Annotated in this window: 112 protein-coding genes and 1 other RNA gene (1 of these 113 cut by a window edge); 44 read left to right on the top strand and 69 right to left on the bottom strand. The window is 71.4% G+C overall.

Translation table 11 applies throughout. From position 1 onward, the window contains the following. From QQ657_RS39835 to QQ657_RS39800, 8 genes are all read right to left on the bottom strand, one after another. Window positions 1–1008, bottom strand: partial view of an ATP-binding protein gene (locus QQ657_RS39835; RefSeq protein ID WP_284747524.1) — the beginning only. It extends 1971 nt beyond the left edge of the window; only the first 1008 of its 2979 coding nucleotides appear in the window; it begins with the start codon at window positions 1006–1008; the stop codon falls past the left edge of the window. Between the two features lie 3 nt (window positions 1009–1011). Beyond that, window positions 1012–1545, bottom strand: a complete 534-nt coding sequence (locus tag QQ657_RS39830; protein ID WP_284747523.1) for a hypothetical protein — start codon at window positions 1543–1545, stop codon at window positions 1012–1014. Between the two features lie 13 nt (window positions 1546–1558). Beyond that, window positions 1559–1825, bottom strand: coding sequence for a hypothetical protein (locus QQ657_RS39825; RefSeq protein ID WP_004562703.1), 267 nt, complete (start codon window positions 1823–1825; stop codon window positions 1559–1561). A 453-nt stretch (window positions 1826–2278) separates the two neighbouring features. Continuing rightward, on the bottom strand, window positions 2279–3136 hold the full coding sequence (locus QQ657_RS39820; RefSeq protein ID WP_284747522.1) for an SCO6745 family protein: 858 nt from the start codon (window positions 3134–3136) through the stop codon (window positions 2279–2281). A 195-nt stretch (window positions 3137–3331) separates the two neighbouring features. After that, window positions 3332–3736, bottom strand: an RNA gene (rnpB, locus tag QQ657_RS39815) — RNase P RNA component class A. A gap of 135 nt (window positions 3737–3871) precedes the next feature. Next, on the bottom strand, window positions 3872–5122 hold the full coding sequence (locus tag QQ657_RS39810; protein WP_284747521.1) for an NAD(P)/FAD-dependent oxidoreductase: 1251 nt from the start codon (window positions 5120–5122) through the stop codon (window positions 3872–3874). Next, on the bottom strand, window positions 5119–5925 hold the full coding sequence (locus QQ657_RS39805; RefSeq protein WP_284747520.1) for a ferredoxin: 807 nt from the start codon (window positions 5923–5925) through the stop codon (window positions 5119–5121). The genes QQ657_RS39810 and QQ657_RS39805 overlap by 4 nt, the downstream gene beginning before the upstream one ends. 8 nt (window positions 5926–5933) lie before the next feature. Beyond that, window positions 5934–6611 (bottom strand): DUF4142 domain-containing protein, encoded by a 678-nt coding sequence (locus tag QQ657_RS39800; RefSeq protein ID WP_284747519.1) that lies wholly within the window; start codon window positions 6609–6611, stop codon window positions 5934–5936. Window positions 6612–6848: 237 nt separating this feature from the next. On the opposite strand from QQ657_RS39800, the gene QQ657_RS39795 reads away from it, so the two are divergent. The 5 genes from QQ657_RS39795 to QQ657_RS39775 all read left to right on the top strand — a co-directional run bounded on the left by QQ657_RS39795 (window position 6849) and on the right by QQ657_RS39775 (window position 13333). Continuing rightward, complete coding sequence (locus QQ657_RS39795) at window positions 6849–7427, top strand: sigma-70 family RNA polymerase sigma factor (protein ID WP_284747518.1); 579 nt, start codon at window positions 6849–6851, stop codon at window positions 7425–7427. Beyond that, window positions 7424–8020 carry a zf-HC2 domain-containing protein gene (locus QQ657_RS39790; protein WP_284747517.1) on the top strand — a complete coding sequence of 199 codons (597 nt, stop codon included), beginning with the start codon at window positions 7424–7426 and terminating at the stop codon, window positions 8018–8020. Before QQ657_RS39795 ends, QQ657_RS39790 begins: the two co-directional genes overlap by 4 nt. Before the next feature lie 31 nt (window positions 8021–8051). Continuing rightward, window positions 8052–10832, top strand: a complete 2781-nt coding sequence (locus QQ657_RS39785) for an AAA family ATPase (RefSeq protein WP_284747516.1) — start codon at window positions 8052–8054, stop codon at window positions 10830–10832. A 57-nt stretch (window positions 10833–10889) separates the two neighbouring features. Next, entirely contained in the window at window positions 10890–12002 is a 1113-nt protein-coding gene (gene sfnG, locus QQ657_RS39780) for a dimethylsulfone monooxygenase SfnG (protein WP_284747515.1), read from the top strand. 89 nt (window positions 12003–12091) lie between these two features. Continuing rightward, complete coding sequence (locus tag QQ657_RS39775; protein ID WP_284747514.1) at window positions 12092–13333, top strand: SLC13 family permease; 1242 nt, start codon at window positions 12092–12094, stop codon at window positions 13331–13333. A gap of 107 nt (window positions 13334–13440) precedes the next feature. Here the strand turns inward: QQ657_RS39775 and QQ657_RS39770 are convergent, their stop codons facing one another. The 4 genes from QQ657_RS39770 to QQ657_RS39755 all read right to left on the bottom strand — a co-directional run bounded on the left by QQ657_RS39770 (window position 13441) and on the right by QQ657_RS39755 (window position 18071). After that, window positions 13441–15183: a hypothetical protein gene (locus QQ657_RS39770; protein ID WP_284747513.1), complete on the bottom strand. Its 1743-nt coding sequence runs from the start codon at window positions 15181–15183 to the stop codon at window positions 13441–13443. A gap of 183 nt (window positions 15184–15366) precedes the next feature. Further along, window positions 15367–16506 (bottom strand): bifunctional RNase H/acid phosphatase, encoded by a 1140-nt coding sequence (locus tag QQ657_RS39765; protein ID WP_284747512.1) that lies wholly within the window; start codon window positions 16504–16506, stop codon window positions 15367–15369. Beyond that, window positions 16503–17240: a zinc ribbon domain-containing protein gene (locus tag QQ657_RS39760; protein WP_284747511.1), complete on the bottom strand. Its 738-nt coding sequence runs from the start codon at window positions 17238–17240 to the stop codon at window positions 16503–16505. Before QQ657_RS39760 ends, QQ657_RS39765 begins: the two co-directional genes overlap by 4 nt. Before the next feature lie 9 nt (window positions 17241–17249). Then, window positions 17250–18071, bottom strand: a complete 822-nt coding sequence (locus tag QQ657_RS39755; RefSeq protein ID WP_284747510.1) for a Nif3-like dinuclear metal center hexameric protein — start codon at window positions 18069–18071, stop codon at window positions 17250–17252. A gap of 31 nt (window positions 18072–18102) precedes the next feature. Between QQ657_RS39755 and QQ657_RS39750 the strand changes: the two genes are divergently transcribed. The 4 genes from QQ657_RS39750 to QQ657_RS39735 all read left to right on the top strand — a co-directional run bounded on the left by QQ657_RS39750 (window position 18103) and on the right by QQ657_RS39735 (window position 20924). Continuing rightward, entirely contained in the window at window positions 18103–18660 is a 558-nt protein-coding gene (locus QQ657_RS39750) for a chorismate mutase (RefSeq protein WP_284747509.1), read from the top strand. Between the two features lie 231 nt (window positions 18661–18891). Continuing rightward, complete coding sequence (locus QQ657_RS39745; protein WP_284747508.1) at window positions 18892–19353, top strand: low molecular weight protein-tyrosine-phosphatase; 462 nt, start codon at window positions 18892–18894, stop codon at window positions 19351–19353. A 60-nt stretch (window positions 19354–19413) separates the two neighbouring features. Further along, window positions 19414–20256, top strand: coding sequence for an SURF1 family cytochrome oxidase biogenesis protein (locus tag QQ657_RS39740; RefSeq protein WP_284747507.1), 843 nt, complete (start codon window positions 19414–19416; stop codon window positions 20254–20256). 50 nt (window positions 20257–20306) lie between these two features. Further along, complete coding sequence (locus QQ657_RS39735) at window positions 20307–20924, top strand: FMN-binding negative transcriptional regulator (protein ID WP_284747506.1); 618 nt, start codon at window positions 20307–20309, stop codon at window positions 20922–20924. Window position 20925: 1 nt separating this feature from the next. On the opposite strand, the gene QQ657_RS39730 is transcribed toward QQ657_RS39735, so the two are convergent. Beyond that, window positions 20926–21816: a cobalamin biosynthesis protein CobD/CbiB gene (locus tag QQ657_RS39730; RefSeq protein ID WP_284747505.1), complete on the bottom strand. Its 891-nt coding sequence runs from the start codon at window positions 21814–21816 to the stop codon at window positions 20926–20928. Window positions 21817–21879: 63 nt separating this feature from the next. Next, window positions 21880–22563 (bottom strand): FadR/GntR family transcriptional regulator, encoded by a 684-nt coding sequence (locus QQ657_RS39725; protein WP_284747504.1) that lies wholly within the window; start codon window positions 22561–22563, stop codon window positions 21880–21882. A gap of 102 nt (window positions 22564–22665) precedes the next feature. Between QQ657_RS39725 and QQ657_RS39720 the strand changes: the two genes are divergently transcribed. From QQ657_RS39720 to QQ657_RS39705, 4 genes are all read left to right on the top strand, one after another. Beyond that, window positions 22666–23160, top strand: coding sequence for a gluconokinase (locus QQ657_RS39720; protein WP_284747503.1), 495 nt, complete (start codon window positions 22666–22668; stop codon window positions 23158–23160). Then, on the top strand, window positions 23157–24524 hold the full coding sequence (locus QQ657_RS39715; RefSeq protein ID WP_284747502.1) for a GntT/GntP/DsdX family permease: 1368 nt from the start codon (window positions 23157–23159) through the stop codon (window positions 24522–24524). The genes QQ657_RS39720 and QQ657_RS39715 overlap by 4 nt, the downstream gene beginning before the upstream one ends. 106 nt (window positions 24525–24630) lie before the next feature. Continuing rightward, window positions 24631–24954, top strand: coding sequence for an ArsR/SmtB family transcription factor (locus QQ657_RS39710; protein WP_284747501.1), 324 nt, complete (start codon window positions 24631–24633; stop codon window positions 24952–24954). Beyond that, window positions 24951–25463, top strand: coding sequence for an SRPBCC domain-containing protein (locus QQ657_RS39705; RefSeq protein ID WP_284747500.1), 513 nt, complete (start codon window positions 24951–24953; stop codon window positions 25461–25463). Before QQ657_RS39710 ends, QQ657_RS39705 begins: the two co-directional genes overlap by 4 nt. 49 nt (window positions 25464–25512) lie before the next feature. Here the strand turns inward: QQ657_RS39705 and QQ657_RS39700 are convergent, their stop codons facing one another. From QQ657_RS39700 to QQ657_RS39675, 6 genes are read right to left on the bottom strand one after another with little or no spacing between them, the layout of a single operon-like run. Further along, window positions 25513–26481 (bottom strand): N-acetylglucosamine kinase, encoded by a 969-nt coding sequence (locus tag QQ657_RS39700; protein ID WP_284747499.1) that lies wholly within the window; start codon window positions 26479–26481, stop codon window positions 25513–25515. After that, on the bottom strand, window positions 26478–27743 hold the full coding sequence (locus QQ657_RS39695) for a 6-phospho-beta-glucosidase (RefSeq protein ID WP_284747498.1): 1266 nt from the start codon (window positions 27741–27743) through the stop codon (window positions 26478–26480). The genes QQ657_RS39700 and QQ657_RS39695 overlap by 4 nt, the downstream gene beginning before the upstream one ends. After that, on the bottom strand, window positions 27740–28630 hold the full coding sequence (locus QQ657_RS39690; RefSeq protein ID WP_284747497.1) for a carbohydrate ABC transporter permease: 891 nt from the start codon (window positions 28628–28630) through the stop codon (window positions 27740–27742). Before QQ657_RS39690 ends, QQ657_RS39695 begins: the two co-directional genes overlap by 4 nt. Next, a complete protein-coding gene (locus tag QQ657_RS39685; RefSeq protein WP_284747496.1) occupies window positions 28627–29613 on the bottom strand; it encodes a carbohydrate ABC transporter permease in 987 nt (328 codons plus the stop codon). Before QQ657_RS39685 ends, QQ657_RS39690 begins: the two co-directional genes overlap by 4 nt. Next, window positions 29610–30968 carry an extracellular solute-binding protein gene (locus QQ657_RS39680; RefSeq protein ID WP_284747495.1) on the bottom strand — a complete coding sequence of 453 codons (1359 nt, stop codon included), beginning with the start codon at window positions 30966–30968 and terminating at the stop codon, window positions 29610–29612. Before QQ657_RS39680 ends, QQ657_RS39685 begins: the two co-directional genes overlap by 4 nt. Before the next feature lie 24 nt (window positions 30969–30992). Beyond that, entirely contained in the window at window positions 30993–32234 is a 1242-nt protein-coding gene (locus QQ657_RS39675) for an ROK family transcriptional regulator (RefSeq protein ID WP_284747539.1), read from the bottom strand. A 221-nt stretch (window positions 32235–32455) separates the two neighbouring features. On the opposite strand from QQ657_RS39675, the gene QQ657_RS39670 reads away from it, so the two are divergent. Further along, the gene (locus QQ657_RS39670) at window positions 32456–32914 is read left to right on the top strand and encodes a hypothetical protein (protein WP_284747494.1); all 459 of its coding nucleotides are present in this window, start codon (window positions 32456–32458) and stop codon (window positions 32912–32914) included. Then, a complete protein-coding gene (locus tag QQ657_RS39665; RefSeq protein WP_284747493.1) occupies window positions 32911–33366 on the top strand; it encodes a hypothetical protein in 456 nt (151 codons plus the stop codon). The genes QQ657_RS39670 and QQ657_RS39665 overlap by 4 nt, the downstream gene beginning before the upstream one ends. A gap of 4 nt (window positions 33367–33370) precedes the next feature. On the opposite strand, the gene QQ657_RS39660 is transcribed toward QQ657_RS39665, so the two are convergent. From QQ657_RS39660 to QQ657_RS39630, 7 genes are all read right to left on the bottom strand, one after another. Next, complete coding sequence (locus QQ657_RS39660) at window positions 33371–34099, bottom strand: dienelactone hydrolase family protein (RefSeq protein ID WP_284747492.1); 729 nt, start codon at window positions 34097–34099, stop codon at window positions 33371–33373. 170 nt (window positions 34100–34269) lie between these two features. Continuing rightward, a complete protein-coding gene (nudC, locus tag QQ657_RS39655) occupies window positions 34270–35289 on the bottom strand; it encodes an NAD(+) diphosphatase (protein ID WP_284747491.1) in 1020 nt (339 codons plus the stop codon). Next, on the bottom strand, window positions 35289–36668 hold the full coding sequence (locus QQ657_RS39650; RefSeq protein WP_284747490.1) for a M16 family metallopeptidase: 1380 nt from the start codon (window positions 36666–36668) through the stop codon (window positions 35289–35291). Before QQ657_RS39650 ends, nudC begins: the two co-directional genes overlap by 1 nt. Further along, window positions 36665–37957 carry a M16 family metallopeptidase gene (locus QQ657_RS39645; RefSeq protein WP_284747489.1) on the bottom strand — a complete coding sequence of 431 codons (1293 nt, stop codon included), beginning with the start codon at window positions 37955–37957 and terminating at the stop codon, window positions 36665–36667. The genes QQ657_RS39650 and QQ657_RS39645 overlap by 4 nt, the downstream gene beginning before the upstream one ends. A 9-nt stretch (window positions 37958–37966) precedes the next feature. Then, window positions 37967–39547 carry a DUF2207 family protein gene (locus tag QQ657_RS39640; protein ID WP_284747488.1) on the bottom strand — a complete coding sequence of 527 codons (1581 nt, stop codon included), beginning with the start codon at window positions 39545–39547 and terminating at the stop codon, window positions 37967–37969. Between the two features lie 14 nt (window positions 39548–39561). Further along, entirely contained in the window at window positions 39562–41241 is a 1680-nt protein-coding gene (locus QQ657_RS39635; protein WP_434056825.1) for a DUF2207 domain-containing protein, read from the bottom strand. Between the two features lie 1091 nt (window positions 41242–42332). After that, complete coding sequence (locus QQ657_RS39630; protein ID WP_284747486.1) at window positions 42333–42464, bottom strand: hypothetical protein; 132 nt, start codon at window positions 42462–42464, stop codon at window positions 42333–42335. A gap of 130 nt (window positions 42465–42594) precedes the next feature. Between QQ657_RS39630 and QQ657_RS39625 the strand changes: the two genes are divergently transcribed. Continuing rightward, window positions 42595–43179, top strand: coding sequence for a neutral zinc metallopeptidase (locus QQ657_RS39625; RefSeq protein ID WP_284747485.1), 585 nt, complete (start codon window positions 42595–42597; stop codon window positions 43177–43179). Here QQ657_RS39625 and QQ657_RS39620 read toward each other — a convergent pair. Next, on the bottom strand, window positions 43176–44174 hold the full coding sequence (locus QQ657_RS39620) for an RDD family protein (protein WP_284747484.1): 999 nt from the start codon (window positions 44172–44174) through the stop codon (window positions 43176–43178). The two genes, QQ657_RS39625 and QQ657_RS39620, sit on opposite strands and share 4 nt — an antisense overlap. Before the next feature lie 34 nt (window positions 44175–44208). Between QQ657_RS39620 and QQ657_RS39615 the strand changes: the two genes are divergently transcribed. Then, window positions 44209–45216: a stage II sporulation protein M gene (locus tag QQ657_RS39615; RefSeq protein WP_284747483.1), complete on the top strand. Its 1008-nt coding sequence runs from the start codon at window positions 44209–44211 to the stop codon at window positions 45214–45216. On the opposite strand, the gene QQ657_RS39610 is transcribed toward QQ657_RS39615, so the two are convergent. From QQ657_RS39610 to QQ657_RS39585, 6 genes are all read right to left on the bottom strand, one after another. Next, window positions 45208–45963, bottom strand: coding sequence for a ricin-type beta-trefoil lectin domain protein (locus tag QQ657_RS39610; protein ID WP_284747482.1), 756 nt, complete (start codon window positions 45961–45963; stop codon window positions 45208–45210). The genes QQ657_RS39615 and QQ657_RS39610 overlap by 9 nt on opposite strands. A gap of 96 nt (window positions 45964–46059) precedes the next feature. After that, the gene (locus QQ657_RS39605; RefSeq protein WP_284747481.1) at window positions 46060–47352 is read right to left on the bottom strand and encodes a DUF58 domain-containing protein; all 1293 of its coding nucleotides are present in this window, start codon (window positions 47350–47352) and stop codon (window positions 46060–46062) included. Window position 47353: 1 nt separating this feature from the next. Next, entirely contained in the window at window positions 47354–48319 is a 966-nt protein-coding gene (locus QQ657_RS39600) for an AAA family ATPase (RefSeq protein WP_284747480.1), read from the bottom strand. Next, window positions 48316–49455 carry a DUF4350 domain-containing protein gene (locus tag QQ657_RS39595; protein WP_284747479.1) on the bottom strand — a complete coding sequence of 380 codons (1140 nt, stop codon included), beginning with the start codon at window positions 49453–49455 and terminating at the stop codon, window positions 48316–48318. Before QQ657_RS39595 ends, QQ657_RS39600 begins: the two co-directional genes overlap by 4 nt. Continuing rightward, window positions 49452–50093 (bottom strand): DUF4129 domain-containing protein, encoded by a 642-nt coding sequence (locus QQ657_RS39590; protein ID WP_284747478.1) that lies wholly within the window; start codon window positions 50091–50093, stop codon window positions 49452–49454. The genes QQ657_RS39595 and QQ657_RS39590 overlap by 4 nt, the downstream gene beginning before the upstream one ends. Further along, the gene (locus tag QQ657_RS39585; protein WP_284747477.1) at window positions 50087–51283 is read right to left on the bottom strand and encodes a hypothetical protein; all 1197 of its coding nucleotides are present in this window, start codon (window positions 51281–51283) and stop codon (window positions 50087–50089) included. The genes QQ657_RS39590 and QQ657_RS39585 overlap by 7 nt, the downstream gene beginning before the upstream one ends. Window positions 51284–51533: 250 nt before the next feature. On the opposite strand from QQ657_RS39585, the gene QQ657_RS39580 reads away from it, so the two are divergent. After that, a complete protein-coding gene (locus tag QQ657_RS39580) occupies window positions 51534–52553 on the top strand; it encodes a neutral zinc metallopeptidase (protein ID WP_284747476.1) in 1020 nt (339 codons plus the stop codon). Here the strand turns inward: QQ657_RS39580 and QQ657_RS39575 are convergent. Continuing rightward, complete coding sequence (locus QQ657_RS39575) at window positions 52546–52974, bottom strand: P-loop NTPase family protein (RefSeq protein ID WP_284747538.1); 429 nt, start codon at window positions 52972–52974, stop codon at window positions 52546–52548. The genes QQ657_RS39580 and QQ657_RS39575 overlap by 8 nt on opposite strands. Before the next feature lie 104 nt (window positions 52975–53078). Continuing rightward, window positions 53079–54158 (bottom strand): potassium channel family protein, encoded by a 1080-nt coding sequence (locus QQ657_RS39570; RefSeq protein ID WP_284747475.1) that lies wholly within the window; start codon window positions 54156–54158, stop codon window positions 53079–53081. 91 nt (window positions 54159–54249) lie between these two features. Between QQ657_RS39570 and QQ657_RS39565 the strand changes: the two genes are divergently transcribed. Further along, window positions 54250–54618: a DoxX family protein gene (locus QQ657_RS39565; protein ID WP_284747474.1), complete on the top strand. Its 369-nt coding sequence runs from the start codon at window positions 54250–54252 to the stop codon at window positions 54616–54618. 5 nt (window positions 54619–54623) lie between these two features. Next, entirely contained in the window at window positions 54624–54998 is a 375-nt protein-coding gene (locus tag QQ657_RS39560; protein WP_284747473.1) for a hypothetical protein, read from the top strand. Window positions 54999–55114: 116 nt separating this feature from the next. Here the strand turns inward: QQ657_RS39560 and QQ657_RS39555 are convergent, their stop codons facing one another. Together QQ657_RS39555 and QQ657_RS39550 are read right to left on the bottom strand one after the other, a co-directional pair. Next, window positions 55115–58354, bottom strand: a complete 3240-nt coding sequence (locus QQ657_RS39555) for an ATP-dependent helicase (protein WP_284747472.1) — start codon at window positions 58352–58354, stop codon at window positions 55115–55117. Between the two features lie 124 nt (window positions 58355–58478). Further along, window positions 58479–61691, bottom strand: coding sequence for an ATP-dependent helicase (locus QQ657_RS39550; protein ID WP_284747471.1), 3213 nt, complete (start codon window positions 61689–61691; stop codon window positions 58479–58481). 133 nt (window positions 61692–61824) lie between these two features. Here QQ657_RS39550 and QQ657_RS39545 point away from each other — a divergent pair, with 133 nt between their 5' ends. From QQ657_RS39545 to QQ657_RS39520, 6 genes are all read left to right on the top strand, one after another. Next, entirely contained in the window at window positions 61825–62148 is a 324-nt protein-coding gene (locus QQ657_RS39545; RefSeq protein WP_257923117.1) for an MGMT family protein, read from the top strand. 28 nt (window positions 62149–62176) lie between these two features. Next, a complete protein-coding gene (locus QQ657_RS39540; RefSeq protein WP_284747470.1) occupies window positions 62177–63034 on the top strand; it encodes a siderophore-interacting protein in 858 nt (285 codons plus the stop codon). A 71-nt stretch (window positions 63035–63105) separates the two neighbouring features. Next, window positions 63106–63531: an SRPBCC domain-containing protein gene (locus QQ657_RS39535; RefSeq protein ID WP_284747469.1), complete on the top strand. Its 426-nt coding sequence runs from the start codon at window positions 63106–63108 to the stop codon at window positions 63529–63531. After that, complete coding sequence (locus QQ657_RS39530) at window positions 63531–63851, top strand: ArsR/SmtB family transcription factor (RefSeq protein ID WP_284747468.1); 321 nt, start codon at window positions 63531–63533, stop codon at window positions 63849–63851. The genes QQ657_RS39535 and QQ657_RS39530 overlap by 1 nt, the downstream gene beginning before the upstream one ends. A 20-nt stretch (window positions 63852–63871) precedes the next feature. Continuing rightward, window positions 63872–65203 carry an MFS transporter gene (locus QQ657_RS39525; RefSeq protein ID WP_284747467.1) on the top strand — a complete coding sequence of 444 codons (1332 nt, stop codon included), beginning with the start codon at window positions 63872–63874 and terminating at the stop codon, window positions 65201–65203. Beyond that, the gene (locus QQ657_RS39520) at window positions 65203–66009 is read left to right on the top strand and encodes a DUF899 family protein (protein ID WP_284747466.1); all 807 of its coding nucleotides are present in this window, start codon (window positions 65203–65205) and stop codon (window positions 66007–66009) included. Before QQ657_RS39525 ends, QQ657_RS39520 begins: the two co-directional genes overlap by 1 nt. Here QQ657_RS39520 and QQ657_RS39515 read toward each other — a convergent pair. Then, window positions 65972–66805 carry a uroporphyrinogen-III synthase gene (locus QQ657_RS39515; RefSeq protein WP_284747465.1) on the bottom strand — a complete coding sequence of 278 codons (834 nt, stop codon included), beginning with the start codon at window positions 66803–66805 and terminating at the stop codon, window positions 65972–65974. The genes QQ657_RS39520 and QQ657_RS39515 overlap by 38 nt on opposite strands. Continuing rightward, complete coding sequence (locus tag QQ657_RS39510; protein WP_284747464.1) at window positions 66798–67766, bottom strand: helix-turn-helix transcriptional regulator; 969 nt, start codon at window positions 67764–67766, stop codon at window positions 66798–66800. The genes QQ657_RS39515 and QQ657_RS39510 overlap by 8 nt, the downstream gene beginning before the upstream one ends. Before the next feature lie 63 nt (window positions 67767–67829). On the opposite strand from QQ657_RS39510, the gene QQ657_RS39505 reads away from it, so the two are divergent. Further along, a complete protein-coding gene (locus QQ657_RS39505) occupies window positions 67830–68225 on the top strand; it encodes a DUF3224 domain-containing protein (RefSeq protein ID WP_284747463.1) in 396 nt (131 codons plus the stop codon). 9 nt (window positions 68226–68234) lie between these two features. Next, the gene (locus tag QQ657_RS39500; protein WP_284747462.1) at window positions 68235–69335 is read left to right on the top strand and encodes a DNA glycosylase AlkZ-like family protein; all 1101 of its coding nucleotides are present in this window, start codon (window positions 68235–68237) and stop codon (window positions 69333–69335) included. 19 nt (window positions 69336–69354) lie between these two features. On the opposite strand, the gene QQ657_RS39495 is transcribed toward QQ657_RS39500, so the two are convergent. The 10 genes from QQ657_RS39495 to QQ657_RS39450 all read right to left on the bottom strand — a co-directional run bounded on the left by QQ657_RS39495 (window position 69355) and on the right by QQ657_RS39450 (window position 82898). After that, on the bottom strand, window positions 69355–70452 hold the full coding sequence (locus tag QQ657_RS39495; RefSeq protein ID WP_284747461.1) for a uroporphyrinogen-III synthase: 1098 nt from the start codon (window positions 70450–70452) through the stop codon (window positions 69355–69357). Continuing rightward, window positions 70449–70793 carry a nitrite reductase small subunit NirD gene (gene nirD / locus QQ657_RS39490; protein WP_284747460.1) on the bottom strand — a complete coding sequence of 115 codons (345 nt, stop codon included), beginning with the start codon at window positions 70791–70793 and terminating at the stop codon, window positions 70449–70451. Before nirD ends, QQ657_RS39495 begins: the two co-directional genes overlap by 4 nt. Next, window positions 70790–73297, bottom strand: coding sequence for a nitrite reductase large subunit NirB (gene nirB / locus QQ657_RS39485; protein WP_284747459.1), 2508 nt, complete (start codon window positions 73295–73297; stop codon window positions 70790–70792). The genes nirD and nirB overlap by 4 nt, the downstream gene beginning before the upstream one ends. 1 nt (window position 73298) lies before the next feature. Beyond that, on the bottom strand, window positions 73299–74657 hold the full coding sequence (locus QQ657_RS39480; RefSeq protein WP_284747458.1) for a nitrate/nitrite transporter: 1359 nt from the start codon (window positions 74655–74657) through the stop codon (window positions 73299–73301). A gap of 28 nt (window positions 74658–74685) precedes the next feature. After that, entirely contained in the window at window positions 74686–76113 is a 1428-nt protein-coding gene (locus QQ657_RS39475; protein ID WP_284747457.1) for an FAD-dependent oxidoreductase, read from the bottom strand. Continuing rightward, window positions 76110–78158, bottom strand: coding sequence for a molybdopterin oxidoreductase family protein (locus tag QQ657_RS39470; protein ID WP_284747456.1), 2049 nt, complete (start codon window positions 78156–78158; stop codon window positions 76110–76112). Before QQ657_RS39470 ends, QQ657_RS39475 begins: the two co-directional genes overlap by 4 nt. Before the next feature lie 287 nt (window positions 78159–78445). Further along, window positions 78446–79243 carry a TIGR02569 family protein gene (locus tag QQ657_RS39465; protein WP_284747455.1) on the bottom strand — a complete coding sequence of 266 codons (798 nt, stop codon included), beginning with the start codon at window positions 79241–79243 and terminating at the stop codon, window positions 78446–78448. 144 nt (window positions 79244–79387) lie between these two features. Next, window positions 79388–80563, bottom strand: a complete 1176-nt coding sequence (gene moeZ, locus QQ657_RS39460) for an adenylyltransferase/sulfurtransferase MoeZ (RefSeq protein ID WP_284747454.1) — start codon at window positions 80561–80563, stop codon at window positions 79388–79390. A 92-nt stretch (window positions 80564–80655) separates the two neighbouring features. Continuing rightward, on the bottom strand, window positions 80656–81804 hold the full coding sequence (locus QQ657_RS39455; protein WP_284747453.1) for a DUF3152 domain-containing protein: 1149 nt from the start codon (window positions 81802–81804) through the stop codon (window positions 80656–80658). 80 nt (window positions 81805–81884) lie between these two features. Further along, entirely contained in the window at window positions 81885–82898 is a 1014-nt protein-coding gene (locus tag QQ657_RS39450; protein ID WP_284747452.1) for an alpha/beta fold hydrolase, read from the bottom strand. A 77-nt stretch (window positions 82899–82975) separates the two neighbouring features. Here QQ657_RS39450 and QQ657_RS39445 point away from each other — a divergent pair, with 77 nt between their 5' ends. Beyond that, window positions 82976–83602 carry a TetR/AcrR family transcriptional regulator gene (locus QQ657_RS39445; protein ID WP_284747451.1) on the top strand — a complete coding sequence of 209 codons (627 nt, stop codon included), beginning with the start codon at window positions 82976–82978 and terminating at the stop codon, window positions 83600–83602. A gap of 60 nt (window positions 83603–83662) precedes the next feature. Here the strand turns inward: QQ657_RS39445 and QQ657_RS39440 are convergent, their stop codons facing one another. Together QQ657_RS39440 and QQ657_RS39435 are read right to left on the bottom strand one after the other, a co-directional pair. After that, window positions 83663–84574: an alpha/beta fold hydrolase gene (locus tag QQ657_RS39440; protein WP_284747450.1), complete on the bottom strand. Its 912-nt coding sequence runs from the start codon at window positions 84572–84574 to the stop codon at window positions 83663–83665. Next, window positions 84571–85479, bottom strand: a complete 909-nt coding sequence (locus QQ657_RS39435; RefSeq protein WP_284747449.1) for an AurF N-oxygenase family protein — start codon at window positions 85477–85479, stop codon at window positions 84571–84573. Before QQ657_RS39435 ends, QQ657_RS39440 begins: the two co-directional genes overlap by 4 nt. Before the next feature lie 55 nt (window positions 85480–85534). Here QQ657_RS39435 and QQ657_RS39430 point away from each other — a divergent pair, with 55 nt between their 5' ends. Both QQ657_RS39430 and QQ657_RS39425 read left to right on the top strand, forming a co-directional pair. Beyond that, window positions 85535–86308: a TetR/AcrR family transcriptional regulator gene (locus QQ657_RS39430; protein ID WP_284747537.1), complete on the top strand. Its 774-nt coding sequence runs from the start codon at window positions 85535–85537 to the stop codon at window positions 86306–86308. Continuing rightward, a complete protein-coding gene (locus tag QQ657_RS39425) occupies window positions 86305–86622 on the top strand; it encodes a DUF4873 domain-containing protein (protein WP_284747448.1) in 318 nt (105 codons plus the stop codon). The genes QQ657_RS39430 and QQ657_RS39425 overlap by 4 nt, the downstream gene beginning before the upstream one ends. Window positions 86623–86907: 285 nt before the next feature. On the opposite strand, the gene QQ657_RS39420 is transcribed toward QQ657_RS39425, so the two are convergent. From QQ657_RS39420 to QQ657_RS39410, 3 genes are all read right to left on the bottom strand, one after another. Continuing rightward, a complete protein-coding gene (locus QQ657_RS39420; protein ID WP_284747447.1) occupies window positions 86908–87363 on the bottom strand; it encodes a pyridoxamine 5'-phosphate oxidase family protein in 456 nt (151 codons plus the stop codon). A gap of 182 nt (window positions 87364–87545) precedes the next feature. Next, the gene (locus QQ657_RS39415) at window positions 87546–87776 is read right to left on the bottom strand and encodes a DUF3107 domain-containing protein (RefSeq protein WP_284747446.1); all 231 of its coding nucleotides are present in this window, start codon (window positions 87774–87776) and stop codon (window positions 87546–87548) included. 119 nt (window positions 87777–87895) lie between these two features. Then, a complete protein-coding gene (locus QQ657_RS39410) occupies window positions 87896–88549 on the bottom strand; it encodes a ferritin-like fold-containing protein (protein ID WP_284747445.1) in 654 nt (217 codons plus the stop codon). A gap of 554 nt (window positions 88550–89103) precedes the next feature. On the opposite strand from QQ657_RS39410, the gene QQ657_RS39405 reads away from it, so the two are divergent. Both QQ657_RS39405 and QQ657_RS39400 read left to right on the top strand, forming a co-directional pair. Next, on the top strand, window positions 89104–90573 hold the full coding sequence (locus QQ657_RS39405) for a DEAD/DEAH box helicase (protein WP_284747444.1): 1470 nt from the start codon (window positions 89104–89106) through the stop codon (window positions 90571–90573). Window positions 90574–90597: 24 nt separating this feature from the next. Beyond that, a complete protein-coding gene (locus QQ657_RS39400) occupies window positions 90598–91908 on the top strand; it encodes an Rv3212 family protein (protein ID WP_284747443.1) in 1311 nt (436 codons plus the stop codon). A 156-nt stretch (window positions 91909–92064) separates the two neighbouring features. On the opposite strand, the gene QQ657_RS39395 is transcribed toward QQ657_RS39400, so the two are convergent. The 7 genes from QQ657_RS39395 to QQ657_RS39365 form a co-directional block, all read right to left on the bottom strand. Continuing rightward, window positions 92065–92427 carry a hypothetical protein gene (locus tag QQ657_RS39395; RefSeq protein WP_284747442.1) on the bottom strand — a complete coding sequence of 121 codons (363 nt, stop codon included), beginning with the start codon at window positions 92425–92427 and terminating at the stop codon, window positions 92065–92067. A gap of 177 nt (window positions 92428–92604) precedes the next feature. Then, window positions 92605–93456 (bottom strand): RecB family exonuclease, encoded by an 852-nt coding sequence (locus QQ657_RS39390; RefSeq protein ID WP_284747536.1) that lies wholly within the window; start codon window positions 93454–93456, stop codon window positions 92605–92607. A 121-nt stretch (window positions 93457–93577) separates the two neighbouring features. After that, window positions 93578–96046 carry an alpha-L-rhamnosidase-related protein gene (locus QQ657_RS39385; RefSeq protein WP_284747441.1) on the bottom strand — a complete coding sequence of 823 codons (2469 nt, stop codon included), beginning with the start codon at window positions 96044–96046 and terminating at the stop codon, window positions 93578–93580. Between the two features lie 125 nt (window positions 96047–96171). Then, window positions 96172–96801 (bottom strand): MarC family protein, encoded by a 630-nt coding sequence (locus tag QQ657_RS39380; RefSeq protein WP_284747440.1) that lies wholly within the window; start codon window positions 96799–96801, stop codon window positions 96172–96174. Between the two features lies 1 nt (window position 96802). Further along, window positions 96803–97675 carry a PHP domain-containing protein gene (locus QQ657_RS39375; RefSeq protein WP_284747439.1) on the bottom strand — a complete coding sequence of 291 codons (873 nt, stop codon included), beginning with the start codon at window positions 97673–97675 and terminating at the stop codon, window positions 96803–96805. A gap of 39 nt (window positions 97676–97714) precedes the next feature. Then, window positions 97715–98275, bottom strand: coding sequence for a PH domain-containing protein (locus QQ657_RS39370; protein WP_284747438.1), 561 nt, complete (start codon window positions 98273–98275; stop codon window positions 97715–97717). Between the two features lie 21 nt (window positions 98276–98296). Beyond that, window positions 98297–98461 (bottom strand): hypothetical protein, encoded by a 165-nt coding sequence (locus tag QQ657_RS39365; RefSeq protein WP_196425937.1) that lies wholly within the window; start codon window positions 98459–98461, stop codon window positions 98297–98299. Between the two features lie 194 nt (window positions 98462–98655). On the opposite strand from QQ657_RS39365, the gene QQ657_RS39360 reads away from it, so the two are divergent. Continuing rightward, window positions 98656–99069: an NUDIX hydrolase gene (locus tag QQ657_RS39360; RefSeq protein WP_284747437.1), complete on the top strand. Its 414-nt coding sequence runs from the start codon at window positions 98656–98658 to the stop codon at window positions 99067–99069. A gap of 302 nt (window positions 99070–99371) precedes the next feature. Here QQ657_RS39360 and QQ657_RS39355 read toward each other — a convergent pair whose 3' ends face one another. Next, window positions 99372–100463, bottom strand: a complete 1092-nt coding sequence (locus tag QQ657_RS39355; protein ID WP_284747436.1) for a DUF2332 domain-containing protein — start codon at window positions 100461–100463, stop codon at window positions 99372–99374. A 25-nt stretch (window positions 100464–100488) separates the two neighbouring features. Continuing rightward, window positions 100489–100992, bottom strand: coding sequence for a MaoC family dehydratase (locus QQ657_RS39350; protein ID WP_013223004.1), 504 nt, complete (start codon window positions 100990–100992; stop codon window positions 100489–100491). 314 nt (window positions 100993–101306) lie between these two features. Between QQ657_RS39350 and corA the strand changes: the two genes are divergently transcribed. From corA to QQ657_RS39335, 3 genes are all read left to right on the top strand, one after another. Further along, window positions 101307–102389, top strand: a complete 1083-nt coding sequence (gene corA / locus QQ657_RS39345; RefSeq protein WP_284747435.1) for a magnesium/cobalt transporter CorA — start codon at window positions 101307–101309, stop codon at window positions 102387–102389. Window positions 102390–102570: 181 nt separating this feature from the next. Next, complete coding sequence (locus QQ657_RS39340; protein ID WP_284747434.1) at window positions 102571–103221, top strand: metallophosphoesterase family protein; 651 nt, start codon at window positions 102571–102573, stop codon at window positions 103219–103221. Beyond that, a complete protein-coding gene (locus QQ657_RS39335; RefSeq protein WP_284747433.1) occupies window positions 103218–104057 on the top strand; it encodes a chromosome partitioning protein ParB in 840 nt (279 codons plus the stop codon). The genes QQ657_RS39340 and QQ657_RS39335 overlap by 4 nt, the downstream gene beginning before the upstream one ends. Here the strand turns inward: QQ657_RS39335 and QQ657_RS39330 are convergent. The 3 genes from QQ657_RS39330 to QQ657_RS39320 all read right to left on the bottom strand — a co-directional run bounded on the left by QQ657_RS39330 (window position 104054) and on the right by QQ657_RS39320 (window position 106863). Next, a complete protein-coding gene (locus QQ657_RS39330) occupies window positions 104054–104803 on the bottom strand; it encodes a hypothetical protein (RefSeq protein ID WP_284747432.1) in 750 nt (249 codons plus the stop codon). The genes QQ657_RS39335 and QQ657_RS39330 overlap by 4 nt on opposite strands. Continuing rightward, window positions 104803–105297, bottom strand: coding sequence for a SigE family RNA polymerase sigma factor (locus tag QQ657_RS39325; RefSeq protein ID WP_284747431.1), 495 nt, complete (start codon window positions 105295–105297; stop codon window positions 104803–104805). Before QQ657_RS39325 ends, QQ657_RS39330 begins: the two co-directional genes overlap by 1 nt. 66 nt (window positions 105298–105363) lie before the next feature. Continuing rightward, the gene (locus QQ657_RS39320; protein ID WP_284747430.1) at window positions 105364–106863 is read right to left on the bottom strand and encodes an MFS transporter; all 1500 of its coding nucleotides are present in this window, start codon (window positions 106861–106863) and stop codon (window positions 105364–105366) included. 119 nt (window positions 106864–106982) lie between these two features. On the opposite strand from QQ657_RS39320, the gene QQ657_RS39315 reads away from it, so the two are divergent. Both QQ657_RS39315 and QQ657_RS56815 read left to right on the top strand, forming a co-directional pair. Then, complete coding sequence (locus QQ657_RS39315; protein WP_284747429.1) at window positions 106983–107648, top strand: TetR/AcrR family transcriptional regulator; 666 nt, start codon at window positions 106983–106985, stop codon at window positions 107646–107648. A gap of 4 nt (window positions 107649–107652) precedes the next feature. Further along, window positions 107653–107808, top strand: coding sequence for a DUF397 domain-containing protein (locus QQ657_RS56815; protein WP_350310741.1), 156 nt, complete (start codon window positions 107653–107655; stop codon window positions 107806–107808). Here the strand turns inward: QQ657_RS56815 and QQ657_RS39310 are convergent. Further along, window positions 107792–107989, bottom strand: a complete 198-nt coding sequence (locus QQ657_RS39310) for a PspC domain-containing protein (RefSeq protein WP_284747428.1) — start codon at window positions 107987–107989, stop codon at window positions 107792–107794. The two genes, QQ657_RS56815 and QQ657_RS39310, sit on opposite strands and share 17 nt — an antisense overlap. 261 nt (window positions 107990–108250) lie before the next feature. On the opposite strand from QQ657_RS39310, the gene QQ657_RS39305 reads away from it, so the two are divergent. The 5 genes from QQ657_RS39305 to QQ657_RS39285 all read left to right on the top strand — a co-directional run bounded on the left by QQ657_RS39305 (window position 108251) and on the right by QQ657_RS39285 (window position 111884). Continuing rightward, window positions 108251–109147 carry a hypothetical protein gene (locus QQ657_RS39305; protein WP_434056824.1) on the top strand — a complete coding sequence of 299 codons (897 nt, stop codon included), beginning with the start codon at window positions 108251–108253 and terminating at the stop codon, window positions 109145–109147. A 112-nt stretch (window positions 109148–109259) separates the two neighbouring features. Next, on the top strand, window positions 109260–109619 hold the full coding sequence (locus QQ657_RS39300) for a YciI family protein (RefSeq protein WP_284747427.1): 360 nt from the start codon (window positions 109260–109262) through the stop codon (window positions 109617–109619). Then, the gene (locus QQ657_RS39295) at window positions 109619–110827 is read left to right on the top strand and encodes an RNA polymerase sigma factor (protein ID WP_284747426.1); all 1209 of its coding nucleotides are present in this window, start codon (window positions 109619–109621) and stop codon (window positions 110825–110827) included. Before QQ657_RS39300 ends, QQ657_RS39295 begins: the two co-directional genes overlap by 1 nt. After that, window positions 110824–111315 (top strand): SRPBCC family protein, encoded by a 492-nt coding sequence (locus QQ657_RS39290; RefSeq protein ID WP_284747425.1) that lies wholly within the window; start codon window positions 110824–110826, stop codon window positions 111313–111315. The genes QQ657_RS39295 and QQ657_RS39290 overlap by 4 nt, the downstream gene beginning before the upstream one ends. Continuing rightward, the gene (locus tag QQ657_RS39285) at window positions 111312–111884 is read left to right on the top strand and encodes a dihydrofolate reductase family protein (RefSeq protein WP_284747424.1); all 573 of its coding nucleotides are present in this window, start codon (window positions 111312–111314) and stop codon (window positions 111882–111884) included. Before QQ657_RS39290 ends, QQ657_RS39285 begins: the two co-directional genes overlap by 4 nt. A gap of 41 nt (window positions 111885–111925) precedes the next feature. Here the strand turns inward: QQ657_RS39285 and QQ657_RS39280 are convergent. After that, window positions 111926–112126 (bottom strand): transposase (locus tag QQ657_RS39280; RefSeq protein WP_284747423.1); only part of this gene is annotated, 201 nt, incomplete at its 5' end.

The following is a 112126-nucleotide window of genomic DNA, read 5'->3' as shown; positions in this document are numbered from 1 at the left end:
CTCGGGGCGCCGGACGTAGATCCGCGCGGACACCTCGACGGCGGCGGGCAACCGGTCGGCGTGCTGGATCCACGGGTCGTCGACCTCGGGGATCTGCAGGCCGTGCATCTGCCCCACCGTCAGGATCGCCAGGTGGCGCGAGACGCCGGCGTTGGAGCCGGTGCGGCCGCGGACGGTCACGGTCGGCGCGTACGGGTCGGCGTAGTAGTCGGCGGCGTCGGTGAAGCTGGCCAGGTCCTCGGGCTCCCAGGCCGCGCCCGGCACGGCGGGCATGTTCCGCGGCGCGGGCAGACCCAGCGAGCACGAGCGGTGCATCAGCCAGGACATCTCCTCGGCGTGCACCGGGCGGCCTTCCAAGCCCGCGCTGCCGATGACCTGGTCGAGGTGCTCGACCTCGGAGTCCAGCGCGGTCAGCTCGGCGTCGACAGCCTCGGGCAGGATCTTGCGCAGCACCGGCGCGGCGCGTTCGACCGCGCGGTCGACCATCCGCCGGGTCTGCACCTGGACGCCCAGGTAGACCTCTTTTTCGGCCATCGAGCGGCCCATGAGCTGCTGCTGCTCGCCGATCAGGTAGTCGTCGAACGACAGCGCGCCCGGGACGTCGCCGGGACGGCCGTGGGCGTTGTAGACGTGCGCCTCGGCCCACATCCGGATCGGGTACGGCCGGTTCGTCACGCGCAGGTGCAGCCAGCGGCCCTGCAGCTCGCTGTACTGGCCGGCGATGGCCGCGACGAGGTCGCGCCGCTGCGAGTCCGAGCGGAACGACCAGCGCTGCGGCGCCAGCCGGTACCAGGCGTAGACCTCGACGCCGGTGCGGACCAGGTGCCCGTCGATGCTTCTGACCGCGATCGACGGGGTGTACGCGGGGATCGCCTGCTCGCCGGTCAGGCGACGGCCGTTGCCACCGCCCGAGCCGTTCCGCGCCGCGCGGACCTGCTCGGGCGGTTGCCACGCGCCCGAGTGTGCGTCCCGACCCTGCTTTCCTCGGCTACCGCCGCGACCGAACAACGACTACCTCCCGGCCCGAGCCGCGTTGCCGCGGCTCCGGCGCGCTCGTGGGGTTCCTCTGACAGACACCGCGGCGCGTAGCGCTTCCGTTGAGGCGGTGGTGGGGGCATGGGTGGCCACAGCACCCGGCGGCCCGCCGTGGTGCTGGTACTGCCGCTTCCGGCGATGCTTCGGCAGCGGGCGCTCGGCCCGTACCCGGACGCGGCTGGCGCTGACGGCGCCGCCGGTGCCCGTGGTCACCTCGCGGGGGGTGTTGAGCTCGCGCCCGGCCATCGAGACCACGGTGCCCAGCGGGCGCTCGTGGCTGATCTTGGCCGTGAGCAGCCGGGTGATCACGATGGTGGCGATGAACGCCCACGCCGTCGAGAAGAACCCGAAACTCCACCCCGCCCAGCGTTCGACGCCCAGGACGACGAAGAACGCCGGGATGCCGATGAGCCACGCGACGTAGCGGGCTCTCCAGGGAAAAGTCGCTTTCGGCGGGCCGAGCCACACGGCGTCGACCCGGTAAACCTCGTCATCGGTCCTGATGCGCACGCGGGCCCGCCTCTCAGCCGGTGAACAGGCCGGCGATCCACTGGCCCACGTTCACGCCCGCGCCGCTGACCGCGAGACCGATGATGGCGAGCGCGATGACCACGCCGGCGAGCCGCCGCATGACGCCGGCGTTGTCGCCCTTGCCGCCGCCCAGCCACAGAAGCAGGAGGGCAACGGCCAGCAGCACCAGGGGGATGACGTTGTCGAGCAGCCACTGGCGCACGTTTCCCGTGCCCAGCTCGCCGGCGGCCAGCGTGTCGAGGGTGGTCAAGGTCATCATCGTGATACTCCCGGTGCGCGGTGGGGGCCGCGCGGTTCTGGCTCAGGCGGTGCTTCGAACAACATCATGACGGCTACGAGGGGTAGTGGTCAAAGCGCGCTGCGTAGATGACGGCTGGCTTGTCAACCGGTGTGGCGCGCACCGCACACGAAAACTCCACGCCCACCATCATCGCGGCAAGGGCCCTCCGGTTAAAGCCCGGGCACCCATACTTCTCAGTGTGCTGACGAACTCACCCCATTGCCCGGGATTTGCTCACTGTGGGTACTTGCACCGTGGCCGTTGTGCGGCCTGGGACAGTGTGACATGACCCGAACGGCCCCGTCTCGCGAGTCCGCTCTGTAACGGTGCTCCGGCCGGTCGGCACACATGTCGATCTTGACGGCTCGCGCGGTCCGTCACACGGCGCTCAGAACCTCACACGATTTTCACTACATAGCGTGATCTTGGTCCTCAAGCGCGGCTCTGGGCGAAAACGCCCTTCGGGAACGCACCGGCGGCAACCACCCGGCGGGTGAGGTCCCGGCCGAGCTCTTCCAGCCGGGTCAGCTTCGCCGGCCCGAGGTGGCTCCACGGCGCCTGCGCGGCGGCTTCGGTCGCCGTCTCGACGCGGTCACGCACTGCGACGCCTTCGCCGGTGAGCGCGCCTTCGCCGTCGAGGATCCCGCGGTCGCGCAGGCCCTGTTCGGCGGCAGTCCACTGCTCTTCACTCCAGCCGCGGGTCAGCTTGGCCGCGTCGACGGTGAACCCGTGGCCGGTGGCCACGTGAGTGACGAGAGCCTCGACGCCGCTCAGGCCGTTGAGGACGAGGGCGGCGATGTGGCCGTCGCCGCGGTGCTCGCGCAGCAGCGTGATGGCGTGCCAGAGCGCGAGGTGCGGCGGTTCGGGCCAGTCCAGCCCGGCGTGCGCGGCGTAGAGGGGACGGCCTTCGGCGGTGCACCCGGTGGTCGCTTCGCGGGCGAGCTCGGCGGCCTCGACGACCTGGTCGCTCTTGAGCTCGCCTTCGCCGAGGAGCCGGGTCAGGGCCTTGTCGACGCCTGCGAGCCGGGCTTCGAGGACCTGCTCCGGCGTCGCGAGGGTCCAGGCGCGCGGGATCACGCGGGCGACGACCTCGGGGTTGAAGTTGTAGAAGGTGGCGGCGACGACCTCGGGCCCGACCGCGCCCATCGCGGCCGAGCGGCCGGCGAAGTAGGGCATCCGCCCCGGTCGCAGCCCGATGCCGGTGAGCGCTTCGTCCACTTCGGGCGCGAAGTACGCCAGAGCGTGAAGGGAATCGAAGGCCGACTTGAACCGCTTCTCGTCACCCGCCATAGCGGCACCCTACTACCGAGTAACCACCGGCGGAACCGCCCGCGGCGCGTGATCAGGCCCGTGACTCGCGTGATCGGAGCCGTGATCCGCGTGATCGGAGCCGGAACTCGCGAGTCACGGCTTCAATCACGCGAGTTCCGGCTCCGATCACGCGAGTCCCGTGGCCGATCACGCGGCCGGTTCGGGTACGTGAGGCGGACGAGCCGGCATGTAAGCCGGATCCTGTTCCCGGGTCGCCTTGCGGCTCGCCGGGCGGCGGCCATCCATCTCGGCCTGCCGTCACCGGCAGGCTCCAGCGGCCTACCCGCAGGCTCGGACGGGCCGTCCTCGAACGCCTGCGCAGGAGCTCGCGCTCCCTCTTGGCCTTGCTCCGGGTGGGGTTTACCCAGCCGTCCCGGTCACCCGGGACGCTGGTGGTCTCTTACACCACCGTTTCACCCTTACCCCGGCCCTCATGAAGCACGCGGGCCGCGGCGGTCTGTTTTCTGTGGCACTTTCCCGCGGGTCACCCCGGGTTGCCGTTAGCAACCACCCTGCCCTGTGGAGTCCGGACTTTCCTCGGACCGGGTCGCCCCGGCCCGCGACCGCCCTGCCAGCTCGTCCGCGGAGCAGATCGTAGCCCAGCACCCGGCGGCCGCCCGGCGGCGGGCTCGGACGTCTTGAATGAGTCATTCAGGTCTTCGGAGGTCCTGAATGACTCATTCAAGACACCGCGGAGGGCGCTCGGCGGCGGCTTCAGTACCCGGCCACCGCCCGGCTGTGGTGGCGGGGGCGCTCGGGTTCCGGCGGCCGCTGCGGCGGCACGATCGACGGCGCCGGGCGCTGGCGGGCCAGCTCGGCCGTCCAGTGCAGCACCGCGGCCGGGCTGTCGAGGCCGATCAGCCCGACGAGCCTGCCGTCGCGCACGGACCCCGTGATCGGCCGGGTCCCGGCCACCGGCGACTCCAGCAGGACCGTGTCCGTCCCGAGCATGGGCCGGCCGGCCACCTGGATCCGGACGCCGTGCTGCTCGGACCAGTACCGCGGCACCGGCGTGTACGCCGGGGAGCCGGCCGGGCCGGCCAGCAGGTTCTCCGCCGCCGCCCGGCTCATCTCGACCGCGTTGAGCCAGTGTTCGTCGCGCCGCGGGGTGCCGTCGTAGCGGAGGTTGGGCCAGCGGGCGACGTCGCCGGCCGCGACGATCGTGTCCGAGCCCAGGACGTGGCAGGTCGGCCCGCAGACGACGCCGTCGTCGAGGGGCAGCTTCGCGCCGCGCAGCCACGACACCGCGGGCACGCTGCCGACGGCGACCACGACGCAGGCGACGTCGATGGCCCGGCCGTCGGCGAACTCCAGCCCGACCGACGTGGTCCCCGGGTGCCACCGGCGGATGGTGGTCCCCAGCTCCAGCCGGACGCCGCGGGCGGCGTGCAGTGCCGTGAGCCAGTCGCCGATTTCGGGGCCGAGGACGTCGGCCAGCAGCGCCCGCGACCGTCCGATGAGGATGACGTCGCGGTCCATCTCGCGCAGGCTCGAAGCGACTTCGCAGCCGATGAAGCCGTCACCGATGACGGCGACCGGGCCGGAGTTGGTGGCGAGCGCGCGCTGCAGCGCCGTGGTGTCGGACAGGGTCCGGACGACGACGACCCGCGGGTGGCCGTGCGGCGCGCCGGGCATCCGGCGGGGTTCGACGCCGGTCGCGATGATCAGGCCGTCGTAGCGGAGCTCCTCGCCGTCGAGGTGGACGACCTGCCGGTTCGGCGACAGCGCGGTGACCGGGGTGTCGAAGTACCACTCGGCGTCGACCTCGAGGGGATCCGCGAGCAGGGTCTGGGCCCGGCTGACCGCGCCGGTCAGCAGGCTCTTCGACAGCGCCGGGCGGTGGTAGGCGATGTCGGGCTCGGCGCCGAAGACGACGACTTCGCCGTCGAAGCCGAGCTCGCGCAGCCGTTCGGCGGCCCGCAGGCCGGCGAGACCGGCTCCGGCGATGACGATGCGTTCGCTCACGAAGTGGCTCCCAACAGGTGGATGGCTCGCATGGGACAGGCGCGCGCGGCCGCGCGGACGTTCGGCGTTTCCCCGGCTCCGGGCCGTGCCTCGTAGGCCAGCTGCCCGTCGTGGCCGAGCTGGAAGACCCCGGGCGCCTCGGACTGGCAGACGCCGTAGGAGTGGCAGCGGTGGCTGTCGACGTCGACGCGCAGCGAGGTGACCTCGGGTTCGTCGGACGGGGGTTCGATCAGCCCGGCGCGGACGAGGGCCGAGGTGGGCAGCACCCGCAGCGCGGCGAGGATCACCGGCGGCACGAGCAGCGTGATCCCGGCGAGCCAGACGACCGACAGGTGCCCGCTCGAGACGGCGCCGAGCCAGGCGTGCACGGCGAGCAGCCCGATGGCGAGGTAGCCGAGCTGGTGGAAGCGCAGCCACCGGCCTTCACGCGCGCCCCGGCGCAGGCCCGCCGTGACCGACACGGCGACGACGAGCTCGAGGCCCGCGATGCCGAGCGCGTGGCGCGGGGTGCCGTCGTAGAACGGGAGCAGCAGGTCGGGGACGCCGAACGGGTCGTCCTCCAGGAAGAGGAACGTCAGGCCGTGCACGGTGCCGGTGGCGAGGGTGAACGCGGCGAGCAGGACGTGGCCGGTGCGCAGCGCGTCCTGGCCGCTGAACCGGCGGACCCAGCCGGTGGCGGCCAGCACGCCCCAGCACAGCGTCAGGCACATGCAGAGGTAGGTGAGGCGGCCGGAGAGCGCGGCGACCTCGGCGATCCCGGTGTCGTGCGGTGACACCGGGAGCAGCGCGGCGGACGGGGACATGGGCGGGCTTACCTCCGGGTGCGCGGCTGGTTCCTGCCGGGGGTTCCGAGCAGGCGGAGCAGGCCGAACGTGGCGACGGCGGCGAACGCCACGAAAACGGCCCCGAGGGCGAGGTCCCCGCCGCCGAGGGTGTCGTCCTCGGTGGCGGAGACGAGCAGCGACGTGGTCTCGGCGAGCCCGGTGCTCTCGAGGAGCGTCAGGTGGCCGAGCGAGGTGTCGACGGCGGTCTGGGCGAACGCGCGGACGTCGTCGTCGCGGGTGCCGGCGCGGACGTCGGAGGCGAGGGCGAAGAGGGAGCCGTACTCGGCGCGCAGGCGGTTGACGTAGGTGCGGTCGAACTCGTCCCCGGAGGCTTTGGACAACCCGGAGATCTCCGCCGCCCACCCGCGCTCCTGCTCGGTGGGCGCGGTGGGGAGGGTGACGGCGAGCCGGTCGGCGACCGCGCGCAGGGCGACGTCGAGGCGGGCCTGGTCGTCGGCGATGCGGACGGCGACCGCGCCCACGCGCCGGTTGGTGGCGCGGTCGGCGGCGAGCCGGCTCGCCGGGGTGGCCCACAGCGTGTGCTGCTTCAGGCGCGCCAGCAAGGTGCGGTCGGTCTGCTGCAGTTCGCCGGCGGAAGCGGGCAGAGCGCAGCCGAGCACGAGCGCGGTCGTGGCGGCGAACAAGGCCACGAATCGGAACGGCATCCCCGTTGTCCCTTCGCGAAGTACGTCTCATCGGGAGTTACGGAAGAACGGCGTTCACCGGTTCTCTCCGTCACCTTTTAGTGACTGTGACGTACATCACAAGACACAATTTGAACCGGCCAGTTCGTACGCCACGGCTAATGGGGCACGAAAACTAATGCATATGGCCTATTAAGTGTTTTTGCGCTACGCTCCGATGGCCCCACGGTCCGCCAGTCAGGTGAGGTTGCGAGCTTTATGGAAGCACTGGGCACGGAATGTCACGGCCAAGTCGGCTACAGCTCGTCCGCCACGGCGGTGCAAGCGCGCCCCGACGCGGCGGACGACCTCGTCCCACTGCTGTACAAGAACTTCCGCGCCACCCTGTTTTCGCAGGTCCTGGCCCTGACGAACCATGATCGACAGTGGACCGAAGACGTCGTGCAGGAGACCATGATCCGCGCGTGGCAGCACTCCGGAACGCTCGAACGCGAGCCCGGAATGCTGCGCGGCTGGCTCCTCACAGTGGCGCGCCGGATCGTCATCGACGGCTGGCGAAATCGCCGGGTCCGCCCGCAGGAGGTCGCTCTGGAGATCCCGGAAAACGCCGAGTCCACCGATCGCGCGGACAGTTCGTTAGCCGCACTAACGATTAGCCGGGCATTGTCGGAACTGGACGAGAAATATCGGTCCGTCATCACCGAGACATACCTCGCCGGAAACACCGTCCGGCAGGCGGCGACAATTCTGGGAATTCCCGAGGGAACCGTCAAATCGCGGTTGTACACGGCGATGCGGCAATTGCGGAAGGCACTCGGCGAAATGGCGGTGCGATGAGGTCGGAGCACCGCGATGCCGCGGCCTACGAGCTCGGCGTCCTCGACGATGCGGAAGAGTTCGAATCACATCTGGCCGGCTGTCCCCGGTGCCGGGATCTGCTCACCGGGTTCCACCCGGTGTCCGCGGCCCTGGCGGAGGCGGCCCGGCTCGGTTACCTCCCGGTCGGCGGTTCTCCCGGCGGTGGCCCACCGCCCTCCGGCGGGCCTCCGGGCTCCGGCGGCTCGGCCGGTGCCGGCTCTCCTGACTCGCCGGCCTCCGGCGGCCCTGCTGCCTTCGGAGCTTCCTCCGCCGGCAGCCCGGCACCCGGTGGCTCCGCCCGGCAGCGGTCCGGCGCGGCCGGCCCGGACTACCCGCCGCCCAGCGTCGGCGCGGCCCGGCGCCGGAAGCCGTGCGTGCTCACCGGCCGGTGGGGGCCGGCCGTGGTCCTGCTGCTCGCGCTGGGCGTGGCCGTGACGGTCGGCTGCGCGGCCCGGCCGGCCACCGCGAGGACCTGGTTCGCATCCGCTGCGTCCATCGTCTCCCCTGCTCAGGTTGTGGCCGGTACCGGCCATGACCTGCGGGATCTCCCGTGGTCAGCCGGTTTCCAGTAGTCTGCCCCAACCCAACATGAAAGTCCTTACGGTGGATACCGAAGTAAATTCCGAGCATCCCGTCAGCGGGGCTTCGGTACCGAAGCGCCCCGCCCCGCGGCTCCCCGGCCGCGAACCCGAGCTCAGCCGTCTGACCAGCCTGTTCCCCGTCGCACTGGACGGCACGGCCGCGAGCGCGGTGCTGGTCGGCGAGTTCGGCATGGGCAAGAGCGCCACGCTCCACACCGCCGCCGCGCTCGCCGCGGACGCCGGCTTCACCGTCGCGGTCGCCACCGGGTCGCGGCTGGAGAGCCACCTGCCCGGCGGGCTCGCCCGCCAGCTGGCCGACGCGCTCGACGAGCCGGGCGCTCCCCGCCCGAGCTTCGCCGAGCAGTGCGGCCCGGCCGGCGAGAGCGAAGCGCTCGAGCACTTCTTCCGCCTCGTCCGCGACGCGACCCAGCGGGGCCCGCTGTTCCTCGGCGTCGACAACGTGCACCTCGCCGACGCCTGGTCGATGCGGTGCCTCGCCTACCTCCGCAACCGCGTGCTCGACCTGCCGGTGTTGATCATACTGACCTCCCTGACCGGGCACCCGCCGCACCGCGAGGTGGCGTTGCTGGAGATGGCGGGCTGCACGCCCGCGACGATCACCCTCAACGGCCTCGGCGACGCGGCCGCGGCGGAGATCCTGGGCCTCGCCCCTGGCGAGCTCGCCACCGCCTGCCGCGAGTCGACCGGCGGCAACCCGTACCTGCTGAACGCGCTGCGGCCGCGGCTGCTGCCCGGCGCGGACCCGCACGAGCTCGGCTCGTCGCTGATCGGCCAGGTGCTCCACACGCGGATGCAGGAGTTCCCGGACGCGCCGGCGATCCTGCACGCGGCCGCGATCCTCGGCGAGGACGCGGGCTTCGACCTGCTGGCCCAGCTCGCCGGGGTGGACGAGCTCGACGCGCTGCAGGCGATCGACACGATGGTCCGGCTGCACCTGCTGCACAACAGCAGCCGCCCGACCCTGACCCTGCCCTTCGTCCGCAACTCCGTGCTCAAGGACATGCCGCAGACCACGCGGGCGGTCAACCACGCGCGCGCGGCGAAGCTGCTGTCCGAGACCGGCGCGGCGGCCGAGCGCGTCGCCGCGCACCTGCTCGAAGCGACGTCGATCCGGATCCCGTGGGGCGTGGACGTCCTGCGGCTGAGCGCGCGCAACGCCGTGTTCTCCAGCCGTCCCGAACTGGGTGCGCGGTACCTGCGGCGGGCTTTGGAGGAGCGGCTGACGTCGGGGCGCCGGGTGGCCGTGCTGCTGCAGCTGGCCCACGCGGAGTTCCAGCTCGACCCGCCCGCCGCGGCGCAGCGGGTGCGCGAGGCCGTCGACACCATCGGCAACCGCGACACGGCCGCGTTCATCGCGTCGGCGATGCTGCTGTCGCTCTGCGGCGGCCAGGACGCGCGGCTCGCGATCAGCGCGGCCGGCCAGATCGCGGCGCGGCTCGACGCCGGCGGCCCGGACGCCGTGTGGCCGCTGCTGTGCATGACCTACCTGGCCGAGGCCGGCAGCCGGCTCGGCCCGCCGCCGGAGTTCCGCGACTTCGAGGAGCAGTGGGCGCCGCTGACCGACCCGGCGGCTCAGCGCAGCCGGTCGGCACTGCTGGCGCTCGACGCGGTCCGCAGCGGTGAATCCTCGCAGGACGCGGTCGCGCACTTCGCGGACGCGATGACCGGCGACGACGGCGAGCTGTTCGAGCAGCACTACTTCTTCACCTTGGCCACCGCGGTGCTCGCGGACGAGCCGGCGCACGTCGACCGGCTGTGCCGCGTCCTCGACGTCGAGCGCGAGCCGTGGGACGTGCACGTGCCGCACGGCGCGCTGCCGACGCTGGCCCGCGGCATCGCACTGCAGGCCAGTGGCGACCTGCAGCGGGCGAGCGTCCACTTCGAGTCGCTGCTGCGCCGCTTCGACGAGCGCGGCGGGACGACGACGTGCCCGGTCGGCGTCCTGTGTGCGGCGAAGCTCGTCGAGTGCTGGGTGGACCTGGGCCGGTTCGAGGCGGCGACGTCGCTGCTGGACCGGATGGACTTCGTCGCCAGCCAGGGCCTGTTCACCCACACCTACCTCCTGTACGCGCGCGGGCGCCTGCGCGTCGCGACCGGGTACACGCGCTTCGGGTTCGAGGACCTGCTCAGCTGCGGGCGCCGGCTCGCGCACCACGGCATGCGGTTCCCGGGGTTCGTGCCGTGGCGCGCGCACGCGGCACGGGCGGCGCTGGCGCTGGGCCAGGCCGACGACGCGGCCCGATTGGCCGAAGAGGACATGACCGCCTCGACGCGCTGGGGCGCGGCGCGGCCGCTGGGCACGGCGCTGACGACGCTCGGGCTCGTCCGCGAGGACGACGAAGCCGAGCGGGCGCTGAACAAGGCGATCACGACGCTCCGCTCGTCCCCCGCCCGCCTGCAGCTGGCGACGGCGCTGACCGAGCTCGGCACGCTGCAGGCGCGGCACGGTCAGTCCGAAAAGGCCATCGAGACGCTGCGGCAGGCGGTGGAGCTGAGCGAGCACTGCGGTGCGCGTCCGCTCGCCCGGCGCGCGGCGGAGGAGCTGCGTTCGGCGCGGCGGGCGCTGACGCCGGCCAAGGACAACGAACACGGCTTGACGCGGCAGGAAAACCGGATCGCCGTCATGGCCGCGCAGGGCCTGACGAACCGCGAGATCGCGACCTCGCTGCACCTCACGCGGCGGACCGTCGAGCTGCACCTGTCCGGCGCGTACCGCAAGCTCGGCATCCCCGGCCGCGCGGAACTCGGTGGCGCACTGGCCAAATCCCAGCGCGGCGGGTGAGTTCCCACCGCGTGGACGCGCGTTGACCGGCTCCGGCGTCGTTGCTCTACTCGGGCCATGTCGCTCGAAGAGCCGTTGAAATTCGCCTACTGGGTCCCGAACGTGAGCGGTGGTCTCGTCACGTCCGACATCGAACAGCGGACGGACTGGGGCTACGAATACAACCGAGATCTCGCTGTCCTCGCCGAAAACAGCGGGTTCGAGTACGCACTCTCGCAGGTTCGCTACACGGCCAGCTACGGCGCCTCGTACCAGCACGAGTCCACCGGGTTCAGCCTGGCGCTGCTGCTCGCGACGCAGCGGCTCAAGGTGATCGCGGCCGTCCACCCCGGACTGTGGCACCCCGGCGTGCTGGCTAAGTTCATCGCCAGCGCCGACGTGATTTCCGGCGGCCGCGCGGCGGTCAACGTGGTGAGCGGGTGGTTCAAGGGCGAGTTCACCGGCCTCGGCGAGCCGTGGCTGGAGCACGACGAGCGTTATCGCCGGTCCGAGGAGTTCATCCGCGTGCTGCGCGAGCTGTGGACGAACGACCACGCCGAGTTCCGCGGCGACTTCTATCGCATCCACGACTTCGACATCAAGCCGAAGCCGGTGGCGGCTCCGCACCCGGAGATCTTCCAGGGCGGCAACTCGACGGCGGCGCGCAAGCTCGCGGGCAGCGTGTCGGACTGGTACTTCAGCAACGGCAAGGACTTCGACGGCTTCAGCGAGCAGGTTTCGGAGGTTCGTGGTTACGCGGCTTCGAATGCGCGGACCGTCCGATTCGGACTGAACGGGTTCCTCATCGCTCGCGAGTCGGAGAGTGAGGCCCGCGCGGTCTTGCAGGAGATCGTCGCGAAGGCGAACGTCGAGGCGGTGGAGGGGTTCCGGTCGGCCGTGGCGCAGGCCGGTAAGTCCACATCGGACTCGAAGGGCATGTGGGCCGACTCGGAGTTCGAGGACCTGGTGCAGTACAACGACGGCTTCCGCACGAAGCTGATCGGGACGCCGGAGCAGATCGCCGACCGGGCGATCGAGTACAAGAAGCGCGGGGCTTCGCTGTTGCTGCTCGGGTTCCTGCACTACCTGGAGGACGTCGAGCACTTCGGCAAGCACGTTCTGCCGGTGATCCGGGCGAAGGAGCAGGACCTGGCGCGGGGTGCCGCCACCCCGGAGCCGCTCGGAGTCTGACCCCCGGCCCGCGGGGGCGCCCCCGTTTTCCACGCTACCCGAGGGCACCGACAAAACCGGCGGGCCCGGCGTCGATTAGCGTTGGGCCGGTGAACTTCTGGGCCGGGGCGGGAAGCCTCGCACTGCTGGCCGCCGTGCTGGTCTTCGCGATCGTGCGGCCGCGGGGCTGGCCCGAAGCGGTCGCCGCGGTGCCGGCGGCCGGCCTCGCGCTCCTGCTGGGGCTCGTGCGGCCGGAAGCGGCCGGGGCCCGGGCCGTCGAGATCCTGCCGACTTTGGGCTTTCTGGCCGCGATCCTCCTGGTGTCCTTTTTGGCCAGTGTGGACGGCGTCTTCACCTGGCTCGGCAACCGCCTGGCGGAGGCCTGTCACGGCAAGCCGCGGCGGCTGCTGGTGCTCACCTTCGCCGCGGCGGCCGGGGTGACCGCGGTCCTCAGCCTGGACGCGACGGTCGTCCTGCTCACCCCGGTGGTCCTGGCGACGGCGACGAGCCTGCGCCTGCCGGCCCGGCCGCACGTCTACGCGTGCGCGCACCTGGCGAACTCGGCGTCGACGCTGCTGCCGGTGTCGAACCTGACGAACCTGCTGGCGTTCGGCGCGTCGGGGCTGACGTTCGCCGGGTTCACGGCGGCGATGGCGTTGCCGTGGCTGGTCACGGTGGCGATCGAGCTGGTGGTGTTCCTGCGGTTCTTCGCCGCCGACCTGCGCCCGCGCTCGACGGCGGAGCCGGCCCAGCACCTGGAGACGCCGACGTTCGCGCTGGTCGTCCTGGGGCTGACGCTGGCCGGCTTCGCGCTGGGGCCCCTCGGCCACGTCGAGCCGGTGTGGATCGCGGCGCTGGCCGCGCTGATCCTCGGCACCCGGGCGCTGGCTTCGGGCAAGATCCGGCCGTGGCAGCTGGTGACGGAGGCGGCGCCGCAGCTGTGCCTGTTCGTGCTGGGCCTGGCGGTGGTGGTCGAGGCGGTCTCGGAGCACCTGCTCGGCGGCGTGCTCCGCTCGGTGCTGCCGTCCTCGACGGGCCTGGTGGACCTGCTGCTGGCGGCGGGGGTGGCGGCCCTGCTGGCCAACCTGGTGAACAACCTCCCGGCGACGCTGATCCTGCTGTCGGTCCTGGGCCCGCACCCGGCACCGGGGGTGTTGCTGGCGGTGCTGCTGGGGGTCAACATCGGCCCGAACGCGAGCTATCTGGGTTCACTGGCGACGCTGTTGTGGCGCCGGACGTTGCCGGAGCACCCGTCGGCGAAGACGTTCCACGTGCTCGGGGCGATCACAACGCCCCTGTGCCTGGCCGCGGCGACGGTGGCCCTGTGGTTCAGCCTGGGCCTGGTGACGTAACCCGTAACCGACGTGATCGGAGCCGGATCTCACGTGATTGAAGCCGGAACTGGCGAGTTCCGGCTTCAATCACGCGAGCTACGGGTCAAATCACGCGAGATCCGGACTCAGCCGGGCATCGTGAGGGTCTGGCCCGGCTTCATCGTCGCCCCGCAGTCGTCCAGTGGGCCGCCGAAGCGGTCCGCCGCCACCGCCGGGATCGTCTTCGCCGCGTAGTCCTGGGCCGCCTTCAGCTTGGCCGGGTCCGTCACCGCGTCCTTGCGGACCCAGTCGCCGTTGCGCAGCCCCTCGATCGGCGAGCTGTAGATCAGCACGTAGTCGCGGTCCAGGCGCGGGTCCAGCGCGATCCCGTTGCCCGCCGCCCACGGGCCCCACGAGTGGATGAACGTCGGCTTCACCGTGTCGAACACGTAGTTGCGCAGGCCCGCCAGGTCGTTGTCGTGGACCAGGTCGGCGATCGGCTTGTTGACCAGGCCCGCCATGTCCACCAGCTCGAGCCGGCTGGTCATCGACGAACCGCCGAGGTCCGGCAGCAGCAGGGACGCCTTCTGGATGCCCAGGATGTCCGCGTACGTGTTGAACCCGCGGCCGAAGCGGTCGGCCACCAGGCACGCCGTGATGTTCGGGTTCTTCGCGAACTTGTCCGCGGCCTGCGCGAACCCGATCGCCGACGGGACGAACGCCCCCACCAGCACCGCGACGATGCCGATCCGCAGCAGCGCGCGCCGGTGCTTGAGCAGCTCGCCCGCCGACAGCGTGCCCGCGATGACCGCCAGCGGCCAGATCGGGCTGGCGAACCGGTGCTGGTACATCCAGTCGGCGACCATCACGCCGTACGCGATGATCCCCAGCCCCAGCGGCACCAGCAGCGCGATCAGCGGCCGCCGCCACGGCGCCTTGACCAGCGCGAACGCGATCACGAGCGCCAGCAGAACCACGCCCGCCCAGCCCGCGTAGCCGGCCAGCTCGAACGGGCGCTTCACCGCGTCGAACCCCGGGAGACCCTGCTGCTTGGCCACCGACGGGTTGGCCAGCAGCCGCCCGAACTCCGAGTGCCGCCAGACGACGTACGCGCCGAACGGCACCGCGAACGCCGCCACCGACAGCAGCGCCAGGCGGAAGCTCTTCCAGAACAGGCCGTCGCGCAGCAGGAACAGCGCCGCCAGCGGGTACGCGCCCGCGTAGATGAGGCCTTCCGGGCGGGTCAGCGCGGCGAACGCGACCATGACGCCCGCCCAGAGCGCGACCTTCGGCGTCAGCAGCTTGTCGCGCTTGACCGAGACGAACAGCGTGACCGCCAGCGTGACGACCACGAACGCGAACAGCGAGTTCTCCAGGCCGGACACGACCCAGATGACGAACGACGGGATCGTCGCCAGTGTCAGGCCGGCGATCAGCGTGACCAGCCAGGCGAAGCGCGTGAAGATCTGCTTCGCGGCGATGTAGCACGCCGTCAGGATGCCGCCGGTGAACAGCAGGCCCAGCAGCTTCGGGAACAGCACGTAGTCGGGCAGGCCGAAGAGCTGGCCGTGGTCGAAGAGGCCGACGAGCTTGCCGACGCCGAGCAGCACCATCCACGTCGGGTCGGAGAAGCCCTCGACCGGCGGGGCGCCCGGCTGCAGCACCGGGCCGAGGCCGTCGGCGAAGCTGCGGGCGTAGGAGAACGTGATGGCGGCGTCGTCGACGATCCAGTGGCCGTAGCGCAGGGCGTGGACGGCGACCGCCGCGACGCCGGCGAGCACGGCCAGCACCGGCGCCAGCCGAGCACCCCAGCCCCGCGTGGTCGTCGCGGGCGTGGGCTCCTCGGGCAGGTCGCTGGGCGATGTCTCGGTGAGTGCGCTAGCCGTCATGTCCTCGTCACTGTTCCGCCCGCAGGCCTCTGCCGGTGGGATACGCACGAGCTGGCGCCCCATGAAGCGCGCCCGAGGCCGGGCCCGCCACCGCGGCGTCGCGGTCGGGACACTGTAGCCAATACCCCATCAGGGGTCCGCCACGCGTCGGCATTGAGCGTGATCCACCCCACACTTCGACGGTCAGGCCAGGTGCGACGTGTCGTTGACCAGCCGGACCGACGCGTTCCCGTCCGGGTAGAACTCGACGATCGACAGCGACGCCAGGTCCAGGTGCAGCCGGAACAGCAGCTGCGGGCCGGCGTCGAGGCCCATCCGGAGCAGCGTCTTGATCGGCGTCACGTGGCTGACCAGCAGCAACGTCTTCCCGCCGTGTTCGGCGATCAGCTCGTCGCGGGCCTTGCGGACGCGCCGGTGCACGACGTCGAAGCTCTCCCCTCCGGGCGGCGGCACCGAACTGTCGCCCAGCCACGAGCTGTGCAGTTCGGGGTCGCGCTCGGCCGCTTCGGCGAACGTCAGGCCCTCCCAGTCACCGAAGTCGGTCTCGATGAGGCCGGGGTGGGTCTCGACGCGGCCGCCGAGCGCGTCGGCGACGGCCTGCGCGGTCTGCTTCGTGCGCGTGAGCGGCGAGGAGATGATCGGGACGGCCTCGCCGTCGACGACCAGGCCTTCCATCGCGGCCAGCCGCTTCGCCGCCGCTGCGGCCTGCGCCCGGCCCAGTTCGGTCAGCGGGACGTCGCCGCGGCCGGAGTAGCGGCGCAGCGCCGACATCTCCGTCTGGCCGTGGCGCAGCAGGAGCAGCCGGGTCGGTGTGCCGCGTGCGCCGGTCCAGGCCACTGTCGCGCGGTCGGGCCGCCGGGTCGGCAGCTTCGGCACGGCCGGGGAGGTCCCCGGCCTCCCGGCGGCCGGCTTCCCCGTGGCCGCGTCCATGGCTTCGTTGGCGAGCCGGTCGGCGTGCGAGTTCTCCGCGCGCGGGATCCAGTCGTACTTGACGCGGGAGAAGCCGGCGGCAAGCTCCTTGGCCCGCTCGGCCAGCGGCTGCATGTCCGGGTGCTTGATCTTCCAGCGCCCGGACATCTGCTCCACCACGAGCTTCGAGTCCATCCGGACGTCCACAGTGGACGCTCCGAGCTCGGCCGCGGCGGTCAGCCCGGCGATCAGGCCGTTGTACTCGGCGACGTTGTTGGTGACGACGCCCAGGCTTTCCTTGCGTTCGGCCAGGACCTCGTCGGTCGCGGCGTCCTTCACGACGGCGCCGTAGCCGGCGGGCCCGGGGTTGCCCCGGGAGCCACCGTCCGCCTCGACGATCACGTGCGACGTCACAGACCCGACTCCATGGTCCGGACCAGCACCGCGCCGCAGTTCTCGCACTGGATGACGTCGTCCTCCGGCGCGGCCTTGATCTCGGCGATCGTGTTGCGGTCCATCTCCAGCTGGCACGCACCGCAGCGGCGGGCACGCAGCAGCGCGGCACCGATGCCCTTGTGCTCCCGGACGCGCTCGTACAGCTTGAGCAGCGGCTCCGGGAAGCGCGGCAGCAGCTTCGCGCGGTCTTCGTCGCGGCGGGCGCGGGTGGTGTCGAGGTCCTTGAACGCCTCGTCGCGGCGGGTGATCGCGGCGGCGACCTCGGCCTCGGCCTTGTCGACCTCGGCGCCGGTGCGCTGCGCGTCCAGGCCGAGGGCCTCGCGCTGCTCCATCAGCTCCAGCAGGTCGTCCTCCAGCGCGCTCTGCCGGCGCTGCAGGGTCTGCAGCTCGTGCTCGATGTCGGTCATCTGCTTCGAGTTGACCGACCCGGACGCCAGGAGCTTGCGGTCGCGGTCCTCGCGGGCGCGCACCGACTCGATCTCCTTCTCCTGCCGGGCGACCTCGCGGTCGAGGTCGGAGGCGGCGGTCTCCACGGACACCAGGGCGTCGCGGCGCTCGCGGGCGGTCTTCTCCCCCGCGTCGATCTCGGCCAGTTCGGGCAGGGTGCGACGGCGGTGCGCGGTGCGCGAGAGCTCGGCGTCCACCTTGGCGAGCTCGAGCAACTGGCGCTGCACGGCGGGTTCGGCCTTCACGGTGCTCCTCTAAATAGATGTGCGCTCGGCGCGGACGTTCCACGGGTCGGTGCACCGCGTGGAGACGTAGCTGTCGACGTTACCCGCAAACGCTCGCGCCACGACCGCCGAGGCTTGCCCGCACCACGGCCATTCGCTGGCCCAGTGGGTCAAGCCGACCAGCGCGGGCACGGCGCCGGGGTTCGCGAGGTGCTCGCCCGCGGGGTGATGCCGCAGGTCGGCGGTGACGAAGGCGTCGACCCCGGCCGTGGTGGCCTGCTTCAGGTAGGAGTCGCCGGCCCCGCCGGACACCGCGACGGTGCGGATCGGGCGGTCGGCGTCGCCCGCGCCGAGCACACCGGGCACGGTCGCCGGGAGGGCTTCGGCGACGCGCTGGACGAACGTCGCGAACGGCTCCGCTTCGGGCAGTTCGCCGATGCGGCCGATGCCGGTGACGCCGTCTTCGTTGGGCGACAGCGGTCCGGTGACGCGCAACCCGATCGCCTGCGCGAGGGCGTCCGAGACGCCGGGGTCGGCGGAGTCGGCGTTGGTGTGCGCGCAGTAGAGGGCGGTGCCGGTGCGGATCATCCGGTGCACCAGCGAGCCCTTGGCGGTGTCGGCGGGCACGCCGTGCACGCCGCGCAGCAGCAGCGGGTGGTGCGCGACGATCAGCTGCGCGCCGAGATCGGCGGCCTCGTCGATGGTCTCCTCGACCGGGTCGACGCAGAACAGCACGCGCGTGACGGACTCGGCCGGGTCGCCGCAGACGAGGCCGACGGCGTCCCACGACTCGGCGAGCGCGGGCGGGTAGGCCTGCTCCAGGACGGTGATGATTTCGGAAAGCGCGGGCACCGGGGGATCTTCGCATGTACGGTCGCGGGCCATGCGAGTACTGGCTGTGCTCTTCGCGGTGGTGTCCGGGCTGGTCTTGGCTTCGCTCCCGGCGTCGGCTTCGAGCTCGTCGTTGTGGCAGCTGACGGATCTGGCGGCGCAGCGCGTCGCGATCGCCGACAAGGTGGCAGCGGCGAAGTACGGCACGCCATCCCCGATCGACGATCCGGTGCGCGAGCAGCAGATCTACGACTCGGTGGCGGCGCGGGCGCCGGAGCTGGGTCTCGACCCGGCGGACGCGGTGCGGTTCTTCCACGCCCAGATCGAGGCGAACAAGGTCGTCCAGCGGGGGCTGTACGCGCGCTGGGACGCGCATCCCTCGGAGGCGCCGACGACGAAGCCGGACCTGGGCGAGATCCGCCCGGTGATCGACCGGCTGAACACGGGCCTGCTGACCGAACTGAGCACTTCGCTCGGTGTGCGGAAGGCCCGTTCGTGCCCGAAGCGCCAGCTGGTGGCGGCGGGTGTGGCGGACGTGGTGCACCGCTTCGACCTGCTGCACGCGCGAGCGCTGGGTGAGGCGACGTCGGCGACGTGCATCACTCGTTAGGGGCGCTCCGGCGGCGGGTCGACCACCGCCGCCGCGAGCGCCGGGTGGAGCGTCAGTTGCAGTTGCCGCAGCAGCCGCAGCCCTGACCGGTGCACTTCGAGCAGCATCCGTGCATGATCGCTCTCCTTCCGGTACGCGTCCTCGCGAGATCGACGCTAAGTGGCCGCGCGGGGGACCGGGTACCGCCGAGCGAGCGGGTGACCGGGTGAACCAGCCGGTTACGCTCGCGAGGTGACGCACCTCGTCTTCGTCTGCTCCGGCAACATCTGCCGCTCCCCGATGGCCGAACTCGTCTTCCGCGCGCGGCTCGAGGACGCGGGCCTCGGCGACGCCGTCCGCGTGTCCAGCGCCGGCACCGGGCCCTGGCACGCCGGGGAACGCGCCGACAAACGGGCCCGCGCGACGCTCAAGGAGCACGGCTACCCGACCGAACACGTCGCCTCCGAGGTCTCGGACGAAGACCTCGGTGCCGACCTGCTGCTCGCCGCCGACGAAGGGCACGCGGAGTTCCTGCGCTCGCGCGTCGGCGATCCCGCGAAGGTGCGGCTGCTGCGGTCGTTCGACCCGTCGGCCCCCGAAGGCGCCGAAGTCCCGGACCCCTACTACGGCGGTGACGACGGCTTCGAAGACGTCCTCGGCATGATCGAACGCTCCGTGCCCGGTTTGCTGGATTGGGTGCGTTCGCGCGGGTAGAAGTCACAGCGGGTGGAGGTCGGCGGGCGGCCCGGGCGGGGCACGGCCTACCGTGGTGGGGTGCGGTTGCGGTTCCTGCTCAAGCCCGGGTGGCTGGCGCTGACGGTGGTGGTGTTCACCTTCGCCATCTGCTGCTTCACGCTGCTTTCACCGTGGCAGTTCAGCCGCAACGCCGAACGCGAGCAGCAGAACTCCTCGCTGGAGGCGTCGTTCACCGCGCCGCCCCTGCCGCTGGCGCAGCTGCTGCCGCCGGGGAGCGAGCCCGGCCAGCGCACCGAGTGGCACCTCGTCTCGATCACCGGCCAGTACCTCGCGGACAAGGAAGTCGTCGCGCGGCTGCGCACGGTCCAGGGCGAAGGCGCCTTCGAGGTACTGACGCCGATGCGGACCACCGACGGCACGGTCGTCCTGGTCGACCGCGGGTACGTCCGGCTCGACAGCAAGTCCGGCGTGCTGCCGTACGCGCCGCCGCCGCCCGGGATCGTGCAGGTCACCGCGCGGGCGCGCGCCGACGAGACCGACCCGAAGAACCGGGACGCCTTCGCCGACGCGTCGACCGCCGGGCAGCTGCAGAGCTACGTCGTCGACTCGCGGGTGGTCGCGCGGGCCGGGAAGCTCGACATCCGGCCCGGGTACTTCCAGCTCGACACCGACCAGCCCGGCGTGCTGGGCGCGCTGCCGCTGCCGCAGACCGATTCGGGCCCGTTCCTGTCGTACGCGCTGCAGTGGATCGCGTTCGGCGCGATGGCGCTGCTGGGCTGGCTGTACTTCACCGTGCGTGAGCTGAAGCCGGGCGGCGCGCTGGTCACGTCGTCGGAGGCGCCGGCTTCCGGGACGCGCCGGAAGTCCGTCGCGGAGATCCTGGCCGAGGACGAGCTGGCCGAAAGTGGCCATCAGAAATAGCTCGTTATTGGCCCTTTTTCCGGGCCACTTGCGGCCGTGAGACTGGGGTCATGCTGATCCACCCGTGGGACGCCGCCGACGACGCCGAATGGCGCGAGTGGCTCTCCGACCACGACTTCGGCCAGCTGATCGCCGGCGGCGCGGGCCGCGACCTGCCGGTGGTGACCCCGGCCCACTTCGCGTTCGACGGCGACCGCAGGGTGGTCACCCACCTGGCGCGCCCGAACCCGATCTGGCCGCTGCTGGAGGAACACCCGCGAGCGCTGCTGACGGTGGTCGACGACTACACGTACATCCGCGCGGACTGGAACACGGCCGTGGACCCGGCGTACGGGGTCCCGACGTCGTACTACGCGACGGTCCAGCTCGAGGGAGACGTGCGGCTGGTCGACGATCCGGCGGCGAAGGCTTTGTTGCTGGAGAAGCAGTTGCGCCATTTCGAGACGGACGGTGCCCGGGCGGTCGTCAGTGCGGCTTCGGAGTCGCCGGACCGCCGGTTGCTGCCGGGGATCCGCGGGATCGAGTTCACGATCACGGGCGTGCGGGCGAAGTTCAAGTTCGGCGGGAACAAGACGGACGAGGACCGGGAGCGGATCGGTACTCACCTGGCCGAGCGGAGTGGGCGGCTCGACGCGGAGGCCTTGGCGCAGCTGCGCCGCCGCGGCTGAGTCAGCGCGAGCGGCGCCGGAAACCCGCCACCACGGCCAAAACCACCGACGTCACGGCGGCCAGCCACCCCACGACCCGGGACAGCTCCACCGCCCGCGTCACGTGCCCCGCGTCCGGGTTCCGGCCGACGCCCAGCACCGGCAGCTCCGCCACCCCGTGCGGGTACACCGTCCGCCCGCCGACGCGGACCTCCAGTGCTCCCGCGAAGGCCGCCTCGACCCGGCCCGCGTTCGGGCTCGGGTGGGCGATCGTGTCGCGGCGCCAGGCCCGCCAGGCCCCTCCCGCCGAACCGCCGACCACCGGGGCCGCCAAGACCGTCAGGCCCGCCGCCATGCGGGTCGGGACCAGGTGGACCAGCTCGTCGAGCCGGTCGATCGCCCAGTGCCCCGACCGCCCCACGCGCGCGCGGCGCAGCAGGCTCACCGCCCGCGCGCCGAGCAGGCCAGGGACGCCCGCCACCGCGCCCCAGACCAGGGGCGCCACCACCGCGTCCGACGTGTTCTCCGCCAGCGTCTCCACCGAGGCGCGGGACAGCCCGACCAGCTCCAGGCCGTCGGCCACGCGCGGGTCCAGTTCGGACAGTGTCGCGCGCGCCGGGTCGAAGCGGGACTCCTCGAGGTCGCGGGCCAGCTCCGTGCCCTGCACGGCCAGGCCGGCCGCGCCGAGCACCGCCCACGTCGTCACCGCCGTCGCCGAGGCCTGCACCAGCGGGCGGCCGCGGCCGGCGCGCTCGAGCAGCAGACCGGCGGCCACCGCGGCGCCGGCGACCGCGGCGCCCTTGCCCGGCGCGAGCCGCCGGAACGCCGTCACCGGAGGACGACGGCGCGGGTCGCCGAGGGCGCCGTCGGCCGCCACGCCCAACACCAGTCCGATCGCGCGCGCCGCGCTCACCCGTGCCCCCCGGCAGAAGAAAGTCCAGTTCCCGAGGAGGCTACTCGCCCCCGCCGCACCGTCTTACTCGACCAGCGCCGCGATCTCCTCACGCGCTTGGACGACGATGTCGCGCATCGCCCGCTCCGCCCGGTCCGCGTCCCCGGCCGCGACCGCCGCGGCGACCTCCAGGTGCAGCGCCACGGCTTCGGGCTGCGGCTCCGGCGGCATCAGCCCGTGCCCGGTCCGCCCGGTGAGCACCTCCGCGACGACCTCGGACAGCTGCGCGAACATCGGGTTCCCGGACGCGCCGAGCAGCAGGTCGTGGAACGCGATGTCGAACTCGAGGAACGTCGAGAGGTCGCGGGCCCGGGCCGTCCGCGCCAGCCGCTCCCCCAGCGCGCCGAGCCGTCCGCGCTCCTCCGGCGTCGCGCGCAGGGCCGCGTACCGCGCCGCGCACGGCTCGATCGCCGACCGCAGCTCGTTCAGCGTCGCGAGCGCCGCCGGGCGCGCGGGGCCGTCGAGCTGCCAGCGGATCAGCCGCGGGTCGTAGTGGTTCCAGTCCGCCGGCTCCCGGACGATCACCCCGACCCGGCGCTTGCTGCTGGTCAGCCGCATCGTCTCCAGCACTCGGACGACTTCGCGCGCCACCGTCCGCGAAGCGCCGAAGCGCTCTTGCAGCTCTTCGGAGCGCAAGACGGTGCCGGGCGTCAGCGCTCCGTTCGCGATCGACGCGCCGAGGGCGTCCAGTACCTGCTCGTGCCTCACCCGGCCAACCTAGCCGTCTGATTCGATTAAGTAGTACTTCATCTTGAATAAGTAGTACTTTTGAGTTTCACTCACCTGAGCACAACGACGTGGGAGGTGCGGATGACCGTCATCGTGGTGATGGGGGTGTCAGGCTCCGGCAAGACGACGATCGGCACGGCGCTCGCGAACGCGCTGGACGTCGAGTACGCCGAAGCGGACACGTTCCATCCGCAGGCCAACATCGACAAGATGACGGCGGGACACCCCCTGACCGACGAGGACCGCGCCCCCTGGCTCGAGGCCATCGCCGGCTGGATCCGCGAGCACCAGGCCACCGGCGGCGTCGTGACGTCGTCCGCGCTCAAGCGCCGGTACCGCGACGTGCTGCGGACCGGCGGGAACGTCTGGTTCGCCCACCTGCACGGCGACCGCGAGATCCTCGCCGAGCGCATGCAGTCCCGCTCGGGCCACTTCATGCCGGTGTCGCTGCTGAACTCCCAGCTCGCCGACCTGGAACCCCTCGAGCCGGACGAGCCCGGCGCGATCTTCGACATCCGCGAAGCACCCGCGGAGCTCACCGACGCCGCCCTCACCGCCTTCCGGGAGCGCTCATGACCACCGTTCTCGCGGCCGCCTGGACCGGCCACGACACCCGTCTCATCGTCGCGACCGTCGTCGCGATCGCCGTCATCGTCGTGCTGATCACGAAGGTGAAGCTGCACCCGTTCCTGTCGCTGGTGCTCGGTTCGCTCGTGCTCGGGCTGACCGCCGGGATGCCGGTCGACAAGCTGTTGAAGAGCTTCAGCGGCGGCGTCGGCAGCACGGTCGCGTCCGTCGGCATCCTGATCGCCCTCGGCGCGATGCTCGGCAAGCTGCTGGCCGATTCCGGTGGTGCCGACCAGATCGTCGACACCGTGCTCGGCAAGGCCCGCGGTGCCGCGCTGCCGTGGGCGATGGCGTTGGTCGCGGCGCTGATCGGGCTGCCGATGTTCTTCGAGATCGGGCTCGTCATGCTGATCCCGGTCGTGCTGCTCGCGGCCAAGCGCACCGGGAAGCCGTTGATGCTGCTGGGAATTCCCGCGGTCGCCGGGCTTTCGGTGCTGCACGGCCTGGTCCCGCCGCACCCGGGCCCGCTCGCCGCGGCGGGCGCGTTGAACGCGAACGTCGGGATCACGCTGGCGTTCGGCCTGCTCGTCGGCATCCCGACGCTGGTCATCGCGGGCCCGCTGTTCGGCAAGGTGGCCGCCCGGCTGGTGCCGGACGCGCAGCCGCCCGAGCGCCTGATCCCGGAGCGCGCGGACCCGGACAAGCCGCGGCCGAGCTTCGCCGCGACGCTCACGACGGTCCTGCTGCCGGTCGTGCTCATGCTGGCGAAAGCGCTGTCGGACATCTTGCTGGCCAAGGAAAGCCAGGCGCGTCGCGTACTGGACTTCGTCGGCGACCCGCTCATCGCGTTGCTCGTGGCCGTACTGGTGGGCATGGTCCTGCTCGGCCGCCCGGCGGGTCTCGACCGCTCGCGGCTGTCCACTGTGGTCGGTGACTCGCTGGGCCCGATCGCGGGGATCATCCTGATCGTCGGCGCGGGCGGCGGGTTCAAGCAGACGCTGGTCGACGCGGGCGTCGGCGACGTGATCACGGGCTTGGCCAAGGACGCGAACCTGTCGCCCCTGCTGCTCGGCTGGCTGGTGGCGGTGGCGATCCGCCTGGCGACGGGCTCGGCCACGGTGGCAACGGTCTCGGCGGCGGGCATCGTGGCCCCGCTGGCGGCGGGGATGGACCCGTCGCAGAGCGCGCTGCTGGTGCTCGCGATCGGCGCGGGGTCGCTGTTCTTCTCGCACGTCAACGACGCCGGGTTCTGGCTGGTCAAGGAGTACTTCGGGCTGTCGGTCGGGCAGACGTTGAAGAGCTGGTCGGTGATGGAGACGCTGATCTCGGTGGTGGCGATCGCGCTGATCCTGCCGCTGTCCCTGGTCGTCTAGTTCAATGCCATGAAGGGCACCCTCATGGACTTAAGAGCCATGAGGGTGCCCTTCATGGCGTTTTCGGGCGTTGACATGTGACCTTTTGGTCACCTATGTTGGGCGAGTGCCCGACGACGACCTGGTGTTCAAGGCGCTGGCGGATCCGACCCGCCGGTTCCTGCTCGACCTGCTCTTCGAGCGCGACGGCCGCACGCTCACCGAGCTGGAGACCCCGGTCGACATGACCCGCTTCGGCGTCATGAAGCACCTGAAGCTCCTGGAAGAGGCCGGGCTCGTCGTCGCGCGGAAGGAAGGCCGGGAAAAGCGGCACTTCCTGAACCCCGTGCCCATCCGGCAGATCCACGACCGGTGGATCGACAAGTACACCGAACGCCACGTCACCGCCCTGCTCGACCTCAAGAACGAACTGGAAGGCGAAGAACCATGACGACCACCGTGCAGGTCCACCGCGTCTACATCAAGGCCACCCCGGAGCGCATCTGGGAAGCCATCACCAAGCCCGAATGGACGGCAAAGTACGGCTACACCGGCCTCGCCGACTTCGACCTCAAGGTCGGCGGCAAGCACCGCACGCGCCCGACGCAGGGGTTCATCGACGCCGGGTTCACCGGTGACCTCGTCGACGGCGAAGTCCTCGAGGTCGACCCGCCGCGCAAGCTCGTCATCACCTGGAAGCTGCTCATGGGTCCCGAAGAGATGTCCGCCGAGCCGTACACGACGCTCACCTACGACATCGAGGCGACGAAGACCGCCGGCACCAGACTGACCGTCACCCACGACGTCACCGGCGCGCCGCTCACCGGCGACATGGTCAGCGGGATCCACGAGGACGTCAACGCCGGCCCCGGCGAGAACGCGGGCGGCGGCTGGGACTGGATCCTCTCGGACCTCAAGTCCCTGCTGGAGACCGGGGAGATCCTGGTCCCCGCGCCGTGAAATGGGTCTGGTGGCCTGCCTCGCGCCGCTTCGAGGCAGGCCACCAGGTCTATGCGCGCTGGGTCGCCGCCTTCAGTGACGCCTTCGCGGCGTCCGACGCGCCCAGCGTGTCCAATCCGAACAAAGCCGCGCCCACCACGGGGTTCACGTCGACGACGCGGACCACCGCGCGCGGCGCCACCTTCAGGCACCGCCGCTCGATCTCCGCGATCACCGGCGCGCCGATCCCGGTCAGCACCCCGCCGCCGAGGACGATCTCCGGCGCTTCCTCGGTCAGCTCCAGGTTGCGCAGGATCACCGCCGCGAACACGCTGACCTCCTCGACGAACCGGGTGACGATGTCCGACGCGACCTCGTCGCCGGCCGCCGCGACCTCGAACAGCAGCGGGCACAGGCCGTGGATCGACGCCGGGTCGATCTCCTCGAAGTGCAGGCCCTGCACGACGTCCAGCAGCGTCGGCTTGCCGAAGTAGGCCGCCACCGCCGGCATCAACGCGGTCCGCGGGCCGCGGCCGTCCTCGGCGCGCACCGCCCACCACAGGGCTTCTTCGCCGAGCCGGTAGCCGCCGCCCCAGTCGCCGGAAATCTTGCCCAGCGCGGGAAAGCGGTGCACGCGGCCGTCCGGGCCGACGCCCGCGCCGTTGATCCCGGCGCCGCAGACCACCGCGACCCCCACCCCCGCGCTGCCCGCCCGGAGCAGAGCGAGGGTGTCGTTGCCGACGGTCAGGGTGTCGCTCCACCCGCGTGCGGACAGCGCCGCGTGCAGCGCCTCCTCCTCGCGCGGGAAGTCCAGCCCGGCGAGGTAGGCCGACGTGTGCACCGCGAACGGCTTCTCCCCGAAGTCCGGGAACGCCGCCAGGACCAGGCCTTCCAGCGCCGTGACACAGGCCGCGACGCCGATGTTCTGCGGCGACGCGCCGGGCCCGCGCGACTTGCCCAGCACGACGCCGTCTTCCGAGATCACCAGGACCTCGGTCTTGCTGTTGCCGCCGTCGATCGCGATGACAGCGGGCCTCATCCGCGGGCCCAGGGCAAGTACTCACGGTTGATCTGGACCAGCGAGTCGGCCAGCATGTCGGCCTTCGCGTACTGCCCGACCAGCGGGTGCGCCAGCAGCGCGTCGGCCACGCGGTCGCGGCCGCCCTTGACCGCCGCCTCCAGCGCGAGGAACTCGTACGCCGTCGTCGCCGCGATGAGACCGGAGAACTGCGGCTCCACCGGCGACTGCGGGATCGGCGTGGCTCCGGAAGAGTCCACAGTGGACCGCGTCTCGATGACGGCGTCGTCCGGCAGGAACGGGAATGTGCCGTCGTTGCGGACGTTCACCACGTGCTCTTCGGCCGGGCCACCCGCGGTCAGAGCGTGCACTAGCTGCACCGCGGCCTCGGAGTAGTACGCCCCGCCGCGCTTCTCCAGCGACTCCGGCTTGGTGTTCTGCTCCGGGTCGAGGTAGATCTTCAGCAGCTCTTCCTCGACGTCCGACACGACGTCGGCACGCGGACGTTCGGTGCGCTGCTTGGTGACCTGCTCGTCGTGCGCGTAGAAGTACTTCAGGTAGTACGACGGCACGACGTTCATGCGCCGCAACCATTTCTCCGGCACACTGACCTCGTTGGACAGGTAGTCCAGGTGCTGGTCCAGCAGCTCGGGCAGCCGGTCGACGCCGTCGACGAGGGCGCCGCGCTCCCAGCTCAGGTGGTTCAGTCCGGTGTGCACGAGCTTGACGTCGTCCGCGCCGACACCCAGCAGCTTCCCGAACTGGCGCTGCAGGTTGATCGCGACGTTGCACAGGCCGACCGCGCGGTGCCCCTCGTTGAGCAGCGCCCGCGTCACGATGCCGACCGGGTTGGTGAAGTTGACGATCCACGTGTCGTCGCCGGCGATCTTGCGGACGCGGTCGGCGATGTCGAGCACCACCGGCACCGTGCGCAGCGCCTTCGCCAGCCCGCCCGCGCCGGTCGTCTCCTGCCCGACGCAGCCGCAGGCGTGCGGGAACGTCTCGTCGGAACGCCGCGCCCGCTGCCCGCCGACGCGCAGCTGGATCAGCACCGCCGACGCACCGTCGACGCCCTCCTCCAGCGACTGCGTGGTCCGCACCCGCGCCGGGTGACCGGCGTGGTCGAGGATCCGCTGGCTGAACCCGCCGACGGCCTCGACGCGGTAGGCGTCCGGGTCGACCAGCACGATCTCGTCGACGTCCAAAGTGGACCGGCGACCGGCGATCCCGTCGATCAGCTCCGGCGTGTAGGTGGACCCGCCACCGACGACTGCCAGCTTCATCCCTTGACTCCCGTGAATGTGATGCCCTTGACGAACGACTTCTGCGCGAACACGAACAGCACGATCACCGGCGCCATGATCAGCGCGGTGGCGGCCATCGTCATGTTCCACTCGACGTGGTGCATGCCGCGGAAGGACGCGATCGCCAGCGACAGCGGCCAGTGGTCCTGGTTCTCGCCGGTGTAGAGCAGCGGCCCGAAGTAGTCGTTCCAGGTGAACAGGAAGCAGAACATCGCGGTGGCCGCGATCCCCGGCTTGGCCATCGGGATCAGCACCCGGACCATCGCCTGGAACTCGTTGCAGCCGTCGATCTTCGCCGCCTCGATGTAGTCCTTCGGAATCGTCAGGAAGAACTGGCGGAGCAGGAAGATCGAGAACGCATCGAAGAAGAAGTACGGCACGATCAGCGGAACCAGCGTGCCGGTGAGCCCCATCCGGACCCACAGGTCGTACAGCGGCACGATGGTGACCTGCGGCGGCAGCAGCATCGCCGCCACGGTCAGCATGAAGAACAGGTTCTGCCCGCGCCACCGCAGCTTCGCGAGGCCGTACGCCGCCGGGATCGCCGAAAGCAGCGCGCCCGCCGTCGCCAGGGCCGAGTACAGCAGGCTGTTGCCGAAGTACTCCAGCAGCGGCGCCTTCTTGAACACCGTCACGAAGTTCTCGAAGTGCCATTCGGACGGCCACAGGCTCGCCGTCATCGCCTGGTCGCTCTTCATCACCGCGGTGAGGAACACGAACAACAGCGGCAGCACGAAGATCACGCCGAGGGCGATCCCGGTCGCGTGCAGCGCGATCCAGGACAGCCGTTTGTCCCAGTTCCGCTTGAACCGCACCTTCGGCGGCACACCCGCCGGTTTCTGCGGCGCTTCGGCCAGTGCGGTCATGCCCCCTCCTCCTGGTGCTGGGACTTCCGGAGCTGCCGCACCAGAATCCAGGTGAAGCCGGCGCTGACGATGAACAGCAGCACGGCCATCGCGGCCGCGTAGCCCATGTTGAAGTAGCGGAAGCCCTGGACGTACAACCAGATCGGGTACGTCAGCGTCGAGTTCTGTGGCGCACCGATGAGTTTCGAGTTGCCGGCGACGTCGGCGGTGCCCGCGGACGCGGAGGCCGCCACGATCGCCTGCGTGAAGAACTGCAGCGCGTAGATGATCGAGTTGACCACGCCGAACAGCAGCACCGGCGAGATCGACGGCAGCGTGACGTGCCAGAACCGCCGGACCGGGCCGGCACCGTCGAGCTCGGCGGCCTCATATTGCTCGGTCGGGACGTCGAGCAGCGCGGCCAGGATGATGATCATCAGCTCGCCGGAGCCCCACAGCGCCAGCAGCGTCAGCGCGGGCTTCGACATCGCCGGGCTGTTGAACCAGAGCCCGCCGTCGATGCCGATGAGCCGCAGGAACCGGTTGACCGGGCCGAACTCGGGGTTGAACACGAAGACGAACGCCAGTGTCGCCGCCGCGGGCGGGGCGAGCGTCGGCAGGTAGCACAGGGTCCGGACGAGGCCGACACCCGACTTGAGGCGGGAGATCACCGACGCGATGCCGAGCGAGAACAGCACCCGGCACGTCGTCAGGATGACCACCAGCCACAGCGTGTTGTACGCGGCCGTGCCGACGAGCGGCTCGGTGGTGAACATCCGGACGTAGTTGTCGAAGCCGATGAACTGCGGCGGGTTGATCAGGTCGTACCGCGTGAAGGAGTAGTAGACCGTAGCGATCAGCGGGTAGCCGAAGAAGATCAGGAACCCGAGGAACGCCGGGGCCATGAAGAGGAAGACGGTCCGGCGGCGCTTGGCCCGGCGGGCCCCCGCCCGCGCCTTCTCAGGCGCGGACGGGGAGACCTTTTCCGCGAGCGTGGACGTCATCCGCCCGCGCCCTTCTGCTTCAGTTCGTCGTTGATCTGCGCATCCACCTTCTTCAGGCCTTCGGTCAGATCGGGGATCGAGCCGGCCTGCCACTTCTCGGCGAAGTCGTTGACCGCCTTGAGGTGCGCGTCACCGATCGGCGTGGTCTGGTTCGACACGAGCTTGCCACTGTCGTACATGTCGAGGAACGTCTTGAACTGCGGCTGCAGGTCGAGGCGCGGCGACGTCAGCGAGGCCTTCGTGCTGGGCACGTTCTTCAGGCCGTTGGCCATGTCCACCAGGGTGTCCGTGTCCAAGGAGACCTGCTTGATCAGCTCCCACGCGGCGCCGGGGTTCTTGGCACCCTTGGGGATCGCGATGATCGTGCCGGTGGTGAAGGCACTGCCGTACTTGTCCGCCATGGTGGTGAGCACCGGGGCGGGCGCGGTGGCGTAGTTCAGGGTCGGCGCCTGGTCCTTGATGAACGCGGTGCGGAACTCACCGTCGTAGATCATCGCCAGCTTGCCCTTCTGGAAGCCGTTGTCGGCGGAGTACTCGTCACCGAGACCGGCCTTGAACTTCTCGACCTTGTCGTGGCCACCGAGTGCGTCGATCAGCTTCTTCTGGAACTCGAACATCGCCTTCCAGCCGGGGTTGGTGGCGAGGTCCGACTTGCCGTCCGGGCCGATGAACGGCGCGCCGAAGTTCGGCGCCCAGTACTGGGCCTGGTTGGCGTAGAACGGCATCGACGGCAGGAAGCCGGCGACCTTGATCGAGCCGTCCGCGTTGTACTCGGTCAGCTTCTTGGCGTCCTCGAGCAGCTCATCCGTGGTCTTCGGCGGCGAGGTGACGCCCTTCGCCGCGAACATGTCCTTGTTGTAGTAGAAGCCGTAAACGTCGGCGAGCATCGGCATGGCGCACCGCTTGCCCTGGTACTCGGTGTAGTTGCGGACCGCTTCCGGGATTTGGTTCAGGTCGATCTTGTCGCGGTCGATGTAGGGCTTCAGGTCCTGGAAGCTGCCGGTGGAGCACCAGGCGCCCAGGTTGTCGGTGTAGAAGGAGATCGCGACGTCGGGCGGGTTGCCGCCGCGGATCGACTGCGTGAGCTTGTCGTCGTCCTGGTTGCCCTCGTGCTTGATCTCGATGTTCGGGAACTTCGCCTTGAGCTTGTTCAGGCCCGCGGTGACCACGCCGTACTCGCGGTCGGTGAACTTGGAGTACACGGTGATCGTGATCTTGTCGTCCTTGCCGGGCGCGGCGGCCGCGTCACCGCCGCTCGGGGCGGCGGCGCCGGAGCAGGCGCTCGTCAGCAGGACGGACGCCGCGGCGGCGGCCGCTAACAGGGCGCCTCGGCGGGTCCGGGTGGTAGGGGGCATGGCCCTCCTCCTCATCGGTTGGGGCTACTCGGTTGGGGACGGGGCGGAACGGGTGTTCGGGAGGGCCTCCGGGGTCTTGCCGAGTGGCTCTCCGACCGCGGGCCTGCGCGACCCGAGGAGCGTGGGGGTGACGACGCCGAAGACGTCCTCACGGGCGGTGGCCAGCGCGGACTGCAGCGCGCCGGCGCGGACGGCGTTGCCCTGCACCGAAGCGCAGCCGACGGGCGTGCGCGGCAGGACCAGCGCGTGCAGCTTTTCCTGCACCAGCGCGGCGAAGCTCTCACCGCCGGCGCGGCTGGTGTCCCCGCAGAGGAGCACGAGCTGCGGATCGGCGACCGCGACGAGGTTGGCGACACCGCCGGCGACGCGCCTCGCGAGGTCATGGAGGAAGGGGTGCTGCTTGCCGGCTTTTTCGACGGCGTCCCAGGCGGTTTCCGCCTGGATGCCGTGCGCGGCGGCCAAGCGGACGATCGCGGGCGAGTCGACCAGGTTGCCGAACCGGGCGCCGGCCTCGGGCCAGACGTCGCCGGTGTCCACGGTGGCGGGGTCGGGCACGCGCATCCAGTCGATCTCGCCCCCGCCGCCGGTGGCGCCGCGCAGCAGCCGCCGTCCGATGACGACCGCGCCGCCGACGCCTTCGGACAACCACACCATGACGAAGTCGTCGACGTCCTGGGCCTGCCCGACGCTCATCTCCTCGACGGCGACGAGGTTGACGTCGTTCTCGATGAGGACGTCGACGCCGAGGTCGTCGCTGAGCTTCTGCGGGACGTCGAAGCCGAGCCAGCCGGGGATGTGCGGGGCGGAGGAGAGCAGGCCGGTCCGCGGGTCGAACGCGCCCTGCGCGCCGATCACGACGTGGGCCAGCTGGTCACGGGTGATTCCGGCTTCTCCGGCGACTTTCTGCAGGGCGTCGCCGAAGGTCCCGACGACGTCGGCGCCTTCGTGGACGGGCAGCGGAGTCCGGTACTCGGCGAGCACGATCCCGGCGACGTCGGCGACGACGAAGTCGGCGATGTGCGGGGTCAGGTCCACGGCGGCGACGAAGGCGAGGGCGCCGTTGGCCGCCCAGAGCTGGGCGCGGGGGCCGCGTCCGCCGCCACGGACACCGGCCTTGATGACGAGGTTGTCCTGCTCGAGCCGGGTGATGAGCTGCGCGGTGGCGGGCTTGGAGAGCCCGATGGCGAGCTCGAGCTCGGCGCGCGTCAGCGGGCCCTCCCGCAGGAGGACCTCGATGGCGGCGCGATCGTTGATCTCGCGCAGCATCCGCGGGCTACCGGCTCGCACTCGTCCCTCCGGACTTAATTAGGATACTTTACAGACGGTTTCCGGGGACTGTAGTGAGCCGGGGCACAGCCGTCAACGGGCTTCGGAAACGGCCAGGTAACGCTTGGGCCCGCGCTGGGCCACGTGGCGGAAACACTTCCGCCGGCGGTTGTCGGCCTGGTCAGGGGATTTCCGCTTGCGGTGCCGGGGATGCTGGAGGCATGGACGTCGTCGCGCAGAGGGTCCGGACCACCTGGACCAAGCGGTCCCGCGGTGGCCCGGCGGCTTCGGTGCGCAACCGCGTGCCGGTGGCGTTTCCCCTGCCGGACGGTGCCCTGCTCCACGAGGTGAACGTCGACGAGTCGACCGGCTTCGAGCCGCGGTTCACGGTGCCGGACGCATTGGACGGCGTCACGCTCCGGGAGGCCGGCGGTTCGCTGGCGGTGCGGGTCGAACTGGCGCCGATGAGCTGGCCGCAACGGGACTGGCGCCCGTCGCCGGTCCATCTGCGGCCGGGCGAGTGGCTGCGCTGGCAGATCAACTACCGCTTCGGCTCGATGTGCGAGTGCGGCGCCCAGTGGCGGTACCGGCTGGAGACGCTGAACTTGGCCTACGGCACCGTCGCCGACTTCGCCGGCGAGCCGACCCACACGGTGATCGAACGAGGTGACCTGCGATGAACCCGTTTCCTCCGGCCGATGTGCTGGGCTGCCCGGTGCCGGTCGCGCGGTTCGTCGCGCGGACGGACCTCGCCGTCGTCGCGCTTCAGCACCTCGTCGCCTACCCGGCCGGGTGTGCCTTCACCGTGCACCTGAGCGTCCGGCGGGGGTCGCTGGACCAGACCACCTGGGACAGCATCGACGCCAGCCACGCCGGCGGGTTCCCCGGTCCCACGGACGCCGGCCTGCAGTTCCGGGTCAGCCGGGGTTCCTTGACCGAGATCGGCGGCGGCGCGAGCTCCGGCGACCGGCACTACCGGGGCGACCGGCAGCTCTGGCTGTCGCCGCTGCCGGCCGGCCCCTTCGAGTTCTCCGTCGAGTGGCGGCGGGTCGGCCTCGACCGCACCGCCACCCTCCTCGACGGACAGGCCATCACGGACGCGGCGAAGAACGCGCAGCCGTACTGGCCCTGACCCGCTACTTCAGGTGCCGGGCGAAGAACCGGCTCCCGTCGTCGCCCTCGAACGCCGGGATGCCGGTGTGGCCGCCCATGTTGGCGTGCAACGTCTTCTCCTGGGAACCGAAGGCGTCGAACACGTCCAGGGCGAGCTGCCGGTCGTTGCCTTCGTCGTCCCACTGCAGCAGGACCAGCAGCGGGATGGTGACCTGCCGGGCCTCGTCGAACATGCTGCGGGGCACGAAACTCCCGGCGAACAGCACCGCCGCCGCGATGCGCGGCTCGACCACCGCGAGCCGGGTGGCGATGGCGAGCACTCCGCCCGAGAACCCGGCCGGGCCGCCGATGCCGGGCTGCGCGAGGAGGGCGTCCAGAGTCGTCCGCCATTCCGGGACCGCCTGGTCGACCAGCGGGAGGACGAGCCGCTCGACGATCTCGTCGCCGACCGGCTCGCCGGCCTGGATCGCCCTGCGCAGGTCGGCGCGGGCCTCGTCGACGGCGGGGAGACGGGGCCGGTCACCGCCCCCGGGGAGCTCGATGGTGGCCGCGGCGTAACCCTCCGCCGCGGCCGCCTGGGCCCGGGCCGCCAGCCGGGGATACATCTTGGCCAGCCCGCCGGGGTGGCCCATCAGGATCAGCGGAGCCGGCGCGGACGTGGCGGGCGTCCACAGGATGCCGGGGATCTCGCCGAGGGTGAACTCGCGCTCGAGGACGCCGTCGTCGAGGCGCTGTTCGGTGGTGAATCGCATGGTCGTGCCTTTCGGGAGTGCGCTTGAGCGGCGCTCCCGGACGACCTATCGCCCGGCCGTGACCCCGGAGGGGAGCACCCACGTCGAAACGTTCACGGGTACCACCTCCTCGTTCTCTCGCACGGCCGTCGGGAGGGTAGCAGCGGCGGCCGGGCGAGAGCCAACGAGTTTCACTCCTCCGCGTCCGCCCAGGCCTTGAGCATCACGCGGGCGATGGACGAGTTCCCCGGCAGGATGATCTCCGCCGCGCCGCCCGCGATCGGAGTCGGCTTGGCGCCCTCGTTGCGCAGCTGGCTGTTCTCGAACGCCTCGCGCACCTCCTCGCGTGACACCCACAGCGCCTCTTCGATCTCGCCGTCCGCCGGGACCAGCGGCAACGAGCGATCCGCGCGGGCCGTGAAGCCCAGCATGATCGATCGCGGGAACGGCCACGGCTGGCTCCCGAGGTAGCGGACGTCCGACACGGCCGCCCCCACCTCCTCGCGGATCTCGCGCAGGACGCACGCCTCCAGCGACTCCCCCGCCTCCACGAACCCGGCCAGCACCGAATACCGCCCGGCCGGCCAGATCGGCTGGCGGGCCAGCAGCACGTGCGAGCCGTTCGTGCCCTCCTGCGAATGCACCAGGCAGATCACCGCCGGGTCGGTGCGCGGGTACTCCTCGCGTCCGTCATGAGTGCACTTGCTCGCCCAGCCGAACTGGATCAGTTCCGTCGGGTGGCCGCAGCGCGTGCAGAACTTGGCCTGACGACGCCAGTTCCGCAGCGCCTGCGCCGTCGTGAACAGCCCGGCCGACGTGTCGTCCAGCAGGTCTCCGTACCCGCGCAGCTCGACCCAGATCTCGCCGTCGGCGCTCGGGACCTCCTCGACGAAGCCCCAGCTGCCCGCCATCTTCACCGTGCCGGCGTCCCCCGACGGGCCGCCCGGCAGCGACCAGTAGTCGACGTCCTGCCACTCGCCGAGGAACACCGCGTCGGCCGGTGGCTCGGCGCCGAAGTCGATCGCCTTGCGGAACGCCAAAACGGACGAGCCCTCGACGACCGGCGTGCGCCCGGTGTCGTCCAAGAGGACGACCCGGGCGTCGGCCCAGCGCGACACCAGCCGCGAAGGGTTGGTGCGCAAGCCTTCCTGACGGTCCACAGTGGATCGCGACAGGGTGGGCAGGTCACCGAGGGAGAACGGGACGGACATCAGGCCGGCTCGCCCACGACGACGTCTCCGAGGGACACGAGCTTGCGTTCCAGCACCGCCGCGTCCCCGACGACCACGCCGGTGAACCGCTTGGGAGCGAAGAACTTCAGCGCCGCCTCGGCCACCTCGTCGGCGGTCACCGCCGCCACCCGCGCCGGGTGCTCGGTGAGCCACTCCAGGCTCAGCCCGGTCGAGGCCAGCGCCAGCACCTGGCCGGCCAGGCCGGACTGCGACGACGTCGACGTCAGCAGCGAGCCGATCGCGTACTGCCGCACCGACTCCAGCTCGTCGCCGGCCGGCGGGACCTGGCCGAGGCGGCCCAGCTCGTAGCGGGTCTCCAGCAGCGCCGGCGCGGTCGCCTCGGTGGCCGTGTCCGCGTCGACGTTGACCACCGCGGTGCCGTCGGTGAACTCGAACCCGGAGTGCGCGGAGTAGGTGTACCCCTTGTTCTCGCGGATGTTCTCGACCAGCCGCGACGAGAAGTACCCGCCGTAGGCCAGGTTCGCCAGCTGCAGCGCCGCGTAACCCGGGTCGGTGCGCGGCACGGTCTGCGCCGAAAGCCGGATCTGCGACTGCACGGCCCCGGCGCGCGGCACCAGCAGCACGTTCGGCCCGGTCAGCTCCGGCAGCGGCGGCAGCCGGACGGCGGAGCGGTCCGACGCCCAGCCGCCGAGCACCTTCTCCAGGTCGCCGATGACGGCCTGCGGGTCGATGTCGCCGACCAGCACCAGGACCGCACCGCGCGGCAGCACCGACGCCTGGTGCAACGCCCGGACCTGCTCGGGTGTCACGACGGCGACGTCTTCGGCCTTCGGGACCTCGCGCGTGGCGGGGTGGTCGCCGTAGCGGTGCTTCTGCAGCGCCTCCCGCGCGATCGTGCGCGGCTGCGTGCGCGACACGGCGATCCGCTCGACCAGCCGTTCCTTCTCGCGCGCGATCTCGTCGTCGGCGTAGGTCGCGCCGGTGAGGACGTCGCCGAGCACGTCGAGGAACGTCGGCAGCTTGTCGGCGAGCGCGGATCCGGTCATCACCAGGCGTTCCGGGTCGACGCCGGCGCCGATGTCGCCGCCGATCAGCGCCAGCTCGGCGTCGATCTCGATGCGGTTGCGGCGCGCGGTGCCGGTCAGGATCGTCTCGGCGAGCACCTCGGACGTCGCCGGGTGCAGCGCGTCGTCACCCGCGAACGGGATCCACAGCCGCGCCTCGACCATCGGCACGGTCGCCTTGCGCACGGCCAGCACGCGCAGGCCGTTCGAGAGTTCGGTGTCCACATGGGACAGATCGCCGGCGGCGCGCTGCTCGCCGAGCGGCGGCAGCGGGCGCGGCCCCCGCGCGGTGCGGCCGATCTCGTCCGCGCTGCGGTGCGTTGCTGAAGTCACTGCTCGTTGGTCCCTTCCGAAGCGGGCTTGACCACCAGGACGGCGCGCGCGTCGGGGCGCAGCGCCTTCGCCGCCGCCGAAACGGCTTCCGAGGTGACGGCGGACATCCGGTCCGCGAGCTTGTACACCAGCGACGCGTCGCCGTAGAGCAGTTCGAACGAGCCGAGCGCGAGCGTCCGGGAGACCAGCCTGTCGTGCTCGGAGTGCAGGCTCGCCGCCCAGCGGGCGGTGACCTTCCGCAGTTCCTGGGAGTCCGGCGGGTTCTCGGCGATCTTCTCCAGCTCGTCGTCCAGCGCGGCGAGCACGCGCTCGCGCGGCACCTCGTGCGGGTGGATCAGCGTGATGGTGAACGTGTCCGGGTCGCGGGCCTCGAACGGGCCGAACAGCCCGGCGCCGGCCCCGATGTCGACTACCAGGGGCTCCTTGTGCACCAGCCGCTGCTGCAGGCGGGAGCCGTCGCCGTCGGTCAGGACCCCGGCGAGCACCAGGTAGGCCAGGTAGCCGTCGACGTCGTTGATCGGGTCCGGCATCCGGTAGCCGATGCCGAGGGCGGGCAGCGGGGCGTGCGGGTCTTCGACCTCGCCGCGCAGTTCGGTGGTCGGCAGCGGCTCGGCGAAGGACGGCCGCTGCGGCGCGGGCCGGTGCGGGACGTCGCCGAAGTGCTGCTCGATCAGCTTCTTGGCGTTGTCGACCTCGAAGTCGCCGGCCACCGTGAGCACGGCGTTCGCCGGCGAGTAGTAGGTGTCGAAGAACGCCGCACAGTCTTCCACCGTGGCGCTCTCGAGGTCCTCGAAGCCGCCGTAACCGTTGTGCGCGTTGGGGAACGTCGAGTACAGGACCGGCGGCAGGGTGATCCACGGGAACCCGCCGTAGGGCCGGTTCAGCACGTTGAGCCGGATCTCTTCCTTGACGACGTCGATCTGGTTCGCCAGGTTCTCCGCGGTCAGCTTCGGCGCGCGCATCCGGTCGGCTTCGAGGAAGAGCGCGCGCTCCAGGGCGGCGCTCGGCAGCACCTCGAAGTAGTCGGTGTAGTCGGGGTGGGTCGACCCGTTGAAGGTGCCACCGCTGGACTGCACGTGCCGGAAGTGGGCGAGTTTCTCCAAGCTCTCGGAGCCCTGGAACATCAGGTGCTCGAAGAGGTGCGCGAACCCGGTGCGCCCCTCCGGCTCGGAGCGGAAACCCACGTCGTAGTGCACGCTGACGCCGACCACCGGCGCGGTCGCGTCGGGTGCGAGGACCACGCGCAGACCGTTGTCTAGGGAGTATCGGACGAGCTCGGGATCGGCCATGGCCCCACCCTACGACGGCTCGGCGCCTCCTGGCTTCCCGGCTGGCGGGTGAGAACCGGTGTCCGCGGCCGCGGTGGCGAGCAGCCGCCCGCGGTGGGCGCCCGCGAACGTGCCCGCGAGCGCCGTCGCGAAGGATCCGGCCTGGTCAGGGCCGATCTCGCCGTCGTGCCAGTACACCGGCGGCGGGTGCTCGAGGCCGTCGAACGCGGCCACCCAGGGGCCTAGTTCGCCCAGAGCTGACGCGTACGGCAGGCCGCGGGAGAACACCAGCTCGCGCTGCGGCTTGTCGAAGTCCTTCGCCCGCGTCGTGGCGAGCTGCTCGGCGACGCCGCGAAGCCGGCGCGCGACCTCCGCGCCCGCGTGCCGGCGAGCGGGCAGCGCGGCCGAGACGGCGACGGCGGCGGCCCCGGCCAGCGTGAGGATGACGCCGAGCTGGGCGTACCCGGCGGTCAGCGCGAGCAGGATCGTCAGGAACACGCCGTAGAAGACGACCCGGGTCCCGGCCCGCCCGAGCCGCCGCGTCGCGAACCAGCCACGCCGGACGACGTCGGCAGTCAGCTCGGCCCGGGGGATCTCGACGTGCCGCTGCCGCAGTTCGGCGAGCGTGACCGAGTCCTCCCCGTCCGCCGGCAGGACGGCTTCGAAGACGGCACGCTCGAAGGGCGTCAGGTGCTCGTCGGGCGGGTTGCGGCGGGTCAGCCGGGAGCCGTCGCTCACCCAGAGGTAGTTGCGGACGGCGAGGTCGAGCACGGTCGCGGCCAGGTCGGCGGGCCCGGCGCGGCCGTGCAGCAGCAGGCCGACGTGCCCGGGCAGCACCCCCGCCGGCGACGCGAACTCACCGGACTTGGAGACCAGTTCGGCCTTCGACGACGCCCCGGCGGCGGTGTTCCTGCGGCGTGCCAGAGCCACGAAAGCGGCCGCGGCCAGCAGGAGCGCGCCGAAGCCCGCCCACGCCCAGCCGACCGGGGCGGTGAGCACGAACGCGCCGGCGATCGTCTTGGCGGGGACGAGTTCCGCGTTCTCCGGGACGGTGCCCGCGGGCAGCTCGACGGTCGTCGTCATCCGCTCGCCCGCCGCGAGGTTCTGCTGGCTGAACCTCGTCAGCCCGGCGTGGTCGATCTGCGCGGCGGCGCACGAAAAGTCGGAGTCCGACGGCCCGGCGAGGCAGTCGACGGCAGTGGGAATCTCCGGCGCCGCGAAGGAGGCGCGGATGAACTTCAGGTCGGTGCTCCAGCCACCGGCCAGCTCCCAGGTGACCCGGTTGCCGGCGACCGCACCGTCCACTGTGTACCGGACGATCGACGTGCCCGCGGTGAGGTGGACGGTGAACGCGTCCGCGTCCACTTGGGCGTTCCCGCTGCCTTCGAGGACGACGTCGCGGACGCCGTAGACGCGGTCGCGGTGGTGCGGCGCGGCAACCCGCAGCGGGACACGGCGGTCCATCGTGACGCCGTCGGGCACGGAGATCGCTTCGGCGACCGAGAGCGAGCCGTCGCGCTCGACCTTGAGCTGGATCTCGGCGCTCTGCGGCACGGTGGGCAGCGGCGGCTCGTCCCCCGGCGCGGCCGCCAGGAAGAGCGCGAGGACCACTCCGGCGAGCACGGTCAGCGGGACGCGCGGGTGGACGCGGTGAGCAGCCCGTCGAGCGCCGTCAGGAACGACGGGAAGTGCGTGCCGAAGCGGCGCAGGTCCTGGTCGGACTCCATACCGCCGTACCAGTAGAGCCCGGCCGAGCCGTCCGACGCGGGGTTGAGCGCGGCGAAGGTGCCGAGCCAGCGTTCGGTGTCGCCCAGGACGACCGCGTACGGCAGCGAGCGCGAGAAGACCATCTCGCGGTCGGCCGGCGGGATGTCCTCGGCCTTGGCGGTGTGGAGGTAGTCGAGCAGGCCGCGGACCTGGCCGACGAGCACCCGGCCGCGCGCGGTGCGCGAAGGCAGCAGGGCGGCCGCCGCGGCGACGGCGAGCCCGGCCAGCGCGACCGCGACGCCGAGCAGCGCGTCGCCGATCGTGAAGGTGAGGACCGCGGTGGCGGCCGCGCCGAGGGCGAAAATGCCGGCGCCGAGCCAGGTCAGGCGGCCGCGGGCGGTGTCGGGGCGGCGGGAGAACCAGCGCTTGGTGACGACGTCGGCGTACATGGCGTCGCTGATCTTGCGCAGGTCGAGCCGGCCGCGGGTGCGCAGCTGCGACACCAGGACGGCGTCGGTGCCGGCCGGCAGGAGCGTCTCGTAGACGGCGCGTTCGAAGTCGTGGAGGTGCTCGTCCGGCGGGTTGCGGCGGGCGATTTGCCAGTCTTGTTCCGGTACTTCGGCGAGCCAGAGGTAGTTGCGGACGGCGAGGTCGACGACGGTGGCGCTGATGTCGACGACGTCGACGGTCTCGTCGACGACGGTGCCGACCTGGCCGGGCAGGACGCCGTCGGGGCTGGCGAAGAAGACGCGGTCACCGTCGCGGAGCAGGACCTCGACCGGGCCGGTGGCGGTGGTGAGCGCGCCCGCGTCTTCCTTGCGGCGGCGCTGGACGTGGATGCCGCCGGCGATCAGGAAGACGAGCAGGAGGGCGAAGGCGATGCCGGTCAGCGGGGTGAAGGCGAAGGCGGTGGCGAAGAGGCCGACGTCGGCGAACTTCGCGTTGGCCGGGACGGTGCCGGCGGGGAGGCCGACGAGCAGGTCGACGCGATCACCGGGCCGGACGTCGTTCTGTTCGAGGCGGACGACGCCGGTGTGGTCGAGCTCGGCGAGGGTGCAGCGCTGGCTGGAGCCGATCGGGCCGGCGAAGCAGTCCACTGGGGACAGTCGCGGGGACGGCGCGAGGAAGGAGGCAGTGAGCTTCGCGAGCGGGGTGTCGAATCCGCTGGCGACCTGCCAGCGGGCTTGCTGGCGGCCGTTTTGGTCGGCGATGGCGCCGTCGACGGTGTAAGTGACGGTGGACGTGCCGCCGGTGAAGGTGAGGACGAGCTGGTCACCGGTGAGCTGGCTGGTGGCGGCGCCTTCGGTTTTGATGTCTTTCGCTTCGAAGACGCGGTCCTGGTCGTCGCCGGCCGAGACTTTCAGGGGGACGCGCGAGGTGAGCTGCTTCCCGCCGGGGACGGTGACCTTCTCGGTGACCTGGAGGGAGCCGTCACGGAGGACCTTGAGGGCGACGTCGGCGGTGGCGCCTTCGGGCGGCTGGACGTTTTCGCCGTTGAGCTGCTGAGGCTTCTTGGCCTGTTCGGAGGGCTCGTTCGGCAGGACGGGCCCGGCGGAGGGGCCCTGCGCGGCGGCGGGCCCGGCGGTCAGCACGACCATCGCGGCGACCGCGGCCGCTGTCCCCCATTTGCTCAACACAGCACCACACCCTAGAGCACCCGCTCTATGCTGACGCCCGGAACGGCGAGATCTCCGCAGGTACGCCGCTTCCGACGGGGAAATCGCACGGGGGGTTCCGCTTTCATGACGCAAGGCCCGCAGGGTCCTGGCTCCGGTCCTGGTCCTGGTCCGCACGACCCGCGGCGGCCGGTGCCGCCACCGGGGGCTCGGCCGTTGCCGCCGCCGGGGGTCCGGCCGCTTCCGCAGGGGCGGCCGGGGCAGGGACCGGGTGGCGCGCCGGGGCAAGGCGCGGGGCCTAGTGAAGGCGGTGCTCCGCAAGCCGGATCGCCCCAGGCACCCGGCGCAGCTTCGCAGCAAGGCCCTGGGCCCGGCGGAACGCCGGGTCAGGGCAGGCCCGGTGGGCCGGGGCAGGGTGGAGCGCCGCATGGCCGGCCGAACCAAGGCCCCGGCGGGCAGCCGGGCCAGCCGCCGCACGGTCCCGGCCAGGGCCCCGGCGGGCAAGCGCCGCACGGCGCGCCCGCCGGGCCGGGACAAGGCGGCGCACCGCGAACCGGACCGTTCCCAGCGCCCGGCAGTGCTCCGCAGCAAGGCCGAGGCCCCGCCGGGCAGCCGGGCCAGCCGCCTCGCGGCCCGGCCGGTGCCCCTGGCCAAGGCCCGCAAGGACCCGCCGGCGCGCCCGGGCGGCCGCCGCAAGGCGCGCAATTCCCCGGCCAACCGCCGCGGGGTCCACAAGGCACCCAAGGCTTTCCCACCCACGGCCCGCCGTCCGGCGCCTACCCCCGTCCCGGCTTCCCCGCCGGCGCACCCCTCCCACCTCCGGCCGCGGCCGCTCCACCCGCCTTCACCCCCACCTACGCCGGCCCACCTCCCGGCGCCCCCTTCGGCCCTCGCTTCGCGCCCGGCTATCGGCCCTACGTCGCCAAAAAGTCGAACACCGGGGTCATCGTCGCCGTCGCGATCATCGGGATCGTCGCCGTCGTCGGGGGGCTTGTCGCGGCCGTCGCGCTGATCGGGGGCAACACCCGGCACGTCGCCGACGCCGGCTACTCCAGCACCTACCCCTCCGACACCTACGAAACCACCTCCGCCGACGAGACCACCGCGACCACGTCGTCCACCGAAGAGACGACCACCAGCGATACCACCGAACGCACGACCCGCACGTCCGAGACCCCGCGCGGCCCCCGCTCGGTCGTCGCCACCGGCAACAACCCCCTGTTCGCCAGCGCCGACTACGGCCTGCAGAACGTCTCCTGCTCGCTGAGCCGCTGGGCGACCGACCAGAACAGCGCCACCCGCTTCTTCCAGTCCGCGATCGCGTGCCTCGACGCGATGTGGTCGCGCATGCTCGGCGCCGTGAACCTGCCGTTCCGGTCGCCGAACCTGTCGGTGCCGCGGTCGCTGTCGGAGTCGTCGACGCCGTGCGGCAGCGGCGGCACGACCACCGGCGTCACGCCGTTCTACTGCCCCTCGAACGACACGATCTACATGCCGATGGACCGCATCGAGATCGACGTCTGGGGCAACCACCCCGGCCCCTACCTGTCGATCCTGGCCCACGAATACGGCCACCACGTGCAGAACCTGGCCGGCATCAGCGAGGCGTACGGCGACCAGCGCTACGACGCCGGCGCCGACTCGGCGGTCGGCCTGGAGCTGTCGCGGCGGATGGAGCTCGAGGCGCAGTGCTTCTCGGGCATGTTCCTCGGCTCGGCGTCGGTCTCCGGCGGCTCGGTCGACAAGAACATCTACAACGAGGCCTGGAACGCCCAGGACCGCGGCGACGACTACGCCCGCAACGGCAAGCGCGACCACGGCAGCGCCAAGCACAACATCTCCTGGTGGCAGCACGGCGCGACCAAGAACCGCAACCAGCAGTGCAACACGTGGCTCTCGGCGTCGGGAGACGTCTCCTAGCCCGGCGGGGTGAACGGATTTTCGGCGGGAACCACCGGGGTCCCGGACGGCGGAGTCGGCGGATCCGCGGCAGCCGAACCGGTGGAGCCGGTCGCAGCCGGCCAGGGCGAGGGCTGAGCCTGCGCCGCCGCGAACGGCTGCCCACCCGTGGCCATGGACCCGACCTGAGCACTTGCCGAATACCCCGGCGCCGGAAGGTGCCCTCGCGCCGCCGCCACCTGAGCCGCGTACGCCTGCACCGCCCGGGCGTGGTCCCGGTTGCGCCGTTCCGCCAGCACCGCCGCCAGGAACGCCCACGGCGGCACCCCGGGCGGCACCGGCGTCCCCAGCGCGTTGCCCACCTGCTGCGCCAGCTTCCAGCCCAGCGCGTGCGACGCTTCCGGCGCCAGCTGGCTGAACCGCGCCAGGAACTGACGGCTGGCCAGCGCGAGGTCGTCCGGGAGCCGCGTGAGGTCGAGCTGGGCTGCCCAGCCCTCGAGGCCCGGGGGCATGCCGATCGCCGGGTAGGCCACGCCTTCCGGCGCGCGGTCGCGGACCACCAGCGTCCCGGCGAGGAAGTCGCCGACGCGGCGGCCGTCCGACGAACACAGCGACACGATCACCGCCACCGCCCCGAACACGCCGAGCGCCCAGAAGTCGATGACGAACCCGGCGAGCCCGCGGGTCAGCGCGTGGCGGAAGCGGATCGGCCCGCCGTCGACGCGCACCACGCGCAGTCCCACCGCCATCTTGCCCAGGGAACGGCCGCGCGAGAGCGTCTCGAACAGCACCGGGTAGCCGACCATGATCAGCACCACGACCACCAGGATGAGGGTCAGCGCGAGCGACTCGTCCTCGCCCGGCACGGTGAGCGTGAGCACGAAGAACGCGCCGATGAACAGCGCGAACTGCACGAGGACGTCGAGCATCATCGCCAGCGCGCGGCTCGCGAGCTTGGCGACGTGCAGGTCCAGGACGACGGCTTCGCCGGTGACCAGCTCGGATTCCTCGTGCACACGGCCCAGCGTAGCGACGGATAGGGTGGTCGGCGTGGATGTGGACGTCTTCGTCGCGACGCACTCGGCGGAGTGGAACCGGCTCGGCGAGCTGACCCACCGCGGCGGCAAGCTGACGGGGGCGGAGGCCGACGAGCTGGTGACGCTCTACCAGCGGACCGCGACGCACCTGTCGATCGTCCGCTCGGTCGCGCCCGACCCGGCCCTGGTGAGCCGGCTGTCCGGGCTGGTCGCACGCGGGCGGAGCGCGATCTCCGGGTCGCACAACCCCGCGTGGCGCGAGGTCGCGCTGTTCTTCACGCGCCGTTTCCCGGCCGCGGTGTACCTCTCGCGGCGCTGGTGGATCCCGGCGGCGGTGGTGTCGATCGCGGTGATGGCGGTGATCGCCGTCTGGGTGGCGCGCGACCCGAACGTCCGCGCGTCGATCGGGTCGGCGGACGAGCTGAACCAGCTGACCAAGCCCGGCGGCGAGGCGGAGAGCTACTACTCGACGGGCCCGGCGACGTCGTTCGCGGCGCGCGTGTGGACGAACAACGCCTGGGTGGCGGCGACGTGCCTGTTCCTCGGCGTCGCGCTGGGCCTGCCGGTGATCGGCGCGCTGTGGATGAATTCCCTCAACGCGGGCCTGATCATCGGCGCGATGAGCGCGGCCGGCCGCGGCGACGTGATGATCGGGCTCCTGCTCCCCCACGGGTTGCTGGAGCTGACGGCGGTGTTCATCGCGGCGGGCACGGGGCTGAAACTCGGCTGGACGGTGGTCGACCCGGGCCGCCGGTCCCGGACGGCCGCGCTGGCCGAACAGGGCCGGTCGGTCGTCGTGATGGCGCTGGGGCTGGCGTGCGTGCTGTTCGTGTCCGGGCTGATCGAGGCGTTCGTGACGCCGTCGGGCTGGCCGACGTGGGTCCGGGTGGGCATCGGCGTTTTCGTCGAGGTGGCGTTCCTGGTCTACGTTTTCACGCTCGGCCGGCGCGCGGCGAAGGAAGGCGAAGTCGGCGACCTCGACGCGCGCGACGCCGGGGACGCCTTGCCCGAATCAGCATAGGCACGAGCCCTCGAAGGCGATCGACGATCCGTCCTCCAGCCCGGCCGTTCCCACGAACCGCGCCTCGAACTCCCCCACGTCCGTCAACACCAGCTTCGGGCTCGACGCCGTCCCGTCCGGGCCCGTCTTGACCGACACCGTCTCACCGCCCCCTTCGAAAACCAGGGAGTTCTTCGGCCGCGCGGCCCGGACGAAGAACGTCACCGGCACATCGGCCGCCGGCTGGCCGTTCTCGCCGATCACCCGGACCACGAACGGTGCTCCCGGATCCTTCGACGCCAAGCGCTGGCCGTTGCCCGAAAGAATCGCCAACGTCCGGCCGCCCGCCGCCCACGTGTTCGCGATTCCCGTCAGGGAACAGACTTCCTGGTACAGCCGGGCGCCCGCGGTCGCGCCTTCCGCGGTCAAGCACCGTGCCGTCGCGATGTTCGCGATCTCGACCAGCCCCGGCAGTCCCGCCACCCGCCGCCACGCCTGGTGGTTGTCCGCCGCGTCGCAGGCGGCCATCTTCACCGCCACGCCGTCGACCGGGCTCGCCGCCGCCAGGCACTGTCCACTCTGGACGTTCGTGAACCGCTGCGAAGCGTACGTCCACTTCGCGCCCGCGTCCGCCGCGTCGGCCAGCACCGGCTTGCCGTCGACGACCGCCAGCGACAGCTTGCCGCCGCCGTCGGCCAGGTAGACGGGAGAACCGTCGGCCGCGGGTGCCGCAGAGATCGCCAGGGCCACCGCCATGAGCTTCCACATGCTTCGGGCTTAACAGGGTCGCGCACCTCGCACCACCGCAGCCACACTCGTGAGTGAGAAACAGGGTTAGAACACTGTTTCTCACTCACGACATCTTTAGAGCCGGCCGGCCGCCTTCAACGCCAGGTACCGGTCCGCCAGCGCCGGCGGCAGCTCCTCCGGCACCGCGTCCACGACGCTGACCCCGTGCCGCGCCAGGCGTTCGGTCACCCGCTGCCGCTCCGCCGTCGTCCGCGACGCCGCCGCCGCGTCGTACACGGCTTCCGCGTCGCCCCGGCCGGTGAGCATCTCCGCGACCCGCGGGTCCGCCACCGACGCCACGATCAGCTCGTGCCGCGCGGTCAGCGAGCTCAGCACCGGGAACAGCCCCTCCTCCAGCGGCGCCGCGTCGAGGCCGGTCAGCAGCACCACCAGCGAACGGCGCCGGGTGCGCTGGAGCACCTCCGCGACCATCCCGCGCGCGTCGGTCTCGACGAGCGACGGCTCGATCGGCGCCATCGCGTTCACCAGCGACGTCAGCAAAGCCGCCCCCGACGAACCCTGCACGGCCGCCCGCAGCCGGCGGTCGTACGCCAGCAGGTCGACGCGGTCGCCGGCGCGGGAGGCCAGCACCGCCAGCAGCAACGCCGCGTCCATCGCCGCGTCCAGGCGCGGGGCGTCGCCGACCCGGCCCGCCGACACGCGGCCCGTGTCCAGCACCAGCACCACGTGCCGGTCGCGCTCCGGGCGCCACGTCCGGACCATCACATCCGCCGCCCGCGCCGTCGCCCGCCAGTCGATCGAGCGGACGTCGTCGCCGATCACGTACTCGCGCAGCGAGTCGAACTCCGTGCCCTGCCCGCGGATCAGCACCGCGCTGCGGCCGTCGAGCTGCTGCAGCCGCGCCAGCCGCGACGGCAGGTGCTTGCGGCTGTGGAACGGCGGCAGCACGCGGACCGTCCACGGCACCTCGTGCGAACCCTGCCGCGCCGCCAACCCCAAGGGCCCCACCGACCGGACCGTCACCCGCGCCGCCGTCCGGTCACCGCGGCGCGAAGGACGCAACGCCGTCACCAAAGCCCGCCGCTCCCCCGCCGGAACGCGCAGGACGTGCCGGTCGTCAGCGCCCGCCGAAGGCGGCCACGCGTCGCGCAGTTGTCCCCGAACCGGGCGGCCACCGGGGTTCGCGACGACCAGCGTTACCTCGCACGGCTCGCCGAGCCGCACCGACGTGTCCCCCGACCGCCGGAAAGCGAGCGGCCGCACGCTCCCGGCCAGCACGAGGTCGACGACCACGAGCAGCACGAGCACGCCGCCGACCGCCAGGATCCCGGTCGTCGACGGCACGAGCAGCCCGACCACCAGCGCGCCGAACAGCGCCAGCAGCCCGAGCCTTCCGGTGACGGCCATGTCAGCGCGGCACGGGCACGGACGCGAGCACGCGGTCGAGCACGCCGTCCGCGGTGACGCCCTCCAGCTCGGCTTCCGGCCGCACGTCCAGGCGGTGCCGCAAAGCGGGCCGCGCCAGCGCCTTGACGTCGTCGGGCGTCGCGTAGTCGCGCCCGGCCAGCCATGCCCAGGCCCGGGTGACCGCGAGCAACGCCGTGGCACCACGGGGAGAAACGCCGATGCGCACCGACGGCAGCTGCCGCGTCGCCCGGCACAGGTCGACGACGTACCCGATCACCTCGGGCCCGATCGTCACGCGCGCCACGGCTTCCCGCGCGGCCGCCAGCTCCGTCGCGCCCGCGACCGCCTTGAGGCCCGCCGCCGCGAGGTTGCGCGGGTCGAAGCCCTGCGCGTGCCGCCACAGGATGCCGATCTCGTCCTCACGCGACGGCGTCGGCATGGTCAGCTTCAGCAGGAACCGGTCCAGCTGCGCCTCGGGCAGCGGGTAGGTGCCCTCGTACTCCACCGGGTTCTGGGTGGCGATCACGATGAACGGGTCGGGCAGCGGCCGCGTCTTGCCGTCGAGCGAGACCTGCCGCTCCTCCATCGCCTCCAGCAGCGACGACTGCGTCTTCGGCGGCGTCCGGTTGATCTCGTCGGCGAGCAGCAGGTTCGTGAACACCGGCCCCTCGCGGAAGGAGAACTCGCCGCTGTGCGCGTCGTAGACGATCGAGCCGGTGACGTCGCCGGGCATCAGGTCCGGCGTGAACTGCACCCGCGTGGTCTCCAGGTCCAGCGCCGCCGCCAGCGCCCGCACGAGCAGCGTCTTCGCCACACCCGGGACGCCTTCGAGCAGCACGTGCCCCCGGCAGAGCAGCGCCAGGATCAGCCCGGTGACCGCGGCGTCGTTGCCGACGACGGCCTTGCCGACCTCGGCACGCAACGCGATCAGCGCGTCCCGGGCCCCAGTCGCGTTCTCGCTGGTCAAGATCGCCCCACCTCTCGTTCCACCCTGTCCAGTTCGCCGGCCAGCCGGACCAGCGCGGGGTCGTCCGGCACCGGCGGGCCGTGGAGCACCGCGCCGACGTCGTTGGCCGGCCGCCCGGTGCGCGTGCTCACCGCGGTCACCAGCGCCGCCGCGTCGGCGTCGCGCGGCAGGCCCAGCACGGTCCGCAGCCGGCTCCGCGCCGCCTCCCGCAGCGTCTCGCCCGCGTGTCCCGCGGCCTTCGCCCGCCGGTACAGCCGGGCGCGTCCTTCGGCGGTTTCGGCCGCCCGCACCACGATCGGCAGCGGCTCGGTGACCACCGGGCCGAGCCGGCGTGCCCGCCACAGCGCCAGCAGCGCCACGGCGATGAACGCCTGTGCGGCACCGTAGTACCAGCCGTCGGGAATCAGGTCGAAGATCGACTTGCGGGTGTCGTCCAGCGCCGGGTCCGTCGTGGACGGCAGGTACCAGACGAGCTTCGGGTGCTGCCCGAGCAGGTGCAGCCCCAGCGCCGCGTTGCCCTCGTCGGCGAGCCGCGAGTTGGTCAGCGGTGCCGGCGAGCCGAGCAGCGTCGTCATGCCGCCCGCGTCGGCGAGTTGCAGCAGCGTGCCGCCGCCGTCTTCGCCGGGGTAGCACGAACGCGCGCCGGGCGAGGCGTACCCGATGCCGCCGAGGGTGACGTCGCCCGCCGCGACCGCCGCGGCGACCGTGCACTGCGGGCTCAGGGTGCCGAGGTCGCTCTGGCCGACCGGGCGCACCAGCGGCAGCGAGTCGCGTAGCGTCGGCGCTCCCGGCGTCACGAGGACGACGTCCGCGGCGTGCTGCCGCAGCGCGTCGAAGCGCTTCGCCGGCACGAGGTCCGGCTGGGTGACCAGCAGCGTCGCGTCTTCGGTGATCGCGTCGTCGGCTTCGTCGGCGGTGTGCGCCGTCCGGATGTCGACGCCCTGGTCCTGCAGGAGCTGCGCGAGCGCGTGGGCGCCGCCGGGTTCGTACGAGCCGGGTTCGAGCGCGCCGTGGGCCTGCTCGCCGCGGCCGAGCAGGAGCAGGGCGCCGGCGGCGAAGATCAGGGCGACGAGGGCCAGCGGGATGCGGGCGCCGCGCCAGATCCGGCGCACGTCCGGCGAAACCGAGGTGCTCACGAGGCCGCCAGGGCGACCGGCTTTTCCCGGCGGCAGCGTTCGTCCAGCTCGGTCAGTGCGAGGTAGGCCACTTCGGTGCCTTCGCGGCCGCCGTAGTGGACGTCGTCGAAGAGCCGCGCGCCTTCGCGCAGTTCCGCGGCGACGTTCGGCAGCAGGACCCCGGCCTCCGCGGCGGCCTCGTCGGCCGTGCGGCCCGAGCGGGCGTCGAGCAGCGCGCGTTCCTCCAGCGCCCGCACGACGGCCCGGAAGCGGTCGCGGACGGCGTCGTCGTATCGCCCGGCCGCGGCGGCTTCGGCGGCCGAGCGGCGGTAGTCCTCAGCGCTTTGGCGCTTACCGCCGAACACCGTCCCACCGGCCCGGGACGCGCGGGCGACCTTGCCGGTGCGCAGCCGGACCACGACGACGAGCACGATCAGCAGCACGAGGACGAGCAGCACGCCCCAGATCCCGCCCGGGACCACCGAGGACACGCCGTTGAGCAGCTTCTCGAGCTGCTCGCCGAGCCACTGCCCGATCTGCTGGAGGAAGTTCGGCTTGGCGTCCCGGTACTTCGGGTCGGTCAGTTCTTCCGCCGCCGCGCGCCGCGCAGTGTCCCGGTCGATGTCGACCGGGACGTCGGCGAGCAGCGGCGTCACCATGCCTGCGGCGGCTGCACCCCGGCCGCGCGGGCCAGCTCGATGTCCATGCCTTCGCGGCGCATCCGCTGGTCGAGGTAGACGATCACGGTGACCAGCGTGACGAACGGGATCGCGATCGTGCCGGACACGATCTGCCCGGCCGACTGCAGCAGCAGGTCACCCGTGCTGGGCAGGGTCACCTTGCCCGGGTTCAGCACCTGGTCGAAGACGCCGGTGCCGAGGGCGAACGGCAGCTGGATGATGTTCTCGAAGAGCGACTGGATGACCCGCGCCAGCAGCAGGATGCCCAGCACCCGCCAGAACGCGCCGCCGACCAGCTTGATCGACCGGGCGAACGCCTGCCGGAACGTCCCGCGCTCCAGCACGAGCGCCGGCACGGCCAGCGCCCAGAACACCCAGGCCAGCACGCCCGGGATGATGCAGAGCATCAGGCCGATCGTGGTGACCAGCCCGTAGACGAACGCCACGCCGAGCAGCGGCAGCAGCCGGGGCTGCACCTCCCGCCACGCGATGCCGAACGTGACCTCGCGGCCCAGCGCGGCCCGGCCCATCACCGAGGCCATCAGGCCGGTGGTGACCGCCAGCAACAGGGTCGAGATCAGCAGCGTCGGGATCAGCACGAGGAAGAGGTCGCCGAACGTGCCGAACACGGCGTCGCGCAGCTCCTCCTCGGTCGCGCCCGGGCCGAGGGTCGCCGTCGTGGCGAGGTTCTCGAAGTCGGCGAGGATGTACTTCTGCACGAGGAACGTGATCCCGGCCGTGAGCACCGCCATCACCGCGCCGATGCCGAGGATCAGCAGCGGGTGCCGGCGGATCGCGGTGATCGCGCCGTCGAGGATGTCGCCGATGTTGAGCGGCCGCAGCGCGATCACGCCGGGCTTGCCGAGCCCGTGCGGGCTCCAGCCCTGCGGCTGCCGGTACGGCTGCTGGTACTGCTGCTGCCCGGTGAACGGCGGCAGCGCGTCGGGCTGCCAGCTGGGCGGCCGCTCCCAGCCCGGCGGCGTCGCCGGTCCGGGGGTCGCCTGGGCGTCCGGCGGCTGCCACCCGCGCGGCGGCGTCGCCGGTGACGCGGAGTGGTCTTCGGCCGGCTTCGAATCACCCGATCCGGGCGAGGGAATCTGCGGGATGCCCTGGCTGGGTGTCGGCGTGTCGTCGCCCTGGCCGCCGGGCGCGCCACCGGTGTCTGTCATCGAAGCCCCTCGCCTGCAGTACCTGCTTGCCGACACTCTTTCAGAGCCGCTCGCACCCGGCCAGACCTGGGGTGACGTCCGTGCGCGGTGACGCCGTGCGCACGGACGGGTGCGAAAGGCCCCGTTCCCCCGATATGCTGAATGGCGGGATCGGGTACCCCCGGTCCGTACCGAGACCCTTCGGGACTGCCTAGTGACGCAACCGCCCCACGGCCGGGTACCGCCTCGCGGAACCGTCCAGCCGCCGCCGGTGCCGGATGCGCAACCGGATCTTCCCTGGCTGGGCCGCCCCCACACCGTGTCCGCGCCGAAGCGTCGTTCGCCGGCGGCAGTCATCGGGGTGAGCCTCGGGGCGGTGGCCGTGCTGGTGCTCGGGCTCGTCGCGATCGTCGTGCTCAACCGCGGTGAGACGCCGCTCGCCAACCCGAACTTCCGGGACAACCCGTCGTCGCAGGACGTCCCTTCGCAGCTGCAGCCCGGCGGCGCGGGCGCCCCGGCCTCGGTGTCGAGCCAGCCGTCCCAGACCTCGGCACCCAGCGCGACCGGGCCGCAGAAGATCCTCAAGCTCGCCGACCACCCGATCCTGCAGGACCCGAACGCCGGTCTGCAGAACCGCGTCTGCACGCTGCCGACGTGGCAGAGCACGCAGGCGGGCGCGGAAGCGTTCTTCACCGCGGCCAGCAAGTGCCTGGACGCCGCGTGGGGCCCGTTCCTCTCCGCTTACGGCCTGCCGTTCACGCCGCCGGCGCTGCACTTTCCGACCGGCGCGAGCTTCGAGACCGAGTGCGGCACCATCCAGGTCGGCATCGCGACCGCCGCGTACTACTGCGAAAACAACCTGTACGTCCCGTTCCGCGGGCTGCAGACCGACCAGTACGGCAACAACCCCGGCGTCTACCTGGCCCTGTTCGCCCACGAGTACGGCCACCACGTCCAGGAGGTCGCCGGGCTGATGGACGCGGCCTGGCAGAAGATCTACGAGGCCGGCCAGAACAGCCCGGCCGGGCTCGAGATGTCGCGGCGCAAGGAACTGCAGGCCCAGTGCTTCTCGGGCATGTTCCTCGGCGCGCACGTCGACCAGGGCGGCACGATCAGCCGCGACATGTACAACAAGGCCTGGAACGACCAGGAGACCCGCGGCGACAACACGTCCCGCAGCCACGACCACGGGACGAACGCGCACTACGCGTCGTGGTGGCGAGCGGGCGCGACGAGCAACCGGATCGCCGACTGCAACACCTTCGCGGCGCCGTCGTCCGAGGTCAGCTGACCTTCGGCGCCGGCTTCGGCCGCGAGGGGATGCTCAGCCAGAGGTAGACGAACATCCCGCCGGAGAAGCACGCGAACACCAGCAGGGCCATGCCGATCGGGCGGCGCGCGTCCGAGGCGCCGGCCGAGGTGTCCGCGGCGCGGACGGTGACCGTGCCCTGGTCCGGCAGTTCTTCCGGGACACCGACGTCGACGCGCTCGCCCTGGCCGTGCCCGCAGCCGTTGAGCGTGCCCTCGTGGGTCTTCCCGGCGACGGTGAACTTCACGGTCTCGACCGCGTCCGGGCGGTCGCACGGCGCGGGCTTGGTGACCTCGGCCGTCACCGGGGCGCCGAGGTCTTCGTTGGAGATGCCCAGCAGCCCCGGCCCGGCGAGCCAGGCGAGCAGCACGATGAGCACGCCCGCCGCGGCGGGGATCGCCACCGTGGGCCACTTGAGATCGAGTGATCGCGGGGGCACTTCGCCATGGTTCCAGATCCGGCGGGCAAAACCCAGGCGGCCTGGTCCCGGTCAGCGGCGAACCGGACCTACCGCTCGATCTTCTCCGCCTGCGTCACCTTCTTGACGTAGAGCAGCTTGTCGCCCGGCTCGATGGCGTCGGCCTGCGGAGCGTCCACGCGGTACAGGACGCCGTCGCGGACCAGGCCGAGGACGAGGTCGGACAGGTGCCGCGGCGACCCGCCTTCCTCCGCCGGCTCGACCGGCCGCTCGGCGATCGCCAGGCCCGATTCGGGCGTGAGCAGGTCCTCCATGATGTCCACGACCAGCGGCGTCGACGTCGCCATCCCGAGCAGCCGCCCGGCCGTCTCGCTGGAGACGACGACCTGGTTGGCGCCCGACTGCTTCAGCAGGTGGACGTTCTCCGCCTCCCGCACCGACACCACGATGTGCGCCTTGGGCGCCAGCTCGCGGGCGGTGAGCGTGACGAGCACCGCCGTGTCGTCGCGGTTCGGGGCGACGACGACCGCGCGCGCGTGCTGCACGGCGGCGACGCGCAGGACGTCGGAGCGGGTGGCCGAGCCGTGCACGGCGACGAGGCCGAGGGCGCTCGCCGCGTCGAGGGCCTGCTGGTCGGTGTCGACGACGACGATGTGCCCCGGGGCGATGTTCTCGTCGCCGAGCAGCGCGTTGACGGCGGACCGGCCCTTGGTGCCGAATCCGACGACGACCGTGTGGTCGCGCACCTTCGTCCTCCACTTCTGGATCTTGAACGCCTGCCGGGAGCGCTCGGTGAGCACCTCCAGGGTGGTCCCGACCAGGACGATGAGGAAGAGCACCCGCAGCGGGGTGATCACCAGCACGTTCACCAGGCGGGCGGACGAGGTGGCCGGCGCGATGTCGCCGTAGCCGGTGGTCGAGAGCGAGACAGTGGCGTAGTACAGGCTGTCGAGCAGGGACAGGCCGTCACCGTTGGCATCGCGGTAGCCGTCGCGGTCGACGTAGACGATGACCACCGTCAGCAACAGGGCGAGGGTCGCGCCGATGACCCGCTTCAGGATGGAGCGGAGGGGACTGACCGTCAGCTCGGGCATCCTCAGGACGCCGACGAGCTCGTGGTCCGGCCGATCGGTGAGACTGCCCAGCGGCAACCGCCTCAGGGCCTTCATGCACCGGCTCCCAGCGGCAGGTGTCGAGCGTCACTCACGCCCGGAGGATAGCCGAACGGAGTACCCGGCCGCCGCGTGGAACGATCCGCTCATGGGAACTTCACAACGGCCCGCGCACCTCCTGGCCGGCGTGCTGGGCACGATGGCCGTGCTGCACTTCGCCGTGCCGAAGCCGTTCGACGGGCTGATCCCTTCGTCGCTCCCGGGGTCCCGGCGGGCTTGGACGTACGGATCGGGCGTGGCTGAGCTGGCTGTGGGGGTGGCGGTGGCCTCGCCTCGCACGCGTCGTCTCGGGGGTCTGGCCGCGGCGCTGCTGTTCCTGGGCGTCTTCCCGGGGAACGTGAAGATGGCGGTGGACGCTTCTTCGGCTCCGCTCCCGCAGCGCGTGATCGCCTGGGGACGCCTCCCGCTGCAGTGGCCCCTGATCGCGTGGGCCCTCAAGGTCCGCGACCACGCCTGACCGGCGTGCGAGCCGAAATCACCGAGGTGCTCGACGGCGGCGTGGTCCGTTTCGCTTCGCCGCTCGGCACCGCGAACGCGACCTGGCGAGGCCCCGAGCCGCCGCGGATCGGATGGTGCCACGTGGAGCTGGAGTTCCCGGCCGAGGTCCGGATCTGGGCAGCGGTCCCAGCCGGCATGCCCGAGCTTCGCGGCACCGGCGACCAGGTCCACGTCACAGCCCAGGTGGCCGCGTATGACTCCGGCGACCGGATTGCCACGCTCAGGCTGGGCGACAGCGTGGTGCAGGCCGAAATCCACGCGCCCACGTCGGAAGTCCAGCCCGGCGCTTGGCTGCACCTGACCGTCGAAAACCTCGAGTTCTACCCGCTGAACTCGTGATCGAGCCCGGCACTCGCGTGATTGAAGACGTAACTCGCGTGATCCGGGCCGGAACTCGCGAGTTACGGGTCTGAACACGCGAGTTACGTGCCCGATCACGCGGGTTCCGGGTCTGATCACGCCTCGGGGATGTCGCGGAGGAGCTTGCGGAGGCCTTCCGGGTCCAGGAGGTCGGCCGGGCGGATCGTGCGGTTCGCGCGGACGTAGTGGAATGCCGCGCGGACCTGCTCCACCGGGACGTTCTTCAGCGCCGCCCAGGCCATCCGGTACGCCGCCAGCTGGACCGCCAGCACCGGCTGCCGGGACTCCGGCGGGACCGCGCCCGTCTTCCAGTCCACCACCTCCCAGTACCCGTCGGGGTGCCGGAAGACCGCGTCCATGCGGCCGCGCAGGGTGATGCCCTCGACGTCCGCCGAAAACGAGATCTCCACCGCGTGCGGTACGCGGGAAGCCCACTCGCTCTTCTCGAACTCCGTCCGCAGCTCTTCGAAGTCCGCGTCGGGCGCTTCACCGAAGTCGGCCGCGCCCGGGAGGTCGTCGATCTCGATGAGCTGGTCGCCCGAGAACCGGCGCTCCAGCCAGCCGTGGAACTCCGTGCCGCGACGGGCGAAACTGTTGGGCTCCATCGGAAGCGGACGGCTCAGGTCCGCCGCGAGCCGGCCGCTGTCCTCGGCGAGCGCGACCAGCTGGCTCACCGAGAGCCGCGACGGCAACGGAACCCGCCTGACCCGGTCGTCCTTGCGCGCCCACTCTTCGAGCAGGACGTCGGTGTCGGTCAGCCAGCCGTCCGGATCGTCCTCTTCGGACTCCTCCGGCGAGTCCACAGCGGACAGTGCCTCGGACACCAGCTCCACCCCGGTCTGCACGCCGGTGCGGCGGTCGGCCAGCGGGTCGACGGGCCAGCGCGCCGTCCGAGTGTCCGACACCAGCGGGTTCTCGTCGTCCGCGGACGGCTCCGGCGCCCACTCGGCGAGCTGCCCAACGCCGGTCTCGCGCAGGACGTCGCCGATCTCGGTCAGGAATTCCGACGGCCCCTTGAACCGGCTGCTGCTCTCGTTCCACCAGTGCCCGGACACGATCAGCGCGTGCTCGGACCGCGTCAGCGCGACGTAGCAGAGCCGCCGTTCCTCCGACTGCTCCCGCTCGACGAACCCGGCTTCGTGCAGTTCCAGTCCTTCTTGGACTTCCTTGCGGTCGTAGCCGTCGGCGATCCGCAGCTCCGGCAGGTCCTGCGAGTCACCGCGCAACGCGGCGGGCAGCGACGTCGCGGTCCGCAGCCACGACGACGACCGCCGTCGGCCCGGGAAGACGTCCTGCACCAGGTGCGGGACGGCGACGACCTCCCACTCGAGCCCCTTCGCCGAGTGCACGGTGAGCACCTGGACGCGGTCCGGCACGACCTCGACCTCGCCGGGGGTGAGCCCGTCTTCGGCGTGCGCGGCGGTGTTCAGGTAGTCCACAAAGGACAGCAGGGTCGCCGTCGGCGCCGTCTCGGCGTAGTCGGTGACGACTTCGGCGAACGCGTCCAGGTGCGCGCGCCCTGCGGATCCCGGACGCGCCAACGACTCCACGTCCAGGAGCATCGTGCGTTCGACGTCGGCGACCAGCTCCGGCAGCGACTGGTCGAGCCGCCGTCGCAACGCCGACAGCTCCCAGCCGACGCGGCGGATGCGCTTGTAGCCCTCTTCGGAATACCGCTCCGGCGAGCCGGGTTCGTCGATGGCGTCGATCAGCCCGGCCTGCTCGACGCGCTCGACGACCAGTTCGGGCGCGTCCGGTTTCTCCGGGCTCGACAGCTCCCCCGCGCGCCGCCACAGCGCGGCGACGTCGGCGGCCGCGAGCCGCCAGCGCGCGCCGGTCAGCAGCCGGGCCGCCGCGCTGCCCGACAGCGGATCGGCGAGCACCTTGAGCGTCGAGACGAGGTCCGCGACCTCGGGTTCGTCGAGCAGTCCGCCCAGCCCGACGACCTCGACGGGCAGTCCGCGTGCCCGCAGTTCGGCGGCGATCGGGGCCATGTCGGCGCGGCGCCGCACGAGCACGGCGGCGGTCGGCGGCTTGCCGGTCTGCTCCTGGGTGGCGTGCCAGCGCCGGGCGAGGGCGTCGGCCACCCAGTCGCGTTCGGCGCGGATGTCCGGCAGCAGCGCGCACGCGATGTCCGCGGGCCCGGCGCCTTCGCGCGCCCGGAGCCGTTCGACGCCGAGGCCGCGCGCCCGCAGCGGTTCGGCGATGGCGTTGGCGAGGTCGAGGATCTCCGGCGGGTTGCGGAAGCTGGTCAGCAGGCCGAAATCGTGCGCGGGCACCAGGCGTTCGCCGTCGTGGCGGGGAAAGTCCGTCGTGAAGCGGGGCAGGTTGGCCGCGCTGGCGCCGCGCCAACCGTAGATCGCCTGGGCCGGGTCGCCGACGGCGGTGACCGGCATCGGCTGGTTCTCGACGCCGCCGAACAGCGCGCGCAGCAGGACGCGCTGGGCGTGCCCGGTGTCCTGGTACTCGTCGAGCAGCACGGCTCCGAAGCGCTCACGCTCGCCGCGCACGACCGACGGGTAGTTGCTCGCCAGCTGGGCGGCGAGCGACATCTGGTCGGCGAAGTCGAGCGCGCCTTCGTTGCGCTTGCGGCGGTGGTACTCCTCGACGAGCGGCAGAAGCGCGAGCCGGAAGTGCTGCGCCGCCATGATTTCCGTGAGTTTCTGCGGCAGCGCGGCCCGCTGTCCCTTGGCACGCGGTGCGTTCTCGATGACGCGGCACATCCACGTCGTGTATTCGGCGAGCTGCTCGGTGGAGACGAGGTGCTCGCCCAGCTCACCGGCGAGCTGGAGCACATCGGCGGTGACGGTCGGCGGGACGCGGTCGGTGTCCAGCTCGTTGTCCCAAGTGGACACGACGCGGTGCGCGATCTGCCACGACGACGTTTCGGAGAGCAGCCGGACGCCGGGCTGGACGGGCAGGCGCAGGCCGTGTTCGGAGAGCAGGCGCCCGGCGTAGGCGTGGTAGGTGAGGACGGTCGGCTCACCGGCGACCACAGTGGACCGCAGGCCACCAGAGGGATCGAGCCGGTCGAGCAACCCGGATCCGGCCAGCCGCCGCAGCCGCGCGCGCACGCGTTCCCCGAGCTGGCGCGCGGCCTTGCGGGTGAAGGTGAGGCCGAGGACGCGATCGGGGCTGACGATCCCGTTGGCGACGAGCCAGACGACCCGCGCGGCCATGGTTTCGGTCTTCCCGGCCCCGGCCCCGGCGACGACGAGCGAAGGTTCGACCGGCGCGGCGATGACGGTGGCCTGCTCGGGCGTGGGCCGGTGCAGCCCGAGAGCATCGGCGAGTTCGGCGGGCTCGACGGGATTGGCGATGACGAGCGGACTCACGCGGACACCTCACGACGGCCTGGCGGTGTCTTGAATGACTCATTCAGGTCTTCGGAGGTCCTGAATGAGTCATTCAAGACATCAGGGCAGCGGCCCCGACCGACCGCCGCGGGGGTCAGCTCGGTCACGGGCCCGGCACCTGCCTGCCCTCGGGCCGCAGCGGGCAGCACCCGCGCGCGGGACACCGGTCGCAGTCCGGGTTCTCCTGCGCCTGGTAGTCCGGCCCCGCCGCCGAGGCCGCCGCATCGCGGACCAGCTCCAGCCACTGCTTGCCGCCCACCTCGTCGAGCGGCGGCTGGGACCGCTCCGTCGAGCCCGTCTTGTTGTTCGCCTTCGCCACGTACACCAGCCGCGCGCCGCCGGGCTCGTTGCTGCCCTTGATTGCGCCCAAGAGCACCGCCAGCTGATAAGCCGCCAACTGCGGGTGCTCCTCGGCGTCCTTGCCGGACACCGGGACCTTGCCCGTCTTGATGTCGACGATCACCGGACGCCCCTCGGAGTCCAGCTCGACCCGGTCGACGCGCCCGCGCAGCAGCACCCGGACCTCGTCGGCGCCACCGGCCGGCAGCTCGACCTCGATGTCCTGCTCGACGCCCGCCGCCTTCAGCTCGGCCCGGCTGCGTTCCAGCCACGTCACGAAGTTCTGCAGCATCTGCTCGACCCGTCGCCGCTCACGCCGCGAGAACCACGGCGCCCCCGCGTCGACGCGCACCCAGGCCTCGTCCAACGCGGCCTGCAGCTCCGCGTCCGTCTTGCCGGACGCGACGGACTCCGCCAGCCCGTGCACCAAAGTCCCGGTCACCGCGGCCAGCTGCGCCGGGTCGCTGCCGCCGTGCCGCTCGATCATCCAGCGCAGCGGGCACTTCGTCAGGATTTCCACTGTGGACGGTGAGATCCGGATCAGGTCACCCGGCCGGTGCACCGGTTCGTCGGTGGACGCCGGAAGCAGCCCGTACCACGTCGAAGGGTGTGCGCCCGGCACCTTCGCCTCGGCCAGCCGCGCGAGCTGCTTGGCAGCACGACGCCGGCGCGCCGGCTCGGCCTTGTCGTCGCAGACGACCTCGCGCAGCTCCCCCACCAGCTCGGCCAGCACCAGCGACCGGCCGGGCGGCTTCATCCGCGAGTCGAGCCCACCGTCATCCGCGCCGTTTTCCTCGAGGTCGTCGAGGAACCGCGACGGCTGTTCGTCCTCTCCGGACACCGCGGTGACCAGCAGCGTCTGCTTCGCCCGGCTCATCGCGAGGTAGAACAGCCGCCGTTCCTCGGCGAGGATCGGCGCGGTCTGGGAGACGGCGTCGTCGTCCACACCGGACATCAGGTCCTTCAGCCGTTCCACGCCCAGCACGGATCCGCGCAGCCGCAGGTCCGGCCACGCGCCCTCCTGGACGCCCGCGACGGCCACGACCGTCCACTCGCGACCGGCGGCGGCGTGCGCGGTGAGCAGCGAAACACCGTCGGACGGAACCGCGGCCGGCGCGAGAGTGTCCCCCGCGATCTGTTGCGCCCCCAGATAATCCGCGAAGGACGCGACACTCGAGCGCGGCAACCGGTCGACGTAGCGGCCGGCCGCGTCGAACAGCGCGACGACCGCGTCGAGGTCGCGGTCGGCCTGCGCGCCCAGCGATCCACCACGTTCGACCTGCTTCAGCAGTTTCTCCTGCAAGCCACTTTCCTGCCACAGCTGCCAGACGACCTGCTCGACGCCGTCGCCACGGGCCACGGCCTGGTGCGTGACGCGCAGCAGCCCGCCGACACGCCGCACCGGTTCGGCCTCGGCGTCGGCCAGCCCGACGAGGATGTCCCCGCCGCGCAACGCTTCCACGAGCAGTTCGTCGCTCGAACGCTGCCCGCCGCCGGCCAGTTCGAGCCGGCGCAGACCGCGGCGCAACCGCCGCAGCGCCAAGGGATCCGCGCCGCCGAGCGACGACGACAGCAGCATCTCGGCGAGGTCGATGTCGAGCAGCTCCGGCGACGGCGCGAGCTTCAGCACGGCCAGCAGCGGCCGCACCGCGGGCTGGCGAGCCAGCGGCAGCTCCTCGGTCGCCGACCCGATCGGGACGCCTGCCGCGCGCAAAGCGCGTTGCAGCACCAGGAAAGTCCGCGCGGGCGACCGGACGAGCACCGCGATCTCCGACCACGGCACGCCGTCGACGAGGTGCGCGCGGCGGAGCTGGTCGGCGATCCAGCTGGCTTCGGCGGCCGGCGTCGGCATCACGCGGACCCGCACGTTCCCCCCGGAAGCACCCGCGGGCGGGACGATCTTGCGGTGCGACGAAGCGCCGGGCAGCGTCGCGCCGATCTTCGCCACCGCCAAGCGGACGGCTGGGGCAAGCCGGTGTGACGTCGTGAGCGTGACGGTCCGGCTGCCGTCCGGGTCGGCGTCGGCGAACAGGCTCGCGTCCGCGCCACGGAAGGAGAACACGTTCTGGTCGGGGTCGCCGGCGACGACGAACTCGGCCGCGGTGTGCCCGATCATCCGGACCAGGCTGGTCTGCAGCGGGTCGAGGTGGTGGGCGTCGTCGACGAAGAGGTGCCGCACGCGGGTGCGCTCGCGTTCGCGCAGCTCGTCGTCGTCCTCCAGGGCGAGCAGCGCGGAGGTGACCAGCTCGGCGGCATCCAGCGCGGGCGCGCTCGCCACGCCGAGCGCGTTGCCGCCCGCGCCCTGCAGCTGCGTGACTTCTTCGTACTGCGCCCAGAACTGCCCGGCGGCGATCCACTCCTCGCGGCCGCGGCGGCGCCCCAGCTCGGCGAGGTCCTCCGGGCCGAGCCCGCGCTCGGCGGCGCGCATCAGCAGGTCGCGCAGCTCTTCGGCGAACCCGGGCACCATCAGCGCCGGCCGCAGCTGCTCGGGCCAGTACCCGGCTTCCTCGTCGAGGTCACCGGCCAGCAGTTCGCGGACGACGACGTCCTGCTCGGCGCCGGCGAGCAGCCGCGGCGCCGGGAGCTCCTCGGCCATCGCTTCCAGCCGCAGCAGCGAGTAGGCGTACGAGTGGACCGTGCGGACGAGGGGTTCGCGGACGGTCCGGGGCAGCGGCCGGGCCTGGTCGGGGTCGAAGGTGAGGCGGCGCGTGATGTCGGCGCGCAGTGCGTCGGCGGCCTTGCGCGACGTCGTGAGCACCAGCACGCTCTCGGGGTCGGCGCCCTCGGCGATGCGGCGGGTGGCGGCCGACGCGAGCAGCGCCGTCTTGCCGGTGCCGGGACCGCCGAGCACGCGGCGGAAACCCCCGGGTGCGGAGAGCACCCGCCGGGCGCCTTCGTCCCAGGTGAACGTGGGTGCGTCGGCGATCGGCGGGCGGACCAGCCGCGCGTCCGCCTGCGCCGTTCGCCTCGCGTTCACCCAGCGATGGAACCACGACCGGAGTAACCGGCGTGGCACCGGCACGCCTTAACGGCGGTGCGTTCGGTGAAGGTGCCGGAGCGTGCGACGGGCGGCTACCAAAAGTGTCGTACCCGTGCGGCAGAGTGGTGGCATGGACGACGTTCTGCACGAGCGCGTGCGGGAAATCATCGAGTCGGTGCCGGCCGGCACGGTCGCGACGTACGGCGACATCGCGGCGCTCGCCGGCGCGCCCTCGCCGCGGATGGTCGGCGCCATCCTGGCCGAGGACGGGCACGACCTGCCGTGGCACCGGATCCTGCGCGCGAACGGGACGCCGGCGCCGCACCTGGTGCACGACCAGCTGGAGCGCCTGCGCGCGGAGGGCGTGCTGGCCGACGGCCAGCGCGTCGACCTGCGGAAGTACCGGTGGAAGCCGGACGGTGACGAAGATCCCGGCGAGGAAGGACTGTTCTGAACCCTGAATTTTAGGTTAGCCTAGCCTAATGACGACGCAGGTGGAGCGACCCGCCCTGACGTACCACCGGGCCCGGGTGACCGTGGTCCGGCCGGTGACGCCGCACATGGTGCGCGTGACGTTCGAGGCGGCGAGCTTCCGCGAAGTCGCGGCCGGGGCGCCCGACCAGTACGTCAAGGTCTTCTTCCCGCAGCCCGGCCAGGAAGCGCCCGAACTGCCGGAGACCGGCTCCGACGTCATGTCGTGGTACCGCACGTACCTCGCGATGCCCGACGACGTCCGGCCGCCGATGCGCACGTACACGGTGCGGGCGCACCGGCCGGCGTCGGCGGAGATCGACGTCGACTTCGTGCTGCACGGCGACACCGGCCCGGCCTCGGCGTGGGCGTCGCGCGTGACCCCGGGCGACCGCGTGGCGTTCCTCGGCCCGCACGGCCTGTACGACGTGCCCGCCGCCACCGACTGGCAGTTGCTGGTCGGCGACGAAACGGCGTTGCCCGCGATCGGCGCGATCATCGAGGGACTCCCGGCAGGCGCGCGTGCTTCGGCGTACATCGAGGTCTCGGAGCGCGAAGAGCGTCAGACGTTCGAGACGCGCGGAGCCGTCGAAGTCCACTGGCTGCTTCGCGGGTCGCGCCCGCTGGGAGAGGCGTTGCTGGACGCGGTGCGTACGGCGGCTTTCCCCGGCGAAGCGCCGTACGCGTGGGTGTCGGGCGAAGCGGGCATCGTGAAGCTGGTGCGGCGACACCTCGTGCGGGAGCGCGAGGTCGACAAGCGGCGGATCTGCTTCACCGGCTACTGGCGCGCAGGAGTCAGCGAAGAAGCAGCAAGCAGAGAAGCGGTCCGCGCGGCCGAAGCGGGCGAAGTCCCGGCCGACGAAGACTGAAGTGCAACCCTGAGGTTGCACCAAACACTCTCATATGCAACTCTGGTGTTGCACATGAGAGGAGCTCGACCATGATCATCGAACGCGAGATGCTGATCGCCGCGGCACCGGAGAAGGTCTGGCCCCTGGTGGCCGAACCCGGCTTCTGGGCGACGGACGACGAGGCCGTCCAGGGCACGCTGGCCGAAGAAGGCCAGACCCTGGTGGTCACGCACTCGGAGCACGGCGACTTCCCGCTGCGCGTCGAGAAGGTCGTTCCGCCGACCTACCTGGCGTACCGCTGGGTGAGCGCGTTCCCCGGCGAGGAGCTGCGCGAAGACAACTCGACGCTCGTCGAGTTCACCCTGACCCCCGAGGGCGGCGGCACCCGGCTGCGCGTCGTCGAGAGCGGCTTCGACCGGTTGCCGACCTCCGTCGAGAACCGCGCCAACGTCGTCAAGGACCACACCGCGGGCTGGGAGCAGTGCTTCGCCGCACTCGCCGCGCGTGCCGGGTGATGTCCTCCGACGTCGTCGACGGTGTCCTGGCCGCACTGGCCGATCCGACCCGCCGTCAGCTGCTCGACCTGCTCGCCGCCCACGGCCAGGCCACCGCGACGACCCTCGCCGGCGGCCTCCCGGTCTCGCGGCAGGCGATCGTCAAACACCTCACCGTCCTCGGCTCGGCCGGACTGGTCGACAGCGTGAAGGTCGGCCGCGAGGTCCGGTACGCCGTGCGCCCGGAAGCTCTGGACACGACGGCCCGCTGGATGACCTCGCTCGCCGCCGACTGGGACCGCCGCCTGGCCAAGATCAAACGCATCGCCGAGCAGGACTGACTCCCTCCCTGGAGAACCCCATGACTCTCGTTGCGCTACCCCCTGCCCGTTTCACGCCGAGACAGCGTGCCGTCCTGGCCGTGCTGCTCGGCGCCGGATTCCTCCTGTCGATCGACTTCTCGATCCTGAACGTCGCGTTGCCGCAGGTCGGCGCCGGTGTCGGGCTCGACCTGACGTCGTTGCCGTGGGTCAGCACGGCGTTCGTGCTGCCCGCGGCCGGCTTCACGCTGGTGTGCGGCCGCCTCGCGGACCTGGTCGGCCGCCGGCGGATGTTCCGGTCCGGCATGGCCCTGCTGGCCGCGGCGTCGCTGCTGGGCGGCGTCGCCACGAACCCCGAGCTGCTGCTGACGGCCCGCGCGCTGCAGGGCTTCGCCACCGCGATGACGCTGCCCGCGGCGCTGTCGCTGCTGACCACGACCTTCGCCGAAGGCACCGCACGGGACCGCGTCCTGGGCCTCAACGGCGCCCTGCTCTCCGGCGGCTTCACCGTCGGCGCCCTGGTCGGCGGTGCCCTCGTCGGCCTGCTCAGCTGGCGCGCGGCGTTCTTCATGAACGTCCCGGTGGCCGTCGCCATCCTGGTCGCTTCGCGAGTCGTGCCGGAGTCGACGCGGCCCGGGCGGACGCGGCCGGACCTGCCGGGCGCGGTGACGGTCAGCGGGGGCCTGCTGGCGCTCGTCTACGCGGTCATCGTGTCGAGTCTCGTGGCCGCGGCCGTAGCGGTCGTGCTGCTGGTCGCGTTCGCGGTGGTCGAGCGGCGCTCGCCCGCGCCGCTGGTACCACCGCGGATCCTGGGCCGCCGCACGGTGAAGTGGGGCAACTTCGGCGGCCTGGTCCTGTTCGCCGTGGAGCCCGCGGTGATCTACCTGACCACGCTCTACCTGCAGCGGGTCCTGGGCCTGTCGCCGCTGGTCACCGGCCTCGTCTTCGGGGTGCCGGGCCTAGCCTCGGTGGCCGCGGGCGTGCTCGCCGGGCGGGCCATCGGCCGCTTCGGCAGCCGGGTCCTCCTGGCCGCCGGGCTCGTCGTGCAGGCGCTGGCCACGCTGCCCCTGGCGTTCCTCGGCCCGGACCGCACGGCGCTGCTGATCCTGGTCCCGGCCCTGTTCATCGGGTTCTTCGGGCACGTGTCCGCGATCGTGGCGTTCACCGTGACGGCGACGTCCGGGCTGCCCGACGAAGAACAAGGCCTGGCGACCGGGCTGACGTCGATGACCCAGCAGGTGGGGATCACCGTCGGCATCCCGGTCCTGGGTGCCGTCGCCGTGTTCGGTGGCACCCCTCTCGCGCTGGGTGTCGCCGTGGCCGCGACGCTCGCCAGCGCCGTCCTGATCACCGTCAAGCTGAAGGAGCCGTGATGGACATCGTCGACCGCGAAACGTTCCAGGCCGAGCTGGATCGCTTGCGCACCAGGGAAAAGGCCCACACCCGCGAAGGCGACGCGATCGCCGCGGCCCGGCGCCGCCTGCCGGTGGTCGAGGTCGACGCGACGCTCGAACTGCTCGGCCCGGACGGCCCGGTCACCCTGCTCGACGCGTTCGAGGAACGCCGTCAGCTCATCGCGTACTACTTCATGTGGAACCCCGGCCGTCCCGCGGCCGAGCAGTGCGAGGGCTGCACGTTCTACACCAACCAGGTCGCCGAACTGGCCAACCTGCACTCGCGGGACATCACGTACGCGGTGTTCTCGCAGGGCCGGAACGTCTCGGTCGAGCCGGCCGACGCGCGGACGTCGTACGCGGAAAGCCTGCGCTACCGGGCTTTCATGGACTGGCGGATGCCCTGGTACTCGGCGCAGCCGTCCCTCGAGACGCTCCTGGTCGGGCGCGAGATCGGCCTGTTCCACCTGGTCTGCTACCTGCGCGACGGCGACCGCGTCTTCGAGACGTACTGGACGAAACGCCGGGGCGTGGAAGCGATGGACTACAGCTACGCGCTGATGGACCTGACGACGTTCGGTCGCCAGGAGTCCTGGGAGGACTCCCCCGAGGGCACGCCGCAGGAATGCACGAACGTCCGGACCGACGCGGGTGCGCCCGAGTGGCCGCCGCTGGCGGAATGGCCGGGTGGACGGCCCATCGCCCAATGGCCACGCCTCGCCGCCGGCCGCGACGACGACCTCGGCGCTACGACCGGCTCTCCGGCGCCCCACCGGTGCCACTGAGCGTCGTGACCAGCAGCTTCACCAGGGCACCGAGCCGCTGTCGGTCCGGCTGGAGGGTCGCCACCCCGGCTTCTTCGAGGGGTGCCGCCGTCACCGGGCCGACGCACGCGCACACCAGCGGGCCGCGCAACGTCGTCAGCAGCTCGTCGTACCGGCCGTAGTCGCGGGCCAGGGTCAGGAAGTTCGCCGCGGCCGGGGCGCTCGTGAACGCCAGCGCGCCCAGCTCGCCGGCCACGGCCGCGTCGATCAGGTCGTGCACCGGTGTCACGTCCGGCGGGGAGTACCAGCGATACGGCTGGACCTCCACCAGCGAAGCGCCGGCGCGTTTCAACGGCCCGGTGTGCTCCGGCAGTGGAGTGCCGTGCAGCTGGACGGCGACCCGCGCGCCGTCGATCCCGGCCCGCGCCACGGCGTCGAAGAGTTCCGCGTTGGACTCCGAGGCGGCGGAAAACGACTCGCGCAGCCCGGCGCCGCGAACCGCGCCGACGGCCTTCGGGCCGCGTGCGTGGATCCGGGACTCCCCCAGCGCCGTGACGAGCCGGTCGCGCAGGCCCCAGTCCTCGGCCGCGGCGAGCCATCCGCGGAAGCCCGCCCCCGTCGTGACCACGGTGAACCCGACCGGCTCCGCCAGCACCGCCTCGGTACCGGCGCGCAGCTCGGGGTCGGCGTCGAGGGGCACAATGGTGATCGTGGGCGCGTGCCGGACGTCGGCGCCGTGGCGTTCGAGGGCGCCGATGAACTCCTCGGCCCGGCGTTCGGCCGTGACGCCGACGGCGACCCCGCTCAGCTCACCCATAGATCGCACCCATCCGCTCGATCGCTTCGGCCAGCTCCGCCCGCAGGTCCGCGGGCTCGAGGACCTCCAGGTGCGGCCCGAACCGCAGCAGCTCGCCGATGGCCGGTTCGCCCGGCTCCACCGGCAGCTCCACGGTGAGCCAGCCGTCCGCGTCGGGCTCGTTCGGGCACTCCCGCATCGCGCGGGCGCCGACGGAACCTGCGTAGAACGGTACGAGAGCCTGCGCCCGCGGCGACAGCCGCACCACGGCGACGCGCGGGAACATCCGGCGTTCGAACTGCTCGGACCACTCCTGCCAGTACGCCGCGAGGTCGAACCCGGCGGGCCGCTCGAACTCCTCCTCCAGGTCCGTGAGCTCCAGCACGCGCGAGATCCGGTAGGTCCGGTCGGTGCCCTCGCAGCGGCCGGCGAGGTACCAGTTGCCCGCCTTGAGGATCAGGCCCAGCGGCTCGACGTCCCGCTCGACGACGCGCTGGCCCCACCGCTCGTAGCGGATCCGGATCCGGTGCGACGACCACACGGCGTCGGCGATCGCGGACAGCACCGGCAGGCTTTCGATGCCCCGGTGCCAGCCGGGAACGTCCAGGTAGAACCGCTCGGCGACGCGCCCGGCGCGGTCGCGCAGCTCCTGCGGCAGCGCGGCGTACAGCTTGAGCTGGGCGGCGGCGAGGACGGTGCCGAGGCCCAGCTCGGCCGCGGCGACCGGCAGCCCGGCCAGCGACAGCGACTGCGCCTCCTCCTCGGTCATCCCGGTGAGGCGGGTGCGGTAGCCGTCGACCAGGCGATATCCGCCGGTCCGGCCGCGGTCGGCGTACACCGGGACGCCGGACGCCGACAGCGCGTCGATGTCCCGGTAGACCGTCCGGACCGAGACCTCGAGCTCCTCGGCCAGCTCTTCGGCCGTCATCCGGCCGCGGTTCTGCAGCAGCAGGAGGACGGACAGGAGGCGGCTGGCGCGCATGAATGTCAGTTTGGCAGAAATACCTGACACAAGCTGACAGGTATGCCCGGCAGGGTGGTCCCCATGAACGCATTCACCATGAAGAACTGGGAAGAGAACGTCGTCAGCGGCACCGAGGGTGGCCCGCGGGTCGCCTACGCGCACGCCTCGATGGCCTACGACGGCGTCATCGAGGGTGAATCGATCTGCGATCTCCTGCTGTACTACGCGGGCGAAGGCTACGAGAGCGGCACGACGACGTCGCCGAGCTTCGAGCGCTTCACAGGCAAGGTCGACGGTCGCGAAGGGACGTTCATCGTGAAGCACGAGTTCACGTTCGACGCCCAGGGCATCGCGTCGACGTTCAGCGTCGTGCCGGGCTCGGGGACCGGCGAGCTGGCGGGACTCACCGGGAACGGCACCGTCGGTGGCGCGATGGGTGAGGAGAAGATGGGGTACACCTTCGAGTACACGTTCTAGGAGTCGCACGTGGACCGTCGTCAGGTACTCGCCTACCGCATCGCCGAGCACGGGCTGCACCGCACCGCGCGAGACGTCACGGACCTCGCGGTCGTCCGGGCCGGGCTGCAGGACAGCATGCGCGACACGGCGCTGCTCGCCCTCGTGGCCCGGCTCGGCGAGCCGGTGTCCCCGGCGGACGACCCGCGGCTCGTGCTCGCGTGGACGTTGCGGGGCGCACCGCACTACCACCTGGACGTCGCCGAGGTGACGCGCGCGCTGGTGCCCCTGGACGACGCGGACGCGCTGGCCCGGATGCTGTGGCAGCGCAAGGACCTGGCGGCGACCGGGCTGGCGGCGTCCGAAGTGGTCTTCACGGCGGCCACGGCCATCCGCGCGGTGGTCAAGGAGCCGATGACGAAGGGCGCGGTCTCGACGGCGGTGACGAAGAAACTGCCGCCGGAGTTCTCCCGCTGGTGCCGCGGCTGCAACGCGACCCACATCCAGGAGCAGCTGATGCGCATCGCGGCCCCGCACGCGGGCGTCCGCCTGGTGTCCGGCGCGACCCCGGCGACGCTGGCGCCCCTCGAGGGCCGCGGCCGGATGCGCCGCACCCCGGACGTCGCGGCGGCGACTTCGGTCGTCGAGTCGTACCTGCGGCTGAACGGCCCGGCTTCGGCGGGTGATGCGGCGGAGTTCGCCGGGACGGCCCGGGCGGTCGTGGACAAGACGTGGCCGTCGGACCTCGCCTCGGTGAAGGTCGAGGGCAAGGTCCGCTACCTGCCGTCGTCGTCCTTGCCGGCGTTGGAGAACCCACCGGAGCCGGACGTCGTGCGGCTGCTGCCGCCGTGGGATCCGTTCATCCAGGCGCGGGACAAGGCCCTGCTGGTCCCGGACCCCGCGCGGCGCAAGGAAGTCTGGAAGATGCTGGGCAATCCCGGGGTCCTGCTGGCGGACGGCGACATCGCGGGCACGTGGCGGACGAAGGGCAGCGGCGCGAAGCTGGCGTTCACGGTGACGGCGTTCGACCCGCTGAGGCCGGGGATCCGCGAGGAGGCGGACGCCGAGGCGGCCCGGGTGGCCGAGGCGCGGGGGTTCGAGAAGCACACGGTCACCTGGACGGAGTCGTGAGCGGGAACAAGCGCCCCACTCAGGCGTCCACCGCCAGCCGGTAGCCGCGCTTCACCACCGTCTGCACGACCTTCCCGCCGCCCAGGGAAGTCCGCAGCCGGCCGATCGCCGTCTCCACCGCGTGCTCCTCCCCACCCCCCGGCAACGCCGAAATCAGCTCGCGCCGGGACACCACCCGGCCCGGCGAAGCCGCCAACGCCCGCAACAACGCCATCGGCGCCGGGGCCACCTCACGCCACTCTCCGTCCACCACCGCCGACTGGCCGCGCAGCTCGATCGACAGCCCGCCCGCCGAAAACCGTGGCGAGCGCGCCAGCAACGTCTCCGACACCGTCCGGGCCAGCGCCCCGATCCGGGCCCGGTGCGGCTGCACCGTCGGCACCCCCAACGCGGCCAGCGGACCCGCCGTGATCGGCCCGACGCACGCCGCGACACACGGGCCCGACAACACCGAGATCAACCCCGGCAACCGCCCGGTCCGACGGGCCAGCGCCACCAGCGATGCCACCGCCGGCGCGCTCGTGAACGGCAGCGCGTGGATCGACCCCTCCAGCACCCCGTCGAGCAGCCGGTCCACCGGGCCGGGATCCACCGGGCCGACCCAGCGGTACACCGAGATCTCGATGACCTCCGCCCCGGCCGCGCGCAGGGCGTCCACGAAGTACGGCAGCGGCTCGCCGTGCAGCTGGACCGCGACCCGCATGCCCGAGACGTCCGTGGAAAGCAAGTGCTGCAACAACTCCGCGTTGCTCTCCGACGCCGGTGAGTACGACTCCGAAAGCCCCGCCGCCCGGATCGCGCCGGTCACCTTCGGGCCGCGCGCCAGCAGTGAAGACGACGAAAGGCGCGACAGCAGCGCGTCGCCCAGGCCCCACCCCTCGGCCGCCTCGAGCCAGCCGCGGAAGCCGATGCCGGTCGTCGCCACCACCGCGTCCACATGCGACTCCAGCAGCGCCGCCGTCGCGTTGTGCAGCTCCGTGTCGTCGGTCAACGGCACGATCCGGATCGCCGGGCCGTAGCGGACACTCGCCCCCTTACGCACCAGTAGCGCGCCGAGCTCGTCCGCCCGGCGCGCCGCGGTGATGCCGACCACGAACCCGGTCAGCGGCAGGATCACGGGCCCTCCACTTCGACCACGCCCTCTCGCACGCGCACCTCGTACACCGGAACCGCAACGTCCTCCGCGTCCAGGCACTGCCCACTGTCGAGCGCGAACCGTTCCTTGTAGACGGGCGAGGCGACCACCGGGACGCCGCCCGCGTCCCCGACGATGCCACGCGAGAGCACCGCCGCGCCGCTGCACGGGTCCCAGTTGGACAGTGCGTACCACCGGTCGCCCGGCAGCCGGAAGATCGCCACCTGGACGCCGCCGTCGAGCAGCGCGGCGACTCCCGCGTACTCCGGCACCGCCCCGGCGGAGCAGACCGCCGTCCAGGTCTTCTCGATGGACGTCGTCATCGGCGCACCTCCGGGACACCCAGCATGACCGGGACTTTCTGCTCTCGCTCCGAGCGGAACGAGATCGCCGGGTCGGGGGTGCCCGGCGCGTTGACGAACGAAGTGAACCGGGCCAGCTTCTCCGGGTCCTCCAGGACGCCCTTCCACTCGTCGGCGTAGTTGTCGACGTGCTTGGCCATCGCCGCGTCGAGGTCTTCGCAGATGCCGAGCGAGTCGTCGACGATCACCGCGCGCAGGTGGTCGAGGCCGCCGTCCAGCTCCTCGATCCAGGGCGCCGTCCGCTGCAGCCGGTCCGCGGTGCGCACGTAGAACATCAGGAACCGGTCGATCGTGCGGATCAGCGTCGCGGTATCCACATCGGACACCAGCAGTTCGGCGTGCCGGGGCGTCGTGCCGCCGTTGCCGCCGACGTAGAGGTTCCAGCCGTTCTCGGTGGCGATGATGCCGAAGTCCTTGCCGCGCGCTTCCGCGCATTCCCGCGCGCACCCCGACACGGCCGACTTGAGCTTGTGCGGCGACCGCAGCCCGCGGTACCGCAGCTCCAGCTCGATCGCCAGCCCGACGCTGTCCTGCACGCCGTAGCGGCACCACGTCGACCCGACGCACGACTTGACCGTGCGCAGTGCCTTGCCGTACGCGTGCCCGGACTCGAACCCGGCGTCCACGAGCCGCCGCCAGATCAGCGGCAGCTGGTCCACGGTGGCTCCGAACAGGTCGATCCGCTGGCCGCCGGTGATCTTGGTGTACAGCCCGAAGTCCTGGGCCACCTGGCCGATCACGATCAGCTTCTCCGGTGTGATCTCGCCGCCGGGGATCCGCGGGACGACCGAGTACGTGCCGTTGCGCTGCAGGTTCGCCAGGTACCGGTCGTTGGTGTCCTGCAACGTCATCTGCTCGCCGGCGAGGACGTGCCCGTTGCCGAGGGTGGCCAGGATGGACGCCACGGCCGGCTTGCAGACCGCGCAGCCGCTGCCCGAGCCGTAGCGCCCGATCAGCTCGCTGAACGTCGTGATGCGCGTGGCCTGGACGATCTCGAACAGCTCCGCGCGCGACTGCGGGAAGTGCTCGCACACGGCCTTGGACTGCTCGACGCCGCACGCCGTCAGCAGCTTGCCGAGCAGCGGCACGCACGAGCCGCACGCGGTGCCGGCGCGGGTGCACGCCTTGAGCTTCGGCACCGAGTCGCAGCCGTCTTCGTGGATCGCGCGGGTGATCGCACCCTTCGACACCGCGTTGCACGAGCAGATCTGAGCCGCGTCGGGCAGCGCGTCGACACCGACCGCCGCGCCGCCACCGGCCGGGGCGAGGATCGCGCCCGGCTCGGCCGGCAGCGGACGGCCGACCAGCGCACGCAACGTGTTGTATTCGGTCGCGTCGCCGACGAGCACGCCGCCGAGCAGCGTCTTGCCGTCGTCGGTGACCACGAGCTTCTTGTACGTGCCGGCGACCGCGTCGTTGACCGCGACTTCCAGCGCACCCTCGGTGGCCGCGTGCGCATCGCCGAAGGAAGCGACGTCGACACCCATCAGCTTCAGCTTCGTGGACGTGTCCGGCTCCGGGAACTCCCCGGAACCGCCGGTGAGCTGCGCGGCGACGATCTCGGCCATCGCGTAGCCGGGCGCCACGATGCCGTACACGCGGCCGTCGACGGCCGCGCATTCACCGATCGCGTACACCGAGGGATCACTGGTGCGGCAGGACGCATCGGTGAGCACCCCGCCGCGCGAGCCGACGTCCAAACCGGACTGGCGGGCGAGGTCGTCGCGCGGCCGGACGCCGGCCGAGAACACGACGAGGTCGACGTCCAGCTCGGTGCCGTTGCCCAGCTTGGCCACCAGCCGCGAGCCGTCGGCCTCGATGGCGTCGGTGGACGTTCCCGTGTGGACGGTGACGTCCAGCGAAGTGATGAGCCGCCGCAGCAGCGACCCGCCGCCCTCGTCGACCTGCAGCGGCATCAGCCGCGGCGCCATCTCGACGACGTGCGGCGAAAGTCCCATGTCCCGCAGCGCCTTCGCGGCCTCCAGGCCGAGCAGGCCACCGCCGATGACGACGGCCGAGCGGCGCCCGCGTCCCGGCTTGTCGACGGCCGCCGCGCGGATCGCGTCGAGGTCCTCGATGGTCCGGTAGACGAAGCAGCCGGGCAGGTCGTGCCCGGGCACCGGCGGCACGAACGGCCGCGAGCCGGTGGCCAGCACGAGCGCGTCGTACGACACCACCGCCCCGGAGGCGGTCGTGACCGTCTTCGCGGCACGGTCGACCGACGTCACCAGCTCACCGAGCCGGAGTTCGACGTGCGGGTCGGCCGCGTAGTCCGCGCCCGGCAGGGCGAGCGACGCCGGGTCCCAAGTGTCCACATAGGACGTGAGCGCCACCCGGTCGTACGCCGGACGCGGCTCCTCGGCCAGGACGACGACGTGCCAGGTCCCTTGTGGATCTTCCGCGCGCACCGCCTCCACGAGCCGGTGGGCGACCATGCCGTGTCCGGCGACGACCAGGGTGGGCATCTCAGACCTCCGCTCCCGCGAGCGCCAGACCGCGCTCACTCGTGGGCTGTTCGGCGGGCTTGCGCAGGTAGACCGCCCAGGTGACGGCGAAACACAGCCCGTAGAACGCCAGGAACCCGATGAAGGCGGGCACCCCGCTCTTCGCGTCGGCGAACGACTGCCGGAACGCGAGGTTGATGAACAGCCCGCCCTCGGCGCCGATCGCGCCGGCCAGGCCGATCAGCGCGCCCGACAGCCGCCGCGCCTTGAGCAGCTCGGCCGCCTCTTCGGCGCCGTTCGCGATCGCCGTACGGGCCTTCGCCCGGAAGATCGCCGGGATCATCTTGTACGTCGAGCCGTTGCCGACGCCGGTGAGCACGAACAGCACGATGAACGCGACCGTGAACAGCGCCAGCGACTTGGACGTCGACGCGAGGATCAGCACCACCGTCGCCAGCGCCATCCCGACGAACGCGAAGAAGGTGATCTTGCCGCCGCCGATCCGGTCGGCCAGCCAGCCGCCCGCCGGCCGCGAGAGCGAGCCGAGCAGCGGGCCGAGGAACGTCACCGCGGCCGCCTGCAGCGGCGTGCGGCCGAACTGGTTCTGCAGCACCAGGCCGAACGCGAAGCTGTAGCCGATGAACGAGCCGAACGTGCCGACGTAGAGGAACGACATCACCCACGTGTGCGGATCCTTGACGACCTCGCGCATCGCCTTGGTGTCGCCCTTCACGGTGGCGAGGTTGTCCATGTAGAAGTACGCGCAGAGCGCGGCGACCACGATCAGTGGGATGTAGACGAAGAGCACGATCCGCGGCGCGGTGGCGCCCGCCGTGCCGATCACCAGCAGCCCGACCAGCTGGATCGCGGCGACCCCGAGGTTGCCACCGCCGGCGTTGAGGCCGAGCGCCCAGCCCTTGTGCTTCTCCGGGTAGAACGTGTTGATGTTCGTCATCGACGACGCGAAGTTGCCGCCGCCGACCCCGCCGAGGGCCGCGACCAGCAGGAACGTGCCGAGCGACGTGCCGGGGTGCAGCACGACCGCGGCCAGGACCGTCGGGATCAGCAGCAGCACGGCGGACACGACCGTCCAGTTGCGACCGCCGAACTTCGCCACGGCGAAGGTGTAGGGCAGCCGCATCAGGCCGCCGATCAGCGTCGGTGTCGAGACGAGCAGGAACTTGTCGGCGGCGTCGAAGCCGTAGTCCTTGCCCATGAACAGGACGATGACCGACCACAGTGTCCAGATGGAGAAGCCGATGTGCTCGGCGAACACGGAGAACCAGAGGTTGCGGCGAGCGACCTTTTTGCCGGTCGCCTCCCAGAACTCCTCGTTCTCCGGTTCCCAGTGCTCGATCCAGTGCTTTCCTTGGTGTGTCACGAAGTTCTCCTTGCGACGGGTCGGTCGGTCATTGCGCCGCGAGCCAGCCGGCGATGCCGCCGACGGTGTCGGAACACCCGCCGCAGCCCGTCGTCGCTCGCGTGGCCCGCGCCAGTGCGGGAGTGTCGGTGGCCCCGGCCTTCCAGGCTTCGACCAGCCGGCCCTTGGTGACGTTGTTGCAGCGGCAGATCACCGCGGTCGCGGGCAGGTCGGCCGGGCTGGCGGCGGGGGCGCTGCCGGTGGGCAGCGCGCGGCCCAGCAGGACCGCGAGGCGGTCGTCGGGCAGCAGGGTGCCGCGGTCGTGGAACTGGGTGATGGTCGCGGCCGCGTCGGGCAGGCCGAGCAGGATCGCCCCGGTGACGCGGTTTTCGCGGACGACGAGCTTGCCGTAGCGCCCGCCGGTGGGGTCGTTGAAGGTCAGCACCTCGGCGTCCGGGGTACCGGCGTCGAGCTGCGTTTCGCCGAGCGCGGCGAGGTCGATGCCGCGCGCCTTGAGCCGGGTGACGGCCGTGGTGCCGCGGTAGCGGGCGGCCGCGTTCGTGCCGGTCAGGACGTCGGCGAGGACCGACGCCTGCTCCCACGCCGGCTGGATCAACCCGGCGGGTGCGCCCGGGTGGCGGGCGCAGTCGCCGAGAGCGTGGATGCGGCCGTCGCTGGTGCGCAGCACGTCGTCCACGACGATGGCGCCGTCGACGTCGAGACCGGCGGCCACGGCCAGGCTCGTCTCGGCGCGGACGCCGGCGGCGACCACGACCAGGTCGGCCGGGACGAGCGTGCCGTCGTCGAGCTTGAGACCGTCGCCGGGCAGGTAGCGGGCGGCGGTGGCGCCGAACCGGAACGTCACGCCCATCTCGGTGAGCTGCCGGGCCAGCACGTGCCCGGCGGCCGCGTCGAGCTGGCGTTCCATGACGTGCCCGAGCGGGTGCACGACGGTCACCTGGTTGCCGCGCCCGGCCAGGCCGCGGGCGGCTTCGAGGCCGAGCAGGCCACCGCCCAGCACGGCCACCGGCGCGCCGTAGCGGGCGGCGTCGAGAATCTTGGCGCAGTCGTCGAGGCTGCGGAACGCGACCACACCCGGCCCGGCTTCGAGGCCTTCGACGGGCGGGATCCACGGGTTGGCGCCGGTGGCCAGCACGAGCGCGTCATAGTCCACTGTGGATCCGTCGCCGAGTTCGACGCAGCGCTTCTCGCGGTCGATGCGGGTGACGTCGACGCCGAGCCGCAGGTCGATGTTGTGCCGCGACGCCCATTCGTCGTCGTGCAGGCGGACGCTCTCGGCACTCATCCCACCGGCGACGACGGCCGACAGCAGCACCCGGTTGTAGGCCGCGTGCTTCTCCGCGCCGAGCACGGTCAACCGGACGCGTTCGGCGATCGGGTCGCGACGGCGGATCTCGTCGGCCAGCCGGGCACCGGCCATGCCGTACCCGACGATCACGACTTCACGGGGGCTCATGCGGCACCATCCACAGTAGACAGGGAAACGGCACACACCTTGAACTCCGGCATCCGGGAGACCGGGTCGAGCGCCGGGTTGGTGAACAGGTTCGCGCGCTGCTCACCGGGGAAGTGGAACGGCACGAACACGAGATCGGGCTTCAGCGACTGGACGAACCGCACCTTCGCGACGGTCTCGCCGCGCCGGGACCGGATCCTCGCGGGATCACCTTCCTCGAGCCCGGCGCGCTTGGCGGTGTCCGGGTGGACCTCGACGAACACCTCCGGGACGACCTCGTTCAGCTCGCCGATCAGCCGCGTCTGCGCGCCCGATTGGTAGTGCTGCAGCACGCGGCCGGTGGTGGCTTGCAGGGGGAACTCGTCGTCCGGCAGTTCGGCCGGGCCGGTGTGCTCGACCGGCACGAACCGCGCGCGGCCGTCGGAGTGGGCGAAGGCGTCGAGGAACATCCGCGGGGTGCCGGGGTGGTCGTCGGCCGGGACCGGCCAGTGCAGGGGTTCGCCGTCGCGCAGCCGGTCGTAGCTGACGCCGGAGTAGTCGGCGATGCCGCCCTTGGACGCGATCCGCAGCTCCTCGAACACCGTCTCGGCGTCGACGGGGAACCGTTCTTCCGGCTGTCCCATGCGCTTCGCGAGTCCGTTGAGGACGTCCAGATCGGACCGGACGCCGACCGGCGGGTCGATGGCCTTGCGTCGCAGCAGGACCCGGCCTTCGAGGTTGGTGAGCGTGCCGTCCTCCTCGGCCCACTGGGTGACCGGGAGGACGACGTCGGCGAGCGCAGCGGTCTCCGACAGCACGAAGTCCGCGACGACCAGGAAGTCCAATGACGACAGTCGATCTTGGACACGCTGCGAGCGCGGTGCCGAGACGACGACGTTGCTGCCGAACACCATCAGCGCTTTCGGCCCATCGTCGGTGCCGAGCGCTTCGAGGAGTTCGCTGGCCGAGCGGCCGGGCCCGGGCAGGCTGTCCGGCTCGACGCCCCAGACACCGGCGACGTACTCGCGCGCGGCCGGGTCGTCGAGCTTGCGGTAACCGGGGAGCTGGTCGGCCTTCTGACCGTGCTCGCGGCCGCCCTGGCCGTTGCCCTGGCCGGTGAGGCAGCCGTAACCGGAGCCGTTCCGGCCCGGCAACCCCAAGGAGAGCGCGAGGTTGATCCAGCCGCCGACGTTCGCGGTGCCGGTGGCGTGCTGTTCGGTGCCGCGGGCGGTGAGGATGTAGGCGTTGCGGGCGCCGGCGAGCTTCGCGGCGGCGAGGCGCATGTCGGCGGCCGAGACGCCGCAGACACGCTCGGCGCGTTCCGGCCACCAGCTCGCGGCGATCCGCCAGGCCTCTTCGAAGCCGCCGGTCCGGTCATCCACATAGGACTGGTCGAGGTGGCCGCCTTCGACGACGGCGTGCAGGATCCCGAGCGCCAGCGCGAGATCCGTGCCCGGCGCGGGAGCGAGGTGGAGGCTCGCGAGCTCCGCGGTCGGGGTGCGCCGCGGGTCGACGACGATCAGGTCGGCACCGCGCAGGTGCTGGGTGAACGGCGGCATGGTCTCGGCCGGGTTCGCTCCGGCGAGCAGCACGACGTCGGCGTTCTTGAGATCCGTGACGGGGAACGGCATCCCGCGGTCCGCGCCGAACGCCTTGATCCCGGCCGCGGCGGCCGAGGACATGCAGAAGCGGCCGTTGTAGTCGATCTGCGAGGTGCCGAGCGCGACCCGGGCGAACTTGCCGAGCAGGTAGGCCTTCTCGTTGGTCAGCCCACCGCCGCCGAAGACCGCGACGGCGTCGGGCCCGTGCTGTTCCTTCAGTCCGGCGAGTTTCCGCGCGACGAAGTCGAGGGCGAAGTCCCAGCTGACGGGCTCGAGCGCGCCGTCCACCCGGATCATCGGGGTGGTCAGCCGCCGCGGCGAGGTCAGCAGCGAGCCGGCGGTCCAGCCCTTCTGGCACAGGCCGCCGGCGTTCACCGGGAAGTCCCGCGGCGTGACGCGCACGCCGTCGAGGCGCATCCCGCACTGCAGAGCGCAGTACGGGCAGTGGGTGTCGACCTGCGGCACGGGCACCTCCTCGGCGGTTCGGGATCGCCATGACGCTAAGGAGGCCGTGTTAACCGGATTCGACCGAATGTTTCAGGCAGTTGACATTGCTGCGGTTGTCACACGCCCCCGGCGGTGAGATGGCGGTCCCGCGGACGCGACCCCGGTGCGCTGCCGTGATGATCCGGGTGGCGGCCGCGCCGTGCCCTCAGCAGGCATTCGGCTCAGTGGGAGGTGCCGTGCCCGGCTCGGGCCGGCACCGTTCACGCCCGCGTAACGCGGACCACCCGTGGGGCGGGTCACACGGCTCAGAGCACGCCGCTGACTTCGCGTGCCGCTGCTCGCAAACCGTCCAGCGATGCCTGCGTCGACCTCGGGTTCAACGCGTTCGCCGCCAGGCGGAACAGCACCGCGCGCAGCAGCAGCTGTGGCCACTCCGGCAGGTGCGCCCAGCGTTCGAGCAGGTCGCGGTTCGCGTCCCCCCAAGCCAGGGCGTCCACCGCGACGATCGCCGCGCCGTACTCGCCCGGGCGGTAGTACGGGACGAAGTCGACGACGCCCGGGGCCGCGTCGCCGTCGAACAGCAGGCCGGCCAGGAGCTCGCCGTGGGCCACCTGCAGGGGCAGCTTGATCGGGCGGCGGGCGCCGGCGAGGACCTCGAACCAGCGGCCGCCCTTCGTCTCCGCCAGGGGGACCTCGAGCTCTTCCCACGCGATCCGGTCGGCGACCGCGTCGACGTCGCGACGGCCGGCGATGAAGTCCGGGCGCGGCAGGCCGATGGTCGCGCGGTGCAGCTTCACCGCCGCCAGCACCGACGCGTCGCCGCGGTGCTCCGGTGTGCCGGGGACGAACCGGGACGCCGTCCAGCCGCCGACGATCCAGCGGCCGTCGCTGGAGCGGACCGGCTTCGCGACCCGCAGGCCCGGTTCGTGCACGTAGTCGAGCGCGCGGGCGGTCCACAGCGTCTCGGCCTTGTCGGTGACCGGCTTGAACACGAGGTCGCCGCAGCGCCACGCCGTCGAGTCCGGCAGCGGTTCGCCGGCGTCGTCAAGCCCGCCGAAGGCCGCGCAGACGTGCGCCGGAGGACGTTCGAGAGTTGTCCGCACAACTGGTGACGGTACCCGGCCGGGTGGTCCACGATCGAGAAGACGCGCTGGTCACACACGGTTTTGCGCCCGGCCCGAAATGCCGTTAAGGCCACCTTACGGGCGTCTGACGCCCGTAAGGTGGCCTTAACGGCACAACGACTGTCAGTAGGTCGGCAGGCTCGGGTCGATCTGCTTGGCCCAGGCCAGCACGCCGCCCCCGAGGTGCGTCGCGTCCTTGAAGCCGGCCGCGTGCAGCGCGGCGAGGGCCTCCGCGGACCGGGCGCCGGACTTGCAGTGCAGGACGATCGGCTTGTCCTGCGGCAGCTCCGCCAGTGCCTCGCCCGAGAGGATGCGGTCCTTCGGGATCAGCGTCGCGCCCTTGATGTTGACGATCTCGTACTCGTGCGGCTCGCGGACGTCGATCAGGGCGAAGTTCTCGCCGCTGTCGAACTTGGCCTTGAGCTCGGCCGGCGTGATCGTGCTGCCGGAAGCCGCGGAAGCGGCCTCGTCGGAAACGACGCCGCAGAACGCCTCGTAGTCGATCAGCTCGGTGATCTTCGGGGTCTCGGGGTCCTTGCGGATCTTGACCTCGCGGTACTTCATGTCCAGCGCGTCGTAGCTGATGAGCCGCCCGAGCAGCGTCTCACCGATGCCGGTGATGAGCTTGATCGCCTCGGTCACCATGATCGAGCCGATGGACGCGCAGAGCACGCCCAGCACGCCACCCTCTGCGCAGGAGGGAACCATGCCCGGGGGCGGCGGCTCCGGGTAGAGGTCGCGGTAGTTGAGGCCCTTGCCGTTCGGCGCGTCCTCCCAGAACACGCTGACCTGGCCCTCGAACCGGAAGATCGAGCCCCAGACGTACGGCTTGCCCAGCAGCACCGCGGCGTCGTTCACGAGGTAGCGCGTGGCGAAATTGTCCGTGCCGTCGACGATGAGGTCGTACTGCTCGAAGATCTCCAGCGCGTTCGACGAATCCAGCCGGTCGGTGTGCAGGTGCACCTTGACCAGCGGGTTGATCTCGGCGATCGACTCCTGCGCGGACGCGGCCTTGAGCTTGCCGACGTCGGACTGGCCGTGGATGACCTGGCGCTGCAGGTTCGACTCGTCCACGACGTCGAAGTCGACGATGCCGAGCGTGCCGACGCCGGCCGCGGCCAGGTACAGCAGCGCGGGGCTGCCGAGACCGCCGGCGCCGATGACCAGGACCTTCGCGTTCTTGAGCCGCTTCTGCCCGGTCACCCCGACGTCCGGGATGATCAGGTGACGGCTGTACCGGGCCACCTCTTCCTTGGTGAGCTCGGCAGCCGGCTCGACGAGCGGCGGCAGTGCTGACATCGGGTCCTCCATCTCGCGCGGATCGCGTCCATCCCACTATGCACAACGCGCGCTGGCAAACAGACCTTCCCAGGTCCAGATGGTGGGACGGGCTACGGCGTGGGGTTGGGCCAGGAGTTGGTCTTGCAGATGCGGCCGTCCTTGGCGACCTTGCCCTTGTCGCCGCCGGGGATGTCGTTGAGCATCGACACGTAGTCGTCGTTGACGCCGAAGGACTGCTGCATCATCACCGGCGCCGGCTGGTCGGTGCCGCCGCAGCCGACGTGCTGGTTGCCCAGTGCGTGCCCGACCTCGTGGTTGATGGCGTACTGCCGGTACCCGGTCATGTCGGCGCCGTACGCCTTCGCGCCGCGCACCCAGCGGGCCAGGTTGATCAGCACGCGCCCGAGGCTCTTGCGGTAGCAGGACGCCTCGAACTTGATCTGGAACCCGCAGGCGTCCGGCCGGTGGGTGGTCTCCGGCGTGGTGAGGCTCACCTTGAACGTCGGGTTCGGGAAGTTCGCGTCCACCCGCTGGAACGCGATCTTGCCGTCCCAGGTCCAGCCCTTCTTGGGGTCGGACAGCGTGCCCTGGACGGCCGAGGCGAAGGCGTCGTCACCGGCGTAGCTCGCCGGGTCGATGCCGTCCTCGACCTCGATGGTGTACGTGTACAGCTTCCCGGTGCCGATCTTCGGGCCGCTGCCCGGCACGACGTGCCACTTGCCGGCGCCCGCCTGCGTGAACGGGCCGCCGTCGGGCAGCTCGGCGGTCGGCACCTTGAGGTCGACCGGCGTCGCCGGGTTCTCCGGGATGGTCTGCTCGCCGTTGCCGTCGATCGCGCCGCCCGCCGCGTCGCCACCCGCCGACTCGACGCCCGTGGGGGCGCCCTGTTCGGCGATCGGCTCGGCCGGGCTGTTCGCGGTGTTGACGACGACGAGCACGGTCAGCACCACGAGGATCGGCAGGGCGTAGACGCGCCAGCCGTAGGTCTTGGTGAATTTCGCGAGGCCGGCGGCCTTCGGCGGCTCGGGCTTCTCGCGCGGGGTCTCGGCGTGCGGCTTCCAGGAGGCGCTCAGCGGCTCGGCGCTGGTGCGCCGCCCGCCGGGGCGGTAGCGGTCCTCGCCGACGCGCTGGGCCGGCTGCCGGGCCGGGCGGTACTGGCCGGTCCGCGGGGCGTCTCCGGGCTCCGGGGTGCGGCGGGCCGAGGCACGGTGGGGAGCCCGCCGATCTTCGCCTCGCGCGTCGTGCTTCACCCGGTCCACCGCACCAGGGTGCCACAGCGCCACCGAACCGTTATCGGCGACTGGCGGTCCACCCGGGGAATTGTCGTAGCCCGATCGGGCTACCAGGTCCCGGCTTCGACGTGCTCCCACATGCCGAGCACGGCCTTCGCCACGACGATCGGGCGCTCCATCTGCGCCACGTGCCCCGTCCGCGGCAGGACGAGCAGCCGGGCCTTCGGGATCACCCGGGCCGTCCGCATCGCGCGCCGCACGGAGATGACCCGGTCCTCGCGGCCCCAGACCACCAGCGTCGGTGCCTTCACTCGCGGCGCCGACGACCAGAGCGACGACTTCCCGAGCGACGACCACGCCCGGAAGATCGCGAACGTGCTGCGCGCCATGGCGGGCGCGGCCCAGCTGAACCCGGCCCGGGCGCCGTGCTCCTCGGCCAGCTCGTCCAGCCGGCTCTCCGGGAACCGCGACGGGTCGGCGAAGCACAGCTTGATCACCTGCGCGGCGCGTTCACGCGGGCCGAGGGCGGCCAGCTGCGCCCGCACCCGCGCGCCGACCAGCGGCAGGTACGCGAATGCCATCCGCGGGTCCGACAGCCGCCGCGGGTTCGGGCGGCGGTCCGGCATCGCCGGCGAGATCAGCGTCAGCGTCTTGACCAGCTCGGGACGGCGTTCGGCGATCATCAGCGCGATCGCCCCGCCCATCGAGTTGCCGAGCAGGTGCACCGGCGCGCCGACGTCCTCGATGTGCCGCGCAACGACCTCCGCGTGCGCCTGGAGGCTGAAATCGAAGCCCTTTTCGGGCTCCGAGTAGCCGAAGCCGGGCAGGTCGGGCGCGGTGCCGCCGGCGACCGGCGCGAGCAGCGCGGCCAGGTCGGTCCAGTTCGTCGACGAGCCGCCGAGGCCGTGCACGTAGACCGCGGGCGCGCCGTCCGGGCCCGGCGTGCGGCGGACGTGGAGGCGGGCCGCGCCGACTTCTTCGAAAGTCGCCGGCCAGGGCGGGAGGATCGGCTCGAGGGACGGCAATTCCCTGGTCGAGAGGGGCACGTGGGTCAGCGGCGCCCGCGTGGTCGCGGCGGTGTTCACGGATCCAGGATGCCCGACACTTGGCAAGGCATACATACCGGCGAGTAATCTTCAAGACGACTTCACGCGGTGGCGACCCCGCCCGTCGAAGGTGTGAAGACGGGAGGATGGGCATGACGGAGATGACGCGGCTGCAGCAGCGCGGGGTGCGCCTGCCCCGGACGGAACGGCGGGCCCAGCTCCTCGCCGCGGCGCAGCGGGTCTTCGCCGAGAACGGCTACCACGCCGCCGCGATGGACGAGATCGCCGAAGTGGCCGGTGTCAGCAAGCCGGTGCTCTACCAGCACTTCCCCGGCAAGCTCGACCTGTACATCGCGCTGCTGGAGAGCCACGTCGACGAGCTGGTGAAGCGCGTGCAGACGGCGCTGGACTCGACCACGGAGAACCGCCAGCGCGTCCCGGCGACGGTCGGCGCGTTCTTCGACTTCGTCAGCAACGACGCGGGCGCGTTCCGGATGGTGTTCGAGTCCGACCTGCGCGGCGAGCCGGCGGTCCAGGAAGCGGTCGACCGCGCGACGTCGGCGAGCGTGGACGCGATCACGGACACGATCACGGCGGACGCCGGCCTCGACGAGGACAAGGCACGGCTGCTGGCGGTGGGCCTGGTCGGGATGAGCCAGGTCAGCGCCCGGTTCTGGCTGCAGCACCACCAGTCGATGAGCCGCGAGGAAGCGGTGGCGCTGACGGCCAACCTGGCTTGGCGCGGCATCGGCGGCGGCTTCCCGCTCAAGGACTCCTGACCGGTGTCTTGAATGACTCATTCAGGACCTCGGAAGACCTGAATGAGTCATTCAAGACGTTCAGCGGCGCGCGGCCACCCGGACCAGCGCGCTGATGCGGCGCGCCACTTCGAACGGGCGCTCCTGCGGCAGCATGTGCCCGGCGCCCGGATAACGCACGAACTCCGCGTGCGGCAGCTCGTCCGCGATCACCTTCGCGTGCGCCAGCGGGCAGAGCCGGTCCTTCTCCCCCGCCAGCACCACCGACGGGACGTCGCACAGCGCGCCCAGCCCGCCGACGCCGCGGTGGGCCGCGATCGCGTCCAGGAACAGCCCCGCGCTCGCCGGGTGCGCGCTCAGCAGCTGCTCGACGACGCTGTCCACCTGCGCCCGCCCCGGCCGGTCGCCGAAAACCAGGCGGCGTGCTCCGGACCGGACCATGCCCGGCCGCAGGCGCAGGGTGTCCGCCTTCAGCCGGGCGAGCAGGCGGGCCACCCGTGGCTCGAAGCGCGTCACGCCCCGGCCGACCAGGCCCGGGAAACCCAACGTCAGCTGGTCCATGTCCCCCGACGACGTCGCGACGAACGCCGCCCCCGCGAGCCGCTCCCGGACGAGCGCAGGGTGCCGTTCGGCGAGCACCATCAGCGTCATGCCGCCCATCGAGTGCCCGGCCAGCACCAGCGGCCCCGCCGGGACGCGGTCGGCGATCAGCTCGGCCAGGTCGTCGGCCAGCCGCGAGATCGTCGCCGAGCCCGGGCGGGCGTGCGCCGAGCCGCCGTGGCCGCGCAGGTCGTAGCGCAGGACGCGCACGCCGGGGTCGAGGTGCGGCAGCACGAAGTCCCACGTCCGGTGGTCCTGCGTCCAGCCGTGCACCAGCACCAGCGTCACCGCCGAATCGGCCGGCCCGGACTGCGAAACGTGCAGCGCGGCGCCGTCGCTCGCGACGAACCGGTGCGCGATCGACGGGTCGCGCAGCCGCGACGCGGTGGTCACCGGCCCGCCGGGAGCAGGAACGACTTGCGCCAGAAGTACTTCCCGGGCAGCCCGACCAGGCCGGACTCCTCGAGGAACGGCATGATCTTCTCCCCCGCCCACGCGATCGTCCCCTGCCAGTGCGGGTTGTTCAGCGCCGCTTCGACGCCGTCGCGCGGCCGGATGCCGACCGCCTTGTAGACGTTCGGGTTGATGAACGCCCGCGTCACGAAGTACGAGATGAGCGCGATGATGAACTGCTGGTAGCCGATCTCGGCCTTCGACAGCTTCGCCATGCCGCGCGTGACCTCTTCGCGGGCGAAGGTGACGTGCCGCGCCTCCTCCAGCACGTGGATCCGGTTGACCATCCGGACCAGCGGCTGGACGCCGTCGTCGTTCATCTGCTCGCGCTGCAGCCGGTCGAGCACCTCTTCGGCGACCAGGATCGCGCCGTAGCGCGCCGGGCCGTAGGAGATCGTCGGCATCAGCTTCGCCAGCTTCCGCAGCCACGGCACCGGGCCGTAGGCGGGGCAGCCGATCCGCGACGCCATCCGCGCGAACATCGTCGAGTGGCGGCATTCGTCGGCGATCTCGGTGAGGGCGAACTGCGCGTGCGCCGATGTCGGGTCCTGCTCGTAGACCTCCTTGAGCAGCATTTGCATCAGGAGGATTTCGAACCAAAGCCCGGTGGTGGCAACACTCGCGACCTCGTGCTTGCCCAGCTCGATGCGCTGCTCGGGGGTCAGCTTGTCCCAGAGTTCGGTGCCGTAGAGCGAAGAGCGCTCGTCGAGGATGAAGCGCTTGCCCTCGACCAGGGGCGCCGTCCAGTCGATGTCGACGTCGGGGTCGTAGAACTTGTTGGCCGACGACTTGAGCAGGCGCTCCGCGGTCTTCTCGCGATCCGGTTCCTTCAGCGTCCGCGTCATTGCCGACAACCCCTTCCGAAACATGTAACTTGCGGTAACAGTTACCTTTGGTAGCATCCCTCTCGTGATCGAACGTGTCAAGCGCTCCGGCAAGCAGTCCAAGCCCTCGTCGCGCGACGGGGAGGCGACCGGCGACGCTCGTCGCGACCGCTGGCGCAAGCACCGGATCGCGCGGCGCAAGGAGTTCGTCGAGGCGGCGCTGCGGGCGCTCGACACGCACGGCCCGGACCTCGGCATGGAGGACGTCGCCGCCGAAGCGGGCGTCACGAAACCCGTGCTGTACCGGCACTTCGACGACAAGGCCGACCTGTACGTGGCCCTCGGCCAGCGCGGCACGGAGATCCTCTTCGAGCGCCTGATCCCGGCGATCAACGCCGAGCTCGCGCCGGTCCCGCGGATCCGGATGGCCCTCGACGCGTTCTTCACGGTGATCGAGGAGCACCCGAACCTGTACCGGCTGCTGGCGCACGGCCGCCCGGAGAAGCCGGTGTCGTCGGACGTCGTGGCCGAGGACAAGGAACTGATCGCGACGGCGCTGACGGCGCTGCTGGGCGACTACATGCGGATGTTCAACATGGACTCCGGCGCGGCCGAGCCGTGGGCGCACGGGATCGTCGGCATGGTCCAGAACACCGGCGAGTGGTGGCTGGACCGCCGTTCGATGGGCCGCGACGCGGTGGTCGAGTACCTGACGCAGATCATCTGGGCGGCGATCGACGGGCTGACCCGCCAGCACGGCGTGGTCATCGACCCGAACCTGCCCCTGGAGGCCAACAAGGTGGTCCAGCTGGGCCGCACGGAGCCCGATTCGCTGGAGGAGACGTCATGAGCGACCACGACGAAGACGGCTACAGCGGCTCGGCGACCCTGGTGGTCGACGGGGTCTCGCTGACGACGACGGTGGAGCTGCGCGGGTACTTCCAGCCGATCGACGGGTATTACCGCTGGTACGGCCGAGTCGCGGTGAACGAGGAGCTGACGAAGCTGGCGGGCGGCAAGAAGAAGCCGGTGTCGATCCAGGCGGGCGAGTACACGGCCACCGGCGAGCTGTCGGACCCGGACCCGTGGGGGCGGTACCGGATCATGGGGACGAGCACCCCGCCGTTCCACGTGCCCACGACGCTGGAAGAACTCAACGCCTAGAGGCCTGCGACCTCGGGCCCGGTCTCGACACGACGGCCGCGGGCCGGGCGATCTCGTCCGCAAGCATCCGGGCCCGCTCGCGAACGCGGGCGCCGAGGCCACGCAGGAAGCTGTCCGGACCGCCGGGCTCCGGCCACACGGACCCGGCGTGCCGGACCGGCAGCTCACCAGCCCACAACGCTCAACCCCTGAAACGCCGTGAAGCCCCTTCCGACCTGATCGGGAGGGGCTTCACGGACTTCGGAACCGGCTCGGCCACCCCGCGCGGTGGCCGCACCGGCCGGATCAGGGCTGACGCGGCCCGGGCAGCTCGCGCCCGGGCAGCCAGCCGTTCGGGATGTCCGTCGCGCGCCACTTGCGGATGCTCAGGCGGACCGCCGTGACCGGCGCGTCGAGGAACGGTGCCGCCTCCGGGACCTTCGTCACCAGGAGCGAGCGCACCAGCGGGTCGTCGTCGGCCGGGACGATCTCGGCGAGGGCCTGTGCCTGCAGGAACGGCTGCATCGGAGAACCCGTCGACACCACGACCGAAACCACCGGGTTCTCCCGGACCGCGGCCAGCGTGCGTCCCCGGTCCTCGAGCACCAGGTTCAGCGTGAACGGCCCCGTCTCCGCGAAGTACACCCCGCCGACCCACGGGCCGTCGCTGCCCGAGGTCGCGAGGAACATCGACTTGTGCGCGGAAAGGGTGCTCCGCACGAGCTCCGCCACGTCGCCGGCCATCGGCTCGACAGTGGTCATCCTGGTCGCTCCCGGAGTGTCCGTCCGGGCCCCGTGGCGCCGGATCGCCAGCCGAAGTTAGGCGGCGGGATCGCGACACTCCAAGGAACACGCACCGATCCGGTGAAAGCGCCGCCCACCAGGGCGACAAGCACGAAGGCCACCCCGGGGGATCCCGGGGTGGCCTTCGCGACGGCTACGAGTCAGTCGCCGACGCCGAACCCGACCTTGCGGACGTCGGACGGGGCGATCTCGACGTACGCGATGCGGTCGGAGGGGACGATGTACTTGCGCCCCTTCTCGTCGCTGATGCGGAAGAGCCCGTCACCGGCCGTCAGGGCCTCGGCGACCAGCTTCTCCACCTCGTCGGGAGACTGGCCACTGGACACCACCAGCTCGCGCGGCGTGTCCTTGATGCCGATCTTGACCTCCACGTGGGACCTCCGCTGGAAATTCGTAAGGGATGTGCTCGGCAAGGCTAACCGAACGGGCTCGTTCCGGTGGCGCATGTCCGCGCTCGACCGCGTCGTCACTTCCGGGTACTCCATCGGGATCAGCCCAGGCCGAGCGCCTGCATGCGCTTCGTGTGCCCCTGTTGCAACCGCCGGAACAGCGCCGCAATTCCGGAGAGGTCGCCGGATCCGCCGATGATCAGCTCGGCCAGCCCGTCGCGCTCGGCGACGACGTACTGGGCCTGGGTCAGTGCCTCCCCCAGCAGGCGGCGGCCCCACAGGGCGAGCTTGTCGCGGGTCTTGGGATCGGCTTCGATGCCGGCCGCGACTTCGCGTTCGGCGAACGCGGAGTGGCCGGTGTCGGCGAGCACGGTGAGCACGAGGTCCTTGGTCTCGGGGTCGAGCCAGCTGGCGATCTCGCGGTAGAGGTCGGCGGCCAGCCCGTCGCCGACGTAGGCCTTGACCAGCGACTCCAGCCACGACTTCGGCGGCGTCGAAGCGTGCCAGGCGTCGACCTGGGCGACGAACGGCGTCATCGCGTCTTCGATCTTGACGTCGTGACCGGCCAGGTGCTGGGCCAGCAGGCCGTAGTGACCGATCTCCGCGGCCGCCATCTGCGCCAGCGCGGCCCGCCCCGCCAGGGTGGGGGCACTGCGCGCGTCTTCGGCCATCCGGTCGAACGCGGACAGTTCGAGGTAGGCGATCACACCCAGAAGGTCGACTACGCCTTCTGAGATCTCTTTCGGCTCGGTCACGGGGGCAGGGTATCGCCGAAGCACCCGGGCGTGTCGGGACGAGACCGATCACACGGGTTCCGGCGTGCCGGGTACTGTCGAAAAACTGCTGACCAGGTACACTGCGATTGAAATAGAAGCTTCCGTACGCCATACCGGCGTCGGGAACAGGCAGGTCACGTTGGCTTGCCGACGTACTGCAATGTGCGTGCACGCCTCTTCCGGCATTCCCGGGACGGACCGGTTCCGCGCTCCAGATCAGCGCCAGGGACCAGGGTTTACTCCCGGTCGAGTGTCGAGCGGACCTACGGCTGTGCGCGCTGGTCACGAGAGAGGCGATCACCCTGACCGCAGAAATTCCCACAACCGAACAGACCCCCGCCGTCGCGCTGGAGCACAGCGAGACCGGTCCGGCCGCGCTCGACACCTCCCACCCGCTGCAGGCGGGCGTCGAGGTCGAGCCCGAAGCCCCGACCTTCGCGTCCTTCGGCGTCAAGCCGGAGATCGTCAAGGCCCTCGGCGAGGCCGGCATCGAGCGGACCTTCGCGATCCAGGCGCTCACGCTGCCGCTCGCGATGGCCGGCGACGACCTCATCGGCCAGGCCCGCACCGGCATGGGCAAGACGCTGGGCTTCGGCGTCCCGCTGCTGCACCGCGTGCAGGTCCCCGGCGACGGCACCCCGCAGGTGCTGGTCGTGGTGCCGACCCGCGAGCTGTGCATCCAGGTCGCCAACGACCTCAAGGGCGCCGGCAAGCACCTCGGCATCCGCACCCTGGCCATCTACGGCGGCCGCCCGTACGAGCCGCAGATCGAGGCGCTCCGCAAGGGCATCGACGTCGTGATCGGCACCCCGGGCCGCCTGCTCGACCTGGCCGAGCAGCAGCACCTCGTGCTCGGCAAGGTCCGCGGTCTCGTGCTGGACGAGGCCGACGAGATGCTCGACCTGGGCTTCCTGCCCGACATCGAGCGCATCCTGCGGATGGTGCCGGACGAGCGGCAGACCATGCTGTTCTCGGCCACCATGCCCGGCCCGATCATCACACTGGCCCGCACGTTCCTGCGGCAGCCGACGCACATCCGCGCCGAAGAGAACGACGCGAGCGCGATCCACGAGCGCACCACCCAGTTCGTCTACCGGGCGCACTCGATGGACAAGCCCGAGGTCATCGCCCGCGTGCTGCAGGCACAGGACCGTGGTCTCACGATGATCTTCAGCCGCACCAAGCGCACCGCGCAGAAGGTGGCCGACGACCTGGTCGAGCGCGGCTTCGCGGCCGCCGCCGTGCACGGCGACCTGGGCCAGGGCGCCCGCGAGCAGGCCCTGCGCGCGTTCCGCTCCGGCAAGGTCGACGTCCTGGTCGCGACCGACGTCGCCGCCCGCGGCATCGACATCGACGACGTCACGCACGTGATCAACTACCAGTGCCCGGACGACGAGAAGACCTACGTCCACCGCATCGGCCGCACCGGCCGCGCGGGGCGCACCGGTGTCGCCGTCACCCTCGTCGACTGGGACGAGATGCCGCGCTGGAAGCTGATCTCGGACACCCTCGGCCTCGACAAGCCGGAGCCGGTGGAGACGTACTCGTCGTCGAAGCACCTGTATGAGGACCTGGGCATCCCGGAGGGCACGAAGGGCCGGCTGCCGCTGGCCAACCGCACCCGGGCCGGCCTGGCCGCCGAGGAGGAAGAGGACCTGGGCGGCAAGCGCCGCGGCCCGCGTGGCCGGGCCAAAGCCGGCGAGACGCCCTCGGAGGACGCGCCGCGCAAGCGCAACCGCACCCCGCGCAAGCGGACCCGCGGTGGCGCGCGGTCGGGCGAGGCGATCGAGGCCGCGGACAACGCCGCTGCCACTTCTCCGGACGACGCTCCGGCCTCGTCGGAGGGACGCACTCGGACGCGTCGCCGCGCCCGCGGCACCGCGCCGGAAGCGACCGGCCCGGCCACCGAGAAGGAGGCCGGCGACAACGCCGAGCGGCCGGCTCGGCGGCGCCGCCGTCGCCGTCCCGCCGCGACGTCTGATACACCTGCGTCGGCAGACTGAACCTGAGCGCGGGGGTCCCGGCACGTGAGCGACGTCGAGAAGACGCCTGAAGAGACTCCTGAATACGGCTCGGAGGACGTCCTCGAGGACGTCGAAAGCACTCCGCCCGCCCCGCGGGTCAAGGCGCGTCGCTCGCCTTGGAACCGCGGGCGGGACCGGGTGATCGCGGCGCTGGTCGCGGTCGCCGCACTCGCCGCCGCGCTGATCATCGGTGTGACGAGCGACAGCGCGGCCACCGACCGGACCGAGGCGGCGGCACCCCCGCCGTTGCCCGCGGCGCCGAACGCGGTGCCCGGCTCGCTGGCGGAGCTGTGGAGCGCCCGCAGCGGCGCGACCCCGATCCCGGTGGTGGCGGGCGACGCGGTGGCGACGGCGGACGGCGGCGAGGTCGCCGCCCGCGACCCGCTGACCGGCCAGATCCGCTGGCACTACACGCGTGACCTGCCGTTGTGCACGCTGAACGAGACGTGGGGGCGGCTGAACGCCGTCTACCACAAGACCGAGAACTGCAGCGAGGTCACGCAGCTCGACCCGGGCACCGGCCGGATCACGGCGCAGCGCAACGGCAACGCGGAGCTGGGCACGCAGCTGGTGAGCGACGGTTCGCACGTGACGGCGACGGGCAAGAAGCTCCTGACGACGTGGCGCGACGACCTGGTGCAGAGCGCCGAATACGGCCAGGTCCCGGCGCTGGTCAACGCGGGCAAGCAGCCCCGCACGGGCTGCACGTACGGCACGGTCGCGGCGGCGTCGGGCAAGGTCGGCGTGATCGAGCGCTGCCCGGGCGACCCGGCCGACCGCCTGACGGTGTACAAGGCGGCACCGGAGAAGGACGACGAGCCGTCGGTGGCGTTCAGCAGCGTGCTGGCGGGCAAGCGGGCCCGGGTGATCGCGATGTCGGGTGATCTGACGGCGGTGGTGCTGCCGGAACAGAAACTCCTGGTGATCTACAACGGCGACGGTTCCCAGCGCGCGGCGTACCCGCTGGACGTGCCCGCGGGCGACCTGGCCGCGGATCCCCCCGCGGGCGTCGAGGCGACGACTCAGACGACCCAGAACCTGTACTGGTTCAGCGGGTCGAAGATGGTGGCGCTGTCGCGCGACGACCTTTCGCCGCGGTGGACGTTGAGCAGCGCTTCGGGTCCGGGGATCGTGTTCGCACAGCAGCTGGTGGTCCCGATCAAGGGCGGCTTGGCGGTGCTGAACGAGAACGACGGGTCGACGATCCGCACGGTCGGGGTGGACCGCCGCGGGTACACGGGAGTGGTCCGCTTGGGAGCGGCGGGCCCGGTCCTGCTGGAGGAACGCGGCGGCACGCTGACGGCCCTGAAGTAGCGGCGGCGAGTTCGGCCTTCAATCACGCGAGTTCGGCCTTCAATCACGCCAGTTCCGGGCTCGATCACGCGAGTTCCGGCTTCCGTCGGGCAAACCGACCGTCCAGGTACGCGAGCCGACCGTCCGGGTACGCGAGGTGGTTGCTTCGCTTCGGGCTCAGGTGAGCCAGAAGAGGGTCAGGGCCGAGACGGTGAAGAGCACGACCGCCAAGCCCGCGCCCGCGGCCGGGGCACCGTTGCGGCGGTCCGCGACCCGCTGGGCCAGCAACGCCAGAATCGCCGCCACCGGATGGCCGATCAGCAGCACCGCGCCGGGGCCCGGGGCGCCCGTGTTCAGGTCGATCACCGCGACCACGAGGACACCGATCGCCAGGACCGTGAGGCCGGCGGCGAGTGAGCCGGTGAATCCGCGCCACCAGCGGCCGCCGGGCTTGGCCGGCTCGGCGGGTGCCTCCGCCTCGGGCTCCGGAACAGCATCGGCCGGCTCGATCAGCTCCGGGTCGACACGTTCCTGAGGCACCGTCTGCGCCTCGGCCGCGCCGGGACCCGCAGCCAGCGGCTCGGTCTGCTGCTGCGGAACCGCCCGCGCCGCAGCTGCCGGCCCGGCCCCAGCCTCCGACTCTGCGTCAGACCCGCCCGTGGGCATGGGCACCGTGGAGAGTTCGTCGGTGTCCGGTGAAGCCACTTTTCCTCCCGGTCAGGGCGCGAGCAGGTCCCAGGGCTGCATCTGCGGGGCCGCTTCCTGCCCCGCCTTGCAGCTCGGCCTGAAGTCGCACCAAGCGCAACGGCGGTCCGGGCGGGCCGGGAACAGCACGTCCTCGTCGCCGCCCGCGTCCAGGGTATCCGTGGCCAGCCTCAGGTCTCCGGCGGTCTCGTCGGCGCGTTGCAGGTGCCTGCGCAGGCTCTCCGGGGTGTGCTCGGCCGCCGCGATCGTGCCCGTCGGGAGGTGGTGCAGCTCCACCGTCGTGCACGGCATCCGCAGCGTGCGCGCCCCCGCCACCGCGTACAACGCCAGCGCCTGCGACGCCCGGGCCTCGTACTCGTCCGGCGGCCGCTTGCCCGTCTTGTAGTCCACGATGACCAGCTCGCCGTCTCGGGCGTCGATGCGGTCCGCGCGGCCCTCGATGATCATCGACGGCTTCTCTCCCGGCGCCGGGCTCACCGGCGCCGACACCCACCGCTCGAGCCCCACCGGGTCGTGGCTGACGTCGTTGTCCTCGACGTACTCCGCCACCCATCCCTTGGCCCGCGCCCGGTAGCGCGCCGCCTGTTCGTCGCTCTCGAAGCCCGCGTCCTTCCAGAACTCCGCCACCAGCGCCACCGCCCGCTGCGGCACCCGCTTGAGCACCGGCAGGTCGAACAACGCCCGCAGCGCGTTGTGCACCACCGCGCCGAGCGTGCTGTGCGCCCACGGCCCCGTGCGCTGCGGGGTCGGCCGTTCGAGGTACGCGAGCTTGTACCGGCGCGGGCAGTCGTCGAAGGTGGCCAGCCGCGCCGGCGACACCTTCGTGAGCCGAACCGGTTGCGCGACGCCGAAGTCGAACCCCATCTGCTCCTTCACGCCGCCCACGCTACGCACCACCACCGACACTTTCCGCGCGGGACCCGAATGCCATGAAGGGCACCCTCATGGACTTTATGACCATGAGGGTGCCCTTCATGGCATATCCCTACCGCACCACCAGCACCGTGTGCGTCCCGCCGGAAACCGTCAGGGAACCGTTCCGCACCGGTTTGCCGTCGAGCAGCACCAGCCGGCCCGACGGCACCACCAGCGAACCGGACGTCCCCCGCGGAGCCGTCACCGTCAACGAGAACACCGAACCCTGCTGAGTCCACGAAGCCGACAACGCGCCCTTGGGCGTCGGCACCGCTCCCCGTGCCCACGAAACGGAACCCGGGTGCGGCGCAACCGTCCACGTCGCGAAGCCCGGCGAAGCCGGCGAGACGCCCAGCAACTCGTTGGTCAACGCAGGCACGACGCCGGTCGACCAGCCGTGCGCGGCCGACGTGTACCCCTGCTCGTAGTGCGAACCGCCGTCGCCGATGCCCTCCCACGCCGTGATGCCCGGGTCGTGTGACGCCATCCAGCCGTACATCCGCTTGATCTGGTCGATCGCCGACTCCGCCTGCCCGGTCCGGAACCGCGCCTGGATCTCCGGGAACGACGTGAACGCGTACACACGCTTCGTCCCGTCGGAGACGAGAGTGTCGTTATCCATGAACGGATTCCCGTAGGGCAACGCCCCGGCCGCGAGCCGCGCCAGCGCCGAAGTGGCTTGCGCCGGAGACGCGATACCGGCCAAAACGGCCTGGCTGTTGCCGTCCTGCCCGTGGCGCACCGCGCCCGTCCCCGAGTCGAGGTAGGCGCCCGCCGCCGGATCCCACAGGTACTGGTTCACCGCCGCCGCGACGCCGGAAGCCCGCGAAAGCCACCGATCCGCGTCAGCGGCGTGCCCCGTCGCACGCGCCAGACCCGCCGCGCCCTGAAGTGCCCGGACGTACAACGCGTTGTAGTACGTCACTTCGCCCGTACGCGGCAGGAACGCGTAGTCGCCGTAGCCGCCGGTGCCGTTGAGGCCCTTCGCGAGCAACCCGCGCGAATCGGTGACCGACGGGTACCACGCGTCGAGCGTCTTCACGAGGTGCGAGTAGTACGAAGACGCGTACGCGGTGTCGCCCGTGTAGAGCACGTAGTCCCAGCTCGACGTCACCCACCAGAGCGGATAGTCGAACAGCGGCAAGGTGTAGTTGTTGATCGACGCGGGCGGGATCCAGCCGTCGGCCCGCTGGTGGTCGGCCAGGTCGGCCAAGACGTTGCGAGCCGCCGTGCCGTCCTGGTGCGTCAGGTACTCGGTCAGCCCGGACACCGCGACGTCGCCGACGTACGGGTCCCGGTCGCGCTTCGCGCCGTCGTGCAGCACCAGTTTCCCGTCCAGCGACGGCGAGAACGCGCCACGCGGGTCCACATCGGACTCGCGGAAGGTGTCCATGCCCAGCTCATTGGTGTACGACGCCGCGTACCAGTAGCGGTTCAGCTCGGAGTCCGACGACTCGAACCAGCCCCGGTAGGTGTCCGGCGTGCCCAGGAACGGCGTGAAGTCCAGCGAGACGCCGTTGATGCGCACCTCACCGGAGGGCTCGGTGAGCGGCGCGTCCGACGCCAGCGCGTCGAGGCTGATCCGCAGGTAGCGGAAGCCGCGCAGACCGTCCGCGCACACCTGGGTCCCGGTAGCGCAGCCCTTCGTGTCCCGCCAGACGGTCGGCGTCACCGGCACGGCGATCTGGTCGCTGCCCGGCCCGCCGGAGAAGTCCGAGCGCGAGAAGTCGGAGCGTTCGCCCAGGTACTGCTGGGTTTCCGAGGTCGACACCCGGATGCCGGGGTGGTTCGCCGACGCACCCGCGAACGAGATCTTCGGGTACCCGGCGACGACCTTGCCGAAGTCCACCACCGCGACCGGCACCGGCGGGTCGGCCACCAGGCCGGGCCAGACCTCGTTGACGCGGCTGAACTCCCCCGATGGCGTGTTCTGGTCCTTCGTCACGGTGATCCGGACCTGCGTGGTCGTCACCGGCCGGTCGAACGCGACCGCGCGCTGGACAGCGGTGTTGCCGGTCACCGAAGCCGCGACGCGCCACGCGCCCGCGTCCAGGACCTCCACCGTGTAGTCCTGCGGCACACCGTCCACACTGGACAGAATCGTGACGCCGGGTAGCTCGGCCGGCGCGGCCGAGGTGATCGTCAGGACGTCCGGGTAGGCGCCGATCGTGTCGTCGTTCCAGAACGTGTCCGGGTTGCCGTCGACGGCGTTGCCCGGCTCGTACGTCCGCGGCTGGCCGTTCCCGCCGTTGTTCGGCGCGTGGAACGACGACGCGGCCGCGGTGGTCCCCGCGGGCCAGGCCGGCTTCGGCGGCGGCGCCTGCCGCTTGAACGTCGCGACGCCCCGCCCGAGCAGGCCGGCCGGGTTCGTGACGTCGCCGGTCGTCGACAGCACCTTCACCGGCCGCACGTCCCGGCTCGACGGCGCGACCACGTACTTCTGCCAGCCGGGGCCGGGCAGGGCGGACGCCGCCGGCGCCGCGACCACGCCGCTCGCCACCAGGACCGTGACCGGCAGGATTGCTCTGAGCCACTTCATCGAGGCCTCCGCAAGGCGTTTGAATCGTTTCAACCGCTGGGCTGGGATTCAATCTGCGGGAGGCGTGCCAACGATGTCAACGAAGCCGGCGGTTCCTGTCCGGCAGGACAACCCGAAAGGCGGGGTCAGTTGCCGCCGGCGATGAAGCCCCGGACGGAGTTCGCGACGAGCTCCACGGCGATGGCGGCGAGCAGCAGACCGGCCACCTTGGCCAGCAGCGTGATGCCGCTTTCCTTGATCAGCCGGATGACGACGCCGGAGTAGCGCATGCAGATGTAGATCACGAAGTGCGTCATCACGATCGCCAGCGCCAGCGCGATGTACGCGCCGACGTGGCCGTCGGCCTGCCGGACGAACACGATGGTCGCGGCGATCGCGCCGGGCCCGGCCAGCAGCGGCGTCCCGAGCGGCACGAGGGCGACGTTGACGTCCTCCGTGGCCGCTTCGGCCTCGTGGCCGTTGCCGGTCAGCAGCTGCAGCGCGATGAGCAGGAGCAGCAGGCCGCCGGCGCCCTGCAGCGCCGGGATGCCGATGCCGAGGTAGGCCAGGATCGCCTGGCCGGCGACCGCGAACAGGCTGATGACCAGCAGTGACACCAGCACGGCCTGGCGGGCGGCGCGCGCCCGCGTCGCCACCGGCTTGCGGCCGACCAGGCTGAGGAACACCGGCACGGTGCCGGGCGGGTCCATGATGACGACCAGGGTGATCGTCGCGCTCATGAAGAGTTTCGCGTCGAAGAAGTCGGCGACGGCCATGTCAGCCCTTCACGACCTGGAAGCCCGTCGCGCGCGCGACGAGCTCCTCGAGCTGCCCGGGGTCGGTGGTGCACTCGCCGAGCGCGATCGTCTTGTTCGTGCCGTGGTAGTCGCTGGACCCGGTGACGAGCAGGCCGAGCTCGCCGGCCAGCGCGCGGGTGCGGGCCCGCGTCGGCGCGTCGTGGTTCGGGTGGTCGGCCTCGACGCCGGTGAGCCCGTGCGCGGCCAGGCCGGCGAGGGTGTCCTCGCTGATCGTGGCGCCGCGACTGAAGGCGAAGGGGTGCGCGATGACCGTGACGCCGCCGGCCGCGCTGATCATGTCGATGGCTTCCTCGACGGGCGTGTCGCGGCGGGCGACGTAGTAGCCGCGGCGCGGGCTGAGGTAGTCGGCGAAAGCCTCGTCGACGGACTTGACCAGCCCGGCCCGGACCAGCGCCTGGGCCAGGTGCGGGCGCCCGGGCGGCGAGTCCTCGGGGAGCAGGCCGAAGATCTCGTCGGCGTCGATCGGGAGGCCGTCGGCGGCCATCCGCTCGGCCATCCGGCGCAGCCGCGTGCGGCGCTCGACGCGCAGCCGGGTCTGCTCGGTGACGACGGGCTCCGACGTGGGGTCGAAGAGGTAGGCGAGCAGGTGGACGCTGATCTGCCGGCCGGTCTCGGGGTCGATCGAGACGGTCGAGAGCTCGGCGCCGGGCACCAGCGTCAGGCCTGGTGGGATGGCCGCGGTGGCCGGGGCCCAGCCCGCGGTGGTGTCGTGGTCGGTGATCGCGACGACGTCGAGCCCGGCTTTCGCGGCCGCGGCGACGAGCCCGGCCGGCGAGTCGGTGCCGTCGGAAGCGGTGGAATGGGCGTGCAGGTCGATGCGCATTGCGTCCATTGTCGACGATGCGCTACGTCACAGGTGCGGCGGGCTGAGTCAGCCGACGGGCTTCTTGCCGCGGGCGGCCCGCTGGGCCTTGATCATCGAGAAGCGCTCGGCCTGCTTCTGCTTGTCGCCGAAGACGAGCTCCGAGATCGTGTCGTAGAACTCTTCGGGCTTCGGCAGGAAGTCGATCTTGTTGAGGGCCTGGATCTGACCGGCCGACTCCACGACCATCGTGCCGTAGCCCATCATGCGGCCGGTGGCGGTGCGCACGTAGCTGAGGTCGGTGACCTTGCTGATCGGCATCATCAGCACCTTGGTCGTGAACACCCCGGTGGTCATCACGAACCGCTTGTCGGTGACCACCAGGCGCTCGACCCACCACTCCATCACCACGTAGGCGAACCGCAGCACGACGAGCAGCGCGACGTACCAGAGCAGGTTCTGGCCGATGTACAACGCCGGTGGCAGCAGGTAGGACACCAGGACGCAGACGGCCAGCAGTGCGGCCGCTTCGAAGGTGTCCCACAGCAGCACCGCCCAGTGGCGGCGGATCCGGATGACCCGCCGCTCGGTGTCGAGGAGGTACTCGTCGGGATCGCGAGGCGCGAACATGGTACGAGCCTAGCCCCGCGATCAGCCCTTGAACACGTTGCTGACGAAGGTGATCACCGATTCGGCCGAGTCCCGGAGGAACTGGACGATATTGCCGACAAGGCCAGCGGCCTGACCCGGCTGGGCAATGACGAAGAACAGCACCAACGCGATACCGGCGAGGCCCGCAATCTTCTTCACGTTCACCGCGATCAAATCCCGTCTCTTACGGTGACACCGGACAACAGCAGAAATCCTGACTTTTACGTTGTACCGCACTGAACAGGCACACGGGAGGTAAGTCCCGCGCTTGGGGCAGCACGCGGTCCGAAGTGTACCGTATGGCTACTCTCCGTGTACAGGACATCCGTTTTCAAGTCGGTCACGTCTACCGTGGGGGCATGGAAGCACCCGGGGACGCCACGATCCGCTGTGTCGGCGGGATCGCGTTCGACTCGCACGGCCGCTTGCTCCTCATCAGGCGGGCGAATGACCCCGGTTCGGGGCAATGGTCGCTGCCGGGTGGCCGAGTCGAACCGGGCGAATCAGACAAAGAGGCCGTGGTCCGGGAGTTGCTGGAGGAGACGGGGCTCGACGTGATTCCCGGCACACTGGTCGGGACCGTGACCCGGGGGCGGTACGAAATCCACGACTACTGGTGCGAGGTCGCGGGCGGGACTCTCACGGCAGGTGACGACGCCTCGGACGCGCGTTGGGCCGAAGCGGCAGACCTTTCCGCGCTCGAGGCCGCCGGGGAACTGGTGGACCTGCTTTATGTCACGCTCCGCGACTGGAAAGCGCTGCCGCGGGCTTGAGGAGGCCTGTCCTGCGTCCTGAATGACTCATTCAGGACTTGGGAGGTCGTGAATGAGTCATTCAGGACATCGCGCCTGCGCCTTCGAGGGGTGTTCCAGTGGCACCGGCGCCCGAGCCGGCTCGCGCTCCCTGGGCAGGTCCGGCCGAGTCGCCGGGACCAGGATCGCGCCGCCGGCGGGCCCGCCCGGGCGAAGCTCGATCCTCAGCGGCGGGAAGGGCGGGGAGCCCGGGTGAGGTGAAGGTGCACGGCCGCCGGTCCCGAACCGCACCCGGTACCACCGGAGAGACCCGAGCCGTCCGCCTACAGCGGCAACCAGGTCATCCGCTGCCCGTGCGGCGCGGTCCGGGCCAAGGCATGGGCCTCCGCCTTCCCGTCCTCCCACCGCACGACACCCAACGTCGCCAGCCCGTCCCCCACCAGGTCCGACCGCCCCGGCAACACCGTCTCCAGCCCGGCGCCGTAGAACTCCTCCGAAACCCACCACAACGGCCGCGACGCCGCCAGCTCAGCCAACGAAGCCACGAACTCGGCACGCCGAGGAGCCGCGAAGTACGCCAGCGCGTGGCTCGTCACCACGACCAGCGGCCCCTCCAGCGACGCGGCCGCCGAAGCGAGGTCGTCGACGCCGTCGCCCGTGATGAACCGGGGGCGGTGCTTCGCCTGCTCGGCCGCCGCCGTCCGCAGCAGGCGGATGCGGTCCGGCTGGTCGGCCCAGACGCACGCCTCCAGCCACGCCAGCTCGTCCTCGTCCGAGAGGTCCACCGGGGCCCGGTCGAGGCCGGCCCGGTCGAGCACGGACAGCTTCTTCGGCAGCTTCGGCGCCACCGCGCCGGGGGCCAGGTCGAGTGCGCAGTGCAGCCCGACCGGGGTCTTCGCCGGGCCTGCCGTCAGCTGCTCGCCGCCGTCGCACTGGTAGCGGTAGCCGAAGCGGTCCAGCCCCAGCAGGAGCCCCGCACTGCAGCCGACCTCCAGCAGGGAAACCTTCCCGCCCGCTTCCTTCGCCGCCCGCGCGACGCCCGGGTACAGCAGCGCCGCCCGGCGGACCTCGTTCGTCTGCGTATAACGCGACGAAATCAAGGACCGGGCCTTGTCCGCCCGCTCCAGCAGGAACGACCGGAACAGCGGCCAGGTCTCCGAGTCGACGCCGTCGAAGCCGCCCAGCGACGGGTAGTACCGCGAGAGCGGGTGGATGGGGTCGGCCTGCACGAGCCGGTGCGCGGTCGCCATCAGCAGCGTCGCCCGCACCTCGCCGTCGCGGGCCGAGGCGAGCAGCCCGGCGATGTCATCGTCCTCGGCCGCCTGCAGCGCCAGGTGCTCGTACAGCGGCGAGACGCCGCGAGCCTCGACTTCCGCGAACGTGCGGAGAACTTCTTTGATGCTGTCCAGGTCCATCAACGCCTCATCCGTGTACACAGCCTCATTCGTGCGGCACCGGCCGGCCCGGCTGCTCCCCGCCCCGAGTTTCCCCGTAGGAGCGCTTCGGCACCATCACCTTCCGCCGGAAGGTGCACACGATCAGGCCATCCTGCTTGTACCCGCGCGTCTCGACGTACACGACGCCGCGGTCGTCCTTGGACTTCGACGGCGTCTTGTCCAGCACCTCGGTCTCGCCGTAGATGGTGTCGCCGTGGAAGGTCGGCTTGACGTGCTTCAGCGACTCGACCTCGAGGTTCGCGATGGCCTTGCCGGAGACGTCGGGCACCGACATCCCGAGCAGCAGCGAATAGACGTAGTTCCCGACCACGACGTTCTTGCCGAAGTCGGTGGTCTCTTCGGCGTAGTGCGCGTCCAGGTGCAGCGGGTGGTGGTTCATGGTGATCAGGCAGAAGAGGTGGTCGTCGTATTCGGTGACCGTTTTGCCCGGCCAGTGCTTGTAGACCGCACCGACCTCGAACTCCTCGTAGTACCGACCGAACTGCACTCGTCTTCTCCTGTTCGCGTAACACCGCGTGAGGCTGGTACGACACGCATCCGTAGTGAGGAGTACCCTCAACCATTGGTTCTCGCGCGTCAACGCGAGCCCCACCACTCTCCGCCCCGGCCCGAAGGAGGTGAGGAACCCCGATGAGTAGTGGCGATAGTCCGCTCCCTAGTAGTCCCAGCGTTCCCACCACACCCGCCGGCCGGCTCATCTCCTGGTAGGCCCTTTCCCGGGAACGCTGGTGTCGCCGGGCGGACGCGTTTCCGCCCTGGTCAGTCGTCTCGCACGACCACGCACGACGCCCAGGAGATCCCATGCCTGCCATTCCCTCGCTCGGCGGCCTTCGCGGCCGCGGCAACAAGGGCGCCGTCCCCGTCCGTCCGGTTCCGGTGCCGCTGTCCGCGTACGTCGTCGACTGCGCGGTGTACGTCGCGGGTGAACGCCTGCCCGGCCGCTGGACGCACATCGAGGCGATCAAAGAGGTCCGGAAGCGGCACGAGGGCTTCGTCTGGATCGGGCTGCACGAGCCCGACTCCGAGCAGATCCAGGGCATCGCGGAGACGTTCGGCCTGCACGAGCTGGCCGTCGAAGACGCGCTCGAAGCGCACCAGCGCCCGAAGCTGGAGCGCTACGACGACACGCTCTTCCTGGTGGTCAAGACCGTCCGGTACGTCGAACACGAGTCCCCCACCACGGCGAACGAGATCGTCGAGACCGGCGAGCTCATGGTGTTCCTCGGCCGGGACTTCGTGATCACCGTCCGCCACGGGAACCACTCGGGCCTGGCGCGCCTGCGCCGCGAGCTGGACGAGGACGCCGAGCGCCTGCAGCTCGGGCCGTCCGCGGTCGTGCACGCGATCACCGACCACGTCGTCGACCACTACCTCGACGTCACGGGCCGGATCGAGAACGACATCGACGTGATGGAGGCACAGGTCTTCGCGCCGCGGTCGCAGGTCAGCGCCGAGCAGATCTACCTGATGAAGCGGGAGGTCCTCGAGCTGCGCCGCGCGGTGATGCCGCTCGCGACGCCGATCCAGCGGCTCGCCGAGGGGTACACGCGGCTGGTGCCGGACGAGGTCCGCTCCTACTTCCGCGACGTCGCCGACCACCTCACGACCGTGTCCGAGCGGGTGGCGGCGTTCGACGAGCTGCTGTCCACCCTGGTCGACGCGACGGTCGCGAAGATCTCCCTGCAGCAGAACACCGACATGCGCAAGATCACGTCGTGGGCGGCGATCATCACCGTGCCGACGATGATCGCGGGCATCTACGGGATGAACTTCGACTACCTGCCCGAGCTGCACTGGAAGTTCGGGTACCCGCTGGTGATCACGGTGATCCTGGCGATCTGCCTGTTGCTGTACCGAATATTCCGGAAGAACGGCTGGCTCTAGGTCCCCTTTCTCCACCGGATTCCGTACAGGAGATTTCTCATGTCCAGGATGCTGTCCAACCTGAAGTTCTGGGCGCTCGCGCTCAGCGTGCTGTGGATCGTCGTCATCACTTTCGTCATCGTCGCCGACCCGGGGTTCGCGCACGGGATGAAATGACGCCCCCGGGTCGTACCCTGGGGCCATGCCGAAAGCGCTGGTCGTCTCCGACGAGGTCGACGAGCGGCTGTGGACCAGCGCGGTCCGCGGCTGCCCGGTCGACCTCGTCATCGGCGCCGGCGACCTCCCCTACGACTACCTGGCGTTCCTGGCCAGCGCGCTCGACGCGCCGTGCGTGTTCGTGCCCGGCAACCACGACCCGGACCTGAGCGGCTACACCCGCTACGGCGGGCTGTCCATGAAGGACGGTTTCCCCACGGTCTGGCCGGGGCCGGCGGGCGGCGTCAACGCCGACGGCCGGGTCGTCGACGTCGCCGGGCTCCGGTTCGCCGGGCTCGGCGGGTCGATCCGCTACAACGACGGGCCGAACCAGTGGACGCAACGCCAGCAGGCACGCCGGGCCCGCGGCCTGGTGCGGCGCGCGAAGTGGCGGCGTCGCCGCGACGGCCGTGACGTCGACGTCCTGCTGACGCATTCGCCGCCACTGGACCTCGGCGACCGGGCGGACCCGCCGCACCGCGGGTTCGCGTGCCTGCACCGGACGATCGACGTGCTGCGCCCGAAGTGGTTGCTGCACGGGCACATCCACCCCCACGGCGAGCCGGTGCCGGACCGGGTCGTCGGTGAAACGCGGATCCGCAACGTGGTGGGCCACCGGATCATGGAGTTCTCATGAAAGAGACGGGCTTCCCCCGCGCCGACGCGGAGAACGACTTCCTCCGCGCGCGCCGGGGCCAGGTGCTCTCGCGGCTTTCGACGTGGCTGCGCCGCGAGCCCGACGACGTCAACATCATGCTGCCGTTCCACGAGGTGGTGGAGGCGCTCGGTTATCTCGGCGAGAGCCGGATCGGCCCGCGGGTGATCAAGCTGGACTCGATCGCCGGCACGGTCGACCGCAGCCGCGACTTCGACCGCCGCTTCCGCCCGACGTCGGCCCGGGTCCGCGAACGCTGGGAGCGCCTGGCGCTGGCGGCGCGCCGCGGCGAGGAAATCCCGCCGATCGAGGTGTACCGCGTGGGCGAGCTGCACTTCATCATCGACGGCCACCACCGCGTGTCGGTGGCGCTCGCGCAGGGACTGTCCACAATAGAGGCATCGGTGACGGTCGTCCGGACCAAACTGGACCCGAGCGGCATCCGCCATCGAGGCGACCTGATCGTCAAGGACTACCGGCGGCTGTTCCTGGAGCGGGTGCCACTGACCGGCCACGCGCGGGCGTCGGTGATCGTGTCGGACCCGTGGGACTACGCGAAGCTGGGCGAACACGTGGAGGCGTGGGGTTTCCGGCTGATGCAGGACGAAGGCAAGTTCTGCGACCGGGCGAGCATCGCGCAGCGGTGGTTCGACGAGGAGTTCGTGCCGGTGGTGGGGATGTTGCGGCAGGCGGGCATGGTCGGGGATCGGACCGATGCCGAGGCTTACATGTGGGTGGCGGCGGAGCGGTACCGGCTGATCCGGACCCATCGCTGGGACGACGACGTCATCGAGACGCTCCGCTCCCGCCGCCCCTAGAGGTCCAGGCCCGGCGTCAACGCCAGCTGCCGAACCTGGTCCTGCGTCAGCACCGGCTCCGGGCGTTGTTCCGGCAGCCGGACGTCGTTCTGCTCCAGCACTCCGCTGTTGTTCGACCAGAACTGCACGTACCCCCACGGCGCCGACAGCGTCGCCCGGTAGCTCAGCGCACCCGACGACCGGTCCGTCGTCAGCATCAAGCCGCCTTCGGGGAGCTGCTCGATGCCGCACCTGATCTCGGGCGCGGTGAGGCGGCCGCAGCGCGGGGTCCCCGCTGCCCCGGACGGCAGCATCAGCACGTACACCGACCCCGAACCCCGCTCGTCGGTGACCCGGACCCCCAGGTGGAAGAGGGCCTCCCGCGGGGCGTCGCCCACCGGGTCCGCGATCAAGTGGAACGGGTCCTCCGGCGGGGTCTCCCCCGGGATCGTCAGCCGCGAGATCTGCGCGTCCGGCGACAACAGCGATCGGACGGCGTTGCCCACCACGCAGCTCAGCCGGTCGACCAGCGCGCCGCGAGTGTCCGATGCCGTGGGACACGGGCGGTTCGCGACTTCGGCCCGGTGCGGCAGCACCACCACCGCCAGCCCCAGCGCGAGGACCACGACGGCCAAGGCCACCGCGCCGGTCAGCAGGTGCCGTCGGCGCGAAAGGCGGGCGGCCGAAAGCACCGCGTCCCCGGAGAGACCCAGCGGGGGCTCGCCTTCGGTCACATAAGCCGTCAAGGCGGTCCGGACGTCTTCCATCACCGCTCCTCCGCCGTCGGCGCGGGCAGGACCGCGCGCAGGGCTTCGACCCCGCGGGCCGTCTGGGACTTGACCGTGCCCTCGGCGACGCCGAGCAGCGAAGCGACCTCCGCCACCGGGAGGTCTTCGAGGAACCGCAGGACGACCATCGCGCGCTGCCGCGGCGTGAGCCCGGCGAGGGCGCGCTCCACGTCGAGGCGCACGGGGGTGTCGCGGCCCGGTGGCGACTCCTGGTCCGGAGGGGACGAAGTCACGTACTCGCGGACCGGCCCACGACGGCCGGCCAGGAAGAGGTTCAGCAGGATGCGGCGCGCGTACGCGTCGACCGTGCCCGGCCGGACGCGGCGCCAGCGCCGGTACAGCTGCACGAACATGGCCTGGACCAGGTCCTCCGCCTGGTGCCAGTCGCCGCAGAAGGCGAACGCCACCCGGCGGAACCGCTGCACCCGCGCGGCGAAGTACTCGCTGAAATCGAGGTCTCTCGACGCCCCCACCCGGCCCCCCTTCGCACGTTCTCAGTGTTACTAGTGCGCGGAGGGCCGGGAAGGTTCAAGCGAAACTCACATGTGAACGGCGCCGGGGGCGGCTTCGCCCTTCGGGGCGCCCGACTGGAGCAGCAGGCCGCTGAGCACCGCACCCACCACGAAGATCACCGCCGCCCAGGTGAACGCCGTCGTGTAGCTCTCGATCGCCGCCTCGGCCGCCAGCTGCGGCGTCGGGACCTTGCCCACGAGGTACGACGTCGCCGCGTTGCCGGCCAGCGTCGACAGCAGCGCCGTGCCGATCGAGCCGCCGACCTGCTGCATCGTGTTGACCGCGGCCGACGCGACACCCGCGTCGTGCGCCTCGACGCCGAACGTCGCGACGCTCATCGCCGGCGCCATCGCCAGGCCGATGCCGAAGCCCATCACCAGCAGCGGGCCGAGCACGCCGCTCGCGTACGTGCTCTCGAGACCGATGCCGCTCAGCCAGAACAGGCCGACCGCGGCGATCGCCATGCCCGTCGGCACCAGCGGCCGCGGGCCGAACCGCGGCAGCAGGACGGCCGTCGCCGAAGTGGCGGCCAGCATCAGCGTCGCGACCATCGGCAGGAAGCCGAGGCCGCTCTCGATCGGCGTGAACTTCAGGTTCTGCTGCACGTAGAACGTCAGGAACAGGAAGATCGCGAACATGCCGATGGCGAGCAGGAACATCGCCAGGTACGAGCCGCCGCGGTTGCGGTCCAGCAGCACGCGCAGCGGGAGCAGCGGGTGCGAGACGCGCTGCTGCAGCCACACGAACACACCCAGCAGCACGACGCCGGCCGTGAGGAAGCCCCACACCGACGCCGACGACCACGAGTTCGACGAGGCGTTCGCGAAGCCGTAGACCAGCGCGAACAGGCCGGCCGACGCGGTGACCGTGCCCGGCAGGTCGAGCTTCGGGCGCGGGCCGTCGTCCTTCTGGTTGCGCAGCAGGACCGAGCTGCCGACGAACGCGGCGACCGCGAAGATGATGTTCACGAACATGCACCAGCGCCAGTCGAGGTACTCGGTGAGCACGCCGCCGAGCAGCAGCCCGACCGCCGCGCCGCCACCGCCGATGGCGCCGAACACGCCGAACGCGCGGCCGCGTTCCTTCGGGTCGGTGAACGTCGTGGTGAGCAGCGAAAGCGCGGCCGGCGCCAGCAGCGCGCCGAACACACCCTGGGCCGCACGGGCGATCAGCAGCATTTCGATGTTGCTCGCCGCTCCCCCGAGCGCGGACACCGCGGCGAACCCGGCCAGGCCGACGAGCAGGGCGTTCTTGCGGCCGAAGAGGTCCGCGAGCCGCCCGCCGAGCAGCAGCAGGCTGCCGAACGCGAGCGCGTAGGCCGTGACGACCCACTGGCGGGCGTCGTTGGAAAAGCCCAGGTCGACCTGGGCGGACGGCAACGCGATGTTCACGACGGTCGCGTCGAGCACGACCATCAGCTGTGCCAGGCCGATCATCACCAGGATCAGCCACCGCCGGCTGTGGTGGGGGTTCTCGGCGGCGCGCGCGTCCCCCGGCGGCGCGACGGCGAGAGTGGATTCGGACATGGGTGTCCCCTCACTGGGAGTGATCAGGAAGCTATGTGGAGTAGGTATCTCCCCTTACGCGACCCAAGGTACACAAGAACCGGAGAGGGCGCCTCTACTTGATTGGTAGACTGGGACGCATGACACGGGACGCAGGTCCCGCCGCACCGGCGCGGCCGCTGCGGCGCGACGCCGAACTCAACCGCCGCCGCATCCTCGCGTCGGCCCGGGAAGTCTTCGGCCGACGAGGCCTCGAAGCCACCCTCGACGACATCGCCCACCACGCCGGTCTCGGCGTCGGCACGGTGTACCGCCGCTTCCCCAGCAAGGAACACCTGGTCGAGGCCATGTTCGCCGAGCGCATGGAGGAGATCGGCGACCTCGCCGAAGAGGCGCTGAAGGCCGACGACCCCTGGCAGGCGTTCGTCGAGTTCACCTGGAAGTCGATCGAACTGCACTCCGGGGACCGCGGGCTGCGCGAGATCATGCTGTCCAACAAGTTCGGCCACGAGCACGTCGCCGAAGAGAAAGCCCGCATGGTGCCGTTGATCACACGGCTCGTCGAACGGGCCCAGGAGGCGGGCGGCCTGCGCGCCGACTTCGCCCCGACGGACATCCCGCTCCTGCACATGATGGTCGGCTCGGCGATCGAGTTCACGTCCGCGGTGGAGCCGGACCTGTGGCGCCGCTGCCTCGCGATGCTCCTGGACGGCCTGCGCGCGCAGCCCGGCAAGCCGTCCCAGCTGCCGCACCCGCCGCTCGGCGTGGACGAGGTCGACGAAGCGATGTCCTGCTGGCGCCCCTGATGGGGTGATCAACCTTGCCTGGCAACGAAAACACCGCGTGCGTCGAAGTCACCTTCATTTCACCGCCGCGGCGGTGCGGGACTCGAAGGATCCCTCCGGCCCGCACTTCGCCGTCGACGCCTGGCTGGGCTTCCTCACCGCCGTCACTCCGACGGGATGATCGCCCACATGATCAGGTAGGCCACGAACTGCGGCCCGGGCAGCAGGCACGACAGCACGGCCAGCAACCGCACCGTGCTGGTCTTCATGCCCCACCGCTGGGCGAGACCCGCGCACACGCCGCCGATCATGCGGCCGTAGCGGGGACGGGACAGCCGTCGGGTCGTGACCGGTGCGCTCATCGTCTTTCCCTTTCTCGAACTTCGGAGAACTTCCGATATCTCCACTTCACCACCGGAGTACCCACTTCCGCATCGCTCGCGGGAAGGATCCTTCCCTTAGGGGACGGTAAAAGCGAAAAACGTTCGGCAAGCCCCGCGAAACCCGGGAAACCGGCGTGGAATCCGGTGACCTGCGCGTTCTCCTGACCTGGCGCGAAAAACATTGAGAGATGTCCCCGTCAGGGCTGGTTTTTCGCCGCGATGCGGTGATACTTGCACACCGTGTACCCGCGTCTGCAGTCCTTGGTCGTCGCCATGCTCTGCGCCCTCCTCACCGCCGGGTGCGCGACGACCCAGGCCGCTCCCGAACCGTCTTCCGGGCCCACTCCGCTGACCGCGTCCGCCGCGCTCGGGGACTTCGGGACCGTCGACTACTGCAGCCTGCTCGACGTGGGCGCGGTGGCCCCCGGCGCGGCCGTCACCCCGACGTTCGAGAACTGCCGGGCCGACGCCGGCGGGCGCACGATCCTCGTGGGGCCGCTGGCCTTCGACTCCGATCCGAACATCAAGCCCTACTCCTACGAGGGCTCGGTGCCCGACGGCGTCGCGGTGCAGCAGTCGATGTTCAACGACCAGCGCGCCTGCACGCGCGCCATCACCTTCGCCGACGGCAACCGGCTCGACCTCTCGGTCACCGACGCCGGTGCCGACCAGGCCGGCCGGTGCGGGGTCGCGGACGCGGCCGTCGGCTCGGCGCTGACCGCCGTCACCGCGAACAAGGTGGGCCGGCTGAAGTTCCCGGACCGCTCGTGGGGCCTCGTGGCACCGTGCGCGATGCTGGACGACCCCGCCCTCGACGTCGTCGCGGGCGCCGGCAGCCGGCCGACGACCGGCCTGTCCGGGCACAGCTGCATCCGCGGCAAGCTGAGCTTCAAGCTGACCGTGCAGACGGACGAGCCGGCGACCCCGGCCGAGACGGTGGGCGGGCGCGAGGCGCGGGTCCGCGTCGAGGGCGCGTTCTGCCTGGTCGACACCACGCAGCCGGCGCCGGGCCTGCCGGGCCGCCGCGAACTGGCGGAGCTGAGCGTGGTGGAGACGGCGGGCACGGCGGGCGACGGCACGTGCGCGCTGGCCCGCACCGCGGCGAACGTGATCCTGCCCCGGCTCCCGGTGGCGTAGCCCGCCACCTTTCTCAAAACTTTTCTCCGGGGGATGTCGAACGGCGCCGAGCCGGTTCGTAGCCAAGGTGAGAGACCCGCACCGAGCGGTCACCCGGAGGAAGGAGCCTGAGATGAAGCAGTACCTGCTGGCCGTCCAGCTCGACGAGAGCGCGCCGCCGGAACCCGAAGAAGCCGTGCAGGCCCAGCTGGCCCGCACCGGCAAGGTCACCGACGAGATGAAGGCCGCCGGGGTGTGGGTGTTCGTCGGCGGCCTGCAGCACTCGGACGCTTCCACGGTCGTCCGCACCCCGGGCGGCACGACCACGCTCACCGACGGCCCGTTCGCCGAGACGAAGGAACAGCTCGGCGGGTTCTGGGTGATCCGGGCCGAAGACCTCGACCAGGCGCTGACCTGGGCCGAGAAGTGCTCACTGGCCTGCGAGCAGCCGATCGAGGTGCGCCCGTTCGACGACGGTTCGCGCCGGCGCTGATGGATCTCGACGGCGTCTACCGGGCGGAGTACGGCCGGTGCGTGGCCACGCTGACGCGCCTCCTCGGGGACATCGGGCTCGCCGAGGAAGCCGTGCAGGACGCGTTCGCCGTGGCCGTCACGAAGTGGGACGAAGAGCTGCCGCCCAACCCCGGCGCGTGGATCGTGACCACCGCCCGCAACCGGGCGATCGACCGCCTGCGCCGGGAGTCCACCCGTGAGGCCCGGCACGCGCAGGCGTTGCTGCTGAACCAATCCGACGAGCTCCAGGAGGTGGGACCCGTGCGCGACGACCAGCTCCGCCTGATCTTCACCTGCTGCCACCCCGCGCTTTCGCCGCTCGCGCAGACCGCGTTGACGCTGCGCCTGCTCGGCGGGCTCGAGGTGCCGGAGATCGCGCGGGCCTACCTCGTCCCGGAAGCGACCATCTCGCAGCGGATCGTCCGCGCGAAGAAGAAGATCCGCGACGCCGGCATCCCCTACCGCGTGCCGGACGCCGCCGAGCTCCCCGATCGGCTGGCCTCGGTGCTCACCGTGCTATACCTGATCTTCAACGAGGGGTACGCGTCGACGTCCGGGGAGCTGCTGCGGACGGACCTGTGCGCCGACGCCGTCCGCCTGGCGCGGGCGCTCGCCGAGCTGATGCCGGACGAGCCGGAGGTCCTCGGGCTGCTGGCGCTGCTCCTGCTCACCGAAGCCCGGCGGCCCGCCCGCGTGGGCCCCTCGGGTGAGCTGGTGGTGCTCGCGGAGCAGGACCGGTCGCGGTGGAACCGGGAGCTGATCGCCGAGGGGCACGACCTGGTGCGGCGCTGCCTGCGCCGCAACCGGCCGGGCCCGTACCAGCTGCAGGCCGCGATCAACGCCGTGCACACGGACGGGCCGTCGACCGACTGGACGCAGGTGCTGGCGCTCTACGACCAGCTGCTGGCCCAGAACCCGACGCCGATCGTCGCGCTCAACCGCGCGGTGGCCGTCGCCGAGGTGCACGGCCCGGCATTGGCGCTGGCGACGATCGAGGACCTGGACCTGCCGGGCTACCACCTGCTGCCCGCCACCCGGGCCGACTTCCTCGCCCGGCTCGGCCGGACCACGGAGGCGGTCGCCGCCTACGACGAGGCGATCGCCTTGGCGGGCAACGAAACCGAACGGACTTTCCTGGAGACACGGCGAGCGCGCCTGGCTCCGGACGACGAAAGGACATCGCCATGACGGGGCTGGAGAAGGTGAGTGCCTGCCTGACGTTCGCCGTGCCCGCGGCGACGGTGTTCGCGGTGCTGGCCGACCCGGCGGCCCACGCGTCGATCGACGGCACCGGCTGGGTCCGGGACCCGATCGACCCGGCGCCGCTGACCGGGCCGGGCCAGCTCTTCCGGATGGGCATGCACCACGACGACCACCCGGACGGGAACTACCGCGTCGTCAACAAGGTCGAGCTCTTCGACCCGCCGCGGCTCATCGGCTGGCTGACGGGCTACGAAAAGGACGACGGCGAACCGGAGTTCGGCGGCTGGCTCTGGCGCTACGACCTGGTGCCGCGAGGGCCGTCCGAAACCGAAGTCACGCTCACCTACGACTGGTCCGGGGTGCCGCAGTTCGTCCGCGACCGCGGCATCCGCTTCCCGCCCTTCGGACCCGGGCACCTCATCGAATCCCTGCACCACCTGACCGAACTCACCACAACGAGGAGCGCATCATGACCGCCACCTACACCTTCGACGTCTTCTGCAGCCTCGACGGCTTCGGCGACCACCACGGCGACTGGGGTGGCTACTGGGGCAAGCAGGGCCCCGAGCTGCTCGCGCACCGCCTCGCCCAGTACGAGCAGGAGCAGCGGATCGTCTTCGGCGCCACCACCTTCCGGATGACCGCCGAGATGCTGAGCGCCGTTCCCGAGGACGACCTCGACCCGTGGGTGACACGGCTGCACAACCTGCCGGCCACCGTGGTGTCGAACACCCTCGAAGGACCGCTCGGCTGGCCGGACGCGACCATCCTGAGCGGCGACGCCGTCGACGTCGTGGCCCGGCTGAAGAAGGAGTCCGACGTGCCGCTGCGCTCGCACGGGAGCCTGGCGATGAACCGGGCGCTGCTGGCCGCCGGCATGGTCGACCGCGTCCAGGTGACGCTCTACCCGGTCATCACCGGCAAGACCGGCGAGGGCCCGATCTTCGCCGGCGCTGAGGACTTCGACCTCGAGCTGCTCGAGACCCGCACGCTCGACGGCAACATCCAGGAGCTCATCTACCGCCCCACCCTGCACCCCTGAGAAGTGCCGTTAAGGGGCTCTTCGTATTGATGTGTGGGTGGTCACCGGCCTGGGAGATCGGGTCGGTGACCACCGAGGGCGAGCATGGCCAGCGCCATCAGGGACCCGGGCATACGGAACCCGAAGGCGACGCGGGTGAAAAGCCGGATTTTGGTGTTGGTGGCTTCGAGCACGGCGTTGGACAGACCAAGACGGAGGCTGGCGCAGATCGGGGCGAGCTGGCGGCGGACCTTGCGGCCGAG

Origin of the sequence: Amycolatopsis ponsaeliensis, assembly GCF_030182635.1 — a bacterium.
Classification (GTDB): Bacteria; Actinomycetota; Actinomycetes; order Mycobacteriales; family Pseudonocardiaceae; genus Amycolatopsis; species Amycolatopsis ponsaeliensis.
This window is presented reverse-complemented; position numbering and strand designations above follow the sequence as displayed.

Bases quoted from the DNA above. Each gene is read 5' to 3' on its own strand.
- QQ657_RS39475 (WP_284747457.1), bottom strand. From the start codon at position 76,113: ATGAGCCCCCGTGAAGTCGTGATCGTCGGGTACGGCATGGCCGGTGCC.
- QQ657_RS39625 (WP_284747485.1), top strand. From the start codon at position 42,595: ATGTGGTCGCGCATGCTCGGCGCCGTGAACCTGCCGTTCCGGTCGCCG.
- QQ657_RS39530 (WP_284747468.1), top strand. From the start codon at position 63,531: ATGTCCTCCGACGTCGTCGACGGTGTCCTGGCCGCACTGGCCGATCCG.
- QQ657_RS39425 (WP_284747448.1), top strand. From the start codon at position 86,305: ATGAGCGACCACGACGAAGACGGCTACAGCGGCTCGGCGACCCTGGTG.
- QQ657_RS39795 (WP_284747518.1), top strand. From the start codon at position 6,849: ATGGAAGCACTGGGCACGGAATGTCACGGCCAAGTCGGCTACAGCTCG.
- QQ657_RS39790 (WP_284747517.1), top strand. From the start codon at position 7,424: ATGAGGTCGGAGCACCGCGATGCCGCGGCCTACGAGCTCGGCGTCCTC.
- QQ657_RS39720 (WP_284747503.1), top strand. From the start codon at position 22,666: ATGACCGTCATCGTGGTGATGGGGGTGTCAGGCTCCGGCAAGACGACG.
- QQ657_RS39605 (WP_284747481.1), bottom strand. From the start codon at position 47,352: ATGGCCGTCACCGGAAGGCTCGGGCTGCTGGCGCTGTTCGGCGCGCTG.
- nirB (WP_284747459.1), bottom strand. From the start codon at position 73,297: ATGCCCACCCTGGTCGTCGCCGGACACGGCATGGTCGCCCACCGGCTC.
- QQ657_RS39390 (WP_284747536.1), bottom strand. From the start codon at position 93,456: ATGGGGTTCGACTTCGGCGTCGCGCAACCGGTTCGGCTCACGAAGGTG.
- QQ657_RS39590 (WP_284747478.1), bottom strand. From the start codon at position 50,093: ATGGTGACGCCGCTGCTCGCCGACGTCCCGGTCGACATCGACCGGGAC.
- QQ657_RS39505 (WP_284747463.1), top strand. From the start codon at position 67,830: ATGAACGCATTCACCATGAAGAACTGGGAAGAGAACGTCGTCAGCGGC.
- QQ657_RS39450 (WP_284747452.1), bottom strand. From the start codon at position 82,898: ATGTATGCCTTGCCAAGTGTCGGGCATCCTGGATCCGTGAACACCGCC.
- QQ657_RS39665 (WP_284747493.1), top strand. From the start codon at position 32,911: ATGAACCCGTTTCCTCCGGCCGATGTGCTGGGCTGCCCGGTGCCGGTC.
- QQ657_RS39700 (WP_284747499.1), bottom strand. From the start codon at position 26,481: ATGAGGCCCGCTGTCATCGCGATCGACGGCGGCAACAGCAAGACCGAG.
- QQ657_RS39675 (WP_284747539.1), bottom strand. From the start codon at position 32,234: ATGCTGCGCGAGATCAACGATCGCGCCGCCATCGAGGTCCTCCTGCGG.
- corA (WP_284747435.1), top strand. From the start codon at position 101,307: ATGCCTGCCATTCCCTCGCTCGGCGGCCTTCGCGGCCGCGGCAACAAG.
- QQ657_RS39535 (WP_284747469.1), top strand. From the start codon at position 63,106: ATGATCATCGAACGCGAGATGCTGATCGCCGCGGCACCGGAGAAGGTC.
- QQ657_RS39545 (WP_257923117.1), top strand. From the start codon at position 61,825: ATGGACGACGTTCTGCACGAGCGCGTGCGGGAAATCATCGAGTCGGTG.
- QQ657_RS39360 (WP_284747437.1), top strand. From the start codon at position 98,656: ATGGAAGCACCCGGGGACGCCACGATCCGCTGTGTCGGCGGGATCGCG.
- QQ657_RS39385 (WP_284747441.1), bottom strand. From the start codon at position 96,046: ATGAAGTGGCTCAGAGCAATCCTGCCGGTCACGGTCCTGGTGGCGAGC.
- QQ657_RS39405 (WP_284747444.1), top strand. From the start codon at position 89,104: ATGGCCGGCGACGACCTCATCGGCCAGGCCCGCACCGGCATGGGCAAG.
- QQ657_RS39695 (WP_284747498.1), bottom strand. From the start codon at position 27,743: ATGAAGCTGGCAGTCGTCGGTGGCGGGTCCACCTACACGCCGGAGCTG.
- nirD (WP_284747460.1), bottom strand. From the start codon at position 70,793: ATGACGACGTCCATCGAGAAGACCTGGACGGCGGTCTGCTCCGCCGGG.
- QQ657_RS39435 (WP_284747449.1), bottom strand. From the start codon at position 85,479: ATGACGCGGACGCTGAAGGAACCGGATCGCGAGAAGACCGCGGAGCGC.
- QQ657_RS39820 (WP_284747522.1), bottom strand. From the start codon at position 3,136: ATGGCGGGTGACGAGAAGCGGTTCAAGTCGGCCTTCGATTCCCTTCAC.
- sfnG (WP_284747515.1), top strand. From the start codon at position 10,890: ATGTCGCTCGAAGAGCCGTTGAAATTCGCCTACTGGGTCCCGAACGTG.
- QQ657_RS39570 (WP_284747475.1), bottom strand. From the start codon at position 54,158: ATGAAGGCCCTGAGGCGGTTGCCGCTGGGCAGTCTCACCGATCGGCCG.
- QQ657_RS39585 (WP_284747477.1), bottom strand. From the start codon at position 51,283: ATGACAGACACCGGTGGCGCGCCCGGCGGCCAGGGCGACGACACGCCG.
- QQ657_RS39610 (WP_284747482.1), bottom strand. From the start codon at position 45,963: ATGTGGAAGCTCATGGCGGTGGCCCTGGCGATCTCTGCGGCACCCGCG.
- QQ657_RS39520 (WP_284747466.1), top strand. From the start codon at position 65,203: ATGGACATCGTCGACCGCGAAACGTTCCAGGCCGAGCTGGATCGCTTG.
- QQ657_RS39660 (WP_284747492.1), bottom strand. From the start codon at position 34,099: ATGCGATTCACCACCGAACAGCGCCTCGACGACGGCGTCCTCGAGCGC.
- QQ657_RS39645 (WP_284747489.1), bottom strand. From the start codon at position 37,957: ATGGCCGATCCCGAGCTCGTCCGATACTCCCTAGACAACGGTCTGCGC.
- QQ657_RS39380 (WP_284747440.1), bottom strand. From the start codon at position 96,801: ATGGCCGTCGCCGACTTCTTCGACGCGAAACTCTTCATGAGCGCGACG.
- QQ657_RS39685 (WP_284747496.1), bottom strand. From the start codon at position 29,613: ATGACGTCCACGCTCGCGGAAAAGGTCTCCCCGTCCGCGCCTGAGAAG.
- QQ657_RS39670 (WP_284747494.1), top strand. From the start codon at position 32,456: ATGGACGTCGTCGCGCAGAGGGTCCGGACCACCTGGACCAAGCGGTCC.
- QQ657_RS39680 (WP_284747495.1), bottom strand. From the start codon at position 30,968: ATGCCCCCTACCACCCGGACCCGCCGAGGCGCCCTGTTAGCGGCCGCC.
- nudC (WP_284747491.1), bottom strand. From the start codon at position 35,289: ATGTCCGTCCCGTTCTCCCTCGGTGACCTGCCCACCCTGTCGCGATCC.
- QQ657_RS39375 (WP_284747439.1), bottom strand. From the start codon at position 97,675: ATGGACGCAATGCGCATCGACCTGCACGCCCATTCCACCGCTTCCGAC.
- QQ657_RS39370 (WP_284747438.1), bottom strand. From the start codon at position 98,275: ATGTTCGCGCCTCGCGATCCCGACGAGTACCTCCTCGACACCGAGCGG.
- QQ657_RS39825 (WP_004562703.1), bottom strand. From the start codon at position 1,825: ATGATGACCTTGACCACCCTCGACACGCTGGCCGCCGGCGAGCTGGGC.
- QQ657_RS39300 (WP_284747427.1), top strand. From the start codon at position 109,260: ATGAAGCAGTACCTGCTGGCCGTCCAGCTCGACGAGAGCGCGCCGCCG.
- QQ657_RS39310 (WP_284747428.1), bottom strand. From the start codon at position 107,989: ATGAGCGCACCGGTCACGACCCGACGGCTGTCCCGTCCCCGCTACGGC.
- QQ657_RS39330 (WP_284747432.1), bottom strand. From the start codon at position 104,803: ATGGAAGACGTCCGGACCGCCTTGACGGCTTATGTGACCGAAGGCGAG.
- QQ657_RS39525 (WP_284747467.1), top strand. From the start codon at position 63,872: ATGACTCTCGTTGCGCTACCCCCTGCCCGTTTCACGCCGAGACAGCGT.
- moeZ (WP_284747454.1), bottom strand. From the start codon at position 80,563: ATGTCAGCACTGCCGCCGCTCGTCGAGCCGGCTGCCGAGCTCACCAAG.
- QQ657_RS39445 (WP_284747451.1), top strand. From the start codon at position 82,976: ATGACGGAGATGACGCGGCTGCAGCAGCGCGGGGTGCGCCTGCCCCGG.
- QQ657_RS39800 (WP_284747519.1), bottom strand. From the start codon at position 6,611: ATGCCGTTCCGATTCGTGGCCTTGTTCGCCGCCACGACCGCGCTCGTG.
- QQ657_RS39335 (WP_284747433.1), top strand. From the start codon at position 103,218: ATGAAAGAGACGGGCTTCCCCCGCGCCGACGCGGAGAACGACTTCCTC.
- QQ657_RS39355 (WP_284747436.1), bottom strand. From the start codon at position 100,463: ATGGACCTGGACAGCATCAAAGAAGTTCTCCGCACGTTCGCGGAAGTC.
- QQ657_RS39635 (WP_434056825.1), bottom strand. From the start codon at position 41,241: ATGGTCGTGCTGACCGCCGGGCCCGCCGCCGCGCAGGGCCCCTCCGCC.
- QQ657_RS39340 (WP_284747434.1), top strand. From the start codon at position 102,571: ATGCCGAAAGCGCTGGTCGTCTCCGACGAGGTCGACGAGCGGCTGTGG.
- QQ657_RS39705 (WP_284747500.1), top strand. From the start codon at position 24,951: ATGACGACCACCGTGCAGGTCCACCGCGTCTACATCAAGGCCACCCCG.
- QQ657_RS39770 (WP_284747513.1), bottom strand. From the start codon at position 15,183: ATGACGGCTAGCGCACTCACCGAGACATCGCCCAGCGACCTGCCCGAG.
- QQ657_RS39510 (WP_284747464.1), bottom strand. From the start codon at position 67,766: ATGCGCGCCAGCCGCCTCCTGTCCGTCCTCCTGCTGCTGCAGAACCGC.
- QQ657_RS39735 (WP_284747506.1), top strand. From the start codon at position 20,307: ATGCTGATCCACCCGTGGGACGCCGCCGACGACGCCGAATGGCGCGAG.
- QQ657_RS39420 (WP_284747447.1), bottom strand. From the start codon at position 87,363: ATGACCACTGTCGAGCCGATGGCCGGCGACGTGGCGGAGCTCGTGCGG.
- QQ657_RS39285 (WP_284747424.1), top strand. From the start codon at position 111,312: ATGACCGCCACCTACACCTTCGACGTCTTCTGCAGCCTCGACGGCTTC.
- QQ657_RS39805 (WP_284747520.1), bottom strand. From the start codon at position 5,925: ATGTCCCCGTCCGCCGCGCTGCTCCCGGTGTCACCGCACGACACCGGG.
- QQ657_RS39315 (WP_284747429.1), top strand. From the start codon at position 106,983: ATGACACGGGACGCAGGTCCCGCCGCACCGGCGCGGCCGCTGCGGCGC.
- QQ657_RS39540 (WP_284747470.1), top strand. From the start codon at position 62,177: ATGACGACGCAGGTGGAGCGACCCGCCCTGACGTACCACCGGGCCCGG.
- QQ657_RS39565 (WP_284747474.1), top strand. From the start codon at position 54,250: ATGGGAACTTCACAACGGCCCGCGCACCTCCTGGCCGGCGTGCTGGGC.
- QQ657_RS39750 (WP_284747509.1), top strand. From the start codon at position 18,103: ATGCGAGTACTGGCTGTGCTCTTCGCGGTGGTGTCCGGGCTGGTCTTG.
- QQ657_RS39515 (WP_284747465.1), bottom strand. From the start codon at position 66,805: ATGGGTGAGCTGAGCGGGGTCGCCGTCGGCGTCACGGCCGAACGCCGG.
- QQ657_RS39690 (WP_284747497.1), bottom strand. From the start codon at position 28,630: ATGACCGCACTGGCCGAAGCGCCGCAGAAACCGGCGGGTGTGCCGCCG.
- QQ657_RS39290 (WP_284747425.1), top strand. From the start codon at position 110,824: ATGACGGGGCTGGAGAAGGTGAGTGCCTGCCTGACGTTCGCCGTGCCC.
- QQ657_RS39715 (WP_284747502.1), top strand. From the start codon at position 23,157: ATGACCACCGTTCTCGCGGCCGCCTGGACCGGCCACGACACCCGTCTC.
- QQ657_RS39295 (WP_284747426.1), top strand. From the start codon at position 109,619: ATGGATCTCGACGGCGTCTACCGGGCGGAGTACGGCCGGTGCGTGGCC.
- QQ657_RS39320 (WP_284747430.1), bottom strand. From the start codon at position 106,863: ATGTCCGAATCCACTCTCGCCGTCGCGCCGCCGGGGGACGCGCGCGCC.